Raw genomic sequence first — 115,343 nt, 5'->3', positions numbered from 1 at the left:
CATGAATCCCTTTCGCCAAGGTCAGCACTTCGGTGTGAAGCACCTGGCCGCAGCAATCTGCGATCTCCACCTGTGCCTGAGTCGGCACGTCCCCCGTCACCTCAAGGTAGAGACCATCCTCTCTCGTGCCGTTGACAACAAACCACGTCCGCTCGGAACCGTCTGTCTCCAGCGGCACCAGACGGTCATAATACGTCACTACAATGCCTTGATCGCCGCGCACCGATTGCACGAGCGGATAGAGCAGCTCCGGATTGCGAGGCGCCAGGCGGCCTTCCAAGAGAAGATCCCGATGTTTCTTATAAAAAGAAAGCCAATGCCTCAGCATCGCAAGGTGCTGCGCCGGAACCCGATCCAGCTCCACCGAGATTTGCGGAACCGAGAACAAAATATTGATCAATTGCAGCGCTGCGCTCTCCACCGGTTCGTCCGGGTGCCACATAATCATATCCGCGTGAGCAGCCGTCTCCCCGCAGAGCAGGCGCAGATCGATCGTCCGCACCCGATTCTGAATGCTGTCGTTCGGGCAGTCCGATGCCCGGAACATGTTGCCGTATTTGCGCATCGCCGGGCCGATATACATCTGGCGGAATTCCACCATGATCTCCGGCTTCAGCTCGCGCAGGCGAGCGATGGAATCGGTCAGCAGACGGTCAACCGCTTCCGGAATCGATTCGTAATCTTTGCCTGGCGTCGTGGAAGGCAGCTGCAGCTCAGGCGAATAGAAGGTATCGATGAAGTCCAGCTTGAAGCCGTCAAGCCCCCAATCCCGGACAGCCGCTTCATATTTCCCGATGATGTACTCGCGCACGTCGGGGTAGCGCGGGTCCAGCACAGCGGCGCCGTGATTCTCGTTGTAACGCAATATTTTATCCTTGAAACGCTCCCAAACCTTGCTGTGCTTGCCGATGAAAGGCACCGAATACCATAAAATAAACTTCATGCCCAGATCGTGAATGGCATCCACATGGCGCTTCATATCGGGAAACTTGCCTTCGTACGTCTCCCAGTCGCCGCAATAGGCATAGCCTCTGCCGTGGTCAGCTGTCTGCCAGCCATCATCCACAATGACCGCTTCCATGCCCAGTTCCTTGGCAAGGCGGCACTGCTCCTCAATTTTGCGGTCCGTCACATGCTGATGCATGCTGTACCACGTCGAATACATGGGCTCTTTTGCCGTTTCCGGCACAAACGCCGGCGTATAGGCCGGCATCGCGCCCCACCAGGCCTGGACGCCTTGCAGGCACTCATAGTATGGGAGATCCCGCGTATCCACGAGCAGTTTGGCTTCATACGCTTGCATCGGCACCGCTGCCTCCGTAAAAAGCTGGATACGGCAGTAGAAATTCGCCGTCTCTTCACTGATCGCGGCCCGATATTGAACCGTGTTCAGCGCATCGGAATAGGCGAATGTAAGCCTGTTGCGGCCAGCACTGTTATACAGCGCATAAACCGGTGCCGATGCTGCCGCATTCGAGCGCCAACCGCGCATCCAATCCGCCTTAAAGCTGCGGTTGCGGTCCATCGCGGGATTCCAGCTCGCCTGAATATCCCAAGCGGGCTGCGACCACTCCAAATTAAGGAGTGAAGGCGTAAACGAAGAATTCGCGTTCAGTCGCAGCGTAATGACATGCAGATTCTCCTCAAGCTTTTCGCCTAGCAAGGAAATGTCCACACCAACAAGCTCACCGGTTACAGTAAAGGTATGGTTCTCGGTCGTTAGTTGAACGCTCATTCGGCGTCTCCCTTCAGTTGGTTCTTATGCGGGGATGGGCCTGCATGGCACCAGACGGTCACGATCGGATCCTCGAGGCTGGAGTTCAAATGGTGATCCTCGCCCGGCTCTACAATGACGATATCTCCGGTACCGACGGGGATATATTCCCCGTTCAGCTCCATCGTTCCGCTTCCCTGCAAAATGATAAAAGCTTCGCAATCTCCATGCACGTGATAGTCTCTGCCATCAGGTCCGTCATTCGTGTGGCTGCGCTCACCCCGCTTGGCGAACGACAAGCCGCCAGAGCTTAAATAGGCGCCGGGCAGCACATCCTGAAGCACGTGCCCGCTCTTTCTATCTTGCAAATCTGTCAATCGCAGCTTGATCATCGCTCATTCCTCCACTTGTATTCGATATAATCGGCTTCGGAAGTCACCCTTCCAAACAGGCAGATGGAGGCCGATTCCCATCAGTTCATCGCCGCCCCAACGCTCCGTCGGCTCGTCCGGCGCATCTGGATCGGAAACCCGGTAATTGCGCTCCGCGGCCAGCCCCTTCAGCTTCAGCTTCTTCAGTGGCGGGTTCGGTTTCGCAAGCACCTGAAAGTAGGCGACGAGCGCTTCCTTCCTGTCCTCCGACACGAACATCCATGCCGTCTCATTGCCTTCAAACGGACTTAGCAGTCTGTAAAACGTTCCAAATTGGATCAACGAACGAAGCTCCTTATAAAGGGCAGCCTGCCGTTTCATCGCTTCTTTGTCATCCTCGCTCAGCATTGTTAAATCGAGTTCATAGCCAAAATTGCCCGACATCGCCGCATGCCCGCGCATGGCCAGCGGCGTCGTGCGGTGCACCTGATGATTCGGCACAGCGGAGACATGCGCGCCCATCGTGGATATCGGATAGACGAGGCTCGTGCCGTACTGAATTTTCAAACGTTCCACGGCGTCGGTATTGTCGCTCGTCCACGTCTGGGGCATGTAATAGAGCATCCCCGGATCGAATCTTCCGCCTCCGCCCGAGCAGCTTTCGAAGAGCACATGCGGGAACGCAGCGGTAAGCTGCTCAAGAACGTCATAGAGCCCGAGCATATACCGATGCGCAGTTTCCCGCTGGCGTTCTGGCGGCAACAGTGCCGAACCGATTTCCGTCATGTTGCGGTTCATATCCCACTTCACATAGGTGATGTGGCTGCTTGCCAAGATGCCGCCAAGCGCCTGCACAATGTATTCCCGCACATCCTGGCGGGAGAAATCCAGTACCAACTGCTTCCGCCCTTCGGTTCTGCGCCGCCCCGGGACATGCAGGCACCAGTCAGGGTGCGCACGATACAGCTCACTGTCCGGCGACACCATCTCCGGCTCAAACCAGAGGCCGAAAGCCAGTTCCTGAGCCTTGACGCGCTCGGCCAAATCCGCCATGCCGCCGGGCAGTTTGGCGGCGTCGACGAACCAATCGCCCAGCGAACTGGCGTCGCTGTCGCGCTTGCCGAACCAACCGTCATCGAGCACAAGCAGCTCTAAACCGAGCATCCGGCCTTCCACTGCAAGTGCTTCAATCTTATCTGCGTTAAACTGAAAATACGTCGCTTCCCAATTATTGATCAGAATCGGACGATGGCGATCGCGGAAACTGCCCCGGCATAACCGCGAACGGTACAACCGGTGATACGTCTGCGACATGCCGCCAAGCCCTTCCGCAGAATAGACCATGACCGCCTCCGGCGTCTGGAATTGTTCGCTCGGCTCTAGCAGCCAGCTGAAATCAAAAGGGTTGATCCCCATGGCAACTCGGGTGGTGCCGTAAGGATCCACCTCCGCTTGCGCAAGGAAGCTGCCGCTGTACACGAGGCTGAAGCCGTAGACGTCTCCGTGATCCTCGTCAGCTTCCGGCGACAGCAACGCGATAAACGGATTAAGGGAATGGCTGCTGCTGCCGCGGCGGCTCTCAATGACCGTCCCCCCTGCGCTCAGCGGACGTCTTTCGATATGCCGTTCGCGCGCCCACGTGCCCGATAGATGCAGTTCCTCGAATTCAGCGTGCGGCAAATCCAGACTAAAGCTAAGTGCCCTAAGCAGTTTGATTGGCGTATCGCCGTCATTGACGAAACGCACGGAACGTACAATCGCATCCATGTCGTGATAAACAGTGTAGGTCAGGATGACGTGTAAACCGATAATCCCGTCGGATAGCGTAATTTCCAAGCTCTCCGCTTCACTTTCCGATTCTACATACGTAGCGGGAAGTCCTTTAAGCCCAAGCTTCCCTGGATATATGCGATGCGAAGCGTATAGAAGTTCACTGACTGTCGAGCCGTTCCCGGTCTGCACCTGATATGCCGGCATACGAAAGTCGCTCCCGCCAAACGCCGGATACTCCTGCGGCAGCGTATCCAAGGACAGCGACAGGTCGTTCGGATCCGTTGACGGGGAGAATGAACAGCGACGTCTTCGTGTAAGCAGACTGCCGATGTTCGTTCCCCGTACCTTTGGCCCCCAATGGACGTGTGCCAAATACCCGGGTGGAACGAGCTGCATGATGTAACTGGATGCTTTTCCTTGCAAATGAAACGTTTGTGTTGCCGGATCGAACGTAATCGCCATTAGGCTGCTCCTTCCGCTCTTTTACAACTTGAGTTTTTTCCATGCCATTCGTTTATAACGGAGATAAATGAGATGAGAACGCAAAAATTGATCGCAAGCGACCGCGCTCCATAAACCGATCATGCCCCAGCCGAAAACATACACGAACACATAGCTGAGCACGACCCGAACGCCCCAGACGCCGATCATTGTGGAATAGAGCGGGTAACGGGTGTCGCCCGCTCCGCGCAAAGCGCCGCCGACGATGAACTGGGAAATCTGGGATACCTGAATAAAACCGACGATGCGAAGCGCCCAGGTACCTTCGCGGATCATGGTCGCATCGTTCGTGTACAAGCTTAAAATTTGCGGCGCGAATCCGATAAAGATCGCGCCGACCACCGCAGCCAGCACCATACCGTACTTGCGAACCTGCCGCACGTACTGCTCGGCCAGTTCCGCTTTGCCGACGCCGAGCGATTGTCCGACCAGCGTCGAGGCCGCGATGGCAAAAGCCGCCCCCGGCATGAAGGACAGGCCGATCACGTTCGTAACCAACTGGGAGGCGGCGATTGCTGTTGTGCCGAGTCCGGCGCCGATCTTGACAAACGTCATAATGCCGAGCCGCATGACGAGCTGCTCCAGACTTGCTGGAATGCCGATTCTCAGCATGCGTCCTATCGTCTTTTTGTCGAAACGGCTTATTTCCCGCCAGCTTAAGGCTAGCTCGAACTTACCGCTGAACATGACCAACAGAAAGGTCAGCATCGCCCCGAACTGAACGGTAAGGGTGGCCGCAGCAGCACCAGTCGTTCCCAATGCCGGCAAACCAAGATGGCCGTAGATGAATACAAAGCCAAGAGTTACCGATACATAGGCGGAAGCGACATTGATTTTCATCGGCGTGCGCGTGTCGCCGGCTCCCCGCAATATGGCGGATAAGGACGACGACACGCTGGAAAAGGCGACCGAAATAAACATCAATCTGGCATACGTCAGCCCCTCTTGTACGACAGCGGCGTCCGCCCCCATCATGCCAAGCAGCTTTCCAACGTAGAGAAGACCTACCAGCATAATGACGATGGAAAGCATCGCGCCGAGCAGCAGCGATTGGCCCGCGGCTCGATTGGCGTCTTCCTTCCGGCCGCTGCCGACAGAACGGGCGACAATCACAGTCGTGCCGGTATTGAGCGCCGCAAAAATCACCGTCATCAGCGCGTAGATCTGACTCGTGAATCCAACGGCAGCGACAGACGCAGTACCGAGATGTCCGACAAAAATCATCATGATCATCTGTGTCAGATTAATCAGCAGCATCTCGGCAAGCGAAGGTCCTGCCAGTGTAAAAATCATCCTTCTGACGGCACGTCCGTCCTCTGGATCGATCATGACGGCATCGCTGTAAGACTGGGTTCTGTCTCCTTTGCCAGCTTCTTCTCCCAGCTTAAGTCCCGTACTCATCGCAGGCCGCCATTACAACTTCCAACCTGGCAAGTAGGCCTTCGTATTGTGCAACATGCGGTCAAATAGCTCCTCCGCCTGCGACACGCCGATCGTTACCAGCGGATCGCTGACGAATGCTTGGAACGCAAGCGCTTGGTCCTTCTTCAACGCAGCCTGGAGAATAAGTTCCTGGTTCATCGCATGCTGCAGCACTTGATTATGAACAGCAAGCGGAAGCTTGCCTGCATAAACCGGACGCAAGCTATTTGCCGAGAAGACGGCATTCGTCTCCACGACGACGCCGTGCGGAATACCTTCCATTTGTCCGACGTTCGGCACATTGACATTGGTTACGAACGACTGCAAGCCGATCAAGCCTTTCAGCTGCCGCACCTCTTCTTCGCCGGTTGCCTTCAGCGGGAGCTTCTCCTCGCCCGACAGCAGCTTGCCGTAAAAGTCCGCTGTAGCCGCGTTCTTTTCAATCCGGCTCTGCACGGTAGTAAGACCGAATTTCCAGTCGTATACCGTGTCCGGATTTTTTAAATACCAAGGGGGCATGAACTCCGCCAAATGACGATCTCCTGCAGCTGCAATGACGCCATAGCGCCGGAACAGATCGAATTTCACACGGTTGGCCGAGGTGTACGGATTCGTCTTCCACGCATCTTTATTATGCTCGAAGCCTGTGTCATAGTAGCGATCCACAAATTCGCTGTACATCGGCAGGAGGTCTGTACCGAGATAAGTCGCTTGATCGATCCAGGTAAAATGATTCAGCCCCAGCACATTCACTTTAATCTGATCGCGGTGCAGCCCATCGATGCCCTCCATGTCCTTCAGCATGCGGATCAGCAAGCTTTGCGTACCGAAAATCTCATGGCAGCAGCCGAACGCTTTGATTTTCGGGAACACTTCGTAGAGCGTGCGCGTGCACAACGTCATGGGGTTCGTATAGTTGAACACCCAAGCATCCGGCGAGTATCGTTCAATTGCTTGCGCCAATTCGACGTACATCGGAATCGTGCGCAAGGCTCGGATAAGCCCACCCGGCCCCGTCGTATCTCCAACTGCTTGGTAAATGCCGTATTTTTCAGGCTCATGCACGTCTGAATTCATTTCCTGAAACGTGCCCGGCAAAATAGAAATAAAGACGAAATCGCAACCCGTCAACGCTTCTTGCAGGGTAGGATACGCCTTATACTGCCATTTGGCATTCGCTTCCGGGTAGTCAGAAACCGAATTGCCCAATTTCTCATTGTGACATGCCTTGTTATAGTCGAGGTCATACAAGCGCACTGTCCCCGACAGCTGATCGTCAAGCGCTAAATCCGCAATCAAATTTTTGGCCCAGTACATCGAGCCCCCACCGATATAAGCGATTTGAATCTCACTGACTTTTCCACTCGCAAATTTCATGTTGCCCCTCCTTGATATCGTTCCAGTTATTCGTGTAGCTCCTGAACGAATTGAACATCTTGTCGCTCTCAGTATAGGCAACGAACCTCATTTGGGGGATGGCAAAACTTCAGCAGGGTTGTGATTTTTTACACTTTATTTAGAGACAATAAAAAGACGCTGCTTGACATTCAGTCAAGAGCGCCTTCTTCAGTTTACTGGTTATAGATGCGATACACGAGGACGGCGACTTCAGCGCGCGTAGCGGATTTCAGTGGCTCCAGCTGGCTGCCGCTGCCTTGAATCAGCTTTTGGTTCAGCAGTTGGGCAATACTTTCTTCGGCATAGGCGGCGATCTCCTGATGATCCGTAAAGCCCGCAAGCGCAGTTGGAACAGCCGCAGCCGTCAAAGTGCCCGCCTGTTTCAGTGCCCGTGCGGTCATCGTCATCATATCCTGACGGGTGACGCGCTCATTCGGAGCGAAGCGATTCTCCTCCTTGCCGTTCACGATACCGAGCGCTTTCGCAATCAGTACCTCATTATAGAAGAAATCGGACTCCTGCACATCGGCAAAGCTTGCCGATGTTTTCGCTGACAAGCTCAACGTCCTTATTAACAGCGTAATGAATTCTCCTCGTGTGACTGCAGTTCCCGGATCAAAGCTTTGATCCGATTTGCCTTGAACGATCCCTTTGGCTGCAAGCACTTCAATTTCACGAGAAGCCCAATCGTAGCCCTTTAAGTCCCCAAAGCCTCGCACAACATACCCAACCGCATATTTGCTGAAATGGGTGGTTGTAAACGTCACCTTGCCGCTTGATGCATCATATTCCCCGCTTGGGACGGGGATCGCTTTTCCTGTGTCGTCTACGTACCAGATCATGATATGCTCAGGATTTTTAAGCTCCTCCGCCGTCGGCTTATAGGGAATCGCGATCTGAACCGGGGCCGCCGGATCGTTGAATCCCTTCTGCTTACCGTCCACGAGTAAGGTGACATCAATCAAAGGTCTATCGCCGATCTGCTGTCGGACAGCAGGTGAAAGCAACGTGCGGTCGGCTGCCGTGAGTTTTAACTTCACTTCGTTGGATGTACTTAACTCACCGTTTGCAAACATATTTCCTGGCAGCGTTACAGTGCCCAGCTCCGAGCGAATCTGAATCGAGCTGTCTGCCTTGCCGCTGCTGATGGAGGCTGGAGAAATCGTAGCCAGGTAAGCTTGCTCACCGGGCACAAGTGTCGCTTCAATTATGTTTTGCCCGCTCTCTGAGTCCGGTGTCGTTGAGCCGGAATCGGAGCTTGGGTCAGGATCGGAACCTGAGCCGATATCTGTGCCTGGGTCAGGATCAGAATCTGAACCAGTACCCGGATCTACAGGGACACCAAGCGTCGTCACCTGCAGCGGCAATCCGCCAAGCGTTTCATACACAGCCCCATAGACAGACTCATTGACAGCTCTGACTCTGAAGTTATATGTAGTCGCCGGTAATAAGCCTGTGACCTGAGCCTGGTAAACATTTGACGACACGGTCATGATTTTCTGATCGCCTTGATACACATGGTAGCTTTCAGCAGGAATCGTGGTTGTCGCCCCCGTCCAATTCAGCAGCGTTCCCGTTTCCGTCGTATTGGAAGCACTAAGCGTTGAATTGCCTGTAAATGATATTGGACCATACGCCTTCACTTCGTTGACGTTAATATCGCCATCGACTTCATCGACCGTAAACTTGATGTATCTGGCATGAATTGGCGCTGGCAGCGTCAGGCTCTCGGCAATTTGCGTGATGGCAGGATCGCCGTACTTCCCTTGTGCTGCCCGGTCATCGGTTAAAATTTTCGTCCATTTCGCACTGTTCGGATCCTTGAAAGCATCTCCGTCTGTCGCGTAGTAGAACGAAACCTTCTTCAGCTTGTTCTGATAGCTGTAGTATTCCAGCGTATTGACCGGGGTAATGGCCCCAATGTCCACCATCATCCAGGCCGTGGTTGAGCCTTTTAATGCGACCCATCGCGATCCATCGTTGTTGTCCAGCGCTTTGCTTGCGCTGTAACTGCTGGTATCATCGTTCCACACTCGCGGATACTGGACTTCCTTGTTATAGAGCAAATTGTCCGATCCGTGCTGGATACCGGCCGTTACCACCGAAGCTTGGGCAGCTTGGGCGGATAACGCCCCTCTTCGAATCGCATAGATTTTCACTTGATACGAGGTACCCGGCGACAAATCCTTAAGCTGATACGAGGTGCCTGGATACTCGTCCGCTACAATGCGCTCGACAGCGTCCGTCACCAGTGCCACCCGATAGCTTTGCGCATCGGACACAGGCTCCCAGGCGATGCTAATTGTCTTATCTGTAGAAGCCGTTACTGCTGCAGAAGCCGGCGGGTTCGGAATAATTGGACGGCCGTCTGTTTGCAGCGTATGCACTTCACTTTCCGCCGATATCAGCGGTTTAAAGGAATAAGGATCGTTGTACACGTTGCGCACAGATAAATTGTACACGGCTCCAGGGTCAAGATTCGTAAAGGTGTAGCTGCTTCCTTGTACATTATCCACTAATACTTTGCCGTTGTCGTAAATGACAAAATGATCGGACGGCACATCATCCCACGAAATCGTCGCTTGCGATCCAGTTGTATACGCGACCTGAACATTTTTCGCTTTTTGCGGGGCGTTGTAAATTTCGAGCTCGGTAATGCGTGGCGGTCCCGTCATGGTGAAGGTGGGAACACCATTTGTTGTCCCTGCACTGTTGGAGCCTGAACCATTCTCAAAATACAACTTAATGTAACGGGATGTGTACGTTGTATCTAAGTCAATCGTGTACGTTTTATTCGCCGTATCTTCGCCTCCGCTGTTCGGGCCGCTGTACGTAAAGACTGGGCTTGCGCTGAATGGAATCGTATTCAACGAGCTCTCCGTATGATCGGTTTCATCGTCCGATATCCACATATTCAACGTTTTGAGCCTAGCTGTTTTCATAAAAAGCTTGAGCTGACTGAAGGTCATCTTCTTGCCGAGATCCACGACAACGGATCCCTTCTTGGAGCTCTCCGTACCGATCCAGCTAAGATCGCCCAAGGCAGAATTGTTGTCTTGAGGCACGGCTGTTAAGCTTGAATACACAACCGGATCGGTTTGAACACCGTCAACGAGTCGCTCAGCGTGCGCATTCGCCAGTTGCATTGTATTGCCGGATGTGGTGCCAAAATTGTACGCCTTCTTACCGTATGCCAAATTCACGGATGAAACGTCGGTAGCTGCTTTGTACAACGTGATATCGGAGAGATAGATTTTGGCATCCTTCACATTCGGGTTGGATTTATCCGCTTTCCGGTAAATGCCCCATTTCGGGCGGTTGATCATGTTCGGAATCGCTGGATATGGCCCTTCGAACGTGCCGCCGTTGTATTTAATTTCCGGTCTGCGCCAAACGTCCAGCACCCGGTCAGGATCATCATACGCCATCAGCACCTCGCCCGTCAGCGCATCCTTCATCTGCATCGTGACCCAGCCGTACTCGGAATTTAATATTTTCACCGTAATATCGAGCCATCTGTCCTTGATGTTATCAAGCGGGATACTCGCCAGCGTCTCCTGACCTGCATCCGTTCCAATATCCGCGTAACGGAATTCAAGGTTCTGCTTCGCCGAAGAGGAGATCGTAAAAGTCAGGATCGGATTTCCGTCTTCTGAACTGGAGAAATCAGGAAAGTTAACCTTATCGTGAAGCGGCAAATCTTGAACGCCTGCCCCCAGCGAATTGTAGGCTTTATACTGAAAAATATGGAAAAAGCCATCCGGCTTCGGAATATCTTTGTCAATTTTGAGGTTCCAATGATACGCCGTAATATCATTCTCAAGGCCGATGCGATCCCGGCTTTCCTCCGGCGGCCTGATTTCAATGCGCTGACGGTCGTCATTGCCTCCGGACCATGTCCCTGTCGCACTATCGTAAGTCGCATTATGCAAATAACAGGAGAGACAATCGCTTCCGTTGACTTCCACCTTGAATACGTCCTTGCCCAAGACAGGATCATAATAATTAGCGACATGTCGCGCCGCTTCCTCACCCATGATGGCACGCGCCGTTTTGGTTGCGCCTTCCACCGGGTTATCTGTACCGAACGCTTCTCCAAAAACTTCATAAGGTGATCGGTTCGGATCCGCCTGCACCGTTACCGAGTTGCCGCCATGACTTGAGATAAAAGCCGTGTCCAGAATATCCTGCTGTGTGGCTGCGGCAGCTTTCGAAAGCATTGCGCCTGGCCATGGGGCCAATTCCAGCACAACGGCCAATGCCAGGCCGATAGAGATGATTTTCCTGATTCGCTTTGATGCACTCATGTGTAGTTCTGCTCCTTCCACTCCAAAGTCGTGACGTGAAGATCAACGGGCGTTCACATATGTGAACGCCGTTTGATCACCTTTGGATACCCCTTGTTTTACTTAATAATTTGAATGTTAGCGAATTGAATTTTCGCTTCCGGCATGTTGCTATAAATTTTGCGGTAAATACCCCACTTAGGACGGTTAATGGTAGCGCCCTCCCGCCAGTTATCCTTGGTGCCGCTGTAAGACATGAGCACGGTGCCATCCAATTTTTTCAGTGTCATGTTGATGGAACCGCTATCCGCATGCTTGACGGTGACGGTTGCTTCCACCCACTGGCCGTCAATATTGGAAAAGGCCGTTTGCGCTAATGTCTCCACTTGATCCATCGTAGCGCCGATTGGACTGTGTCGAAATTTGAGATAGCCACCCTCCAAAGAGAAGGTCAAAATCGGTGCACCATCATCTCCATCCTGCGCCTTCAATTGGAAGATATGATGAAAGTTGCCTGATGGCGGCATTGGATAAGGACTCACAGCTCTGAACTGCCATTTGTAAGTTGTGGTCTCCCCCTGGTTTGCCTTCACATTACTTGGAGAGCTTTTGTAGGCTTTCATTTCAACTCGCTGGCGATCCGTATTGCTGCCGTCCAAAGCTGCCGTATCCGAAGCTGTACCGACCTTAATCTGCAAAACATTGCCGACGTGCGTGGAAGTCGATTCATACAAATGACCGGAATCGGTAGGTCCGTCAACAGGATCAGATCCCAGATATTGCTGTAATATCGCCAAAGCACTTAATCCCGTATTCGGCCCATCTGAATTAATCGTCACCGTAGAAGCATAAACCGTCGTTGCAATGACAAAAGAAGAGACAAGCGTGGTGCTCAGCGTGATCCATTTTAAGCGTTTTTTCATTATCTTCCCTCCATATGAATAGTTGGATGGTAACAAAAATACACAATAGGCGGAACGTCTCCCCCCCAAAATCCGCAAGCGCTTACAAATTAATCTTACGATAAACAGCGAAATTGGAATATGTGGTATTTTATGGCCTGCTGTGTTTTATTTAAAAATTCCATGCTTTGCCTCACTAAAAAGACCGCCAAGCAAGCTTGGCGGTCTGGAAGTGAATCAGTTAATAAACTGCAACGATTGCAGCATACGCTTCAGAATCGTGGCTGCTTGAGCCCGCGTCGCAAGCTCATTCGCTGCGAAAGTGTTATCCGATACGCCTTGAATGAGACCCGCTGCCAGCGCCTGCGAGACGGCTGATCTCGACCAGTCACCGATTTCCGAGCGGTCGGCGAAACCATTTAATAACGTATTGTCACCTTTGACTTCCTTGCCGCCAACTTTCATCGCCCGCATCAACATCGCTACCATCTGCTCACGGGTGATATTCGTATTCGGCATAAAACTGCCGTCTTCATAACCATCGACTAATCCGGCTTTCTTCGCAGTGTCTACAGCTTCGGCGAACCAGTCGCTCGATTGTACATCGCTGAATCCACTTGCCTTCGTTTCAACCAGTCCAAGGGAGCGAACAAGCATCGCTGTAAATTCAGCCCTTGTAACCTGGCTGTCCGGTGCAAACCTGGCATCCGTCTTACCGTCTACAATCCATTTGTTCGCCAACAGTTCGACATCCGCTTTCGCCCAATGACCTTGCAAATCAGTAAACGATTGATTGGATTGGATGACGGTGTACGTACTGTTGTGCGGCGAACGAATCGTAATTTCGGAAATCCCGTTGTTCGTTGTGATGAGTGACGGAACAAAGTGTACCTTGTTGTTCGCATCGACCCAAACTGCAGTAATCTTGCTCGGGTCAACGGTCATAGTACCCAAACGTATCGTACGGTCGACATATGCGCCACCAAAGTCTGTCATTTCTGCCCCATTGACCGAGACCGTAAAGGCGATCGGGTTCGAAATGATTTGTTTGGCGTTCAAGCCATCCACCGCTGCGCCAACGTCATCTCCCGTTTTACCAGATACTTTCGAAATCGTGATACTTACAGTTGAATCTTTGGGAATATTCGTAAACAAGCTAACTGGCAATTCGTAGTTCACGCCATTCGCTTGAATCTGAATAACTGTGTGGCTTTGATTGCCAACATTCCGGATAGCATTGCCCGGCAGCCCCACGTTCACAGTGGAATCGTCGCCCTTCACATCGATCTTCACGATCGGATTAGCCAGGGCGCTCTCCAGCTTATCCGCATCGACAACGACATGGGTTACTGTTTCTCCATCAGCCTTTGTTTCTTTCGTTACTTTCGTGTCCTTCTCAAGATCGATATTGCCATTGTGGCTGGTTGACCCCGGAGTAGGCGGTGTTGTGCTGCCTGGGCTTGTTCCTATCGGTGCTGGATTGGAAGGGGACGATGAATCGACAGACTGTGTTTTGAAACCGACCTTCGGTCCGTAAACACTTCGGAATCCATCTGCGTCAACGGCCTGGATAGCAAATGTATACAAGGTGTCTGGTGTCAAACCTGTCAACGGATACGCGAGAACATTTCCCGCCGAAGCATATTCCTTATATACGGCCCCAACTACGCTATAAATCGTATAGCCAGCTATGCCTCTGCTTGCTTCAGCAGCGGTCCATTGCAACGTCGCCGTTCTTTCTCCCACAGCTGAAACAGTCAAGCTGGATTGACTTGGCCATACAGGCGGTTCGGCCGTACCTGATTCTGTGACCGCAACCGTTGCTTTTGCCTTCAAGGAAGTACCCGCCACCGTTCCCGATACGTGAAATGTACCTGCGGATGCATATTGGGATTCGTCGATGGTATCCCATACTACAGCCAGTTGTTGTACTGAGTTATCGCTGTAAACCGCAGTGACGACTGACGGCAATTCAGGCGCCGTTCCTGTCTTGGTTATGATGTTAATCGGTGCAATGCTCACAATAACAGGGACTTCTGAAGCAATAACTGTAACTGCACTCACATTGGTAAATCTGCCGATTGTTGCGGAGATCGCCGCTTGACCTGCCCCTACGCCTGTAACTAAGCCGTTCTCATCAACAGTTGCAACAGCAGGATTGCTTGATGTCCAGGCTACCGCCTTATTCGTTGCATTAACCGGCAATACAGTTGCTACTAATTGCTCGGATGCGCCTTGGTTTATGGTCAAGGTGCCCTTGTTCAGTGTTAATGATTCTACAAAAATCGGTTGCTCCTCACTATCCAACGGCACAAGTTGAATAAAGGAGAACGTAGCGGTTCGACCGCTGCCAGTCGCCCCCATCATCGTAAATTTGAACGCATGGTCTCCAGCTGATTCAAATGCGATCTGACCAAGATCCTGAATCGGGTAGGACTGTGCGGTTGCATACTCGTCTACCGGATTGCCTTGGTTCGCACCGTCGACGGATAACTGCATAGTTGCACGATTATTGTTGGTTTTGTAGCCAAAGAGCACCTTATATGTGCCTGCCGGGATGTCACTCAACGTGAATGTCACATCATCGCCTACCGCTGTAGTCCCGTTCAGCTGCGCATATCCCGTCACACTTGCAGGCCATTCCGCCTGGGAGCCGGCACCGCTGGCGCCCGATAATGAAATGGATGAATTCTTCGTATATGGATTATTCTGTAGCGGGAACGTCAATGGCTCCCCGCCAGGCAAAACAAATAACACGGTATACGTTTTTTGGATATTCACATCACTGTTACTCACAACCGAGATCGTAACCGGATCCAACTTGTAATTAGCAGGATACACGATTTCTTTCACAGTGAAACCTTGCGCCGCTTCCGCTGTAACAGCCGGCAACGTGGACATAGATGAATTCAGATCGTATGTGTAACTGGTCTCATCCGGCGAGAATCCCGGGATATCCATACCATCCACCTTCAAGTTGAGCAGTTTCGGGCTATTGTCCGGTTGAGCTTGCACATCGACCAGTAAGGACGGCGCCGAAATCATAAACTTGCGCGAATACGGATCGGTTCCCTTCGATCTTACGGCGATTTGCGTCAAATCGGTCACATTACTCGGCAACGTATAACTAGTTGTGGCTGCCAGCACATCAGCAAGCACTGCTGTGCCATTATAAACTGTAAAACCCTCGCTTGCAGGATTGGCGTCCCAGCTTACCATTTTTGTTGAACCGCTGGTTTCAACCTTAAGATTCTGCGGAGAAGTCGGCGCATTAAACACTTGAACTTGTGTAAGGCGCGGGGGCCCTGTAAGATCTGCGCCTGTATTGCCGCCGGATGCGTTCTCTACCGTTACTTTGATATATCTGGCATGATACGTCTTGCCAAGATCAATCGGGTAGGAGCTATCCGCTGAATCGGTGCCACCATTCGTATTGCCTGTCGCAAACGTGTAGCCGTCTTCCGTGCGTTTATCCACTTGGGTAAAGGTCATGGCATCAAACTCAGCCGCCGAAGCATGGTCTCCCGCATCCTCGGATATATAGACGGTTGCGCCTTTTAACCGGGTGGATTGTGCAAACAGTCTGATTTGGCTAAAATCCATGGCCTGGCCAAGATCGATGACGAAACTGCCTTTTCTCGCACCATCCGTGCCCAGCCATGAATAATTGCCAATTTGGCTCAAACTGGTAACGTTGGTTACTGGCCACTTGGTCGGGTCTTGCAGTACACCATTCGTCAGTTTATTTGCATTACCGTATACATTCGCCCCCGCAGATTCCAGCTGGATCGCGTTAGCGTCTGTTGTAGGGCCTATGTTATACGCGTTTTTATTCAGTGCAAGGTTTACGGCGGAAACACCTGTCGCCACCTTGCTTATGGTGATGTCGGAAAGCTGAAGCTCAGCGTCATAGGCAGAGTTGTTGCCGCCATTGGAGCTGCGATAGATGCCCCACTTTGGACGCTCATATTGATCGAAAGTAGCCGGATACTCAGACTCAAAAGTAGTGCTTTTTTGCGGTCTTCTCCATAAGTCCTTTACTCCGTCAGTTGCGCCCGAGTTCGTATACACTTGATACACATCCGGGCTGTCGTAGGTGTATACTTTGCCGGTAACTGTATCCGTGATCTTAATCGTCAGCCATCCGGTATCTGAAATGAGTGCATTCAGTTCCACTTTAATCCAATGGCCGTCGATTTCCTTTAATGGAATGGTCAGCAGGTTCTTATCACCATCGAATCGGTTATGATTTACAACAAGATTCCTGGAGGTCGTTCCGGAAATCGACATCGCGAGAATATAAGCGCCATTCTCATCGCTGGTGTTGCCGCCCGGTAACGTATTCGCTTCCTGGGCATTCGTCGCCTTCAACTGGAAGATATGTCTGAAGTTTGACTGATTCCACTGGTTGCCGTCCGGAATGTTCCACATCCATGCGTAGTTCACCAGATCTCCTTCGTAGGCGGTAAAATCCTGGGTCGAATCTTCGCTTGGGCGAATTTCAACCCTCTGTCTGTCATTGATCGCTGCGCCGTCAACCACATAGCCTAAATTCCAGTCAAAAACACCTTTGTGGCCGTACTCCCCATCGCGAACCTTATCCGCGAATTCATTATTCACACCTCTGCCGTATTCAAACACCTTGAACACATTTTTTTGCAGGATGCTGTCCCACACGCTCTGAACATGGTCGTCGGCCGCAGTCGCTCGAGGTTGGTCACCGTAATATTCGTGATAAGCGTCTCTGATCCGCTTGGTCACGCCTTCTACCGATTCGTCGGTACCCATGGCACCGCCCAAAACGTTATAAGGCGATACACCTTCGATAGCGTTCATCTTGATCGTCTTGTCGTTTGCACCATAACCTCGGGCTGTTACATCCAAGGCATAGATGGACGGGTCACCGTTGTTGAAATTAAACGTAATCTCATTTGTGCCCAGGGGCAGCTTGGCAAGGTACGGGAGTGTAAATGTAACCGTGTTGCCACCCGATAACGTGTAATCCACATTCGGACGAAGCGTAGTAGCGCCTTTAGTTATGCTCGTGAGCGTCTGCCCGTTAGCAAGACTTATGCTCGTAGATTTAGACGCGACCTGATCCCATGTGCTGTAGGTATCCTTAGCGGGTACCAGCGCAGTCACGTTCGTTACCGGAATTTTGCCGTAAATGGCCAAGCCGGATAGCCCCATCATCGAACTATTATCATCCATTCGATTATCTCGTGGGCCAACCAGCACCGTGTTTACCATCACATACCGGGCTGTAAATGGATACAGGAACGTCTTGTTATCGTAACCCCAGCGCTGCCCGTCGTAAGTGACATAAGACCACAAGCCTTCCGTCTCCGTACCTCCGGCGAGCGACCAGCCATGTGCCTTCCAGTCGTAATTGCCCGCCGAATCCGAAGGCGTGGGCGCACTTGCCCAAGAATTGGGATCATTGGAGTAATAGACCTCAAATCTTGAGGCATTGTTTTGAATATTCGGAATGGTGTTGGGTATTTCAAGATGCAGCTTGTCAATCGTTTTAGGCTCGCCTAGATCAAGGGTTATGGCCAGTGAAGATGGAGAATAGTTGCTCATATAAGTATTGGAGCTTGAATTACGCCAATAACCGCTGCCCTCTGAACGTAAAGCGTCGACACCCGGATGATCTGAAGTTTCCGAGCTTACCTTGAGATTAACACCCGCTTGCGGTGTAAACCGAGATGGATCCAACAGGTTGACAGAGCCTGTCGCTGTAGGAATATCCGGGTCTTTTGATCCAGAAGGTTCACCGAAAATTCTGAATTCATTGGATTTGATTGAGCCTGCCGTATCCGATAGGGTGACATCCGATAAAAGCAGTAAATATTGAGCGGCTACCGGCTCAGCCAAAGTGATATCAGCCTTTTCGTTATTAGAGAGAGCTGTCGCTTTCCCCGCTCCAGGGATCGGAATCCAGGAAGCTCCATTTGCGGTTTGAAGCGGTTTTCTCGTTGCACTCGAAGTCTCGTTCACAGTCCCTCCCCCAACAAGTTCGGCATAAGCTGCCGCATTATTGGTAGCATACACTTGGTAATTCTTCAAATAACTGCTATTGCTGCTCCATTCGATCTGAATTTTACTAACATCGATCTGCTTCTCCAGTTGAACAGCCGCCCAGTATTGATAACCTGATTGATTAGCAGGTGTTTTGGTTAAAGAGCTGTTTGCCTGCCAAACGGTGGATGAATTATCATCGATAAGTAAGCCTCTGCTGCCCCCGCTCTCAGAGACAACCTTGATTGCAGCCCCTGGGGTTGCCGCCCAGTTCTTATAATCCGAAAGACTAACCGTAATGTAAGGCTTAATCCCCTGGGTATTCGTAAAACCCGCGCCGTTAAATGCGCCTTCAATCGTATAGGTGCCCATGCTGTCTGGATTGTAGCCCGCTGAGTTCCATGTTACGTTCACTTTTTCTGTTTTCCCCGTGCTCATGGTGACATCGAGCTGCGCAGGAAGAGCTAAACCATTAAATGCAGTGCCCTTGGAAGCCGTTATTTCTTGCGGCCTTGCCCATGCAACAACATCCTTGTCCTGTACATTAGGATTCCAGCCATCAGGGAAAATATAGCTGTTATCATCCCTCTTGATTAAGTACACATCAGCAAGATACATGGTTGCAGCCTGGAATTCATCTGCATAATCTGCATCCCCTGCGCCGTTGTACATTCCCCGGTAAAGTCCCCATTTGGAACGGTTTTGCTGACCTGCTTCAGCAGGCAAATCAACTCTTTCCTTTCTGCCAGTAATCGGATTTTCCACTTGGGGGCGTCTATAAGTTTCGGCTGTCATACCGCCATCGAAAAGCACCTCATTTGACGCCAGATCAACAACCTTCCCATAGACGTAACCCTTATCTGCGGTTAGAATTGTTACTTCGATATCGATCCAGCGGTCAACGACCTTATCTAATGGAATCGTAAACAAAGGCTTAATTCTGTCGGCATAGTCGCCATCCGGATTATTTCTGAATTCAAGTTGGCCCTTGCCGTCGCTTGAGACCAGTGTAAGTGTGGTCACCGGCTGCCCATTTGCGTTGCCAGCAGCATCTTTCAACTGGAAGATATGCCAGAACCGATGGGGATTAATAAAATCGCCAGCTTGATAATGAGCCGTATCCTGCTGGAACTTTAGAGTCTCCGACGGGAGCATCAATCTCCAGTGATGGGTCATAATTTCGCCGCCCACGCTATTGGCATCACTATTGGATGCGCTGGTGTTCGTTTTAATCTCCAGCCTCTGACGGTCGCTATTCACTGCCCCGCGATCGCCGTCATCCCGGCTCACACCGTCCGGGGTAGTAAAAGGTAAAAATTCGTGATACCGCAAAATATCGGAATTGAGTTTTTCCGTGCCTGGAACATTAGCAATCCCGTATTCGGCAAGCGCTTGCTCATCATTTTTGCCGATGGTCTGCAAATACATGTTGTCGCCCAGCCAGGATTCTGGAACTGTAGAAGCCGCAGGATAGTCCCCTGAACGATCATAGACGGATTCCGTCCATGACTTGCCGCTGTAAGAGGAAGCGCTGCCCGGACCTTCTATGGAACCTGTGCCGCTCCCATAGCCGATTTTAGATGCGCCAATCACATCCCAGGCGGATTCACCAGCCTGAATATTGAGCGGAGAATACTTGTTGTTAGGCCCTACGGTACTTGTTAAAGGAGGAATCGTACTATCCACAGTAACCGTTATGGTATATTTTCGACTGTTGCTGCTGTTATTCTTATCGGTTACTTTCAAATAAAACAACGTCGTTCCGTTTGATGAGAATTGATCCATTTTGGCATCGCCTTTGTTAATACCGCTGGCAGCAAAAGAGATCGCCGATGTTTCGTCGCTTCTGTAAAGTGTCGCAGAAGCACCTGGATTTGTTGTTACATTCAACATTTGGTACAAAGTGCCGTAGGGCAATGAAATATCAATCGTTGCAAGCTCAAGATCAACGACTGCCTTTACCGGCTTGTTCACTTGGATGTCGAGAATCCCCAGGCTTTCCTCCGGCGCTGCATAAACATTCGATGCCAAAGCGAAGGACTGACTCATAAGCGAAATAACAAGTAAAAATGCCAAGATTAAGCTTACTAATTTATTTAGAGCCTTATGCCTATTCATTGTAAGCCTCCTTATAAGCTATTAAAAGCTGCTAAATTCTTGCTCTTAGCTTGCTATTCACTCCTTCCTCCTTTCCTATGGAAAGCTGTATGCGCTTGCAAACAGAGAGCGTTCTTATCATAAGACGATTATTCTGTCATGCGTATGCAGAAATTTACGATGCTATGTTGTTTTTTAAGATGAAGATTACCTACATACGCCTCAGTCTGGAAACCTTCAGGCTCCCCCATTTTGCAGTGAGATGCTATAATAGTGTCAATTCCCGCAACCGACTCGCTCAGAGAGGAGAGCCCCCGTGCCTATTCAACAAGAAACAGAGCTGTACGCGCCAATCAAACAGTTTTTTGAGCAGCGCGGCTATACCGTACGCGGGGAGGTCAAGCATTGCGATCTGGTCGCCGTTCGCGGAGAAGACGAGCCTATGGTGATTGTCGAGCTGAAAAAAAGCTTCAATATCCCGCTCCTCGTGCAAGCCATTGACCGGCTCAAGCTCAGCTCCGAAGTCTATGTCGCCTTCGAGCTTCCGAATAAAGGCCGAGCGCCGCACCGCCTCGCCTGGGAGGACGTGCGCCGCTTATGCCGTATGCTCGGACTCGGTGTCCTGACCGTGCAATTCTACAAACGCAAACAGCCCACAGTCGATCTCGTCTGTGAGCCTACGCCTTATCAATTGCGCCCCAATAAACGGGCTACAGCTAAACTAATGACCGAATTTCGCGAGCGAAGCGGCGATTACAACGTTGGCGGCAGCACCAAGATGAAGCTGATGACCGCCTACCGGGAAAAATCGCTCCACGCCGCCCACCTGCTGAAGCAGCACGGCCCGCTCAGCCCGAAGCAGCTGCGATCGCTCACCGGCAACGCGCATGTCGCTTCCCTGCTTCAGCAAAATTACTATCGCTGGTTCGCGAGACAGAGCCGCGGCATCTACGCCGTCACTCCGCTCGGCGAGAAAGCGCTAGGTGAATACGCCCATGTGGCGCAGGCGTTTCCGGCAACAGAGCCGCTGCCGGAACCCGCGCCCACCCGTAAGCGAAAACGCGCGACTAAGAACGAATAAGCACGCGGTTCACGCCCGCTTCCTCCCGCATATGCAGCAGCGCTTTATTCATCCAGATCGCCGCCTGCGCGCCTTCTCCCATGGCGATCGTGATCTGCTCAGCATGCACCCCGACATCCCCCGCCGCCCAGACGAACGGTACGCTGGTCATTTTGCTGCGGGGATCGGTGATGATGTGGCGGTTCTCCATCCGCTCCGCCCCAAGCTGGCGGGCCAGGTCGGATTTCACCTCATTGCCGCCAAAGGCAATAAAGCCCCGCTCTGCTGCAAGGCGCTTTCCGCTGCCCAGCACGACGCCGCCAAACGCGCCCGCTCCCGCCGTAATCACTTCCTGTATGTCCTCCTGTACCAGCTCGATGCCCTTCTCCTGCAGCGCCTTCACAAATTTGCTTTGCACAGCGCATTGCTGGTGATTGACGTAAGTCAACCGGTCTGTCCGGGTGCTTAACTTCAGCGCCATAGCGGCTCCGGCATCTCCGGACCCCATGACGATCGTCACTTTATCCCGAATTTCGTAGCCGTCGCAGTCCGGGCATACATACACCGTTAGCCCCAGGCATGGTTTTAAACCCGGAACATCGGGGATACGGTCCATAAGCCCTGTAGCGAGCAGCAGCAGACGTCCGACATAACCGCGGCCAGACTTGCCCCATAGCTCAAAGCCTTCGCCGATTTTGCCTTTTTGCACCGCTTGCACGATTTCATCCTGCACGAATTGGACGCCCAGCCGCTCGGCCTGCAAGCGGCCAAGCCGGCGCAGTTCTTCACCGGAAACGCCGTCCGGCCAACCTAATAGATTATGATAGCTTCGGCACAGCGTAGAACGGCCGCCGCCTGAATCGATGACCATAACGCGATGCTCGTAACGCCCCAATTGAATCGCAGCCTGCAGGCCGGCAATCCCGCCGCCCACGACAAGGCAATCCACATTTTCCATTTGAAAGCCCCTTTGCCCTTTTCTCGAATCAGCTACTCTCCATTCTAGGATGGCCGATCCAAGGCGCTTTCATCCTGATTTACCGATTCTTGATCGACGGAATCAAAGCGAACTGCGTAGCGGCCGCCGCCATGAGAATCCACGGAATCCAGCCGCCATCCAGGTTGCTACCCAGCGAAATGAGCATAAAAATCGAAATGATCCGCCCGACATTGAGGAACGTCTCCCGGACGACAACGCTTTCTACCTTCAGCTGGCCTTTCGGCGGCAGTTCGGCGATCAAGCTGTAATAGTAGCCTGTCATCGTATTGCCCTGCAGCGGCGCAAAGATCGAGTACAAAATCATAAACCCGACCACCGACCAAATGTTGAGACTGCCGATAATAAAAGACACGCCGATCAAATAGCCGACCGTCGAAATGAGCAAGTAAAGCCGCGACATCGACGTCCGCGCAAATTTGGAGATCAGGAAGCCCATGACAATGCTCAGGCTGGAATACAGCATGCCGAGATAGCCGACCAGGTCTTCCCGCGGCAGCACCTTAAACAGCAGAATGTTCGGTAGAAACAACATAATGCCCTGCAAGAGGCCCATACCGAAAAATCCGAGGCAGGCTTTCAGCCAGCGGGGTTCTTTTCGCATAATCAGCCCGACATATTTTAAATAGTAGACACGGTGGTGGCTGCCGGACGCTTTGATTTTCAGCGAGATCAGTCCAGCCAGCAAAAACATGACGAACGCAATGGTAAAGACGATCGTATAGCCGCTCAGCCCTTCCCGCATCCGGATAATGAATCCGGCAACCGCAGGACCTGCCAGCGTAGCCGCCGTGAAGAAAATCATATTATAAGCCAAGTAGCGAATCCGGTTCTGTTCGGTAGAAACATCGTACATGAGCGTCAAATACCCCACCCAGTAGAACGCGAGCGCGAGTCCATTAAAGATGCCGAACCCAACATAGTAATCCACCAAATGTTCCTGCGCGATGCTCACGCATAAATAGAAAAGGCCCACCAGCGCAATACCGAGCCGGTAGGAAACCATACGGTCCTTCTTTTTGATCAAAAAGCCGCCAAGCGCAAAACCGATCGGCGTTAAGGCGTAGACGATGATATTATACGTGCCGTTGACGGCCACGCTTTGCGTTAAACGCCATAAATACAAGTTAAGAAATACACCCGACATGGAGGCGCCGAATTGGAAGATCGAATGGATGATTAGCGAAATAATCGCTTCTTTGGACAAGCGCTTTTCCAGCGGAAGCGTGCTCCCGCGACTGTTCAGCCAAGTCCTGATGTTAAGCTGCATGATAAACCTCCGCCCATATGTCTGGTCCCTAATTCTGATTCTATTTTCTCCATTCTATCAGCGCGCCCGCTATCTGTTAAACAGCAAAAACCCTCAGCATTTGCGCTGAGGGCCTGCATACATCCGGATTTGCTTTACTTCTTCAAGCTATCCCATGTTTTCTGGAATTCATCCAGCATTTGATCCTTCGTATACTTCTTCGCTACATAACCTTGCATGATGTCGCCGAATTTTTTGGAGGAAGCTTCGCCGCCAGGGAATTTGAACCAGTTCCAGCTGAGTGTTTTGCCCGCTTTGCTGTACGTGATGATGTCAGCAGCCAAAGGTCCAAGTACTTTCTCATCAGCAGGGATCGTTTTGAACGCCGGGATGAATTTGAATTCTTCTGTGATATATTTCTTACCGATATCGGAGGTAACCATCCAGTTCAAGAATTTTTTCGCTTCATCTTTAACAGCGGAGTTTTTGTTGATAACCCAGTTATTCGGTACGCCTACGAACAATTTATCGTTCGCCGCCGCATCGTCGCTGATCGGCATTGGCAGGAAGCCGACTTTCAGATCAGGGTTCGTTTTATCCAGCTGTACTTGCGTCCAGTTGCCTTGCTGTGTCATCGCGGCTTTGCCTGTTGCAAAGTCAGTTACTTGTGTATTGTAATCCGTTTGCAGCGGATTTTTGTTGCCGTATTGCAGCTGCAGATCGAACAGCTTCACCCATTGGTTGAACACATCGTTGCCAGGAATTTTCGCTGTGCCTTTGTTCAGACCGTCGATGAACGCGTTCGGATCTTTCTGATAGGCGAACGGCAGGTTCACGAAGTGGTTGCCCAGTACCCACCACTCGCCGTAGCCAGTTTCAAACGGTGTGATCCCTTTCGCTTGCAGCTTCTTCGCCGCATCTTCCAGTTGAGCGAACGTCTTCGGCAGGTCTGTGATGCCGGCTTTCGCGAACAAGTCTTTGTTGTATTGGAAGCCGTAGCCTTCAAGGTTAAGCGGTTGGCCGTACAGCTTGCCGTTTTTCGTCATCGGCTCTTTTGCAACGTCAACCAGATCCTTCACCCAAGGCTGATCGGACAGGTCTTCCAGGTTGTCGATCCATTTGTCCAGATCGCTGAAGCCGCCGTTGTTGAAGATGTCCGGTTTGTCACCGGAGTTGAACTTCGCCAGCAATGCTGCGCCGTAGTCTGCGCCGCCGCCTACAGTGTCGACTTGGATTTTCACATTTGGATTCAGTTTCTGATATTCTTGCACCAGTTTGTTCAATTGATCGGCGATTTCGACTTTAAACTGGAAAATCTTGATCGTAACCGGTTTGCCGGTAGCAGGAGCGGCTGAAGTTGTCGCACCGGCTGTTGCCGCAGGCGCTGGCGTCGTTGTCTCTTCTTTTTTACCGCAGCCTGTAGCAAGAACGGAAAGTGAAAGAACAGCAGCCATACTGACCATCGTTAATTTTTTCATTGAGAAAGCCTCCCTTTATCTTGGTTCCCTTTGTGAGCGCTGCCGGCGCTTTCGCACCGTGCCACTCGCTGACAAGATTCATTGTAAACACTTACATGCCCACTTCACACCGAGAATATTGAACATAAAAGTGGAATATCTTGAACTCTTTTACATAACTGTTACCCTTTCACTGAACCTGCCGTAATGCCTTCTACGATATGCTTCTGCAGCATCAAGAAGAAAATGACGATCGGCAGCACACTTAGCGTCAGCCCTGCAAGCGCCAGATCCCACTGCTTCGTGTATTGGCCGAAGAAAGAGAATGTCGCCAGCGGAATGGTCCGCAGCCCCGGGCTGTTCAGCACGAGCGAAGGAAGCAAGTAGTCGTTCCAGATCCACAAGCTGTTCAAAATAATGACGGTCATCGTCATCGGCTTGAGAAGCGGGAAGACGATTCGCCAGAATACCCCGTACGGCGAGCAGCCGTCAACCGTTGCGGACTCTTCAATTTCTTGCGGAATGGACTTGACGAAGCCATGGTACAAGAACGTGTTCAGCGAGACGCCGAAGCCGAAATAGCAGGCGACCAGCCCCAGCTTGCTGTCCATCAGTCCCACATTGCTCGCCACGCGGACAAGCGGGATCATGATGGATTGAAACGGAATCACCATGGCCGCGACGAACGCGAGGAAAACGAGATTGTTGAATTTGCTTGGTTTTCTCACCATACGGTACGCCGCCATCGAAGAGATGACAACAAGCCCTAAGTTGCTCACCACGGTGATAAATAGCGAATTAAAGAACGCTTTCGGGAAGTTCATGATCGTCCAAACTTTGGTATAGCTGTCCAAGTACAACGATTTTGGCAGTTTGGCCGCATTCGCCGCCAGCTCAGGGAACGTCTTGAGCGAGTTGACGACGACAAAATAGAAAGGGACTAGAAACAGCAGCGCCACGATAATCCCGATCACTTCAAGTGTAAACAACCTTGCGCTGTATTTTTTGACGGCATCCATTAGATTTCAACCTCCTTGCGTTTCGTGTACATTACCTGGATGGTTGAAATGATGGCGACCACGATAAAGAATACGAACGCTTTCGCTGTACCCAAGCCGTAGCGGTTATTACGGAACGCTTCTTGGTAAATGTTGATGGAAACCGATTCGGTGGAATTGAACGGACCGCCTTTGGTGAGCGAGAAGTTCAGGTCGAAAATTTTGAACGACCACGAGATCGTCAAGAACAGGCACACCGTGACAGCCGGCATAATGAGCGGTACAATGATACTCCGCAGCACCTGCCAACGTGTCGCGCCGTCAATATGCGCCGCTTCGATCATATCCTTCGGCACGTTCGCGAGCGCTGCGATATAAATAATCATCAGGTAGCCTGCCCCTTGCCATACGCTGACAATCACAATCGCCCAGAAGGCGGTCGGCGCATCGCCAAGCCAAGGGAGCTCGAAGAAGCCGATGTGCGTCAAATCGCCAAGCGTCGCGAAGCCTTTTACAAAAATAAATTGCCAGATAAAACCGAGCAGCAAGCCGCCGATCACGTTCGGCATAAAGAAGATCGTCCGCAGCACGTTGCGCGTTTTGAGCGCTTGCGTCAGCAGCAGCGCCAACAGGAAGCCGACCAGATTCGTCAAAATCACGTTGGTGATCGTCAGCCGTGACGTAAAGCTGAACGCGTGCCGATAATCCGCATCGTGCAGCAGAATTTGCTTGAAGTTGTCCAGTCCGTTGAAGGTGACGTTCGTTGTGACACCGTTCCATTCGGTAAACGAATAGTAAATACTCATCAGAAACGGGATCAGCACAATGACGCCGAAGAATAGCAGCGCAGGTCCGACAAAAACCCATTGCTGCATCCATCCTGACAGCCTTTTACTTGTTTTCATTGGGAATTCCCCCCTACTTCATATCTCACTGTATACCGTAAGTATAGTTCCCCGCCAAACCCGGAAACACAGACGATGGTGATGCATTAGGTGGAATTTGTTGACCTCCCCTGCTACAATGAGGAAAAATCCACGATAGAATCCGAGGGGATCGCTTTGATACGCCACAGCTTCCGCAATAAGCTGATTCTTTTTCTCGTCATCGCCACCATGGTGCCGTTCCTTACCTCGCTCGTCGTTTCCTATTTTTTTACCAAGCAAAAGGTGACGGAGGATACGCTGACGAATAACTCCGCGCTACTTTCCCAAGGCAAAACGAATTTAATCAACTATTTGGACGGCGTGGTCCAAGCCTCCTCCACCATTTACACCGGCATCCATCTTGCTGAACTCGGACAGCTCTATGATATTTTGCTCACTCAGAAAGAAATTGATTACATGAGCGACAAAGTTATCAAAAGCGGCCTTCAAGTCATGTCCCATTCGGTCAAGGAAATCAAGCAAATCTACTTGTACGCGTCCGTCAGTGACCGGTCGTATCTCGCCAGCAACGATTTTCAAGCAAGCAGCGAGGGCAAGTATGGGAAACTGCCGCCTTTCCCGGCAGACAAAAATGTTTATTTCGAAGCAACGCATCTAAGTCATGCTTATAACATCGCGCTTAACGTGCCGCCCGTGGCCGAGCCTGTTCTGTCCATGCACCGGCGCATTGTGTATTCTCCGCACAACGATACGATCGGCGAGCTGATCATCGATCTGAATCTCGGCTTAATCTCGGACATTGCGCAAAGTATGTTTACGCACGACCAGCAGGAGCTCTACATCCTCGACGGTGAGGGACGCATTGTATTCGGGCCCGATCCCGCCAAGTGGGGGCAGCCTGTTGAAGGCGACTGGTGGCATGAGGCGCTTCAGAGTCAGGAAGAGCGAGGCAGTTACACCTGGAACAAGGACGCCTATGCCGGGATTAATATTTATGAAAAAATGAAAACCGATTATGCGGACTGGACGATTGTCAAACGGCTGCCTTATGCGCAGCTGACCGAGAACGCCCGGCAACTGACACTGATTAACGGACTTATCCTGATCGTCTCTATGTTTATCGTCATCGCCAGCACAGTGTACATTTCAATCCGATTCACCGCGCCGATCAAACAGTTGATTCGTTATATCACGCGCATCCAGACCGGACAAGTGCAGATCGGCGATACCCAGGCCGACATCAGCTTTGCGCGAAAGGACGAGCTCGGCATCCTCGCGCACCGGTTTCACGGGCTGATGCAGGACCTGGATCAAATGGTCATGCGCGAATACCGGCTGGAGATCGCCAATAAATCGACCCAGCTCGGGGCGCTTCAAGCGCAAATCAATCCGCATTTCCTGAACAATGCGCTGCAGTCCATCGGCACGCTGGCTCTCCAGCACGATGCGCCCAAAATCTACATGCTCATCTCTTCGTTAGCGCGGATGATGCATTACAGCATGCATACGAACGAATCCATCGTCCCGCTGCGCAAGGAAATCGAGCATATTAAAGCGTATCTGGAGCTGCAGCAACAACGCTTTGAGCATCAGATCGACATTGTGTACGCGATTGAGGAAGGTACCGGGGCCGTCATGGTGCCGAAAATGATCCTGCAGCCGCTCGTTGAAAATTACTTCAAGCACGGCTTTAGTCCCGCAGCGTCGGAGACGAGCCGCCTCCGTATCGAAGCCACCCGTATAACTCAGTCGGATGGCGATTATTTGCAGCTGATCGTCGAAGACAATGGTATAGGCGTCACCGAGCAGCGAATGCAGGAAGTGCGCAGCCAATTGCGAGCGGCGAACACGGAGGGCAGTACCAGCATCGGCCTCAGCAACGTGTGCACGCGGTTGCAGCTTTATTTTAACGGACAAGCGTCCATGGAACTTATTCCCGCAGTCCCTCACGGGCTCAAAATTATCATTCACATTCCAATCAAGGAAGGAGCAGCTTAGATGAAGGTTTTACTTGTCGACGATGAAAAACACGTCCGCGACGCGATCCGGCTGCTCGTTAAGTGGCAGCAATACGGCATCGATACGATTCTGGAAGCCAAGGACGGCGAGGAAGCGATTCAGCTTGTACAGCAGGAGCAGCCGGAAATCATCATGACCGACATGATGATGCCGGTCATGAACGGCGTGAAGCTGCTCGAATGGCTGCATGCGAACGCTCCGACGGCCAAAACGATTGTCATCTCCGGCCACGATGATTTTTCCCTGCTGCGGCATACGCTCAAGTACGGCGGCATGGATTATATTTTAAAACCGATCGATCCTTCCCAGTTGAACGAGGCGTTGGAGAAAGCGATCACGGCTTGGCTAAAGGAAGAAGAGCAGCGCCATGTCAGCCGTGAGTTGAACATTGAGGTTAATTCCATCAAGCCGATGTACTGGGACAAGCTGCTGTCTTCGATTCTGGCAGAGCCTGCCGCCTACGAATCTGCTGCTGAGCAGCTTGAGAAAGAGCTTCGGCTGCCGCGCGGCGTCCAGACCTGCCGCGTCGCCATTCTTTCGCTCGATACGATGGAACGCAGCGTCAAAAATAAATTCGCCCAGAACATCGACCTCTTGATCTTTTCCCTGATCAACATTTGCAACGAGTTCTTGACCAAAAACAAGCGCGGCTTCTCGTTCCGCCACTGGAACTCCCAGCACGAGATCGTGCTGCTGGTCTGGTCGGAGCTGGCTGAGCTGGAGGACCTGCTCGCCGAGATCAACGAGGGCATGCGCGCTGCGCTGCATACACGAGTCGATTTTGGCCTGGGGCACGTGCATCCGTTCCCGGCCGGCTTCCAGAGCGCGTACCAGGAAGCGCGAAGCGCCCTCCGGCAGCGCAACCTCAAATCGAAGGAAACGTGGATTCACCGTTTCACACCCGCGTCCAAAGCCGCACCGCAGGCGCTCGCCTTCAATCAATTCGAGACCGGCATGCAGCTCGCCGTGCAAAGTGGCAACATCGATCAGATCGGAGAGGCGATTCAGCATTTTATCGACGCCGTCAAGGACAGCGACGTAGTGACCCCCGAGCAGCTTGACATGTGGTGGAGCGAGTACCGCGTCATGCTGCGGAGATGGGCGCCCCAGCTCGTCCCGGCGGCACGCGAAACGGAACTGAAGGAGCTGCTGCAGGACGATCAGGCGAACATGATCATTCCGCTCGATGAGCGGGGCATGCTGTCGCTCTCGATCTGGCAGCAGGAGCTGTCGCGAAGCTTGACTCATCTGTCGAAGCTGTATGTCGAAAGCCAGCAGAAGGACAACAATGTGATTTTTGAAATCGCGGCTTACCTGGACAAGCACTATCACGAGGATATTTCCCTGCAGGATATTGCGAGCCGATTCTATCTCAGCCGGGAATATATTTCCCGGAAATTCAAGCAGGAGTTTAATGTCAATCTATCGGATTATCTCGGCAGCATCCGCATGAGCAAAGCGAAAGTGCTGCTCTGCAATCCGCATCTGCGCATCTCTCAAGTCGCCGAGATGGTCGGCTACCAGGATGAGAAATATTTCTCCAAAGTTTTCAAAAAAATGGCGGGCATGACGCCCGGCGAATATCGAAAAACAACGAATTCTATCTAACTTTCTGGATAAAATATGGAATCTCGCTCTCTAGTAGGCTATACTAGGAGGCAGAGGTGATCGTCATGAGTATGCCTGTCGAGAATACAGCGGTAAATTCTTTACCCCGCACGGCTAAATCTACCAAAGTCAAAAAGAGAACGTACCTGTACCTGTTTGCAGGTTGGGTCCTGCTCATCGGAATCGGCGTGGCCGCAACCATGCTGTATACGCAACATTTACGCCAACAAATTACAGCCGATATTGCGCAGCAGACAAATGCGCAGCTTCAAACGATTCAGCAAGACTATCAGAAGCAAGTCTCTGATCTGCGAGACAGCGTCGCCGCCGATATGAAAACGTTGCAGGGCAAAGTCGATTCCTTGAACGAGCTGCTCGCGTTCACTAAGGACAGCGCCAACAGCAAGACGGATAACAGCAATCAGCTCTACACGCAGCTGGCCGATGTGAAGAAGAAGCTTGAAGAGCTTCAGAAAAATCTGGATGTGTTAAAATGATGCAGCCCAGCCCGGTCCAACATATCAATCGCGTCTTCTTGCTGGCCTGCGCCCCGTTTCTCGGCATGCTGATTTGCTTGCTTTTCGTGTCGCTGGATGTGAAGCTGCTGCCATGGCAGCCGTCGGTTCCAACCGCGATGACGTTCTCGCAGGAAACGACCGCGCTGCAAAATGGTCTCGCGCTGGCCAGCGACAACGCGGTTCAGACCAAATCGATCATTCAGCAATATTACGATCTGTATGAGAAAAGCACTGCCGAAGTGACCGCCATGCTCCAAGCCGCCGCTGCCGGCGCGCTCAAACCCGGCGTCATCTACGATTCGCGCATTACAGCGAAGCTCGGCAGCCCGATCCGTCAGGCATCGTCAGGCAACATCGACATCATGCTGTTCAGCTTGAACGAGAAGAACTATACCGGCTATGCGCTGAAAGTGAACCTCAAGAACGATAAGGCGATCAAGCTCGTCCTTGGCAACGATAAGCTTGGCTCCAGCGAGACGACGCTGTCTGCGGCGAACCGCTACGGCGCCATCGCGGGCGTCAATGCCGGCGGCTTCGCCGACGACAGAAGTGGCCGACGCTATCCGCTGGATACGACGATGATCAATGGGAAGTATTTGAACGGCTTCTTCCCTTCGAATAACGGCACCGTGTTCATTGGACTGAACAAGGACCGCAAGCTCATCGGCGGGAAGTTCTCGTCCCAAGCCGAGCTTGACAAGTTGAACCCGCAGATGGGGTCCACCTTCGTGCCAACGCTGCTCAAAGGCGGCAGCAAGCAGGCGATTCCCGCGCAGTGGCAGACGTCGCCGGCCCGCGCGGCGCGCACCGTGATGGCGAATTACAAGAACGACCAGTTGCTGTTCCTGGTCACCGATGGCTATGACGAGAGCGGCAACTCCGGCGCCACCTTGGCCGAGCTGCAAGACAAGATGCAGCAGCTTGGTGTCGTCGACGCTTATAATCTGGACGGCGGGGGCTCCACGACGCTCGTCTGGGGCGGCTCCGTGATCAATAAGCCGTCCGATGGACGCCTGCGCCCGCTAGCCACGCACTTTTTATTTTTTAAATGACCCAAATATTTCACATTTCTGTCGTTTCTTTTTTGGGACGTGTTGGGTATAATAAGCCTAACTGTATGCAAAAATGGCTTTAACAATAACGGAGGTGCAGCAATGTTCGGTCTTTCCGCGACATTTTGGCTTGTAACTACAGTATTCGCGTTATTCATTTGCGCGATGTTGACAGCTTCTTATAACGAAGACAAATCCAAAGGCCTGTAATTGACCAGGCCAATAAAAAAAGCATCGCTGCTCTCGTCCGGAGAGTAGGGATGCTTTTTTCTTTGTTTTTCGCAATTACAAGGGCTACGCTCTAGCCTTCATGCCATTCATTTCCGTGATGCACACGCCGCAAATGTACCGGTCTTTAAACTCGCTCACTTGTTCCATGCTTCCACAAAATACGCATTTCGGACGATATCTTTCAAGAATGATATGGTCCCCTTGCACAAGAATTTCGACCGGGTCTCCCTCATTCATTTGGTATCGCTTACGCAACGATTTTGGAAGTACGATTCGTCCCAATTGATCGACTTTACGGACAACACCAGCTGGCTTCATCATAGGACTTCACCTCTCTTTTCCCCAAGCATATTCGCGTATTCGCCTCGAGTAGGCGTGCTACATCGATTTAACGAATACTATTCGCCATGCCTTCGGAAAATCCTCTTCTTGAACCAGGAAATCTTTCTTTTCTTGTCAAAAATGTTAAGAGGGGCCCTAAATGAATAGGACCATCCGCCTATTTTCTTAGGTAAGACCTGTAAAACCGGTTTGACGCAGTCCTTCATACAAAATAATCGCCGCGGAGTTGGATAAATTCAATGAGCGGACCGCATCCGACATCGGCATGCGCATTAACGTTTCCGGATGTTGGCGCAGCAAGTCTTCAGGCAGTCCCTTGGTTTCTTTGCCAAATACGAAAAAATCGCCGTCTTTGAATTCAAAATCCGTATACCGCTTGGACGCCTTGGTGGTCGCGAAGAAAAACCGATGTCCCGCGTACGCTTGCAGCACTTCGTCAAAGGAATCGTGATACTCCAGCTTCACGGAATGCCAATAATCGAGTCCTGCCCGCTTCAGCGTTTTGTCATCGGTTTGGAAGCCTAGCGGCCGCACGAGATGCAGATGTGTCCCCGTCGCGGCGCACGTTCTGGAAATGTTCCCGGTATTGGCGGGAATTTCGGGTTCAACTAGTACAATATGAAAAGCCATCGCTCTTTATGTCACCTCAATGTCTATCCTATTATAAGCGAGAGCGGATTGCAATTTTACATTGTGTTAACTTCTTCTTAATATACGGATGATAGTGAGCCTGCATACTAGAAGTATCCTTCATTCAAAGGAGCTAACTGAGCGATGAAAAAGAAAATTTTGATTGTCGACGACGAACCTTCCATCTCCATGTTAATAGAATTCAACCTCAAGCTGGCAGGCTTTGAGGTTCACTGCGTCTTTGACGGCGAGGCCGTCTTCGATGCCATCCAATCGTTTCGCCCCGATCTGATCGTGCTGGATCTGATGCTGCCCAAAATGGACGGCCTGCAAGTATGCCGCAAGCTGCGCAGCCAGGGCAACCTCGTGCCGATTATTATGCTGACGGCGATGCAGGATTTGACGGACAAAATCGCCGGGCTCGACAACGGCGCCGACGATTATATGACGAAGCCGTTCTCTCCGCAGGAGCTGATCTCCCGCATCCATGCGATCCATCGCCGCATCCAGACGCTCCCTTCAACGACGGAAGTCGCCCCGATGACGATCGGGCAAATTTCCGTGAAGGCCGATCAGCGCGAAGTCACCGTGAACGGCGCGCCGATCGAGCTGACACCGAAGGAGTTCGAGCTCCTGCTCTTCCTTTGCAAGCACCGCGGCAAAGTGCTCAGCCGCCAGCAGCTGCTGCACGGCGTGTGGGATTATCATTTCCTCGGCGACACGCGCATCGTCGATGTCCACATCTCCCACCTGCGCGACAAAATCGAACGCAATGCGCGCACTCCCGAATATATCATGACCGTCCGCAACGTCGGGTATAAATTAACGGAGCCTGCGGGCAAGGAATCGCTCGCATATTAAGAAGGGAAACAGCGACAGCCGCTGGATGAGAGAATAACGTCCAGGACTGTCGCTGTTTTTTAACTCGTCAATAGGGCTGAAGCCTCTCCGCTAGGAAGGTGAGTGCGCTTTGCCACTGGGCGGAGCTTACTTGATGGCCGATAAACGGATCGACCAACCGTTGTTTGTCCTCCGACGCAATGCGATTATAAGCCGCAAATATGGTCTCTGGCCAGCAGATCATATCCTTCAAGTTGGCGGAAACCAGGATGGGCACCGTGATGCGCTCCGCAAAATTAACCGCATCGAAATAGCTTAGCGTGTCGAGCATATCATCCAGCTTTTCTGGATAAAACGATGCAAGCTTTCCTACCTCTGAAACGGAACCTACGGAATGCATAATCCCCCAGTCCATTCGGCACATATTCGGAACAAGGGCAACAGCAGCAGCCACGTTATCGTTAAGCGCTGTCGCGAGCAGCACCAGGCCTCCGCCCTGGCTCGACCCCACGGCAGCAATTCGCAGCGGGTCTACCTCGGGCTGCTCGGACACCCAGTCAATCGCCCTTACAGCATCGAGTACAACTGCCCGATAGTAGCTTTCTTCTTTCGCGCATATGCCCTGGCTGACCCAGCCAGTAGCCATGCCGAACGTTTGCGGCAGCAGGTTGCCCGATTCACCGCCTTGACCGCGAACGTCAACGGAGAATACGGCCATCCCCATCATCAGCAAATCCGCGTGCTCTTCAGGAAAACCTTTGTTACCTGTGTATCCGTGGAATTTAACCGCACAGGGAAGCTTGCTATCTGTCCCGCCAGGACGATCAGGCACGAGAAACCAACCATATAATGGCGTATGATCAGCGCCGTAGAACTGGACGCGGTACGCTTTAACCGTGGGCATCAGCGACTTGGTCTCCACTCTGCTTCCACCTAATTCACGCTCGCGAACCGTACGGAGTTCTTCGGCCCAATACGTATTGAAATCAGCATTTGCCGTCAGTGGTGTTACGATTTGCTCTAGCGCCCCAATTCTTTCACGTACAGCATTCAAACCGCTTCCTCCCATCACAGCTCCTGCGATTTTCTGAAACGAAGCACATCCTGGTTCGACTGACGAACCAATTCCACGAACTCCCCATACGGCTCGTCTGCCAGATCCAGCAGCCCATAATTGCCAATCAGGCCCTGCGGATCCCCGTAGTCGTACATGGCGAACCAATGCGTTCCCACGACAAAAGGCAAGCGGGCCGCTTCCTCCACAAAACTGCGATAAACTTCTCCTCTGCGAGACTGATTGCGGACAATCACATTGCGGGCTCCGTTCGTATTGATCAGAAATCCGGCTTCCCTGCCTGCACAGAAGCTGAATTCCGTAATCATAATCGGCAGGCCGGTTCGTTCGTGAATGTGACTCATCCATCGTTCAGGGAGGTCGAAGCTGTAAAAGTTCAGCGTGATTACATCGGCATAGTCCTTCATCACATCGAAGACAACCTCCGGCGTGCTCGTTCCCACCATCCGATCCCCTAGGTTGAGCCGGGTCGGATCATAGCGCTTGAGCGCCTCCGATGTTGTTCGGTAATACACCTCAGCAATCTGACGAAGGAATGCTACTTTATCCGCTTCCAGCGTTTCCGGATGATCTGCCCGGTACACCGCGATATGCGCCAAATCTTCAAAATCCGTATATTCGGCTCCCCAAGTCTCATTCAATCGCTCGATCGAGCCGTGGCGTTCCTTTAGGAGCCCGATCCAGGCCAACTTGCCCGGTCCGCTGGCCGGCTGTTCCAAATAATCATCGACCAGACTCGTGTCGTTGGCGCCGTTGCCCGGGTCATTGTTGCCCCATTTGCCCCCATGTCCCCACCAGTGGATCTCATTATCGGTGTAATAGCCGATCACACCCGGATCGTTCAGCAGCGCCTCGCCGCGGCCGCTCATAAAGCAGTCCAGGCATGCGCGCTCGACCGAAGCGTGGAATTTGTTATCGAATACGTCGGGGAAGCCCGTTCCCCAATCCTTATTTACCTTCGGCGCAAAGCGGGACATTCGGATTTCAACCGTTTTCGGAGTGCCATCTCCCCAATAATAGGGTTCATGCCAAGCGCCCAGCGTATTAAAGCCATACTGCTGAACCTGGCTCAGCTTCTCGCTGGCCCAGTTGGGGAACCAGTCTCGCGTTCCGCAGTATTTTTCCACCAGATCCGTTTTCAGCCAATGCGCCTGATCCACAATCTGATTATGTACGCCATTGACACCGATCGAATAAAAAGGGGTGTTCTGCGGCGAAATAAACGCCCAATTGCCGTTGTGCTGCTCTACCTTATAGAACTGACCCATAGTACTCCTCCCAAGAGCTAAAGAATGAGAACGCTTTAATCTTATTGTAAAAAGATCAACGCCGTCTCACAATGAGGGGATTGGACGATATAGATTGGAATCGTCGGAATTTCGCTATCGCTCCATCCGTTTTTTGAATTCAGCGGGAGATAAGCCGAACTGCTCTTTAAACACTTGGGAAAAATGAACACTGTTGTCATACCCGACATCGTGGGCGATTTCATATACCCTTTTATCCGTACCGAGCAGCAGCTCTCTCGCCTTCCCCATCCGAATTTGAATCAAATAGTTCCAGATCGTCGTGCCCGTTTCCTGTTTGAATAAATGGGCGAAATGATTCCTGCTGATCGCCACCTGATCGGCAATTTCCTGCAGGTTCAGCTTATCTGCGTAATGCTCGTTAATGAAAGCTTTGACTTCCTCAATCGCCTTGCGGGACGGTTGGTCCTTTACCGCCTGCGTGACGGAGAAAATCCGGTGTGCCCCCTCCTCCAAACGGCGCACCGCGCACAGCCGGAAGTAGCTGCGCACTTTATCATGCGGAATCGTCTTTTCCCAGAGGCCCAAATCCTTGCCTTCCTGCAGCGCAATCCGCACCTTTTCTTTCTTGAGTTCTTCCACAATCATTTCCAGCCAGGCCATGGAAAGGGGATTTAGCAAATAGAACCGGTCCCCGGCCAGGCTCTCCAGCATCTCCAATGTATCCACGACGAGGAGCGGAAGCGTTTCGAGTTGAACGGTCTGGATGTGCAGCACCCATCGCTGCAGCATGTCTTGATGATGCGGAAGCGACCGCATGAGCAGCATGGCCGCCTCTGCCCGGCGCTGCGAGGCCACCTCACCAATCGCTCGCGCAAGCGCGCCATTGAGCTGCTCCTGATCCACAGGCTTGATAATATAATCGACAGCACCGAGCTGCATGCTAGTTTTGGCATATTCAAATTCATCGTAGCTGGAAACGACGACAGAAATCATCCACGGATATTTCTCGTTGACTTTCTCGATCAGATCCAGGCCGCCCATCAGCGGCATTTTTACATCTGTCACACAGATATCCGCGTAATGGTCCTCCAGCCATTCCAACGCTTTCACGCCGTTGGCCGCAGTGCCGGAAACGACCGTTTCCTCGCTGAATTGCTCGATTTTGCTGGTCAAGCTCGATCGAATCAGATGCTCGTCATCCGCGATAAGTACACGAAACATTCAAGCTATCGCTCCTTTGCGCTGCTCAATCTATAGGGAATCCTGACGGTAACCTTAACGCCTCCCAGGCGGCTGTCTGTATCGATGTCGACACCGACACCTTTCATCTGGTAGAACGCCAGCAAACGGAAATGAACGTTTAAGAGACCGACATTGGTGAGCGAGGCGTATTCTTCTTGCGATGGCGTCACCTGGTGCAGTCGCGTGCGGAAAGCTGCCAGCCGCTCTTCGTCGTAGCCCTTTCCGTTATCCTCAAAAGTGATAGCAACGAAGTCTCCGTCCCGCATGGCCGATACCTCCAAACGCGTCGGTTCGCCGGTCGTTTCAATGCCATGCTTGATCGCATTTTCCGCAAGGGGTTGAAGAACGACCTTTAAACAGAGCACTTCGCGGCAGTCGTCCGGCAAGTGAATCTGATAGCTGACCTCCTCGCCGAAACGGATCCGGCTGATGTTCATATAGTGATTGACATGCGCCATCTCATCCTCCAGCTTCACTAGCATATCCTGATAATTGGAAGTGTATCTGAGCATGCGGGATAACGAGATGGAGGTGCGCTCAATGTCCGTGTGTCCGGCCAAATGTGCCATGGAATTAATCGACTCCAGGGAATTATATAAAAAATGAGAGCGAATCTGGGACTGCATCGCCGAAAACGCGGCACGCTGCTGCATAAGCTTCGTCTCGGTCAGCTGCTGGATCGAGGTTTCGAGCTCATTCAGCATCCGGTTGAAGGAATGGCTCAAATCCGACACTTCATCCGTCCCTTTAATATGAATGCGATCTCTGAAATTTCCATACTGGGCCCGCTTCATATGGGATCTGAGCTTCGACAAACGGCTGGTGACCGACGCTGCCACCAAAGTGACGAGCGTGATCGCAAGAATAATACCTGTTGATGCGATGCCGATCGTGACGTTGCGAACTCTGTTGATGCTGGAGGTAATATCTTGATTGGAAAGAATAGCGACGGTTTTCCAGCCGGTATAAGGAATCGTATCAAAGACAATCAGCTGATTCGTTTCCTTCCGAAGGTAAGTCCCGCTTGGGGCCGCCAACCGTTCGGTTATATCAGGCTCCAGCACGCTCCCCACCTGCGATTGATCCTGGTGAACCAAGATGGTCCCATCCGGCTCGGCGATGAGTCCTATGCCTTGATCTCCCAGCTGCATCTCATTGAGGATGGTTTGCACCGGTTCCAGGGAGATGTCCATCTTTAAGAACCCCTTGGCATCAGGCTCACCAAACTGTCCAGCCATCGACAGAATCAGCACTTGCTCGGGATTGTTTTGGTAATCCACATAGGCGGTGCTTTGAACGACGCGGTGATGGACTTTCTCCAAGCGACCAACTTCATTCAGCCACGGCTCGTTGGCCATCGAATAATCCTTGGATAGCCCTGACGTAAGCGCATAATTAAATTCGCCGCCTTTATCCGATAACATGGAGACGGACATGATCTCCGGCTGGCGGACCAGAAAAGACCGCAAGTAATTGCGCTCCATAGAGTGAAATCCGGATATTAACTCGAAGCGGTCCTTCGGATCCACTTTAAGCCATTCCGTAAACTCATTGCTTGTGCCAAGAACCAGCAGGCCGCGCTCGTATTCCATGTATTGCCGGTTCAGATTGAGATTGGCCTGGCGCAGGATCTGCTCGCTGAAATGAGAAACGTCCTGACGGATCGTCCGTGATGTATCGTAATAGCTGAAAAACCCGATCATCGACACCATAGACACAATGATGACGATGAGCAGGCTGACCAGCTTCCATTTTAACGAGGCATGTATTCTCTGAATCACTCCTGCACCTACTCCCCTTACAGGTGAAGAAGAACCACCCTCGCCCGCCCGGGAATCCCGCGCGGGCGAGGATGGCTTTCCAAACCCGATCCCCTATTTTTTCCTGTTTTTATTGTACCAGTCTGTACGCTCCTTGACCATCTGATCGCCGCCCTGCTTGCGCCAGGTTTTGACGAATTCGTCAAAGTGATCTACAGGAGCCTTGCCCAGTACAATCTTGCTGCCTTCTTCAAGGAACATCGTATCGATGTTGTACGTATTTTTGGCAGCGGGCATACCTACGGCCTCGTTCTTGAAGCCTTCTTTATCGCCTACGGCCCATGCGGCTTGTAATTTGGCGAAAGCAGCCGGATTGCTCAGCTTGGCTTCCTCTACCGCCGGATTCGTGCCATGAAGCTTGAAGATCGCGTTAAAGGCTTTGTTTTTCTCCATCTTCGCGGTGTCAACGACGATTTTGCCGTTTTCCTTTTTATACGTATCCCCTTCTTGGCCCAGGTCGGTAAACATCTGGCCTTCTTCGCTCATCAGCCAATCAAAATACTTAATGACAGCTTCCGGATTTTTGGTGCTCTTCATCACGATGTACGTTTTGGCGACCGGGCTCCAGCGAGTACCGAGAGGCCCGTCATATCCGGTGCCGCGCGGAGTCGGAATCGCGACGACATTCGGTTTTTCGTTCGGGATCGTCTTATCCAGATCGGATTGCCACTGCCAAGCCAGTTGCTGGGTATGCGACCACATGCCAACCAAGCCGGATTTGATTTTTTGTTCCCACACCGTTCTGGAATTGGTCAGGAACTCGGAGTCCATCACTTTCTCGTCCACCATGGATTTGATAAATCCAAGCGCTTGCTTCATATTCGGGTGAATATTTTGTATGATGACCTCATTGTTGTAGAAGACCTCGGTGTAGGAGTTATTGACACCCCACATGCCGAAAATATTATCGCCCCAAGTAAATTTCTCCCGCATGGAGAACGGAATCTCATCCTTCTTGCCGTTCCCGTTCGGATCTTTATCCCGGAATGCCTTCAGAACGGTCATGAGTTCATCCGACGTTTTGGGTGCCTGAAGGCCAAGCTTATCCAACCAGTCCTGACGTACGTACAGCACGGAATTGGAATTGCTGGAAGGCTGCGGAATGGCCAGGATTTTACCGTTTACGGATACCGCATCCCAGGCAGCTTGAGGAATATTTTTCTTCAGGTTGGGTCCGAATTTATCGATCAGATCGTTCAGTTCGAGAATCTTGCCTGCGGCAATCAGATCCGCTTCAGGGCCTGACCAGGATTGATAGACGTCCGGGAAATCGCCGGAGGCAAACTTCAGTTTAAGCTGATCTTCATACTGCGAATGCGGCAGGGATACCAGGTCAATATCCGTGTTTGTTTTCTTCTCCATGAAGACAATATTGGGATCGCTCGCATCCAGTGGAGGAAGCGACTGGTCGGATGCGAACATCCGGATTTTAACAGGCGCCGCCGGTGTCGCAGGGGCTGCTTGCGTTGCTGCTGCAGCTTGTTGGGTTGCCCCGGGAGAACTGGCCGTATTCTGATCCCCATTACTGCAGCCTGCGGCTACTAGCGAGAAAGCGGACAATAGAAATGCTGTTTGCTTCAACCCTTTTTTCATATAAACCTTCCTCCCAGATCTTGTTTATATATCCAAGCCGATTACTCTTTGATCGAACCGATGAGTGCACCCTTGATAAAGTGCTTCTGGATGAAGGGATAAACCATAAGAATCGGAACTGTCGCAACCAGAATCGTGGCCATCTGCAGCCCTTGCGGCGAGAGGACGACATTCGATTCCACCAGAGAAGCCATTTCTTCGTTCATATTAAACTGGGCAATGAGATTGTAAAGATACAGCTGCAGCGGCCTCATCTTGAAATCGTTGATGTACAGCAGCGCGGAAAAGTAATTGTTCCAATGGCCGACAGCATAGAAGAGAATCAGCGTCACCATAATGGGCTTGGACAGTGGAACCGCAATTCTCCACAAAATGGAGAACTCTTTCATGCCGTCCACACGGGCAGCCTCGAACAGTTCCTCAGGCAGCGACCGGAAGAAAGTCAGGCAGATGAACATATTGAAGGCCGAAATCGCTCCCGGAATGATGAGCGCCCACACCGTGTTCAGCAAGTGAAAGCTTTTGACAATCAAATAGGTCGGAATCATGGGCGCTTGAAAGATCATCGTGAAGACGATCAGCATGAGGATCAGATTTTTCCCCTTTAGCCCCTGCTTGCCGAGTGGATATGCGGTTATGACGGTCATGAACATGTTGACCGCAGTCCCGACGATCACGATGAATAGTGTGACGCCGAAGGAGCGCCAGAACACATGATTTTGCATGACGACTTGATAATTGCTGAGATTTGTACCTTTCGGCCAAAACGTAACTTCCCCCCGGATCAGCGCCTCTGGCGAACTCAGCGAGCTTGCGATGATATAGAGGAAGGGCAGCATGACGGCGGCGCACGCGATTAGGAGCACGGCGTAGTTAAGCGTATCGAAGACCTTCTCTCCGAATGTGAGACGGTAGCGCATCGCAGTTCCTCCTCTCTTAGAATAACCGCTCGCCCGTCGTGCTGCGGCTGATCCGGTTGGCAATGATCAATAGTCCGAACCCTACAACCGACTTGAACAATCCGATCGCCGTGGTCATGCTGTATTCGCCTTTGAGAATCCCTTCCCGATACGCGTACGTATCGATGACGTCCCCTACGTCGAAGGTGATCGGATTGAGGAAAACATAGATCTGCTCGACGCCCAGGTCAAGGATATGCCCGATTTTCAGCAGCAACAGCAGCATGATGGCCGGCATCATACCGGGAAGCGTAATGTGCAGGAGCTGCCGCCATCGCCCTGCTCCATCGATTCGAGCGGCTTCGTACAAGGAAGGCGTGATTCCCGCAATCGCCGCAAGGAACACGATGGCGCTCCATCCCGTCTCCTTCCACATCCCGGAGCTGATCACAATGGAACGGAACCAGTTCGGCTCTTGCAGGAAAAAGATCGGCTCGTTTCCGAAAGCTTTTACCATGTGATTAATAAGTCCGATCTGGGGAGACAGGAGCATGTAACCAAAGCCCGCAATAATGATCCATGACAGAAAATGAGGTAGGTAGACGATCGTTTGTATCGTTCGGCGCACTGCCATGCTGCGAATCTCATTCAGCAGAATGGCAAGGATAATCGGAGCCGGAAACGTAAAAATTAATTGATAGAAGCTGATCGCGAGTGTATTCCACAGCAGCCGCCGAAAATGGACAAACTCGAAAAACTGCTGAAACCATTTGAAGCCGACCCATTCGCTTTGCAAAAAGCCGCCGTATAGGTTGTACTCTTGAAAAGCAATGACGCTGCCTAATAGCGGCACATATTTGAAAATTAAAAAGTATAAAATACCTGGCACTAACATCGCATAGAACGGCCAAAATCGCCTCATATAACGAATTGTGGGGGTCCCGGCCAGTCGCTTCTGTTTATCTTGCAGCGCCGCATCCTTCGTACTTGCCGGTGCAGTACTCATGAAGATCGCCTCCTTCTTTCTAGGATATACCTTGTTGCCTTTATACCTAAATTGTAAATGAAGCGTTTTCACGAAACAATTAGGGGATCAACCGAAAAGCATAGGAATCGTCTTGCTTTCTAAGTTGCTTGCCCAAACAGGACCCGCACGCAATCAAGCCGTCCCGCTTGCGCAGAACGGCTTGATCCTGCATGGAATTCGTCTTTTCTCCGATTCGTTATGGCAGAAGCCCTATGCCTTGGTACGGCGAGGTTGGATCCAGCCTGAAATCGTCCTTCATCGGCGTCTGAAGCTGCCAGGTAGCAGGATTCGTAGTAGGATTCTTGCCGGTATGGGTTCCCGGTTCGATATTTTTGTGCAACTCGCCTGTCGGGAAGTAGTACACATAATCCCCTTGATTGAAATAGATCGGGACTGCGTATAAATCCGAATAATCGTCCCATCTTTCGACCAGACTCCAATCAAAGTTAGCGGAGAATGGGGCCACATCCTTAAATTTAATCGGAGCTAAGCCTGATACAGTTGTATTGCCCGATGCGGTAATATTCCCTACGGTCCCGTTGTTTCCACCGATGGTGTCAATGAACACTTGCCCGCCATCCCGAGTATTGTTCGTGAAGACCATCGGATTGTGCGTGTTGTCGGATACATAGAACATTTTGTTGGAATCCACATGTCCGCCAGGAATTTCATCGTAGTGGAAATTGATTTGCCGAATGACATTGTTTTCAAACCTGAATTTCGTTGCATAGTTGGATGGCGTATCATGGATATAGGCAAGAATATCTCGGCTGTGGGAGAAGTAATTGTCATGCATATACACTTCATCCGCAGGATTCGGCGTCTCTCCTGGAGCCGCTGACATTCTCAGCGTAAAGAGAGAGCTGGCCGTACCGATAAATACGTTGTTGTAGATCTCAGCACTGCCAGTCCTTTGGCCGTACTGGAAGCAGCCGTCCTGCCATTGCTGGAACGGATCTTTCCAATCCAAAGCATTCATGACGACAACGTTGTTGTGAACCTTGACGCCATCTCCCATATTGGTCAGCTGGATGCCTTCCGTCCCCGCCCTCAGGACCCTGTTATTATAAATTTCCAGATTGGTGAAAATATGCTGCTTGCTAATATCGCTGCTCGTATTGCCAATATACATCCCTTCCGATTCCGTATCGTGAATGTACATATCATGAATTTTCACGCCGTCCATGGTGGCTGTCGGAACACCGTCCGTTTTAATCAGCAGGCCGGCGAATCCGGCATAGGCGACTTCCATATGCGAAAGCTCAAAGTTCGTGGCGTTCTTGCTTACACTGATGCCATTGGACGAGTTGCGTCCCACTTCGATGCCATACTTGCCCGTGGATGTCGTGTAATTGCCATTGAGATGTCCTTGAAAATTGACATGTCCCGTTTTGAGCACGCTGTCATATTTGCCTGTAAGAATCCAGTTCTTACCCCCCTCGATGGACAGGGTATAGGAATAGGTGCCGCTGACTTTTACCTGGCCGCCATAGTTGGTAATAATCAGAGGATTGCTGGCCGTTCTTTGCGGAAGATTGCCCAGTTTAATGAATTCATAGTTCCCGGCAGGGATGTAAAGCCGTTCAAGCGTCTGCCAGTTGACATTCGGGAAGGAGGCCTGCAAGTCAACGTAATAGATGGAGGAGGCCCCTTGAACCGGCAATATGAATTGACTGTATTGGGACATGGCAATTTCGAGCGTTCCAACGACACCCGAACCATCCTGGGCGGTTGCCTTGACCGTTACAGTCCCATCCGATACCGCTGTCAGCAAACCGCCTGAAGTAATGCTAGCACTTCCGGTTCCGTTCACAACCGACCAGGCCACATTCTTATTCGTCGCATCGAAAGGCTGCACAGCCGCTGACATCTGCAGCGTACTGCCCGTTAATAGACTCGTTGCGCCACCGGTTCCCGTTACCGTTATGCCGCTTACAGCACGATTCGGTGCGTCCTGAACGCCGTTGCCATTCTCGTCAATCCAGCCGAGGAATGCGTATTCACTGGCCCGATTGGTCATCGCAAGAGGGCTTCGGAGCAACAAGAACCTGCCCTTCGGGGCTACAGGGGTCCCGCTGACATCGGAATCCATCAGCCATGGCGTCTCCAGTCCTGTGGAAAGGTTTTGCGCACTGTTGAAGTTGATCCGAGTTTCCGTGAGACCGCTGTCATTTACAGCGTCCATATCATCATCCCACCAAAGCGACGCATAGGGGGTTTGGTTGCCTGAGCTGGATACTCTGTACTTCGTCCATGTTGAAGTGATTCTCACCTTACTCCAGTCCGGTCCAAAGTCAATATAGCCGACTCTGTCGGCGTAAGCCGGCGCATCAGTGGCCGCTGCGCCTCCCGAAGGTTCCCCGGTTAGCGGATTGAGATTCGGTTGACCATCGAAAGCGTTGCCTAGCGGAAAAAACTGACTGCCACTCGCCTGCCCGGCCAACGACGGCGTAATGACCTTGTTCCCTTCGTCTACGAGATACCCAACAATTGCGTATTCGCTGGCTCTGTTCGTCATGTTGTCAGGAGACCGCAGGATCATATACCGCCCTAGCGGTGCGACCGGGCTGCTGCTCACGTCACGATCCTGTATCCAAGGGGTTGTTGTGCCAGTATTGGCTAGATTCTGCACGCTGTTGAAATTAATCTGGGTTTCGGTTAACCCGCTGTCATTGGTCGTGTCGATATCATTGTCCCACCATATTTCGGAATACGGGGTCATGGTACCGACACTTGATGCTCTGTACTTCGTCCACGTTGAAGTAATTCTTACATTCGCCCAATTCGGGCCGAGGTCGATATAACCGACCCGGCTGGTCGAATAGGCAGGCGCATTGTTCGGTCCCGCACCGCCAACCGGCACTCCGGCAGTATCCAGCGAGATATCCAGACTGTCAAAGGCATTCTCCAATGGAAAAAATGAACTGCCCGTCGCCGCGCCAGCGGCGGAAGGTTTAATCACCTGCAGTTCTCCGCTTGCCATTGCAGCGCCTCCCACAAGCATAAAAGCAAACAACATCATGATGCCGATCAGGGTTCCAGTGAGCATGCTTTTCATCCGCTACTTACCTCCTCATAGAAATTTATACATAACCGCCTAAGCGGACTATGCCTTACTATTCGAGTCAGCTACTATGCAGGTGAAGAATGATGACAAAGATGCTATGAAATCCTTACTCAGTTGCCGATCGTATTCTGAAGAACCGCCAAGTCCGCCAGAATGACGTTTGCGAACACTTCGTCGATATGCTTGCCTTTTTGCGCACTTACGGTATTTTGCATGGATTTGATGCTGTTTTCAAATTTCTTGGCATCGCCTTGATCCCGCTGAATATTGTTCACGTGAGACATTAAGCTGTTGCGGATTCCGTTATTGCTGATCCATCCGTTATCAGCGCCGTATTCCACCAGTTCATCCAAATGATTGGCATCCATTCGAATCACAAGCGTGAACTCCGCAACAGTTTGGTTTCCGGCCCGGTCTACAGCCGTAACGACGATCGGATACGTTCCGACCCCCAGCTCAAATGGGTTGACAGCAATCGTTGTTCCCACCGTCTCCCCATTGAAAGTCGTTTCAAGCGAATGCAAGCCGCTTCCTCCGTTATCGTTAGCCGTAATGTTCACCAGAACCGGTTCGTTCTGCAGGAACGACAGCTGTTCCGGCGATCCGATGGCCGGGGGCATGGTATCGAGGGTCTCTGTTCTTCCGTCTAACAGACCTATGCCCTGATACGGAGATGCCGGGTCGAGCCTGAAATCCTCCTTCATCGGCACTAAGAGCTTCCAGGTAGAAGGATTCGTCGTAGGATTCTTCCCGGTATGGGTTCCGGGTTCGATACACTCGTACAATTCACCTGTCGGGAAATAATAGACATAATCACCATAATTGAAATAGATCGGCTCTTTATACAGATCGGAATAATCGTCCCATCTCTCCACTTTGCTCCAGTCAAAATCGGCAGGGAACGTCACATCTCTGAAAAGGATCGGCGCTGCTGGAGTTAACGTGTTGTTGCCCGATGCAGATATATGGCTTGTTGTCCCGTTGTTTCCTCCGATTGCGTCAATGAAAACTTGCCCGCCATCCCGAGTATTGTTATCGATGATCATCGGATTGTTCGTATTATCTTGAACATAGAGAAATTTGTTCGAATTTACCTGATCTCCAGGCAGTTCATCGTACTGGTAATTGAATTGCTGAATCATATTGTTCTCGAACCGGAATTTCGACGCATAGTTGGAAGGCGTATTATGGACATAGCCTAGAATATCCCGCCCATGGGAGAAGTAATTATTGCGGAACACCACTTCATCTGAGGGATTCGGAGTCTCACCGGGAGCTGCGGATAATCTTAGCGTGAAAAGGTTGCTGGCGCCTCCAATAAACACATTGTCATAGATTTCTGCGCTTCCGATCCTTTGACTATACTGGAAGACGCCGTCCTGCCATTGCTGAAAAGGATCCTTCCAATCCATAGAGCTCATCACGACCACGTTGTTATGAACCTTGATGCCATCCCCCATATTGGATAACTGGATGCCTTCCGTTCCTGAACGCAGAACCCTGTTGTTGTAGATCTCCAGATTGGTGAAAATATGCTGCTTACTGAGATCGCTGCTTGTATTGCCAATATACATCCCTTCCGACTCCGAATCATGGACGTACATATCATGGATTTTGACACCGTCCATGGTGGCTGTCGGCACACCGTCCGTCTTAATAAGAAGGCCAGCAAACCCGGCATGAGCAACCTCGATATACGAAAGCTCGAAGTTCGTCGCGCCATTGCCTACGCCAATGCCATTGGACGTGTTGCGGCCGACTTCTATGCCGTAATGGCCCGCGGAATCGGCATAATTGCCGTCTTGATGCCCCTGGTAATGGACATCGCCGGTTTTCAAATCTTCATTATATTCCCCAGTCAAAATCCAGTGGGAACCGCCCTCCATGGACAAGGTATATGCGTAGGTGCCGCTAGCCGCTACTTTTCCGCCATAATTGGTAATAATCAGAGGATGATCGGCGCTTCGTTTTGGCAGATTACCTAGCTTGATATATTGATAATCTCCTGCAGGAATGTAAAGACGCTCCAGCGTCTGCCAGTTCACATTTTTGAAAGAAGCCTGCAAGTCCTTGTAATAAATGTTGCTGCTTCCTTGCACAGGCAAGATCAGCTGGTTGTACTTGGAAATGACGATCTCTTGCATTCCCGTCACGCCTGACCCATCGAGTGCGGTTGCCTTGACCATCACGGTACCTTCCGATACTGCGGTAAGGAGTCCAGTCGCATCAATGGTTGCACTTCCGGTGCCATTCTGGACGGACCAAACATAGGATTTGTCGGTTGCGATAAAAGGCTGCACGACAGCCGACATTTGCAGCGCAGCGTTCGTCAACAAGCTTGTTGCTCCGCCTGCACCCGATACGGTTATTCCGGATACTGCGCGGAATGGCGCATCCTGAACACCGTTCCCGTTGGCATCGATCCAACCAATCATGGCGTATTCACTGGCCCTATTGGTCATCGTGGCAGCTCCCCGGACTAACAAATACCGGGCTTTCGGCGTAACAGGGCTGCCGCTGACATCACTGTCCATGATCCAGGGGGTCATCGCCCCAGTTGAAAGACCTTTTGCGCTATTGAAGTTGATGCGGCTTTCCGTGTAAACGCTGTCAATTACCGTATTGATATCGTTGTCCCACCAGAGTTCAGCATAAGGGGACTGATCGCCGGAGCTGGACGCTCTATATTTGGTCCATGTCGACACGATTCTGACTTTGCTCCAATCCGCTCCGAAGTCGATATATCCGACTCTGCCGCCGTTGTAAGCGGGCGCATCCGAAGCTCCTGTGCCACCAACAGGATTGCCGGTATTCTCATCCAGATCCGGTTGGCCGTCAAAGGCTCTTTCCAGCGGGAAAAACTGACTGCCTGTCGCAGCACCTGCCACAACCGGCCGAACAATTTGCAGTCCTTCCGTCCCTCCAGTCCCCGTAAGGCTTGGAATCGGTTCCTGCACACTTTGTTGGTATTCGTCCACACTTTGAAGCTGGTCACCTTCCATGGCGTAAATGCCAGTGGGAACCATCGTGAGGATCAACATCATGCATATCCACAAACTGCTGAGTCTCTTCATACGTACCTCCTCAATCGTGATTTCATTTATACATAACCGCGTAAGCGTGTCATGCCATTATTCCAACTCATTCCCCCAAAGCTTGCCAGAGCCTTTGGACTTTCTCCATGCATCGCGCCAACGGTGAACGTCACTAGCCGTGATAACGGGCATATTTTGACGCATTGATCTCTGTGGTATGACTGGAAATGCTTTATGCGGCTCGCTTTGGTACCAATAGGCCACACTGGCGATGTCAAGTGTCAGCGCGTTAGCATGCCCATGCTCGATACTGGACCTGAGCGATTGGCGGAAATGGATAGCGTCTTCCATCAAAAAGCGGTAACAATGAGTTCGCCCCATAAAGCCCAGCTTATCCGGGATCCGGGCGTAACCGAAGTAAGGATGCGCATACAACTCGTTCGGGCACCACGAGGAATTAAAAAAATCCTCCGTGCCGGTGCCGTGCAAAGATCCAGGCCACGATTCACCATCCACCATAAACATGTCGTCGCCTTCTCCATACCACATCGGACCTGGACTATCGACATAGTAATTGACACCGACAAAATGCCCCCGCCCTGCTATATCCGCAAACAGATAATTGCCTTCATCCGATTGATTTTTCGCCGGTTCACCCATAAGTCCCCACTCGTTCTCCTGCTCACTTGAGGGTTCGGTTATTTCCCGATTCCACCAAGCGTGGAACCGTCCTGCATCATCCGGTATAGAAGCATGCTCCTCATAATCGATATAATAATAAAAAGAGGGGACCTCGAACTCCGAGTCGTTCTCAAGGGTGATTTTCGCGCCTTGGGCGAACGGCATGGGGAAATAGCAGTTCAGTCCTCTTCCGCCCGCCGGTGCCGCAGCCAACGGAAGGGAGGCGTATGGATAATGCTCGCCCCAGCCCTGTCCGAAGAAATCGCCGATCGGGCTTTGTACGCTTGGCTCCGATTCGCCGTCCCAGTACATGCGCAAAATCAGGTTGCGATTGTGCATGGGATCCTTCGAATTGATTGTGATCCAAATATGCTTGATAATCCCCACATTTTGCAGCTCGGCAAGCACCGCCGTCTCTCCAGGCATAATCGTGATATAGTCGGCATTTCCTCCCGACCGGTCGTAGCTCGAAACCCGAAGCGTCTTGCATTCCTTGAAGCGATATAAGCCATCCAATAAGCCCATTACAATCTCTCCTCGTTATGATTTTCAGAAACAGGCCTCTCCTACGATCCTCATAGTTCTTATTGTAGGAACCCCCTGCCCATCCAACAATGAGGCAATCATCCGATTTGCATGGAGATCGAACGGCATTTCCATCACTTTCTAGAACGAGCCCCGGAACAAACAGCAGCCCTGGACATTTGTCCAGGGCTGCTGCGGTTGTATTCATCCCTCCCGAAACTCCTTTAACATTCTGCTTGCTTCATTGCGGTCCACGACTTGCAGCTTGTTAAGAATCATGGAAACATAGTTGGCAACCGTCTTGGCACTGATTGTCAAACGTGTGCCGATCTGCACGTTGGTTTTCCCCTCAGCAATCAGCTCCAAAATTTCCATTTCCCGTTTGGACAGTTCAGAAAGTGCAGGATGCTCGGAAGTCCCCTGATCTCTCGGTTCCGTAAAGAAATGCATCATGCGTGCTGCGATATCGGAACTGAACACGGCGCCGCCGCTGCCAACAACGCGTACAGAACGCAGCAACTCGATTTCATCGGCATCTTTCAGCACATATCCTTTCGCTCCAACACGCATGGCAGTAAACACCGATTGATCGTCACGAAACATGGTGAGAATAAGCACATGAATATCTGGATATTTTTCTTTGACCAGCCTCGTCGCTTCAATACCATTGAGCCCAGGCATTCGAATATCCATTAAAATTAAATCAGGTCGGCACTGCTCCACAAGCGGCATAACCTCATCACCAGATGACGCTTCACCCACGACGACCAAATCTTCCGTCGTTTGAAGCAAATTTCGAACACCGCTTCGAAAGATGGGATGGTCGTCCGCAATCATTATTCTCATCGTCTTTCTCTCTCCTCTGCTCCGCATTATATTCGCTCAGGTCAAGGGGATTATGGCCAGAATGCGGGTGCCCCCGCCAGCAGGCCGATCCAACTGACAGTAACCTCCTAATTCCGCCGCCCTTTCCCGCATTGAAACGAGTCCAATTCCACCTTTCCCCTCGGGAACCGGACTTGCCGACAACGAAGCGAATTGCGCGCCGTTGTCTCTTATTTCCACCTGAAGCTGGCGTGTCTCCGTAACTTCCAGATTTACCGTACAGGAGGTCGCCCTGGCATGCTTCACGACATTCACTAAAGCTTCCGTGACGATCCGATACACGGCGACCTCCACGGCTGCCGACAGCGAAGGAAGCGGCTCTGGGGCATACATTTGAATGTCCAGCGCTGCAGCGCCCTCCTGTCCTGCAAGCTTCGCCGCGGGTTTGGACAGCAGGGCAATGCGTTCCTGCAGCGCTCCAACCAGTCCCAGCTCATCCAGTGTTGGCGGGCGTAAATCATGAACCAACGTGCGAATGTCCTCCACTGTCGATCGAATGACTTTGCGCAGGTCTGCCAGCATTTCGATGGCTACCTCGGGTTGCTTTTCGACGTAAATCTGGGCCGTCGCCACATTCAGCGCAAGAGCAGCCAGCTTAGGCGCCAAATCATCGTGCAAATTTTTGCGAATTTGCCGCCGCTCTTCCTCTCGCGCTAACACCAGCTTTTCCCGCGACTCCTGCAAGTCCCGAGCCAGCAGCTTCATCCCCTGCGTCATCTGCCAATTCTCCACGATCGGTCCTGCTTGCTTCAAGAGGACATCCAGAAATTTGTTGTCTTCTGCCGTAAACGCTTCCCCAGCTGAGCGAGAGGCAATCTGCAGCGTTCCCAGCTCCACGCCACGCTGGATAATTGGCATGACATGTTGCTCGTGAAGGGGACTGCCGGCAGAAGCCACCAAGGTATCCTGACCGCCGACACTCGCGTAGATCGCTGCATACGGAAGCCGGAGCGCCTCCTTTACGATACGTACGAAAGCATTCAGCATGGCATCCGGAGCCTGAGGCTGAGTGAACTGATTGCCGAGTTCAAGCAATACAGCATAAGGATCGTCATGACGGCCCTTCATTAGCCGGTTAATCTGCAGCTGCAGCCACTCTTTAAGCGGAGCGAAAGCGACAGCCACAACGCCCGTCGCCAGCAGCGAAACGACATAATGGTCTCGCGTTTGAAATAAACGGCTTAAATAAAGAACAGTTACGGTATAAATGAGTATGATACAAATGGACAGAGAACCATAAACGAGTGTTCGCTTGACCAACGGATCGATATTCCAAAGTCTTTGCCTTAGCACGGCAAGTGTTAAGGTAATCGGTATAGCCGTCAGAGACGCATTCAGCAAAGCGTTCAAATACACATACGTTAGCGCTGTCCCATCATTCAGACCTGGAGTAAACAACGCGCTCATGCCAATGAAACCGACAATCCCGATCGTTGCCCCATATACCACCCATTTCGTTTGCTGCCGTTCGGAGGTTGATGCCTTATTTCGGAAACGATGCACTTGTGAGTAAATCAACACCAAGGTGGAAGAAACATACCAGAGCAACCGGAGTACGCCCGGAATGTGGAGCTTCTCCCACATCTGACCTTCATAAAGAAGCTGCATCACGTTTACGATAACAATGAGCACAAAAATGAAGCGCGTCCATGTGGGCACAAACTTGCCATTCGGAAAAAGTAAAAGAAACAAGGACATGGAAATCCAGCTTAGCATTGAGACGACCATGAACCAGTGATGGGCAAAAACAGCCCCTTCGTATGCCGCCATAACCAGCGATGGAAACGTTGTGCCGAAAGATACCATTGCAATAACGGCCAGCAGCCCCACCGGCTCCCGAAATCCTTTCCAGAGCACAATGGCTGAAGTGATATAAAAAACGGATGTAAATAGGACGTCAATGAGTACGAATAGGAGGGCAAATTGTTCCAAGCTAAATCCCTCTGCCGGCAGCTGCAAAGCAGGATAAAGATTACCGCAGCCCTGTATGATGCATCTCTCGATAAGTACTTTGTAATAGACAGGAATTGCGCTTACATAAAGCACTGCTGTCAGTATGCTGAAGCTGAGTGTTAAAAGCTGTGCAAGCCGCATCGCCCATGGCACTTGCCGCTCGTTCACAACCGCCCGAGCGTCTGCTCGGTTAACCTTTAAATTCATCCTCCCACCGCCGATCCTTCTGCATGAAATCTTCCATTATTTATTATAGCTTGCCGCCCGACAACTGGATATGGATGGATGACAATTTCCCGGGCCTTCCCGTGCATTCCCGATTCGCTCCGGCATTATTCCCGAAATTCAGGAACGCCCTGCTCTGTTCTTCATGATTTTCCTTCAAGTAATCTAAATATAAGAGCACCACACTTATAAATTTGGAGGATGAGCAAAATGACAGAACAAAAAGTAATCAAATGGCTAGGCATGATCTGTATACTAGCAGGAATTGCGCGGATGGGAATGACCCCGGCATCCCTGATTTGGGGAACGGACAGCACGCAAGAATTGACGACTGGCTTGATCGCTTGTATCTTAATGTCCGTCGGCTCCATCGTGCTTTATCAAGTACAGTCCCGCGAGACGGGCGTCACCGGTTTTATCACGATTCTCGCGATTATCGTCGGAAATATTTTGACAACCGCGATGCTGTGGTCTCAATTTGCAGCAGGCGGCGCTGATGCGGTTCAACCGGAAGGGGTGCTGGTCAACATTTCGCGGATGTTCGGCATGGTCGGCTTTCTTGGAGGCACTTTCGTGTTCATGATCCTGACTTATCTTGCCAAAGTTTTTCCACGTTGGGTTCCCGTTCTCATGCTCATTATGATACTCGCGATGTTTCTGCCTATCGCAGACAACAAATATTTCGCTTTCTTCTGGGGATTAGCGTACGTCGGCATGGGGTACTGCGTCTGGACGAATAAACTCATCCATGCTGCAGCATCACAGATTACCTATCATGGGGATGATTTCATTTCCGGATAAAATGATTACCGAGGTAATCGAGGTGGCCCATGCGTAATTGCATGGGCCTCTCACAGATCCGGACGTGCGGATCAACGCATCCGGCTCCTCCAAGACTCCATTACGCGTTCGGCCCCTTTTTGTGTTTCGGCAGCAGATGACAAAGTCGTCTGCGTGCCACCATCCATTATCCCTGCGATTACATAGCGGTATCCTTTCGATTGCGCTGCCAAGCGCACCACAAACCGCTCTCTCCGGCAGGAGATGAGCGGTTTTCTTCTCGCCCAGTCCGAAAAGATCCCGTCGTCGTGCACAGCATCGTCGAGAAGATTGACGACGGCGTTAACCACACAAACGAGATGATTCGCTGGAATGTCGTCTTCTAAATCCAACGGCTCCTTTTTGTTTACAAACAAGAGGCCATCCCTCAGTCATTTTATGACTTTTGGGATAGCCTCTCCTTGCTCATTACAGAGACACTTCAAGCTCACTCAGATAGGTGCTGGATATTCCATTTGAAGGGCCAAATTCAAACTCTGTGGACTCGGCGAATTCGCCCGTATAATTGACTCTGATCAGCATCGGCATCGGCGCATGACCTTCCGGCACCCATCGTGCTGTTGCCTTGTATCGGCCGATTGGAATCGAATCCATCCCCGCTCCTCCAGCAATAGGACCTCCACGTTTAATTATTGTTTGTCCTGCGCTTCCGTCAAGCAGCGGGCCGACCGGCGTTAGCGTCAATTCCAGGTCGCCCATGTCGAACTCCGGCAGCGAATCGTTAAAATTTTTGAAATTCGGATAAACATAGATTTGACCGTTAAAATCTGACCATGTGAAGTCTCGAACAGCTCCCTTACTCCCCGAAAAAGGAAGATCACCGTCGGCACTTAATTGGAACGTATATTTTGTACCGTTGTACTGTTTCGTCACTTGAGCTCCCATATGGTAAGTTGTTGCCATCTCCGGAAGTTCAATTTGATAATGTCCTGTTTCATCGGTGACTCCGAGAAGATTGCTGTCATACATGAAGGTGTTATCTGCAAAGACGCTGGCTCCCGGAATCGGCTGGCCGCTTGCGTTGCGAACATATCCTTTGACAACAAAGGGTTCAGCCGCTTCTTTGACGGGCTCGGGGGCAGGTACCGGAGATTGTGTCGGTGCAGGAGTGGTTTCAGGCTTCTGGTTGGTCACCTCCGCATCGTCAATCTGAATGGTCGCGACACTTCCGTTACTGGAGTAGGAGACCTGGAATCCCGTATTTTCCGCCACAAACCGCAGCGGTACTAGCGTGCTCCCGTTGATTATTTGTGCAGGCACTTCCAAACTAACATCGGTTCCGTTTACTTTTGCCACAGTGCTGTTAATTGTCAATTCGATGGTAAGACCATCCTTTGTGCCGATTGCTTGTTGGGTATAACCCGAGTCAACCCACTTTACCGTAAAGCCAAGCGTTTCAAATAATTTGCGGAAAGGAACTAACGTTGAACCTTCTTTCAGGACGGGGCTCGCATCACTAAACGCCAGCTCCTGGCCTTTAAAAAACACGCGGATTGTCGGATCCTCCGATTGAGCGGGAGAAGGTGTGGAGACCGGTACTGTCGGCGTTGCTGGAGTTGAAGCAGGCGTCGTGGATGGTGTTGGTGTCGGGGGTGATGAGGGCGTTGATGATGAAGGCGACGTTGACGAAGTGCCTCCGGTTGTCATGGGCTTCTTGTATTTGATTGGCTTGGAAACGACCATTCCGCTCGGAGTCTCGATTTCCAGTACATAATACTGCGTTTCTTTAATCGTGCCGTTATCGCTTGCGTACAAATCAAAGGTTAGCCCGCCTTCGAACTCTCCCAACGGCTCTTTCACATCTTTGCTAAAGCCAGGGTTCACAATTACCGTTTCATGCGTTGTGCCCGTTGGCGTTGTAACCGCTCGGTCATGAACAATACCAAGCAGCCAGCCGGTCGTCACACGATTCGTTCTCCATACGCCCTGATAGTTATCCTTGCCGTATTCATCCGTTGAACGCAGAACAACGCTGTTAATGATCGTTTTCTGAGCCAGATTCAGCTGCAGCTTGAAGTGGGCGTCCTTCTTGCCTTCGGGTGTAAAATCCGCTGAACCCACGACATCTGTCCCCGTATCAAGCAGGCTAAACTCCTTGATTTGTACGCCCTCAGGCGCGGTTTCACCGAATGCCCCCACCATACTCCCAAACGAAAGGCTGCCCGCCAATAAGAGGGAAAGTATTGCCTTGGATCTCAATCCGTTCAATTTTACCTTCATGTTATTCAGTCTCCTTTTCATACTTTCTAGAATGGATAAAGCAGAATCAAATGTATGCATTATCTGCCTTCATCCTATAACGGAACCCTTCCCGTTATCATGAGTCATCGCAAGGGAAGCTTTGGGAAAAATTTCAGGAGTACATCAGGAAGCTCTGGGAACAAAACAAAATCGAACGCAATAACCGCGGCAGCCCTGGACGTTTATCCAGGGCTGCCGCGGTTATATGGTCTACATCGGTCAATCAAAAAATCAACGGAAAAGCAACCGTCACGAAAGCCGCCCATATCCCGTAAACGGGCAAATACGCCGTAACGGCATTTTGGATCGCGGAGAGGCCGAGTTTGTTGCGCAAAAACTGCAGATAGGTGAGCATGATCCAAAGCAGATTCGCCCAGATCAATAGATTGATGCCAAGGACCGCTAGTCGGTTCGGCGTAATCCCGTAAGAAGAAAGCCTGAAGACGATGGCCGACAGCGCTACACTGTCGATGACAAGTGCAAGCACAATGAGGGCCAGATTAATGTAGTCCGAGATGGTCTTTTTTTCGGTCGCACCGCTTTCAGTAATGGAGAAAATGGTGACCGCCAGCACAATCAGCAGGATGCCATTGAAGGACAGGAGGAAATCGCGATCCAAGAACGGATTTTTCCCGACCGCTATCACCGTAATCAGATAGGCCAGCAAGGTGACCAGCACAAGGGGGCTAAAAATTTTGGCGATATAGGGCGCAATATTTCTAGCAAGTTTCAGGTTCTTGGTTACAAGGTAGGCAGCAACCACGGCAAGCGCGGCCGCGCCGAACAGCACAACATTGCGGAAGTAAAAATCCTCGATATTCATGCCGACAAACCGGAATAACTGCATCGTTAACGCAGTTAGCAGCATGCCGCTGATCGCCATACTGGCGTAAAGGATGCCGAATTCCCCATTGAATTTTAAATAAGCGAGTCTCGTGCTGCCTGATCTGAATTCCTTTCCTGTAAAAGCAAGCCCTACGACGACCCACAGGAAAATGGGAAGGTGTAGATACACCAGCAACATGCTATCTGTCTCCTCAAGAGGAAGCAGGTTTAGATACACGCCGGAGAGCACAAATAGCGATACCAGGGTAGCGAGCACCTTCTTGCCGGGGGCAGTCTTGTATACGAAATAGGCCGCAATAAAGGGAAATATCCCATAGACCAGGTTAATCGGAGCGATGGCCTTCTGTTCGATATATTGGAAAAGAACTCGGCTGACCAATCCGGCCAGCAAGGCCAGAATGCCCATGACCAAGAAATCTTTTTGAAAGAAGGAAGCTCTTTCGGTCGTTTCAGCTTCTTTAAAATGCAATCGTTCCTGCCATACGGCAAGAACCTGCGATTCGGGGTGCTCCTCCCAAACACTGGGGAAGGCCGATTTGAAAGCTTCGGGATCACGCCTGAACAGCCGCTCCAATTCACGAGGACTCGCCATGTTCTGAATGATTGAGTGGTGAATATCCATGAGATTACCCCTCTTCTTCTTCCATTTTATACTCCAAAATATCGCCAGGCTGGCAATCCAACGCTTTACAGATCGCTTCCAGCGTCGAGAATCGAATCGCTTTGGCCTTGCCGTTCTTCAAAATAGAGAGATTCGCCATCGTAATTCCAACCCTCTCCGAAAGCTCCGTTACACTCATTTTCCGTTTCGCCAGCATCACGTCAACATTAATGATAATCGCCATGTCGTCACCTCAGACCGTCAAATCATTTTCTGATTTAATATCGATTGCCTCTTGCAGCAGCATTTGGAGCACAGCAGCAAACACAGCGATCACCAGCGAAGCGACAATCATCACCATGCCGATGACAATAACGCCCGGCGCATCGTCCTTTTCCCCAAGAAGATAAAAAAGCGGCATACCCACCACATACAATCCGCTAAATGCGATTGCGCAGTATTTAATCTTTTGCAATGCGCGTACCGACAATTCCGAAAAAGCCTGGTTCTTATCAATATAGTTTAGAAGCTTAAAGGCCTGGTACAAAGCCATGTAAAAAGGAATCGCCGTTGCCAACAAATCCAGGTCAACCAGATATTCCAAATACGCATAGTCGGGATACAATTCCGCTGCATAGTTTCCGATCTCCGGCAGCACAAATATGCACAAAGCAAGCACCGGCAAACCAATTAGGAAAAGGGCGGCCTTTAAAAAAAGCGTTGATCCTCGTTTCATCACATGCACCTCTTTTTGTTTTTTCGATTTTAATCTATCACAATATTTATCGTTTTTCAATAAATATATGCTGTTTATAATTAAAATTTTATTTTTAAAAGCCATCCGTGTGGGATGGCTTTCAACTTGGCGCATCTATTCCGCGATGCTTACGGACAACAGCTTGCCGTCTGCCTTGGATTCCGTATACGTGATCGGCAGCATCCCATCCGGGAACGGCACTTCAAACCGGTAAACCCCGATCTTATCATCGCTTTGATCCACGATTTCTTTGCTTTCGTAGCCGCCTTGAACGCCTGCCTTCGTCAGCAGCTCCACGGTCTGTTGAAAGTTTGCCTCTCTATATTTGTTCTGCAAGTTATGCGTCCACGTCAGCTCATCCCACTCGGGAGCTTTCACGTCTACACCGCCCTTCTTCAGCGTCTCCAATAACTTGACAAGCATGCGTCCATCTCCTTCTTGCATGGCAGAAGCAAGCGCAAGGTATGCCCGGTTCGTCGTCGGCATGTAGTTCGTTTTATTTTTAGCAGCCAGCATGTCAAATAGATCTTCGGTGTTCGGTTCTGCAGTGAACCAATAGGCGTGAAAATCCGACGGATTTACTCGACTTGTTGCCGGGATCAAGTATCGCCCATCGTCGGAAACACGGAATACTGGGGTGATATCAAACCGGCTGGGGTATTGTAAGGCAAATACATGTTTACCGTCTCCGCTAACCATGATTTGAACGGACAGCGGCTCGCGCGGTTTCTCCCCGCCTGGCAAAATCGACGCAGTCCCCCTCATACTCGAGTAATAATAGCTGCCATTGCTAGCTGTCTCCCGGACAAGTCGGTACATCAAACGGCTCTTGTGCATGATGGCTTTCACATCAATTCGCGTCGAATTTCCTTGTACCGTGCGGATTTCCTCATTCACCTGCCATGTAATTTCGGCGATTCCTCGCAATTCGCCAGGCTTCTCCTTTTGGGACAAGTCAGGAAGCTTTATATCCAAGCTGTAATCTCCCGTCTTGAAGTCGTAAGCTGTGTAATTCATCTGTGACGCGTAGAAAACATCGGAGAAATTCGTCCTGTAGAGGAAGCCGTTTAGCCGCTCTTTGCTGCCGAATTCAAATGCGCTGATATGCCTTCCGGAGGCTGCGAAAATCCCTGCAAAGACCAATACCGGCACGAGCAGCACACTTACTGTATTTATCGCTCTTCGAGCGCGAATCTCTCTGAATGGCTCATCCGAGACCTTCGCGCCGTCAAGCGTCAATTTCAGTGCCAACCTTCTCATCACCGCGCCAATCAGCAAAGTCCCCACACTTGCGTAAACGAGCAAGGGTACAGCGTATCCCCAAGGGGACGTCAGCAGATGGAAGGGGCCGATAAGCAGTGTGCACAGCATAGCAAGCAGCGCAAGCGGAAACAGCGTGCTGAAATAGCGCCGAAACAGGCGTGGTGCCTTCGCCATTGCGTCTCCGAAGGATATATTTTGGAGTACTATTAGGTAAGGGGTAAGCGAATAGAACAATAGGGCGAGCATGAATAGGAATCCTAAGGGGATAAAAGCTACCCCGATGAAAACGACCAGCAGACCTGTCACGTTTTGAAAGAGTGACCACGCCAGCATCCGGCTGAAATATTGGCGCCCACACCGGATCAGCGGAACTGTCCTACGATTCAGTACCCACGCTTTCAGCCCGCCGAGGTACATCCCCCGAACAAAACTTTGTACCGCCATAACAGCCGCTGAGACTACGATAGCCGCGGTCCCCCAGGACTGAGCTCTGGTCTCCAGATAGGTGTATGGTATTTTCAGATCTGCCAGTGAAGGCATGTAAAGGGGAATCGTTGCATGAAATCCGGCTGCCTGCACGGCTGCCCCCGTGGCAGCTGCCAATGATTGCGAATAAGGAAACAAGGAGAACCCCCAATAAATGCCAAGTCCGGCTACAACGGTAACAAACACCTCAAACGCCATCACCAACACTACGAGTCGTGTATAGGCCATCTTTGCCTCCTCCCCAAAACTCAAACGCCAGTGGTCGGGCCTTCTCATCCATCCATTTCCAAAATTAGTGTACCATATCCTACGCTTGAACGGCCATCGCGGATCGTCGGAGGCTTTCGAGGGAAAATAAGAGGAGTAAACCACATTGTCATCAGGTTATGAAGATAGGGCGCCCGCTTGTCGAGAGTTTTTGAAAAATGGCCGGTGGTCCTACACATTCGCTTCCCCCATGTTGTCAGCTTAAGCCAACTTGCAGCATAAAGACGACCTTAGGAGGCCGAGATTGTAAGGGTAGAACAGAAAAAGACTTCTTTTTCGATTTGTAACGGTCATCGGCGACTATTACAGCGAATTTTTCTAATAAAACGGTTCCGTCTCCTTCAAGGACGGTAACATTTCCAGATGATATGAAGCTGCTTCGAAGAGCTACACGCTGTGGAGCTCTTCCGCTCCTACTCCTCGCAAACCCGCTCGACGATGACCCATTAAGAGGGGCCAGACCCTGCTAGCTACGCGAAATTAGCCGATTTTGGCGACTTAGAGGGGGCCAGACCCTCTTAAAACCCGCCATTCGAGGCGAAACCCGCTCGGCGATGGCCGCTAAGAGGGGACAGCCCCTGCTAGCTATGCGATATTAGCCGATTTTGGCGACTTAGAGGGGGCCAGGCCCTCTTAGCCTCCGCCATTTCATGCGAAACTGGCTTCCCTATGACCTCAGCCCCCTCAAATCCCGATGGATTTTCGCCATGATCTTTTTGTTCAAACAGTTCTTCCCGATCACGTAATTTGGGCAGGTCCCTGATAAATGTCCCTCTCCGGCGGTCCCCTCAGTATTTTCGAAGAAAACGGCTCTGCCGTCCTTCAAGGGCGGTAGCGTTTCCTAATGATGTGGAGCAGCTTCATGAATATACTTTCCAACATGTTAAAAAAGGACGCCCCCCAAGCTTCCGCTTGGATTGCGTCCTTCACATGCTAGAGCAGCCTTGACCTTCAAGGCCTGCTCCCGCTTCTGACCCTTACCTTCCTTCCGCAGCAGCTTGCGCCTGCACGTGCTCGACCGACTCGGTGAGGCGTTCTTTGCTCATCGCCAACGCCATGACCACGGCAATCGCGGTCGGAATGAGCGCCCACAGGAACGTTGTCGTGATCGACGAGGACAGCGCAGCCGTGATTTTATCCAGCACGGGCGCCGGAATTTGAGCGCGCGCCTCCGGTGCAAGCAGCACGCGCGGGTCGGTCATCGTCGGATTCTGCGCGAGTCCGGCAGCTTGCCCGCTTCCCGCGAAGATATCCTTGAGGCTCGCGGTGAAGTCGTTGCGCTGCAGAATCCCGAACAGCGTGATCCCCAGCGTCATCCCGAGCGAGCGGATGAACGACATGGTCGCATTCACCGAGCCGCGCAGCGCGGGCTCGAAGTGGTGAATCGCCGCGTTGCTAAGCACGGAGAAGCTGGCGCCGATGCCGAGGCCGGTGACGATCATGCACATCGTGACGAAGAAACGGCTCGAGTCGACCGTGAGCGTCGTCAGCATCACCATCCCGGCCGTGAACACGAGCGCGAAGACGATCATGATGCTGCGATAAGGGATTTTGCTCATCAGGAAGCCGCCGCCGACCGCCGAGAACACGGAGCCGAGCATCATCGGCAGAAGAACGAGGCCGGAGTTCGTTGCCGTACCGCCAAGAACGCCCTGAATATAGATCGGGATATACACCGACGCCGTGATAAACGCCATGCCTGTTAGGAGCCCGAGCGCATTGCTCGTAGAGAACAGGCGGATTTTAAACATCGGGAACGAAATAATCGGGTCATCTACCTTCCGTTCAATGAAGACAAATGCAATGGCCAGGATGGCGAATACAGCGAACAAGCCGACAATAACCGCTGAATCCCAGGCATATTTGTTGCCGCCCAGTTCCAGGGCGAACATGATGCTGACGACGGCACCGATCAGGGTAATCGCACCCCACCAGTCGATTTTTTGCTTCTGATGGATAGGCGATTCTTTGTAGAACACGCTGATAAAAATTAACGCCAGCAGCCCGATCGGAATATTCACATAGAAAACCCAGTGCCAGCTAATATAGTCAGTAATATACGCACCCAGCAGCGGTCCAAAAATACTCGACAATCCGAACACCGCGCCGAACAAACCACCCAGCTTGCCGCGCTGTTCCACCGGCACCGTATCGAACATAATCGTGAACGCGATCGGAATGAGCGCCCCGCCGCCGATACCTTGAATCGCCCGGTAAATACTAAGCTGCACAATGCTTTGCGCCGTTCCACACAGGATGGAGGCTGCCAGAAACACGATTAAGCCAAAAATGAAAAATCGTTTGCGGCCGAACATATCCGACAGCTTGCCGAAAATCGGCATCCCCGCCATTTCCGCCACCATATACGCGGAGGTCACCCAGACGAACTTGTCGAGCCCTCCAAGATCCCCGACGATCGTCCCCATCGCCGTCGCGACAATCGTGTTGTCCATCGACGACATCAGCATCGCCAGCAGCAAGCCGGCTAACACAAAGCCGACATGATTCGTTTGTTGTTTCGTCATTTCCACACATTCCTTCTCTCATTATTGAAAATTTGAGCTTCCTCTTAGACTTGGCGTTTATTCGCCACTTCAGCGTCTTTGCTTACAGTTAACTCCTCTCTGTATTCCACAACTCCGATCTTGCAGCCGGGCCCGATGCGGACCTTCGTTCCACGAATGACATCCGCATGCGTATGCTCCACATAAATGTCGTCGCCTTCAATGGCCCCCACTGTCAGCTTCGCACTCGCTAAAGGCCGGAAAAACAAGCTGAACGGATGCAGCAACGAAGCTTTGCGAATCTCAATGCGTTCCCCGCCGATTTCATTCGCCTTGCATTTTTGATACAGCTTAATGTCCAACGTACCGGCGTTCAGCAGGCCGCCAACGTCGAACATCCCTCGAAGACGAAGCTGATCCGCTTCGAAGTCTCCTGCCGTTGCAATGTGTCCCTTCACATCGACTTCCTTCGCCGTGAGCTGGCCTTTCACTTCCAGCAGGCCGGATCCCATCAACTTGTGAATGACAGCATCTTCACTGATCGTGACGGTGCCCGAGTTTTTCAGCGATTCCGCTTGCACACTGCCGGTAACGGCACAAGTCCCGACAATACCTAACCGTCTGCCTTGCAGCCGACCCGTCATCTCCATCGTGCCGATACAAGACAGGGAGGTGCAAGTCAAGTCGCCTTCCACCATCGCTTCCCCGACAACCTTCACTTTGTCAAAATGGCCTCCGCCTACCATCGAGCTTCCCGTAACGCGAAGGTTGCCATTCGTAGCGCTGCGCTTCCCCGTGATTGCTCCCATACGTTTCCCCTCCTTTACCGAGTGATTTGCTCCGCCCGATTCACTTTCGCGCGCGGGTCCTGCTCCAGCTTGGCTGTGTACTCCACGAGTCCAATTTCACAGCCCGGCCCGATGCGCACCGTTGCGCCGCGAACGATATCCGCCGTTGTACACTCCAAATTGATGTCGTCGCCTTCAATCACTTTGGCGGTCAGCCGGTTACCGACCGGCAGGGGAAGCTTCTGCAGCCATTTCGCAAAATCAATGCCCGCCTGCTTCCGCACCACAATCTGCTCCCCGCCCAGCTCCGTAATAACCGAAGGGCCATGCAGGGTCAAATGAATGCGATCGGCGCTCAGCAGCTCTGCGGTAACTCGCCCCGCCGCCGTAAAGGTTTCCGCCTCGCAGTTTCCTTGCAGCAGCAGGGATCCGTCTACTTCCATGCTTTCGCCTGAAGCCGAGCCGCCAATTTTGAAACGGCCTGCTAGCTCCACCCGCTTCACCTGCACGCTGCCGTCAACCGTCGCCGTGCCTTTCAAATCCGCACGTTCCGCGGTAAGGCTGCCGTGTACGTCCAATCTGCCATTCAGCACAAAATGTTCGCAGCGAATGTCGCCCTCGACGCGTCCGACACCGTCGATTTTCGCCGTCTGAAAGTCACCTCCGCCCGAGGAGCCGATTCCCGAAATAACCAGATTCCGCAGCTTCCGCTCTGTCTTCATGAACCTTCCTCCTCTCCTACACCGTCGTCAGTTTAAGCTTGAGCTCCTCAATCTTCTTGCCGACATTCACACGCAAAACCTCTTTCGCGCCGCGCTCTGCGAACACTTCGCTGCCTGCCGATGCGAGCAGAAACATACTGACGCCCATTTTGCGGAAAAATAACAGATCGCAATCCTGCCCTTCGAATTTGCCATAGTTATCTTGCAGCATCAGAAGCAGCGCCCTGCCTTCGTCGACATTCATTTCACCCGACTGCAGGCCGTCTTCGAGCATGTAGAGAAACAACGTTTGGGCAAAACTGTACGTCTCGGCCTTGCCCAGCATACTCGCCGCATGCTCCGCTGCTAATTGTGAAACAATGTTTCGTTTCACTAACTCCAACCAATCAATTTGCACAGTGGAAGGAACGACAGAGAACACATCCGCCAATTCATCCAGCGATAAATCGTCTTTCATATTCGTAATTTTATCGATTCTAGCCAGGATCAAAGCTCGTGGGAAGAACGTCTCCTGCCCGGTAAAAGCGGACTTTCGGATAAACCAGGCTTCCGGGATCAAGTTTTTCCGCTTCCAGCGGTACAACTGGCCATAGGAGATGCCGGTCAATTCAAGCAATTCTTTTTTGGAAATCAGATCATCCTCCATAAGGAATCCCTCCTCACGAAACAGTGTAACATAACATTGTTACGTTGTAAATGAGGTAGCACTTCCCTCCGCTTTCCATTACAATGAAAATGACATTGCAAGAAACGATGCGGATGCAGGTGATGATTCTTGTTTAAGCTTTTACTCATTGAAGATGACGCGACCTTGTTCACCGAAATCAAAGAACGGCTTGCCAAATGGTCGTACGAAGTTCACGGCATCTTTGATTTTAACAGAGTGCTCGAAGAATTTATCGGTCTCAAGCCCGATTTAGTCATCATCGACATTCAACTGCCGAAGTTTGATGGCTTTCATTGGTGCCGGCTGATTCGTTCACACTCGAACGTGCCGATTGTGTTTCTCTCTTCGCGCGATCATCCGACCGATATGGTCATGTCCATGCAGCTTGGCGCCGATGATTTCATCCAGAAGCCGTTTCATTTTGACGTGCTTATTGCGAAGATTCATGCCATACTCAGACGGGTTTATAACTACAATACCGAGCAGGCCACGAGTCTCAAAACATGGTGCGGCGCTACGATCGATTTTGAGAAGAACCATGTGTCGACGCCTGGCGGCTCAATCGAATTGACGAAGAATGAAATCTATATTCTAAAGCTGCTGATCGAGCAAAAGAACACGATTGTCTCCCGCGAAGCGATCATCAACAGCTTGTGGAACGACCAGCGGTTCGTCAGCGACAACACACTTACCGTGAACGTAAATCGGCTGCGCAAGAAGTTGGACGAGCTGGATCTAGGGCGCTTCATTGAAACTAAGGTCGGGCAAGGCTACGTCGCGTTGGAGGAGTACCCCGCCTTATGATCCGAGCGTATCTTATCGAACGCCTGAGCTGGCTGCTCATGTTCGCCGTCGCTCAGGTTCTTGTTCTCTTGATTGCCTATCTCGATTACGCCATTCCATTTGAACCGCTGCTCTATATCGTCTTTCTGACGACGCTGCTCTTTGTCATCTTCCTGACTTGGCGCTATAAGAAGGAAACTTCGTTCATCAAACGGCTGCAGGATTGGGAAAATAGTTTGGACGTGTCCGGCATCGGCGAGGCTTCCAGCCCTTTCGAACGGACCATTGAACAGGCGCTCACCGACCAGACGAACCGGCTGAGGCAGCTCGCCTCCCAGCAGCAAATCGCCCTGGAGCAGGAAAAGGACGAGCTTCTTTCCTGGATTCACGAGGTCAAAACACCGCTCACCGCCATGCATCTCATGATCGGACGGCTGGGCGACGAGGCGCTCAAAGCATCGCTCACCTTCGAGTGGCTGCGCATTCACCATCTGCTGGATCAGCAGCTTCATCAACAGCGCCTGCCTTCGATTGAAAATGACATCTTCATCGAGAACGTGGACCTGGAGCCTCTTCTCTACATGGAAATCAAATCGCTGCAATCGTGGTGCATGCAAAAGGGGATCGGCTTCGACGTCCAGCTGGACGCCGCGGAGGCGCTGAGCGATGCGAAATGGCTTGCTTTTATCGTTCGCCAGATTCTGACGAACGCGGTGAAATACAGTGATAAGGAAGCGCCCGACATTATTGTGAGGAGCTTCAGTCAAGACGAGCGCGTCGTCTTCGAAGTCGCCGATTTCGGCCGCGGCATCGACCCGAAGGATTTGCCCCGCATTTTCGACAAAGGCTTCACCTCGACGACTTGGCATCAGGACAGCGCCGCGACCGGCATGGGCTTATATCTCGCGCAGAAAGCCGCGCATTCGCTCCATATCCGGATCTCCGTGCAGTCGGAGGTTGGGAGCGGCACGACCGTTACGCTCTATTTTCCGAAGCCCAACGAACTCGTTCGACTTACAGGCGTGTGACAAAGTTGTCACATGCCTTTCTGCTTTGTTCGGCCAATCGAAGGATAAATGACGGGGAGCTTTTTATAATAAAGCTATCGTTTGAAAGGAGTGTGCCACACCGTGTCCATCTTGAACGCAGTGAAAATTCATAAAAGCTTTGGCAATAAACATAACAAGCAAGAAGTTCTTAAGGGGCTCGACCTCGCCATTGAAAAAGGGGAATTCGTCAGCATCATGGGCCCTTCCGGTTCCGGGAAGACGACGCTGCTGAACGTGCTTTCCTCCATTGACAGCGTGAGCCAGGGCTCCATTCAGATCAATGGCAAAGAAACGACAGGCATGAAAGAAAAGCAGCTTGCCGAGTTTCGGAAGCAGCATTTGGGCTTTATTTTCCAAGACTACAATCTGCTCGACACACTGACGGTGAAAGAAAACATTATGCTGCCGCTGTCCATCACGAACTTGTCTAGGAAAGAAGCCGAGCACAAGTTCCAATCCGTCGCCTCCGAGCTCGGCATTCTGGAGCTTCAGGATAAGTATCCCAACGAAATTTCCGGCGGGCAAAAGCAGCGGACTTCCGCAGCCAGGGCGTTCGTGCACGAACCTGATATTATTTTCGCCGATGAGCCTACGGGGGCGCTCGATTCCAAATCGGCTTCCGACATGCTGAACAAGCTGAGCGTGCTCAATCAAAGCCGGCAGGCCAGCATCGTGATGGTGACGCATGATTCCGTCGCCGCGAGCTACAGCTCACGCGTAGTTTTTATCAAGGACGGCCAGATTTACTCGCAGATTTATAAAGGCCAGGAAACGAGACAAGCGTTCTTTCAAAGCATCATGAAAACGCAAGGTGTGCTAGGTGGTGTGCAGGTTGAGTATTAATCGTCTGATTCTGCAAAATCTGAAAGCCAATCTCAAGCACTATTATTTGTATGTGTTCGCTTTAATGTTCAGCGTCGCGCTGTATTTCGCGTTTGTCACCCTGCAGTACGACCCTGCGCTGGATGCTGCCAAAGGGACGATTAAAGGCGCCGCCGCAATGAAAACCGCTTCGGTCCTGCTGATCGCCATTGTCACGGTGTTCAACTTGTACGCCAATAATATATTCGTCAAAAGACGGAGCAAAGAAATCGGCCTGCTGCAGCTCATCGGCATGACCAAAATGAAAATTTTTCGGATTTTAAGCACTGAAAATTTTATTTTATACTTCGGCTCCTTGATTGTCGGTGCCTTTATCGGGTTCTCGGTATCCAAGCTGATCCTGATGATTTTGTTTCAAATTACAGGTGTAAAAGCGATGGCGACGCTGCATTTTTCTTTGCAAGCGTTCGTTCAGACCATCGTGGTCTTTAGCGCAGTCTATCTCTTCATTCTGTTGGTCAATTATTTGTTTATCAAGCGGCAGAGTATCCTTTCTCTATTCCGGGTCTCTTCGTCCACCGAAGCAAAGGTAAAGCCCATGTCCACTTCGGAAGCGGTCACGGGCGTACTCGGCATCAGCCTTATTCTGCTCGGATATTACGTCTCTTCGCGGCTGTTCTCCGGCAGCATTACGACGGCACCCGCTTTATTATCCAGCATGCTGCTGATCCTGGCTTCCGTTATCATTGGCACCTATCTCTTCTATAAAGGCTCCGTGCGCTTGATTCTGAATGGCATCCGCCGGCGGAAAAAAGGCTTGCTGCGGGTGCACGAAGTGCTTTCCCTGGCTTCAATCATGTTTCGCATGAAAGCCAATGCGCTGCTCCTGACCATCATCACAACCGTCTCGGCGCTTGCCATCGGCCTGCTCTCTCTAAGCTACATCACGTACTACTCCGTTGATAAAACGGCCAAAAACAGTCTGCCCGCACACTTTGTTTTTACCAAACAGCAGGACGCGGATCTTTTGACGAAAGCCTTGGATGATGGCGGGATTCCGCATAAAGACACTCGGATCGAGGTTATTCAGGTGAAAGCGAATCTGGATCAAGTCTTAGATGCCAAAGGCGGCTTGATTTCGGAGCCGGGTCCAAGGCAAATGGCTGTGATCAGCGATGCCTCGACGGGAGTGCCGGATGTGGGCATGGATCAACTCCTGTTCACTGGCGCCAGCGACGAAATGTTAGCCCTCGTTAACTTTCATAAAGGCGGCATCACGCAAATTCTGACACCAACCACATCTGTCCCATTAACCTATATCGGCATCGAAAAACAAGCTTTCGTTTCCTGGCATTTTTCCAGCAGCTCCCTGCCCGTTGCCATTGTGGACGATGCGACGTTCCAACTTCTCAAGCAAAATCTCGATCCCAGCATTCAGCGGAACGCCTCCGTCTATCTCGGGATTGATGTCGCAGACGCGAAAAACTTAGAGAAAGCGAACCAATTGTTCCACAGCTTCTATGATAAAGATCGAAGCGGCTATGGTTCCCGCCTGGATATGGCCGCGGAATCCAGAAACCGCATGGGCTTGCTCATGTTCATCGTCGGCTTCCTGGGGCTGACCTTCCTCATTACGTCCGGCTGCATTCTGTACTTTAAACAGATGGACGAAAGCGAAGACGAGAAATCGACGTATACCGTGCTCCGAAAGCTTGGTTTTACGCAGACCGACCTCTTAAACGGGATCAAAATTAAACAATTATTCAATTTTGGCATTCCTTTGATCATTGGGCTGTTTCACAGCTATTTCGCGGTTCAATCCGGATGGTTCCTGTTCGGAACCGAGCTTTGGACACCGATGCTGGTGGTCATGATTCTCTACACGGCGCTGTACTCCGTGTTCGGTATTTTGTCGGTACGCCATTACCGGAAGGTGATTGCTGACGCTTTGTAGGTTTCATAAAATTGAAGGAGGGGATCCCAATCGGGGATCCCCTCCTTCAATTTATTCGACGGAAATATCGTCAATGGCCACCCAGCCCCCCGCGCTGGCAGGCGCGCTGATCCACACCTTGATGGCATCTCCGGCAGCTGCGTTGATCGTAAAGGTTGCCTTTTTGTACCCGCTCGGCGTTACCGTCACTTGCCCCTTGTTTACGCCGGCGACGTCTGCCCCCAGCTTCACATCGCTTGCGATGTTCGTATTGATGTAGGCGGTTACGGTGTAGGTTTTCGTGGCGGCAGCAGTCACGGTCTGTGCAAGCTTGGTTGCTGCTGTTGTGCTGAACGCCGCCTTGTACGTGCCCGAGTAAGCCCCCGTATTTTGAACCGTAATGCCCGCACTGTTGAGCTCCTTGGCCCAACTGCCCAGGTTCGTCCATTCGAAGCTTGGGTTGCCGATCAGATTCTGACTTTCGTATGCTCCGCGATCAGGACCTGCTCCACGGGGCCGTGTGTTATATACGTAGTCCGTGCTGGGGGCCAAGCTGGATGTTCCGGTATCGATCGCGTTAGAGCCAATCTTCACCCGGAAATCGCCACCGGCCGCGTTCATGAACAACGGGTCACCCCAAATGTCATACGATCCACTGACAACGGGATTGCCATTGCTGTAGATATTATAATTCGTAGTCACATTCGTATTACTGTAATTCGTGTTGATATTTCTCCCCGTTCTGGCCACCATAATATTATTGAGAATATTCACATTGTTGGATGATTGTGCAAATATTTCCCCGTAATTCAACTGGGACGAATTGTTGTAGGCCGTATTGTTGATGATGTCTACATCTGCGCTTTTAAATGAATGAATACCGGAGCCCCCGTTCAAATAAACGAGATTATTGGTCACCAGTGTCTTGCCTGTGTAAGCAGGCGCATTTTGGGTGCTGTCGATAATGATGCCATTGCCATCGGAATAGTCTTGTATTTTCCACCATTTAACCAGTGTTTTATTGTTATACACCCGGTTGTTGCGGATGATATTTCGATAGGTTGACGTATTCGAATCTGCATTCTTTGGTGTAAGGATGGAGATGCCGCTATTCCCATAGAACGTATACCAGGCGTTGTTGTAAACCGTATTACTCTCAAAGGTCAAATAATCAGCACTCGTCGCACCGATTCCACCTCCAGGCACATCATGAACAATATTATTCTTAATGATTACGTGATGAGGATATGAGGTGCTGCCTCCCACGGGTGCGATATAGATGCCATTTGTCTGCGTTTTTCGAACATAGTTCCAGTCGATGGTGCCTGTTGGATTATTTTGAACAAAATGATTATATCGCGCCTCTCCATCGCTTAAAGTCAGATTAGCGTTATCGCCCTCGATCTCTAGCCCCTCAATTTTAATGTAGGAAGCGTTTACAATAATATGATTCCAGGCATCGATCGCCTTGAGCTTGGGGTGATGCCCCGGATATGCCACATAATTGATATATCCCCCCGTCGCACTCCCGGATCGTGTAATTTGAAAAACCGCTTGATCACTCGTCTTGTAATAGGTGCCGTTCATCACATAAACGGTATCGCCTGGATTCGTTAAATTGGCGGCGTATTGAATGTTTTTGAACGGTGTGCTGGGACTGGTTCCGTAACCGCTGGCATCCACTCCGGTATCGATGTCGACATAATAGGTTTGCCCCGCAGCATACACCGGATTGCTAACAACAAACCCGGAACAGAGCGCCAGCAGAAATACGAGTATACCTATGATCTTTGTTGACTTGGTAAAGCCAAATTCTGAACTCATCGATCATTCCTCCTTAGTAAAATTCACATTTTAGCAACGCCTGCAACAACGTTACGACGACAATGTTTTTGAAGACCCCCACCTCCTTAACCAAGTATGTAAGAAAAATGGGGAATAATCCCTCGATTATTCCCCGAATCTCGCAGCTGCATTTTATGAAAAACTATCGATTGTACAAGCGATACATGAGTACCGCCACTTCGGCTCGCGAAGCGGCCGCTTGAGGAGCCAGCATGGCGCCGCTGCCTTGTACAAGCCCTCCCTGCACGAGTGCCGCAACGCTGCTTGCCGCGTAGTCCGACACACTGCCTCTGTCGCTGAATGCCGCGAAGTTGTGGGCTGTGGCTGCTGGAAGTGCCTTGCCTGCCAGCTTCATTGCTCTTGCCGTCAGAACCATCATATCCTGGCGCGTAATCGGTTGCTTCGGCTGGAACTGATTGCCGCCGATTCCGTCGGTGATGCCGAGTGCTTTGGCGATGCCAATCTCGGTGAAGAAGTAGTCCGTGCTTTTCACATCTTCGAAATTGGATTGAACGTCTTTCTCTAGGCCCAGCGTGCGAACCAAGAGAGCGAGGAAATCCGCTCTTGTAATGCGTTCGCCCGGAGCATAGGTGGACTCCGTCGTCCCATTCACGATTCCTTTGGACACAAGTACCTCGATGGCATCTTTGGCCCAAGCGAAATTGCCCAAATCGCTAAAGCTTTTCACTTCGAAGCCAACAGCATACTGGCTGAAATGCGTCGCGGTGAAGGTAATGGTTCCCGTTTCCGCATTGTATTTGCCCGAAGGTATCTTGATGATCTTGCCTGCCCCATCGACATACCAGATCGCGATATGCTCCGGTTTTTTCAATTCTTCCGCTGTTGGCTGATAAGGGATAGCAACCGTCACGGGCGCTTGATTGTTCTTCCATTCGATGCGCTTGCCGTCCGTCATCATGGCCAGGTCAAGCACGGGCTTGCTGCCGATCTTGTCCTTCAACTCCTGCTTCCAGCCGGAGGTATCCGCTTGGGCAATGCGAAGTTCAATCTTGGAAGCACCTGCCAGATCTTTCCCCTTCAGCATATTGTCCGGTACAGTGACAGTTGCCAAAGCCGTTTGAATCACAAGCTTATTCGTTCCTGTGCCCGCTGCGAACAGCTGCGCAGGAAGTCCTTGCACATAAGCTTTGGCGCCTTCTGCCGGTTTCACGTTAACCGTGGATTGCTTGACGCCTGCGTCGTTAGCTTGCGTTTGCGCAAACAGCTTCTGAAGCGTCTCCATCGTAACCTCAGATGTAGCCTCAGTACCTGCCATCGTTGGGGTTACTTTAAGAACAGCTCCTTCGATGACAGGTGTCGTTCCGCTGGATGTCGTTCCCCCGGATGTCGTTCCTCCCGATGTCGTTCCTCCCGGCGTCGTTCCTCCCGGCGTCGTTCCGCCCGGTGTCTCAGTTGCAACGACAACATGAGCAACAGCTTGAATGTCGGTGCCTGTCACCGTACCATGGACTGTAAATTCTCCTGCACTTGCATACCGGCTGGAATCAATAGCTTCCCACACGACAGCCGCGCTCGCAATAGCTCCGCTCGTATATGTTGCCTGTACGACGGATGGCAGCGTCGGTGCATGACCGACGGTCGTATTCACAGTGACCGGTGTCAAACTCGCAATGGTTGGTGCCGCTACGAAAGTGACATTGCCATACCACTGAGTTGAAGCATTGGAATTAATCCTGCGATTGCTCCACATCGTAGCGTTATCCCGAATGCCGTCATAGTTGCTGTCGTCGCTGGCACCGGCATCGAAACCAATGATGGAACCAACTGCACCGGTGATGCTTGTCAAAGGAAGCGCAGCTTCAATAATATAACCGCCATCAACGACGCTGGTCGCTGAAGTAAAGATGTCAGGGGTAACGTTGGTGCCGCCGCTTTTCAAATTCAAATAATTGACGCGATAATGCCGATCATCGGACTGGAAGGAAGTTGTCTTGGCGTCGTTCTCATCTACGAAAAACTCCATGGAATCATGCTCCCATAAGTTGCCGCCGGTGGCGTTCAAATTGTCGTCCTTGACTTCCGCAAGCACATACAGATTATGTTCGCCCCATAACAGACGCACAGTTGCTAAAGGTGCCGGCCTCGTATAATCGCTGAGATACAGAGCCTGGAAGCCCTCGGTTGTGGACCAAACATCTTCGATTTGCCCATCAATGACCGGTGTGCCCTTAGCCGCTGTCGCTGACTTCGAGACATCCGGTGTCGGCTCTATGAATTGTACGCTGTCGTCGGCCAGGAAAGCCGGATTATTGCTTGCCGTTTCGTAAGCGCCGATATCTACTCTTGTATTGGATCCCGCTCCTGCATAAGGACGCGCTTGACCATCGTAATCTATATCTTGCAATAAAGTACGTGTGCCATTATCTATCGCCGGCGAGTCTGCCTGCAGATGGAAATCGTAGACAGCTCCTGTGACAGAGACAAACTTCGGATCGGCAACCCGATCATTTTTTCCGAGGAACCGGGTTAAGCCGCTATATAAATTGTTCGCAAAAAGGTTATTGAAGCCGCTGCTTTGGTTCGCGTATTCCCCGTCTTCATCTCTTGCGACGGAGATATTGTTCAGGAAGATCGCATTATCGCCGGATTGCACATCCATGTTCGGATATTTTAAATAAGGACTTCTGCTGTTATGAAAAACCGTATTGTTGATCACATGAACATTATGACTTCTGTAGATATGAATGCCGCCGCCTCCATTGTTGAAGACGATGTTGTTCATCACCAGTTTCTTGCCTTTATACGTTTCGTCTACATCGAAAATAATGCCGTTGCCATCGGTATACCCTTTGTTTTTTTCCCACTTAACCTTCGTCTCATTGTCGTAAACAAGGTTGTTGCGCACAATCATCTTGTAATCGGTCGTGTTGTTATCGACGTCCACATCGTTTAAAAAGCTGATGCCGCTCGTGCCATAGAAGGTAAACCAAGCGTTGGAGTGAATGTCATTGTTCTCAACAGTAATATAGTCTGCTCCACCAACGTTCACCCCGCCGCCGGACAAATGATGGACATGGCTATTCCGGACAACGATATGGTGACCCTGGACGTTGATTCCGTTCGTATTCGTTTTGGCATAATTGGACCAATCCGATCCGCCAGCCACCTTGCTGTTATAATTCGCTTCTCCGTCAGCCACAGTTAAATTCATGTTGTTGCCTTCGACTTCAAGACCATCGATGATAATGTAGTTGGCGCTGACATCAACCATATCCCAGACGCCTTTAATATTGTTAGGGAGAAGGAGTTTCGGTTTATTATCAGGGTCATAAGCCTTATACGTAATGTAATGCAATTCCCCCGTATGCACATCTTTTGCCCCGGAGCGGTTAATAAGAACGAAATCGCCCACGTCATTCGTCGGTGAATACGTGCCCGGCATGAGATTCACGGTATCTCCCGGATTCGTTACGCTTACCGCTTTCGTAATCGTTTTGAATGGCGTTGCTGTGGACTTACCGTCATTCGTATCGAGACCAGATGGGCTTACATAATAAACGACGGGATTGCCGATGTACGGCTGTTCGTCGAAGATCGATCCCGGGTTCGGATTAACGACTGGCGCTGTCCCCGCTGCACTCGATCCCGACATCTGAATGTCGTCAACGAGTATTTTGGACTCCTGTCGCGCTCCATCCTTCGCTTCCAAATAAAAGCCTTTCAATCCGCCCAAGTAGGCGTTGTTTTCCAAAGGCTCACTGTCTACAAGCTTCACATCATTCACGTACATATCATAGCTTTTGGTATCCACATGGAAAACAAGCTTCACTTTATACACCGTATTCAGGCTCCATGGCGCCCTGGCTGCCAACGCTCCCACAGGTGTATTGGCGGAACGGGCATAGATCTGGTTATCCATCCCGAAAACAAATACGGAGCTTTCCAGTCCAGCTGCACTGATCAATTTAAAAATATAGTTCGCCTTATCATCCTTCAGCATAAAGCTGGATTCCAGCGTATAGGTCTTCATCGGCACTGGCGCAAGCCAGCTGGCGTGGAAAGGGAAGCCGACAATGCCTTGTTTGGCTGCCGGAGATGTGACTTCCGCCCAGCGGGAGCCCGCCTCCTGCACGAGTTTCACCGTGCTGGCCGCCGTGCTTTTGAGGGCGCTGCCCAGAATCAGCGGCGAATTCGTTGCCGCTCCCGTTGCCGTGCCGGCAATGACAGGATCCACATCGGATGTCTCAAAGGTAGTCGTCCGAAACGTTTGATCGCCCAATTCCATAGGGGCCTCGGAGACAATTTCAAATCTGTCGATCACCGGTGTCGCATTTGCACCGATTCGTTCAATCTTCAGCGTATTCACCCCTGCGTTGAAGGTGATCCCCGTTAGTTCCTCATAGGACCAGTTCGCCCATGAACCAGAGGATACCCCTTTGGCGTCCTGCACTCTCGTGCCATTGACCGTTACCGCATAAGGACGGGAGCCGCTTAGCAAGCTGTACCTGACTTTAATCGTATACTGGCCTGTTTGAGGAACAACCACGTTGGTATACAGCAAATAACTCGTTGGACTTGGCTGCAAGCTCACATAACCAGACCCGGAGAAGCCCGGCGCAGTTCCCACATTAGCTGCCACGCTTGCACCCACATGTGCGGCTCCGCCGCCATTCTCCGCTTCAATAATCGTCGCGAAAGACGTCACTTCAAGATCATCGACCAAAGGGCCGTCTGCACTTTCGGAAGTAACTTTAACCGTATTGTTGCCTTGATTCAAAATCACGACGGCCGTAAGCGAGCCCCAGATCGGCAGCGGCCCTTGTCCTGTCGGGCTGCCGGCAAACTTGGCAACCTCCTGGCCGTTGACAATCAGGTTAATCGGTTTCGCATCCGCATCCGTATTGCTGTATTTCACAGTAAGAATATAATTCCCGTAAGTGGCTGCTTGAACGGTCGTCCACGTCACACTGGCGCCATTTGCCTTGCTGCCCAAATCTCGGTAGCCCGTTCCCGAATACACAGCACCGGTGACCGTCTGCACGCTCGCATCGACAGCTGCGGCCGTCTCAGCTTCATATTTGGTTTCTCCTGCGGCATAAGCTTTGACCGCTGGAATGACAGGTGCCATTACAGCCGTGCCCACAAGAGCAAGCATGAGCAACCATAGGTGCACTTTTTTTACAACATTCATCCATTATTCAATCCTTTCTTTGGCTAGTCGTTGAGCAGTGCCTCTTGAATTAGAAGCGCTTACAATCGCATATGGAAAAATCGGACAGTGAGCGGAAACGCCCACCATCCAGCTATGCCGTTGTCCTGATTACTTGCCGCCAAATAATGCCTTATAGCTGGCATCTCTTTCAGCAAGAATCTTCTTCATATTCGGATCCTCTTTCATTTGCGCTACATATTTATCCCATGCCTCGATCGGTTCTTTGCCCATGATGACTTTAATTCTCAGGTCTTGTATCTTCTTCCCGATCTCGCTCTGGAACTTGGTTTCCGTATCCGAGCTTACACCGCTGTTGTTAATGAATACGCCATTCTTCAAACGCTCGTCGATCACTTTCTTATCGCGCTCGAAATATTCTTTCGGATAGTCAGGCGCCGCTTGGGTAAGACGGCTGTAAGGATCGACATTCGTCCAGATATTGCTCAAAGACGCGCCTGCAATTTTCTTGAACTCGTCATTGGTTGCTTTCCGCCCATCCGCTCCTACCGTGAAATGGACGTCCTTGATGCCGAAATTGGCAAGCTCCATCCCTTCCGGCGTTGCGCCGTAATCAAAGAATTGCAGAATCTTCTTCAGCTTCTCCTCAGGCACCTTTTTGGAAATCAAATAGTTGCCGAAGGACCCGATTTCTTTGGTCGCATAGGGTTTACCGGTAGACGGCGAAACCAGCGTAGGCACATGCACAATGTTGGCGTTAGGACTTGTTTTTCGAAGCGTCGCAACCATGTCCCCGATCTTCGAAGCATCCATCGCGGTAGGAATCATCCCGACTTTCCCTTGTTTCATCATATCGATGACCTGGGTACCCTTCATTATTCCGAAGTCAGGAGCCAATACGCCCTCTTTGTAAGCCCGCTGAAGCCATAGAATTGCATCCCGCTCGGCAGGCTCCAGATCTCGATTGATCGTCGGTTTGCCGTCCTGGCTCAAGTAGTAATTGTCAAAGCCTTGGAAGACGTTCTCCACAAAGCTAAGCGAATCCATATAGCCGTCGGCTACAGCTCCGGTAAAACCATACGTATCTTTCTTGCCGTTGCCATCTGGATCTTGTTCGGTGAAAGCTTTAAGCACGGTATATAATTCATCCATCGTTTGCGGCATTTTGAGGCCCAACTTATCCAGCCAATCCTGACGGAGCGCAGGGAAGGCTGCGCCGCCAACCAAAGGACGAGGACGAGGCAAGCCGTAGACTTTACCATTCACTTTTGTATTCTCAAAGCTTTCTTTCGGATACGTTTTTTGGAGATTCGGGTAATCCTTCAAGTATGGCGTCAAGTCCCAGAACGCACCCTCTTTGATAGCCCGGGTTACTTCCGACGCATAAATATACGTGATTAAGAGCACATCCGGGATTTCGCCCGATGCCAGCATGACATTGAATCTGTCCCCGTAGTTATTAGAAGGCAAATACGTAATGTTAAGCTTGGTATTCGTGCGCTTCTCCATCTCTAGCTCAATCGGATTGTCGTTAACAGGCGCTTCTGCGTTGTAGTTAATCGTTGTGATGTTGATTTCTGTAGCCGCTTCTTTCTTCGGTGCGGCTGATGCTGTCTCCGATGCTCCGGATGCTCCGGATGCCCCCTCATTGCCATTGGAACAAGCGGCAAGCGCGCCCGTTAACGCTACGGATGCGGTGAGCAACAGGATAAGAGATTTTTTCTTCATTTTTTTTACTGCCTCCCTTTCGTTTCTCCATTTCAACATTGTCATCTATGTGATCATCCCTTAACAGAACCAAGCATGACACCCTTGGCAAAATGCTTCTGCAGGAATGGATACACCACGAGAATAGGTATCGTTGCAATGACGACAGCCGTCATTTTAATCGTCTCAGGGGGAACAACCTGCTCACCTGCGCCGGCGGCCTCCCCGATCCCTGTGTTGGACTGCACCAGCATGCCTTGAAGCAGTACTTGGAGCGGCCGCTTGTCGGGATCCGAAAGATACAGAATCGCGTTGAAGAACGTATTCCAGTATCCCACGGCAAAGAACAGACCAAATGCAGCCAGTGCCGGCAGTGACAGTGGAAGAATGATACGGAAAAATATTTTCAAATCATTGGCGCCATCGATATAAGCAGATTCCTCAAGGCTATCGGGAATACCGTCGAAGAACGTCTTCAGCAGCAACGCATTCCAACCGCTAAGCAAGCCCGGCAATATGATCGACCACAGCGTGTTCATTAAGTGAAGCTGTTTAACCACCAAATAATTCGGAATAATTCCCGGGTTGAACAAAATGGTAATCATCAGCGCCATCATCAGCACCTTGCGTCCAAATAACCGTTTACGGGAGAGCATGTAACCGAAGGCGGCTGAAACGATCAGACTTAATAGGGTTCCAACAACCGCCAAATAGGTGCTGACTCCTGCTGCTTTAACGAAGGTATTCGTGGACAGGATATACCTGTACGCATCAAGCGACCAAGTTTTAGGATATAGAATGAAGCTGTTCTTCAGAAACTCATCCGGACTTGCGAACGAGATGATGACAACATAATAAAAGGGGAACAATGAAAAAATCCCTATCAAAGCCAATAGAACTATATTCACTCTCGAAAATATTTTCTCGCCCAGCGACTCTCGCATTGCTGACACTCCTTGTATGTCTGATTAGAAAGTTTAATAGAAACCTTCTCCCCCGAACTTCTTCACCATTTTGTTAGCCGAAATGACCATGATGAGACCGATGACAGATTTAAATAACCCAACTGCCGTCGTATAGCTGAACTGCGCCCCCTGCACCCCAACCCGATAAATATACGTGTCGAATACGTCAGATACATTGGATACAGCTGCGTTCTGCATGAGGAACACATGCTCAAAACCGACATCCATGATACTGCCGAGTCTTAGAATCAGCAGGATAATAATGACATTCTGAATGGCAGGAATCGTAATATGCCACATCTGCCGCATTCGGCTTGCCCCATCCATGCGCGCAGCTTCATATAATTGCGGATCGACATTGGCCATCGCTGCCAAGAAGATGACTGTGCCCCAGCCCGCTTCCTTCCAAATACTCTGGCCTGTCAGCAGCCCCCAGAAAAATTCCGGCGTTGTCAGCCACTCCACCCTTGAGAAGCCCATTGCGATTAAAATATGATTGATAAGACCTTCTCCGGTAGCCAGCATTGTAAACGTGAGGCTAGCAATGATGACCCAGGACAGAAAGTGCGGCAGATAGACGATGGATTGAATGATCCGCTTGAATCCTTCGCTGCGCAGTTCATTCATCATCAAGGACAGCAGAATCGGTGCCGGAAAATAAAAAATCAAGCCCAACAAATTAATCGCGATCGTATTCCTCATTAATAGGAAAAAATCCGGATTACTGAAAAATCGTTGGAAATTTTCGAATCCGATCCATTCGCTTTTCATGAAACCAAGAAATGGCGAATACTCCTTGAAGGCAATCAGCGTCCCCCACATGGGGAAGTATTTGAAAATAATTAAGCAAAGCAGGCCGGGCAGGCCGAGTAAATAAAGGTACTTATCCCTTTTGAGGCGACTCCAGACCTTCTTGCTCCGAGGACGCGGTTTCACCAGAAGCTTCGTTGACAACACGTGATCACTTGCCGTATTCAATTCCAAGCATCTCCTTCATCCGATACTGTGTTGCATCTGTCTATGCCTTGACAATACATTTCACTTTCCTTTCCTGCAATAAGTGTTAATTGCTGCGCTTGTTTCCTTGTGGATCGCGTCTTTTTCACCTTGCTTTCTTCCAGGTCAAAAAAATCCTAGCTCAGGAAAGCCTTCGTTCCGACTTGTCCAATTGCAGGAAATGCTCAAGGCGTATATAGTCTTATTGAGATCAGGATATTTTCAACGATATAAGGAAGGTGTGAATATGCTCCAACGTATCGCCGCCAGGTTAAGCAGCAAAGCCAGGAACTATCACATACGCTCCTCCTACTTTCGAAAGAGCCTGGTGATTGTGCTGCTCATCACTTGCTTGCCTACCACCTTCATAGGCATCAGTCTTTACTTCATCGGTGTGAACCGTGTTGAAACAGAAGTGAACAAGACCCATCAGCTTTTGCTGAATCAAGTGACTCAGCAGCTGGATGAAGAACTTTCCCGCATGGAAGTCAGTCTGTCCCAATGGTCCTTCAACCCAATGTTCGGTGACAAGCTTAAAACAATGGATTTCCCAGACAATTATGTATTTACCAGGGAACTTCTGCAAACTTTGTTCGTTATGCAGCAAACCAATCCGCTCATCGATGAGGTTTATCTCTATATCGACAGCAACGCTACCATGATTAGCAGCACCCGCGGCGTGAATGTCATTCCTGAATCGGAACAAGCATTTCATCGTGAATTTGGAAAGCTGGTCGATGGGAATAAAACGATGTTCTGGACGCGATCTCTTCCCTTGCCAGGCAGCCAACCCGATAACCCCTCCGTCCAAACGGACTTCAAGTACAGCTTAGTGCACAAGCTTCCCCGCGACAGCGACGACCGCTATGGCGCAATTATCGTACGGCTGAATACGTCCAAGCTCAGTTCCTACTTCCGTGATTTTGCAGATGAAAGCATTTCCATGCTGCTGGACAATCAAGGTGACCGGTTGCTTACTGGCGATCAAGCGCTTGATAAACATGCACTTGTGACGAACCAACTGCGCACAGATGTGATGGAACACTGGTCAAAACAAGCGCAAGGCACTTTTTTGGCTGCATATCCGAACACCAAATATTCCGTCTCGTACCATACCTTCTCCAGATTGGGCACGGAATGGATCTTCTCGACGGCCTCCGATATTTCCAAAGTTTCGGAACCTGTCGTCGTGATGTCCCGGCTCATCCTCTGGATCAGCGGCATTGGTTATGCAACCGCAATTGTCTTATCCTGGCTGGCTTCTCACAGATTGTATCAGCCGATAAGCCGTCTGACCGGCGCTATTTTTAAAGGGGGAACGAGTCGTGGCTTGAAGGATGGCGATGAACTCAAGCTCATTGAGAAGGAATGGAATAATCTCTCCAGGGAGAGCCGCATACTGCAAACACGGGTAGAGGAACAACTGCCAACCCTGCGGGAAAGCTTCATTTTACAGCTCGTTCAAGGCCGGTTATCTTATATGGTCGAAGAGGAATTAAGAACCAAGATCGCCTACTACGGCTGGGAGACGCAGGATAAACAGTATACGGTACTCGTTGCACAGCTGACCGGGCTCTCCAACACAGATGGTAAATTTAAGGAGGAAGACGAACAGCTCGTCACCTTCGCAGCCGCGAATATTATCGACGAGTTAACACGCTTGCGGTTGTCGCAATCCTATGTCATTAACCTTCAAGACTTATCCGTAGGCATCATGATCGGTCTGCCATCGGACCTATCCAGCTCGGCAGTGAAGAAAGAATTGACGCAGTTGTCTGAGGACATTATTTCTACCTTGAACCATATTCTCAAGCTCCAGGTTACGGTCTGCATGGGGCAAATCTCCACAGAACTTGGCCGTATCCCCCATCTGTTTGAGGAAGCCAGCCATACGCTCCGTTTTAGAAAGCTGATGGAAACGAACCAAGTCATTGATATGGATACCGTGCTTGTTACTGGAGATTATACCTTCCGCTACCCATTTGAGATGGAGAAAGAATTAATTCATGCAATCCGGCTTGGGCAAGAGGAAGAAGCGCTGCTCCGTTCAGCGGATTTCGTGAAAGAGTTGGAGAAAAGCGTTACCGTGGAATTATCTGTGCAACAAGCCATGTCTCAGTTGATCGGCAATCTGAATAACGCCCTGCTCCAAGCGGGCTTCCAAGTCTATTCCTTCCATGAAGGCAGGGATTTGTATGAGGAACTCAGGCAGCTCAGACAGACGGATGAAATCCTAAAATGGCTCACGACGATGATCGTAACACCTTACGTCAGAGAGATGAATCAAACCTATCACTCCCAGATGACGAGAACGGTAGAGAGAGTCATTCACGTCATCGAAGAAAAATATATGACCGATTTGTCCCTGGAGGAGTGCGCCGACCTGCTCGGCGTCAATGCCTCCTCGCTCAGCAAAGCATTTAAGCAAATCAAGGGAATGAATTACGTGGATTATGTCACCCAAGTACGTATTGAGGTTTCCAAGAAACTGCTTTTGGAGACGACCCTGAAAATCAACGAAATTGCGGAGAAAGTTGGCTACCAGCATTCCTGGTATAACCGGGTATTTAAGAAGTTTGAAGGCGTTACGCCTTCGCAGTTCAGGGAAAATCAATTATAACGGGCGGGAGTAGTCCCCTTTGAAATAACGTTAGCCGTGCATCTCCGGATGCAGGCTCTTTTTGTTTTCGCAAGAGACGGCAAGACCATAATGACCACTGCATACAACAACTTTAATTGGGTATATTTTGAATATCGCGTTTAAAGGAGGAAGCCATGTTCGAGGTTATTGGCGTTAGCGGCTGGTTGCTGGCCGGTTGGTTATGGGGCGATTGGCGTCACTGGAGAAAATATGAAAGCACGATCCTCTACATGATCTTATTAGATATCTTATATTATTACATCACATGCGATCACAGGCTCTGGTCGCTAATGCCCCAAGCTCCCTTTAAGACAGAGCTGCTGGCCATACTGGGGGAGTTCACAGTATTCGCGAGCGCGATGCTGATGTTCCTTGGACGCTTCCCCAAGAGCTTGAAAAAAGGCTCCCTCTGGACGCTCTTCTGGATCGTCCTCTTTATTGTCAATGAGTGGGTCCTATACCTGACCGGAACTTTCCGCTACTCCAACGGCTGGACGATCTTCGATTCAACCATCTTCTGCCTGGTGATGTTCCCCATGCTAAAGCTGCATGCCGCGAAACCGCTGCTTGCTTATGGGTTAACCATTCCTTTTACATTTGCTTACATTTACTTTTATCATGTGCCAGTTCAATGAAAAAAGCCGCCGCCCCATCAAGGGACAGCAGCTTATCAACAGCTGAATACATTAAAACACAAAATCATCATCCGTCAGCGCCTCAACGTGAATCGTGCGCACATACCCATTTCCTTTTTTGGAGAAAAAGTCATGCTGCTTCGTCTTCGTGCTGAGCCCGTTCAATACGATCGGATTGATCTCCTCTTCCTCGAACATCGGTTCCACGCCCAGGTTCATGAACGCCTTGTTCGCGTTATAGCGAAGGAACGCCTTCACGTCGTCCGCGAGACCGAGCGGCCCGTACAGGCTGTCCGTATACTGCTCTTCGTTCGCGTGCAGCTCCTTGAGCATTGCGCACAGTGTCGCGTACGCTTCATCCTGCTCCACAGAGCTCAGCTCGGCGTATACTTCTTGCGCCAATACACCAACATACAGCCCGTGAATGCTCTCATCCCGCAAAATCAAATCGATGATTTCGCCGCTGCTCGTCATTTTGCCTTGGCCCGCGAGGTAGAGCGGATAGTAGAAGCCGCTGTAGAACAGGTAGCTCTCCAGCAGCACCGACGCCGCCATCGCGAGGTACAAATCTTTATATGTCGAAATATTTTCGTAGTAATGCGAAATTTTCGTCGCTTTGAATTGCAGGTGCGGGTTGCGCTCCACCCACTGGAACAGCTCGTTGATCTCTTCCGTCGTCGACAGCGTCGTGAAAATCGAGCTGTACGACTTCGCATGAATTTGCTCCATCATGCCCATGAAGCTGAGCACCGCTTTGCGCTGCAAGCCGTCGACGTGCTCCAGAATTTTCGGCATGCCGACGCCGCCTTGCATCGTATCGAGCAGCGTCAAACCGCCCAGCACCTTCATGTACAGTTCGCGTTCCTCTGCGCTCAACGTAATCCAGGACATTTTATCGTCGGAAAGCGGAATTTCTTCGTCCGTCCAGAACTGCATAATGTTTTGATTCCAGAACGTTATCGTAAAATCGTCATCCGGCCGGTTCCAGTTCACCGCTTTTCTGACGATTGGTTTGCTAATGGTAGGTGTAAAAGACATGTTTCGGGTTCCCCTTCCGAATTAGATCGCGCAGCTGACGCATTCCTCGACCGAGAGCTGATTGGTTCGTGTATAGTAGAGCGATTTAAGCCCTTTATGCGCCGCGTACAAGTACATTCTGGCGAGCTGTCTCGTCGTCACATCGCTGTTCACGTGCAGAATCGTGGAAATCCCTTGATCGATATGCGGCTGAATTTCCGCGATTAGATCGAGAATTTTAAACTGATCCATCTGGTAAGCCGATTTATAGTAAAAATAGTTATCACGCGACATGAACGGCATCGGATAGTACGTCGTCGAATTCGCATAGGTACGCGTTTCGATTTGCTCTACGATCGGCATGACGCTGGAAGTCGCATTCTGAATGTACGAAATGCTTTGCGTCGGAGCGATCGCCAGACGGTACGCATGGTACAGACCATTCGCTTTCACTTGCTCGCGCAGCGCCGCCCAGTCTTCTGGTGACGGAACCGGCATGCCATCAAACAAAGCTTTCACTTTGTCCGTCTGAGGACGGTAGTCCGTTTCCACGTAACGCGTGAAGTAGGCACCATTCGCATATTCGGATTGCTCGAAGCCCTCGAACGTTTGGCCGGTCGCCTTTGCAATCTCCATACTTTTCTCAATGGAATAAAAGTTCATCGCAGCGAAGAACGCACGAGCAAAATCTTTCGCCTCTTCGCTTTCGTAGGCGATTTTACTTTTGGACAGATAGCCGTGCAGGTTCATCACGCCCAGACCGACCGAATGCAGCTCCTTGTTCGCTTTCGCGACGCCCGGCGCATTCGAGATCGTCGTCATATCCGTCACGGACGTAAGAGCGATCATGCCTTCGTGGACCGTTTCGCGCAGCTTTTTGCGATCCATCACATTCGCGATGTTCATCGAAGCCAGGTTGCACGAAATATCCTTGCGGATGATGTCCTCCATGCCGTAATCATTAATCTCCGACGTCTCCTGCAGTTGGAAAATTTCCGTGCACAGGTTGGACATCTTAATGGATCCGAGCTCCTTCAGCGCGTGATCCTTGTTCGCATTCGAGCGGTTCATGATGTACGGGTAGCCGGACTCGAGCTGCGTCGTCGCAATTTTCACGAGCATGTCGCGCGCGCTCATCACGACTTTCTTCTTCACCTTCGGATTCGCCAAAAGCTCATCGTACATCTCGTCGAGATCGAGATCGTCCAAATGCTTGCCATACGCTTGCAGCACCGTGTAAGGCGCAAAAATATGAAGCGGCTTGTTCTCCTCCGCCAGCTTATAGAACTTGTTCGGCACGATCAGGCCGATCGACAACGTCTTCAAGCGGGATTTCTCGTCCGCGTTGATTTTTTTGCTGTCCAGGAACTCCATCACGTCCCAGCCGAAAATGTTGTAGTACGCCGCGCCGGAGCCTTTGCGCTGCCCCATTTGATCCGCGTAGGAAAACGCGTCCTCCATCAGCTTGAGCACCGGCATAATGCCTTTCGCCGCGCGCTCCACGCCTTTGATCGACTCGCCGCGTCCGCGAAGCTTGGACAGATTGACGGCAACGCCGCCGCCAATTTTGGAAAGCTGCATGCACGTCGCTAGCACGTAGTTAATGGAGTTGAGCGAATCGTCCATCTCCAGAAGGAAACAGGACACCATCTCGCCGCGACGGCTCTTGCCCGCGTTCAGGAACGTCGGTGTCGCCGGCTGGAGGCGCTGCTCCATCATCGAAAGCGCCAGCGTTCGCGCCGTTTCGGCATTGCCGCGTCCGAGGCTCAGCGCAACGATCGCCACGCGATCCGGAAAATGCTCAAGATAAAGCGATTTATCGTCGCTGCGAAGCGCGTAATCCGTATAAAATTTCGAAACCGCCATGTAGGAAGCGAATTCGAATTGATTGTCGTGGGCCACTTGGAAGACGGAGTTGACTTCCTCTTCCGTGTATTGCTCGTAGACGTTCTCGTAATAGTTGTTCTCGATCATGTAGCGCACTTTCGAGGTTGTATCGGGGAATGTCAAGCTTTTGCTCAGCACTTCCTGCATGTAGACCTGTACAGCTTCCTTGTCCTTCTCCAATTGAAAAAATCCGTCGCTACCGCGCTGCATTAATAGGTTGTTGAGTTCAATGTGCCGCAATTGCTTGTACCCCCTGAACAAATCGTTCTACATCTTTTTTGGTGCCGGATAATTCGAATTTCGTTAGGACAGGCACATCGTACAGCTGTGCGATCGTATCTGCGCTCTTCGCGAAGCCGTCGCCCCAGTTCCGGTTGCCGCTTGCCGCGACGCCAATCAGCCTTTCACCGTTGTTCGCAAGAAATGTAGCCACCTTCTCAGGCACTTGACCAAATCCGGTTGTATAGGTAACGAGTACGAATGGCTCTTCCATTGTCATCGCTTCCTCAATTTGCACGGCAGGCAAAGCGGTCTTCGCAATAAAACGACGAACATTGCCAGTCTTGGAATCATAGGCTATCAGCATAGTAGGATCGAGCTCCTGTCTCTCTTAATTCGCGTTGCATCCGGTTCTAATGTAGAAACCCAATATGTAGTGTTCAACCGTTCAAGATGTTGTCAGATCCCTCGTCCGGAGACTAGCGTTTCGACAAAATCGGATACCGATCGGTATCCCGAATTCGGGCAAAAAAAAGAGGAAAACAGCGATATTATCGGCTTTTCAGCACTTTCTTCGGCTTTAGCTCCGATGTTCGGAATCCGCTCATTTGCACGACATCTAGTTGATAGATTCAAATTTATATCAAGATATAGTGTTTGTCAACGATCTAAAAGTCCCAAATCCCCCCTCAAATCATCGAATCTCAGGCAGGGCGTGGCCTCTCGGCTTTTAAAAATTTATTTTCGAAAAACACTTGATTTTTTCGAAATGTCGAATACATAATCCGGACGTCCTACCACAATATCTAGGGGGGCGGCGTCTATCATTTGGACCTCTTCTAACCCCTCTACAAGCCTCTCAGAGGCTTTCTAGGACGGCGCCTGATAGATTGTTCCTTGAACGCAAAAAAAGCTACCCATGCGCACACGAGGTGCCATGGATAGCTTCTCCCTAACAGAATCTGGATTAGCTGTTGCGCGTTTGGAAATCTGCCATGAAATCAGCCAGCGCTTTGCACGATGCATATGGTACGGCATTGTAGGTGGAAGCACGTAAACCGCCAACGCTGCGATGGCCTTTGAGACCGACGAAGCCGTTCTTCTCGGACTCTTTTACGAATTGCTTCTCCAGCTCTTCGTTCTGCAGACGGAACGTAATGTTCATCGGTGAACGGCTGCCTGCGTCTACCGGTCCGCGGTAGAAGCCGCCGCTTTGGTCGATCGCCGAGTAGATCAAGCCCGCTTTTTCGATATTGTTTTTCTCGATCGCGCTGAGACCGCCTTGCTCTTCGATCCATTTCAGCACAAGGTTCACCATGTAGATGGAGTAAGCCGGAGGTGTGTTGTACAGCGAGTTGTTCTTGCTGTGCGTTTCGTAGCGCATCATCGTCGGAATCGATTTCGGCAGGTCTTGGAGCATCTCATCCTTGATAATTGCTACTGTAACGCCCGACGGCCCAAGGTTCTTCTGCGCGCCGGCATAGATCATGCTGAACTTGGAAACATCCACTGGGCGGCTTAGAATGTCGCTCGACATATCACCAATAAGCGGAATATTACCGGTTTCCGGGAACGCTTTGAACTGCGCGCCTTCGATCGTTTCATTGGACGTCACGTGCAGGTACGCGGAATTCGGGTCGAGGTTGATTTCGCTCAAATCCGGAATTTTCATAAACTTCTGCTCGGCAGAGCTTGCTGCAATCGCAACTTCGCCGAACAATTTCGCTTCTTGAATCGCTTTCTCCGCCCAAGCGCCGGTCAGCACATAGCTGCCCACCTTGCCCGCTTTCAGGAAGTTCATCGGAATCATGGCGAATTGCGTACTTGCGCCGCCTTGCAGGAACAAGATCTGATACCCGTCCGGGATGCCGAAAATACGTTTCAGCAGCTCCTGCGTTTCATTGTGAACTTGCTCGTATTCCGCGCTGCGGTGAGAAATTTCCATAATGGACATGCCGATACCCTTAAAATCGACAAATTCCTCTTGTGCTCTCTGAAGCACTTCCAGCGGCAGCGCCGCAGGCCCTGCATTAAAGTTAAACGCTCGATTTCCCATGATGCACACACCTTTGCAAATTTGTATTATGGCTATGATAGCAATATTCTGTCCAAGCATCAAGTAAAAACTGGGACGAAAATGCCTGTGCAAGAAGGTGCTTCACGATAAATACATATGGATTCCCTTGTAAATTTCAACCATCTCCTCCAGTTTCATGCGAACAAGTCCGCTGGAGGACGGACAGACGTACTCTACGATGCCGGGCGTAACGGGCGGAGCCTGCCTGCCCCAGGCCATCCCTTTGAGGCCGCTGTAGTGCTCGTAGACGCCTTTGCCGACGAAACAGGCCACCTGAGGCCGGTAAAAGGCGAGCTTTTCCCGCAAAATGCGACGGCCCTCGCGATACTCCTCAGGGGTAATCTCTGCCGCCGCTACGGTCGGCCGCGCCACGATATTCGTAAACCCGAACCCCATCGCCAGCAGTTCGCCGTCCTCCTCCGGCTTCACCAGCCGCGAGGTAAATCCCGCCTCATGCAAAATACGATAAAACTTGTTCGTCGGATTGGCATAATGATGACCGGTTTCGGAGGATCGGATGCTCGGGTTATAGCCGACAAACAGAATACGCAGCCCTTCGCGCACATGATCCATAATATATTCGTACTCTGCCACTTGCGCTATCGTCCCTCCCTCGCCAAGCAACGCGCTAAATAAATTTCAAATTCTCATACGCTTTTCCGAGCACCGCCGTCGTGTCGCCCTGCAGCCACTGCTCGATCAGCGTCGCATACACGCTGCGGAAATCTACTTCATACTTCAGATCCCCGTTGTCGAGGGAACTGAGGCTCGGATAGGCGCCGTACAAGCCGCCCTTTACCTTGCCACCGATGACGAACACCGGCGCTGCCGTGCCGTGGTCCGTACCGCCGCTGCCGTTCTCCTTCACCCTGCGGCCAAACTCCGAGAACATCATCACGGCAACCCGATTCTGCAAGCCCTGAGCCTCCAAATCTTTATAAAAAGCTGTCAAGCCCTCATCCACCGTCGTCAGCACGCGCGCATGTTGAAGCTTCTCGTCTGCATGATCGTCAAAGCCGCCCACCTGCACTTGAAACAGCCGCGTGCCGGAATTGCCGGCGAGCAGCTTCGTCACCAACTGCAAGTCCTGGGCAAATGCCGTTCGCGGGTATTCCACCTTGGTCACATACCCCGTCTGGAGCGATTGAATCGCCTCCACGCTGCGGTACGCCTCGCTGCCGCGATTCGACACGACGCGAAGCTGATCCAGCGCAGCGCTGCCGCCGTACATCTCAAGGAACGCCTGCTTCAGGCGATTCTTCTCCATCATCCCCGTCTTTGGGTCGATCAGATGGTACGCATCCAGCGACTGCACGACGGGAAAGCTCATCGTCTCCGAGGCAAAAGCTTTACTCCCCGCGCTGCCAACCTGAATCGCCTTCAGCGGATTTTTGTCGCTGCCCAGCGACGATTCCGCATAGCGGGCCAGCCAGCCGCTGCGGATCACCTTCTCCGGCTCGGCGGTCTGCCAAATCTCCATCGAGCGAAAATGCGAATGATCCGGCTTCCCATAGCCGACTCCTTGTATAATCGCCATTTTTCCCAGTTTATATAAGGCGGCGAGTCCTGGCAAGCTCGGATGCAAGCCAACGCGGTTGTCGAGCGGAAGCACATCTTTCTGTTGATAAGCCAGCGTCGGCCGAGCATCGTAGTAGGCGCCTTGCCCATACGGTATCAACGTATTGATGCCGTCATTGCCGCCGCTGAGCTGTACGACGATCAGGATCGGATCTTCTGCCTGCGTATCCTGTCCCCCCGTAAAAATTGACCGCCCCGTCTCCGTGAATAGAGCGCCGCCAAGTCCCAGGGCAGCAAACAGCGTCGTCCCTTTAATGAGAAAATCTCTCCGCGTCAGCTTCATCTCTTCGCCTCCTCTTATTTCATTTGTGCTTCCGGGCTGATCAGCACAAGCTGAAGCAGCCCTCGCAAGCCGGTCGTGTTCATCTTCTTGCTATGGACAAGCGAATCATTCGCATAGCTGCTGAGGCTCGCCTGCGTCTTCTCAGACAGCGTCGCGATCCCGAGCCGCTCCGCCCACAACTGCACCCAGGCGGCCGCCTGCTCCGGCGCCTGAGGCTTCCAATCGGCGGATGTCAGCTTCGCTGCGCCGATGCCTTTGGCCAGCCCCTCAGCGAACTGGAAGCGCGCCAGCAGATTGTTCGACGTCAGCCAAGCCTGGCCGCCGCGCCAACCCGCCACATCGGGCGGAACGAACAGCTCCTGGCCCATCCGGCGCATCGCCTGCGCATGGCCTTTGGCCGGAGCGACGCCCGTCATGCGCAGAATGCCGGCGACATAGTCCGCCGGCGTCTTGATGAGCGCGAGGCGCAGCTTCTCGTCGTAGAACTCGTCTGCGAGGAACAGCTCGCGCAGCACATCACCGACGGTCGACTTCGCCGTGAAGTCCGCCGCCACCTTTTGCACCCAGCTCTCGGACGGCGTATCCGTCGCAAAATAATTCAAGAGCTTCGTCGCCATGAATATCGGCAGTGCTTGTTGATGAAAAAGAATGTCGACCGCATCGTCCGCATCCAGCTTGCCCGACTCCCCGAGCAGCGTCTTGCTGTCGCCATCGTGCTGCTTTGCATTGAAAGCGACGTCGTGCGTCTCCTTGTTGTACGTCCAACCTGTAAAAGCCCGCGCCGCCTCCTTCACATCCGTCTCCGTATAATGACCGATCCCGAGCGTGAATAGCTCCATCGCCTCTCGGGCATAATTTTCATTCGGCTTGCCCTTCTTGTTCTTGTTCGCGTCAAGCCAGATCATCATCGCTGGGTCTTTGCCGATGGCGTTCACAAGCTCCTTGAAATTGCCCAGCGCATATTTCCGGAACAGTTCATTCTGCTGCGCCATCAGCGCCGCATCTTTCACCTTATAGTTGGCCGTCGCAAAATGGCCATGCCAAAACAGCGTCATCTTCTCGACAAGCGGCGCCGGCGTGGCAACCATCCGATACAGCCAGTATAGCTGCTGATCGGCAATTTGCTGCGGATCGAGCGCCTTGCCGCCGTCCGCTTTGAACTGCTCGAACGCGAGCGCAGCCTGCGCGCCCTCAAGCAAAGGGACGCCGGCGACCAGGCGCCTGACTGTCTCTTCCCGTCCAAGCGAGACGCTTGCCGCGATGTCCGCTTGGCTCGCACCAAATCCGGCTCGCGATAACAGATGAACCGCTTCCTTCTTCGTCCACTGGATGCTCATACGCTAAAGGGCCTCCCGACCTTTTTTGCCTAACTGTAGCATGGAAATGTGTCAAAAGTATGTATTCCGTCCCCAACACAAAGAAACAAGCCCATAACGAGCTTGTTTCCTGATATGTCGACCGATTATTTGCCGGCGGATAATTGCTTGGCCAGCGAGAGGAAAGAGCCGACGACGTGACGGATCCGTTTGTCGATTCCCGCTTCGACCTCCTCAAGATTGCCCTCCGGTTGGAAGCTCTTGCGCTGGTCGCCGCCGATGGAAATCCATTCCGGGCAGTTAATGCCATGCAAATTGCGCACGATCGTTTGCAGCTGGGTCAGCGAGCTTACCGCGATAGCCCCGCCGGAGGAGCTGACGGAAAGCACCGCTTTTTGACTAAAATAATCCTTGTTGACGTGATCCAACGCGTTCTTGAGCACACCGGAAATGGAGCTGTGATACTCCGCTGTAGCCAGCACGATCGCGTCGGCTTGGAACAAGGCTTGTTTGAAGGCTTTCAGCGCTTCGTGACCTTCATAGCCCCCTTCCGGCGAGTAGAAAGGCAGCGGCGCTTCGTAAAGATCCAGAAGAGTCGCCTCATGTCCTTCCTGAGCGATTAATTTCTGAATATAGGTGGACAATTTGGTACTTGTAGCGAGCTTATGATTGCTTCCTGCAACAATTGCAATTTTCATGACTTACATTCCTTCCATAAATGAGATGGTTCGCTTGAATAAAAAACCGCTCCTCCCATAAGGAGAAACGGCTTTCTTCTATAATAAGTGCTATCGATTAGCAATCGAAGTACAGGTTGTACTCGTGCGGATGAATGCGGATTGCAACTTGTTTCGCTTCGCCGCGTTTCAACTCGATGTAGTTATCGATAAAGTCTTGTGTAAATACGCCGCCTTCAGTCAAGAACTCGGAGTCAGCTGCAAGAGCGTCAAGCGCTTCTTCCAGTGTACCTGGAACGCTGCGGATTTCCGATTTCTCAGCGTCGGACATTTCATAGATGTTTGTATCGAAAGGACCGTAGCCAAGAGCGCGTGGGTCGATTTTCTTTTTGATACCGTCAAGACCAGCCATCAGCATAGCTGCGAACGCCAGGTAAGGGTTAGCTGTGCTGTCCGGTGTACGGAACTCGATACGGCAGCCTTTTGGAGTTACAGCCGCGATTGGAATACGAACTGCAGCGGAACGGTTACCTTTGGAGAATACAAGGTTAACTGGAGCTTCGTAACCAGGCACCAAACGTTTGAACGAGTTTGTGCTTGGGTTTGTGAGCGCGATCAACGCTGGAGCGTGGTACAAGATACCGCCGATGTAGTGAATAGCCAGCTCGCTCAGGTTCGCGTAAGCGCCTTTTTCATAGAACAAAGGCTCGCCTTCGTTGAAGATGGACATGTGAACGTGCATACCGCTACCATTGTCACCAAACAGTGGCTTAGGCATGAATGTTGCTACTTTGCCGTATTCTCTCGCTGTGTTAGCAACGATGTATTTGTATTTGAGCAGGTTATCTGCAGTTTTAGTCAAAGAGTCGAAACGGAAGTTGATTTCAGCTTGACCAGCTGTTGCAACTTCGTGGTGGTGACGCTCGATGCGAAGACCAGCATCAGCCAATTTGTTACACATTTCGGAACGGATGTCTTGTTGGGAATCGATTGGCGCTACAGGCACATAACCGCCTTTAACTGGAACTTTGTATGCCAGGTTGCCGCCCTCTTCTTTACGACCAGTGTTCCAACCTGCTTCTTCGGAGTCAACTTCGAAGTAGGATTTGTTCATGCCGTTCTCGTAACGTACATCGTCAAAAATGAAGAACTCGGACTCAGGCGCGAAGAACGCTTGCGTACCGATACCTGTTGTTTGCAGGTATTCTTCGGCTTTTTGCGCGATGGAACGTGGGTCACGGTCATAACGGTCACCGTCTGGTGTATGGATGTTGCTCATGATAATCAATGTTGGATGTGCAGTGAAAGGATCAATGTAAGCAGTTTCTGTATCTGGCATCATTACCATGTCAGATTGTTCAATTCCACGGAAGCCCGGGATGGAAGAACCGTCGAAAGCTACGCCATTTACGAATGTTTCTTCATCAACTTCTGTTGCAGGCAAGGAAATATGTTGTGCTTTTCCGGAAAGACCAACGAAACGAAAATCTACCCACTCAATATTTTTTTCCTTGATAAGGTTCAACACATTTTGAACTGACATTTAAAAAACCCTCCCATTTCCGTACATTCAACGTACTTCGCTTGATTAATGTTCAACTTTTGGCTTAATTCTTGCACTTATTATATAGCGATTCCGCAAACATCGTCAATACTTATGTCAGGTATTTTTTATTAAGGTGTAAGATATGCTTACACTTAGTCACGACCTGTTCACGAATCCGAAAACAAAAAAACCGGCTTCTTCCATATTAATGAAGAAACCAGTTTTCTGATGGTTATGATTAAGCGAGAATCGCTTCTTTTTTCGTGTCAAATTTCTTGCCGAGCAGCGGAGCCAGCTTTTCAAGATCCTGCAGCAAGTGAGCAAATTGATCTGGGAACAGCGATTGCACACCGTCGCCGGTCATGGAGTTATCAGGATCCGTGTGCATTTCTATGATGAGACCGTCGGCGCCTGCAGCGACAGAAGCTTTCGTCATCGGTACAACCAGTTCTCTGCGGCCTGTTCCATGACTCGGATCGGAGATGACCGGCAGATGGCTAAGCTGCTTGAGTACCGGAATGGCCGATAAATCTAACGTATTTCTTGTGTACGTCTCGAATGTACGGATTCCGCGCTCGCAAAGCATAACGTTCGGATTGCCGCCGGCGAGGATGTATTCCGCAGCATTCAGGAACTCATCGTACGTTGCGCTGAACCCGCGCTTGAGCAGAACCGGCGTTTGAATTGTGCCGAGCTTGCGCAGCAGATCGAAATTTTGCATGTTGCGCGTGCCGACTTGGAGAATGTCCGCGTATTCGGCGCACACATCGACGTACTCCGGCGTCATGACTTCAGTAATCGTCAGCAGGCCGTGTTTCTTGCCTGCTTCCGCCATCATAATGAGGCCTTCCACGCCAACGCCTTGGAAGCTGTAAGGGCCTGTTCTTGGCTTGAATGCACCGCCGCGCAGCACTTGGCCGCCAGCCGCTTTCACCAGGCGAGCGATTTCATCGATTTGCTCCGGTGATTCGACGGCGCAAGGGCCGCCCATCACGACGAGCTGCTCGCCGCCGATTTCAACGCCTTTAATATTAATCACGGTGTCTGCCGGATGGAAGTCGCGGCTTGCCAGTTTGTAGGATTTTGAAATTTTCACAACTTGCTCGACGCCCGACATGGATCTCAGATGCTCAGCAAGCTTCGGATCCGCTTGGCCGATAATCCCGATGACTGTACGATCTTCGCCTTTGGATACATGTGCCTGCACGCCTTGGCTCTCGATGTATTGCACGATCTCCTGAATACGTTCGTCCCCGATTTTGTTGGATGTAATTGCGATCATAATAATCCACGCTCCCTAAATTAAAATAGTTATGTTATGAGTCCATTGACTTCAACGCTAACACGCTTCGACGCTTGTTCGCTTTTAAGCTTTTATGCTTTTAACCGCTAAAGCAAATATACAACGCTTGACGAGTTTTCGTCAAGCGCTAATTTATTTATTATTCATTTGTTTGCGACGGAGCTAGTTGATCTTTGCGAAGTCTGCGTTTCTCTTTGCGGCGATTCGTGTGATATCTGAGAAGAAAGACAATGGGGAAATAGGCGATAATCCCGAGCATGAGCCCGACGGCCATGCCTCCGACGATGAGATCCAGTCCGCTTCTAATGATGTTGGACAGGATATGCGGCAAATGGTGGATTAAGTAACTCTTGAAGTGTTTGGGAACGAGCAATTCGCCAACCTGTTTGTTCAGAATCGACATTGGAATATAAATGACCTTGCCGAATACAAAACCGATCAAAGCTGCCGGCAGATTCGCACGCAATAAATAAACCAATGGAAAAATAAGCACAAAGGCAAATCCCGCGGTCGGAAGTGTGAACATCTCCACGAACAGACCGATCGAAAAGCCGCGGGCGACCTTGGAGGGGCCGCCCTTCGCTCGTAATAGCTGAATATATTTATACCGGAACCATCGCTTTATACTGTTCCATTCGAAGCGAGCCTTCATCATTTTCACCTTCTGAGTACTGTACATGCTGGCATCAATCCCGTCGAGTGGAATAAGCAGGTTTAGGAGTGACTTGCTGCTTTGCTTTTTACAGTCGGAATAAGTTTCTTCATATTTACAGTACGTATGATATCCCAAGTGGTTTCATCTTTTGGATTAAAATTCTCCAAATAAGAAATAACTTCTTTCGTAATCGGCGTCGGCGTCGAAGCCCCCGAAGTTACCCCTACTTTGCGAACATGCATCAACCATTCCCGCTGGAGCTCTGAAAGATCGGAAATACGGTACGCCTTCACACCGGCGATTTCTTCCGACACTTGCGCGAGACGATTGGAATTGTTGCTTTTCGGATCTCCGACAACGATGACCAAGTCAACTTCCTTCGCTTGCTCAGCCACAGCTTCTTGCCGAACTTGCGTTGCGAGACAGATCTCATTGTGAATTTCCGCACCTGGAAACAGTTCCAATAAGCGGTTCATGATATGCCGGATGTCCCACTGGCTCATCGTCGTCTGGTTCGTAATAATGATGCGGCCGGCCTCCAGCTGAAGCGCCTCCGCTTCCTCCAGCTTCTCGATCAGATGCACGCGGTCCGGAGCTACCCCTACCGCGCCTTCCGGCTCAGGATGGCCTTTCTTGCCGATATAGATCACGTGGTAATCGTCCGCCACTTTCTCCCGGATCAAATCGTGCGTCTTCGTCACATCCGGACAAGTTGCGTCAACAACCGTCAGCCCTTTCTCACGTGCGCGGCGTCTAACTTCCGGCGACACGCCATGTGCGGTGAAAATAACCGTGCCCGACTCGATGCCTTCCAGAATTTGCAGACGGTTCTCTCCATCCAGCGTAATGACGCCTTCTTCCTTGAAAAAATCGGTTACGTGCGCGTTATGAACGATCATCCCTAGTATATAAATAGGTCTTGGCAGATTTAAATTTTTAGCCGTTTGCATCGCTAATGCCATCGCGTCAACTACGCCATAACAATAGCCCCGCGGCGATATACGTACCACTTCCATGCGCTCCACCTGCCTGCTATGTCTTTTTTCCTATATTATATCCCATTATACAGACAGAGGAAAGTTTGCCGGCAGCCAGATGAGGAAAGTACTCCCTTCGTCCTTACGCGTCGTCACTTCAACGGATCCGTCGTGCTCGTCAATGATCCATTTGGCGATGGAAAGGCCAAGCCCCGTCCCGGTTGTCACGCCTCTGGATAAATCCGCCCGATAAAACCTGTCGAAAATATGCGGAATATCCTCGCGGTCCATGCCGATGCCCGTATCCGAAATGCGCAGTCCGATGAAGCTGTCTCTGCGCCTTGCATCAATGGTCACCGTACCCTCCGGGGTATACTTAAAGGCATTCTCGATAAAAATGAACAAAAGTTGCTGCAAATAATCGCGATTGCCGTGAACGTAGACGTCTTCAAGCGCCGTTAAATCGCCGACGCGCCATTCGGCGCGGTGCTCAAGCAGCTGCGCGCGGCGCACGACTTCCTGCACCAGCGGCAGCATCTCGACCGGCTGCTTCTCCATCGTAACGCCCGCGTCGGCGCGCGCAAGCGCAAGCAGGTCGTTCACGAGCCTGCTCATTCGCTGGGCTTCGCCCGCGATGTCCTGCATCGCCTCGAGCGACATTTGCACTTGATCCGGCGTGGCCAGCATCGTGCTGCCGGATGTTTGCTTCCACATTTTTTCCAGAAGGTCGACGTTCCCCCGGATCGTCGTCAGCGGCGTCCGCAGTTCGTGCGAAGCATCCGACACGAACCTGCGCTGTGCGCGATACGCCTCGTCGAGCTCGTCGTACCCTTTTTGAATACGCGACAGCATGCCATTGATCGTATTCGTGAGCCGCCCGATCTCATCCTGCGGGCCTTCGTAAGCGATCCGCTTCTCGAGATCGTCACCGCTGTCGATCTGATTCGCCGCGTCGATGACACGCTCGATCGGCTTGAGTGCCTTGCGGGCGAGGAACCAGCCCAGCGAAGCGGCGACGATGATGGTCAGGATCGCCCAAATGATCAGCGTGTAGCGCAGCGTAACCGCTGTCCGCTCGTAGCTGCCGACAGGGACCGCGGCTTGAAGCACGCCGATGAGGCGTGCGCCGTCGCTTGCGCGAATGCCCAGATAATAGATGAGAAAATCTTCGCCGAGCACTTTCGTTTTCTCAAAAAAACCGATTTGACTTTGCAATTTATTGAGATGCTCAACCGCCAAAGGCAATGTTAAATCATAATGCTTCAGGTTAGCGGATCGGTTGAAACTTTTAAGATCAACATTGTATAACTGCAAGAAAGTGCTTGTGGTGTAGAAGTCTCTGCTCTCCAGTTCAAGATCTAGCACAAGCCCTTTTTGCGTCAGCGTGAGACTCTTCTGAACGCGAAGGGAACTGTTGTTTGCTTCATTTTTGATATCCTGACGAATCTGATCGTAAAGAAAGTAGTTCAAGAAGAAATAAAGAACGACGCCAAACAGCAGCATCGTCAATGCTAAAATGCCCGAATACCACAGCGTCAACCGGAGGCGAAGCGACATCTAGCTATCCCCTCTCAACACGTACCCCGCTCCCCGAACCGTTTGAATGATGCGTTTATGGCCGTATTCTTCCGTTTTCTGGCGCAGCAAGGCAATGTAAACTTCCAGGACGTTCGACTCGCCGCTGTAATCGTAGCCCCATATTTTTTCCATAATGATGTCGCGTGACAGGACGCGTTTCGGATTGAGCATGAACAAGTGAAGCAAGTCGAACTCCTTGGTCGTTAGCTCAATCAGCTTATCCTCGCGGAACACTTCCCGCGTATCCAGATCCAGCACCGCATCTTCAAAGGTCAGACGATTCGTCACCGTCTCCGGACGTTCCACCCGACGGCGCAGCAATACCCGCACGCGTGCTAGCAACTCTTCAAGCGCGAAAGGCTTGACCAAATAATCGTCAGCGCCAAGGTCCAGCCCTTTGACCCGATCGCTGATATCGTCTTTGGCGGTCAACATTAGAATCGGTACTTCGCTACCGCTCTCACGGACGCGTCGCACAACTTCCCAGCCGTCAATCTGCGGCATCATCACATCGAGGATGATCAGGTTCGGCTCGGCTTGCAGCATTTGCTTCAGGCCGTCGGCTCCGTTACTGGCCGTTACTACGGAGTAGCCTTCGAAAGCCAGACCTCTTCGCAGCATGGAAGTAATTTTCTCATCGTCATCGATCACCATAATATTTTCTCTCATCGCAGTAACCACCCTTCATCTTTCTTCTATTGTAGCATGTATCAATACTACGGCGAGTCTGAAAACCCGCTCAGGGGCATCTTTCACCACCTTTTCGCCCCCTACTGCGTCACTTTCGCTTGACGTACCCCCGGTACGCCTTCACAAAAGTTCCTTGCATGGAACGAAAATTCGGCAAAATCTGCGGCCCTCGGAGCATTCAGACTCGCCCTAGCAAAAAAGAAGCGGAGCCTGCAGTCTTGCGGCCGCGGGACTCCACTTCTTCTGTTCTTGCCGGTTGTTATTCCTGTGTATCAGCCAGCGTATTTTTGTCTCCGACCGTAACGGTTACGTCCATGCGTTTACCGTCGCGAATGACGCCCAGCGTCACTTTATCGCCGACTTTCGTCGCTTGCACCTTGGTGATCAGCTCTTGCGAGTTTTTCACCTTCGTGCCGTTAATGTCCACGATGACGTCGTATTGGCGCAGCCCCGCTTGGAACGCCGGGCTCTTTCTTGTCACGCTGCCCACCAGCGCACCGTCGGTATTCGACAGCTTCAGCTCGCTCACCCAGTCTTTGCCGATGTCTTGCAAACCAACACCGATAAACGGAACAGGCTCTTTCGGAATTTGAATGTTGTTTTTCAAGTTATCAAGAACGGAAGAGATGGTGCTTGTTGGAATTGCAAAACCGATGCCTTGCGCCTGAGAGCTAACCGCCGTATTAATCCCGATGACTTCACCGTTTAGGTTCAGCAGCGGACCTCCGGAGTTGCCAGGGTTAATCGATGCATCCGTTTGCAGCAAGTGCTTGTAGTCACGTGTGCCTTTCTCATCCGGAATCGAAATCGGACGCTCTTTGGCGCTCAATACGCCAACCGTTACCGTGTGGTCGAAGCCGTACGGGTTACCGATCGCAACGACCCAGTCGCCGACATTCACATCGTCGGATTTGCCAAGCGGCAGAATCGGGAAGTCTTTGTCGCCTTCGATTTTCAGCACAGCAAGGTCCAGATCGTAAGAGTTGCCAAGCAGCTTCGCCGTGAACGGCTTGTCGTAGCCTTCAACCGTCACTTGAATTTCATCCGCACCGTCCACGACGTGCTCATTCGTCAAGATATACCCGCTCTTCTCAAAAATAAATCCGGTTCCCATCCCCGCCGGTTGAAGCTCGCCGGAGCTGCTGCCGCCATTGCCTTGGCTTTTTGGCGCTTGCGAGCCGCCACCGTTGTCGCCAAAGAACTGGCGGAAGAACGGATCGTCAAAGATCGAGCTGCCACCGCGGGAGGACTGCTTCGGCTTCACCAGCGACTCCACTTTCACGATCGCTGGACCGGCGTTTTGCGCGATGGAGGAAATGTTGCCTGGACGTACGACGTCGAGGGAAACATTTTTCACATCGCCGCTGCCGCTGCTTGTCGTTGATGCCGCTTGCGAGGCAGTACCGGATGCAAGCGGTTGATTGCCGCTGAACATATTCGTCTTATCCGCAGCGAACATGAGACCGCCGACCACGACGGCGCCTGCTAGGAAAGCGGCGAAAATGCTTTTAACCGAGGAACGCTTCTTACCGCCGTCCCAAGACGAGCTTTGCGGCGCCGCTTCCGGACCGAAGCTGAACGGACGCAAGTTGCGCGGCGGCGTCACTTCCACAGACGACGTTCCTTCCGAGGAGGAAGAAGAAGTCGTCATCGGTTGCTGCTGCGGGTCGTTCTCTTCCTGGAACGAGGATTTATAAGGACCATATGAGTAGTAGTACGACGGTCTTTCTTGGTTAGCCTCTTCCTGCCGGTTCGAGGAGGAATCTTGCTCATTTTCATTATGATTGTTCTGCGGCTTGAAAAAGTCGCTGTAATCTTTTTTGTTATCGTCCATAGGTCTTACCTCCATATATTGAAAGTTATCAGTGCGTTTTTGTGTAATGTCTCGTTTGCTATGTCTCTATCATGCACTCACAACCTTAAACGTAGATTAAAAATCAATAAAATGGAGGTAAAAAAAGGGCTTTTATTTATTGAAACCAGTCATTTTCGACATTTTTCAGCACGTCTTGCGCAGCTTGAACCCACTTCTCTTCGACATGGCCATCGGGATCGAGCGGAGCCTGAAACTGATCCACAAGCGCGCCGTAAGTTTCGGCCTCTGCCGAAGTGTCAAGCCCTTCGTTATATACGTGTTTCAACACAAACGGCGTTCCGACTTCAACCACGGCATCCGTTGCTTCCGTATCGCCGTCGATGCGTCCGGTTACTGCCTGAACGGGAATCCGCAGCCAAACCTTGTTCGCCTCGTCAAGCGATTTATCGAAGTACCCGTGATCATAGTCCCAGTTGCCGCCAAGCGAAAAATCAAATTTCGACAATTGGGCGCGCACGCTGTCAAACGTTTCTTTTACATGTTCAATCGAAGAGGTTACAGTTCTCATTGGGACACTCCTATGCAGCGTATTGAATTTACTATGGAGCTTTCAGAAATAAAATACTGCTAAATTTCGGAAAGCTTCCTTATTGCATAGAATGTGTCAAAAAACGGTTTTTATGTGCGAATTCTACGTTATTTGCCCGAGACGTTACACCCAGCCTTTGCGGTGCGCATAAATCGCCAATTGCGTCCGGTCCTCCAGCTCGCATTTCATCAGCAAATTGCTGACATGCGTTTTCACCGTTTTAATACTAATAAATAATTCCTCCGAAATATCCTTGTTCGTCTTCCCTTCGGCGATCAAAAGGAGAACTTCCTTCTCTCGCGCCGTCAAGCCTTCCTCCTCCGGCTTGTCGTTGCGCTGGCGAATACCGCGCGTAAGCGCCTGCGATACCTCCGCGTTCATCACCGGCATACCGCGGTAAGCGCTGTGAATCGCATGAATGAGCTGATCCGACGAAACCGTCTTCAGCATGTAGCTGATCGCCCCCGACTCCACCGCTTCGAGCACCTTCGCTTCCTCCAGGAAGCTCGTCAGCATAATCACTTTGATATCCGGAAAAGTTTCGCAAATCAGTTTCGTCGCGCCAATCCCATCCAGCACCGGCATCGTCAAGTCCATCAAAATCACGTCAGGCAGCGGCTGAATACGCTTCTGCTGCAGTTGGTCGAACGCATCCTTGCCATTGGACGCTTCCCCCACAACCGCCAAATCCGGCTCCAGCGAAATGTATGTTCGAAGTCCTACCCTTACCATATCGTGATCGTCCACAATCATGACATTGATCGTCGTCATTCGTTATTTCCTCCTTGACTGATTTGTGCCTGTGCCGAATTAAATCTCGGAATGCGTACGCGCACCCGGGTGCCCGAACCGATTTTGCTATCGATTGTCACTTCGCCGCCGAGCTTCTGCGCCCGTTCCCTCATGGTCGACAGCCCGTGGGAAGCGGATGGGATGTCCCTGCGTTCAAAGCCTTGCCCGTCATCCTGAATTTGCAGCACATACTGATGTTCCCCTTCAAAAATCGTAAGCCGCACCTCCTTCGCCGATGCATGCTTGACGACATTCGCCAGTCCCTCCTGAATGATGAGGAAAAATTGATGCTCAATCGCCTCCGAAATCGTTTCCGGCAGTGAAACCTCAAGTTGACCCTGAAGTTCATGGGTCCGGCAATATTCCGGAAACCACTTCTCCAGGGCTTCTTGCAGCGAGCTGTCCTTCAGTTCGATTGGCCGTAATTGCGAAATGAGGCCGCGCATCTGCTTCTGGGCGTGATGCGACATTTGGATCAACTGATCCATCATGCCCGGCGCCGCTCCAGGATTGCGCTCCAGCACCTTCGGCAGCGCAGAAGCTGACATGTGAATGGCGAACAGCTCCTGACTGACAGTGTCATGCAAGTCACGCGCCAGTCGGCGTCGTTCTTCCATCACGGCATTCTCCGTAAGTTCTTGATCGCGGATCGCCTCGGCCTCGCCGAGCTTTTGGAGCAGATGGACACGTTCTTCGACTTGCGCCGCCATGTTATTGAAAGCATCGTACAGATACAAGAACGGTTCGATCGGTTCCATTTCGATGCGCGCCGAGAAATTCCCTTTCGACAGCTCCAGCATCGCAACGTGCAGCTCATCCACTTTCCGCTGCCACCTTCTCGTCGCAAAGAAGCCAACCGTGAGGCATACCGCGAACAAGGCGATCACCAGCCACATGCGAAACTCCCAGTAATCGAGCTTTTCCCTATAATGCTCCAGCACGATGTACATGCTCGAAACCGTCAGCAGCCCTGAAATAATAAAGTAATTGAGCAGCTGCCACTTCATATTGAATATTCGAAATTTGTACATGCTCCATCCTTACCCTATCTTTTTAATAGTAATGTCGCCAATGAACATCGAGGTGGTCACGATAATTTTGTACTCCGCTTCCTCATAGTGCGAAGTCTGCGTCCGCAAATTGCGCAGGAACCCGCTCTCCCGACGGTCGAGCACTTTCATGTCCCCGATAAATGAGCTTGCCATGACGCGCACTTCCACATCCATATCGTTCGGGATAAAAATCTTCACATCGCCGATAAACGCGGACACATGAATCGGCGTCTCGCCGCGCGGGATCGAGGCGCGTGTCAAATCAATCACGGAATCCCCGATAAAATGGGAGATTTGAATCGGCTTCAGCTCCCAGGCCTCCTGGCCGAGGTGAACATCGCCGATAAAGCCGTGGCGATGCAGCACATCGCCATCATGAAAGCTGCGCACAAAATCATCGTATTTGTGATGATGATGCTTCGGCGGCGCATAGGATGCGGGCGGCACCTGGTGTGATGGCGGCACAGGCGGCACCTGCCGAGTCGGTGGCGCTGGTGGTGCTTTCGGCTCTGGCGGATCAATTGAACTCCATGCGCCGGACAAGTCGTGATTGTCGCCGTGAATGTCTTTCAGCACAGCTTTCTCTTCTTCGCTCAGCGGCCCTTTGCAAATGGGCTGGTTCAAATCCTCCGGAGCCGGATCTGTTTGATCCCCAGATCCGCCCGACCAAGCGTCCTTGTCCCACGGATTGCGATGTTTCCCATAATGAGAGTGGCGTTCAGCCCGGCGAGCCATACGTTCTTGTATTCTCATATGACGCGCTTCGATCTTCGCTTTCCGCATCTCCAGCCAATCAGGCGATTCCTTGCGGCTCGGTCTGAAAATAACGCTGAGTCCGAACAAAATCAAAGCAATCGGACCTGCATACTTGAATAGTTCAGCAAAGGATAGATCGGTGACTTGCAAATTTTTGAGGAGAAAGACCGTGCCGACACCGCAAACGACTAGACTGCCGATCGAGCTCCCCCAATGAAATTTGCGCTGCCATACAAATCCGACCAAGCCATAGAAGATCAGAATAACCGGCCAGTACGTGGAAAAAATATAAGCGAGATCAATATCGAAAATACCCAACTGATCTAATAAGAAGAGCGAGCCGGCGGCAACAAGAACCAGGCCCCACATCATTCTTTGAAAGATATGCGGATTCATATGTGCTTCCTCCAATTTTGTGATCGTCTCGTTATGATACTTCTAGTTTATAAGAACGGTGTTGGAATGAAAAGAGACGATGGATTGACCGCTGCCTCGGTCTCGAGACCGATATTCAAATTGTAATATGCATGAAACATGACATGATATTTTGAAATTACGAACAATCATCAATTTATGTTATCTAATCTTACGTAATTCGTTGACATGCCTATCACTAGAACCGTATAATTGGTGCGAATACTGATCGGCACGATTAAGGAGCGATAGGAAAATGGATACCCTTCAACAGCTTAGCAGCGGCCTGGATACCGTTTGGGTCGTCTTGACGGCAGCGATGATTCTGCTTATGGAAGGCGGCTTTGCCCTTCTGGAAGCAGGGTTTGTCAGACAGAAGAACGCAGTCAGCATCATTATGAAAGTGTTCGTGGACATCTCGTTTGGCGCTCTTATTTTCTATTTCGTCGGTTTTGGACTTATGTATGGCAAGGATGCCGGAGGCTTCATCGGTACGTCAGGTTTCTTCATGGGAGGAGATTTGACACACATCAACTTAAATATCTCACATGAAACCTATTGGCTGTTCCAATGCGCCTTCGTCATTGCGGTGATTTCCATCGTTTCCGGGGCCGTTGCCGAGCGCATCAACTTCCGCGCTTATATTTTGTATACCATCGCCATGACCGGGCTAATTTATCCGATTGCCGGACACTGGGTATGGTCGGTTGGCGGTTGGCTCGGCAAGCTGGGCATGGTCGACTTCGCAGGCTCTGCCGTCATCCACGCGTTAGGCGGCTTTGCGGCGCTCGCTGCTGCCATGATCATCGGTCCACGGATCGGCAAATTTTCGGCAGACGGCTCCGCCAACATCGTCCCACCCTCCAACCTGCCGCTTGCTTCTGTAGGCGCCTTCATTCTGTGGTTCGGCTGGTTTGGCTTTAACTCCGGCAGTACGCTCAGCGCGACCAACTCGTCCATCGGCCATATCGCCGTGACGACGATGCTGTCGGCAGCAGCTGGGAGCGCGACGTGCATCCTGTTCACAATGCTGCGCTACCGCAAATCCGACCCGCCGATGGTCATTAACGGTGCCTTGGCCGGACTCGTCGGCATCACGGCGGGCTGCGCCTTTGTGAGCGACGTGGCAGCGATTCTGATCGGCGCGGTGTGCGGCATCGCGATGGTCTACGCGACCGAGATCCTCGAATCGAAGCAGATCGACGATCCTGTCGGCGCGTTCCCGGTGCACGGCGTCAGCGGAAGCATTGGCACCATCGCCGTTGGTTTGTTCGCGCAGCCAGACGCTGTCCGCGAAGGAACGGCCGGCTTATTCTACGGCGGCGGCTTCTCGCTGCTGGGCATTCAGGCATTGGGCCTTTTGACCGTCTGCCTATGGGGATATATCATGACATGGGCGAGCCTGAAGCTGATCCAAAAGGTCGCTGCGCTCCGCGTTTCGCGGGACGAGGAACTGGTCGGCCTGGACGTCGGTACCCACGGCGTACCGGCTTACAGCCAGGAAGACGGGTTCATCGACCTGCAGCATTTGAAGAAGAATTGAGAGGTCACCGCAGCAAGTATCGAGAAGAAAGCCTGGCGAGGAATCGCCAGGCTTTTTTGCACGTTGGGCGGCACACACCGCAAAAAAAGGGATCGCTCCCGCAGGTCCTCACATGACCTCCACAAGCAATCCCTTCATCCCTATGTTACTTATGAGAAAATCTCGTTCAAATCGTCCGGAATCGCGATGTCATCGCCCGGTTTTGTCTCCAGCATGATCTGCCGAGCCCGTTCAATCTCCGCCCGCAGCTTGCGCACCTGCTCCATCGGCTTTTTCACATAATGGATGTACTCGACAGCCAGATGGTGATCCGGCTTTTTCCCTGACAGTAGACGCCGAAAAGATGACATCGACTGATACGCCCGTTCTTCTTTCATCCGTTTTCTCTCATATCGTTCAACAACTTGCTCAATTTCCAGAGCTTGCTGCTCTTTACGCTGAATATAAGCTTCCAAGAAAGGAAACACCTCAGCCGCTTTGCGCGGTGCCGGGTGCGGCCTTCCGTCCGAACGTAATGCGCTTATCATGAACGATCACCTACCTCTTCGTGTCAAGAATTATCACAGTAATCTTATTTTACACCAAAGAGGCCGGTTTGAGAACTATTAATTTACAACCAAATCGATACCAACGACGCCTACCGCTTTGCCCATGTCATCTTTGATCGCTCTGGAGATCGTTATGCACGGCTTTTTCGTAATAGCTGACACGTACTCAGGAGAAACGAACAACTCGCCTTCCATGGCGCGCTTCCACCAGTCGCGGCCTTTCGCATTCACAAGCCCCGCTTCCGGTTGAGAGAAAATAAACGTGCCGTCTGCACGGTTGGACCAGATCGCCTCAATGCCCGTCGTCTTGCGAAGCACACCGCTTAACTGTGCCGCATGCTTGTCCTCCAGCAGTGACAGAATGTCAGCTTGCAGCACAAGTCCATTCAGCAGCTGCTTCATCTCTTGCACGTTCGCATTCACCGTTCCCTGCTTCTGCCGCAAGCCGACTGCTCCAATCGCCTGAATCAGCTCGGTCGACGACTTGGCGAGGTTATGATTCACAAGTTGAAGGCCGGACACTTCGTGGCGCTGCTGCTTCATTTGCGTCAGCGCATGCTCCACGCTCGACATCGTCTCATTCATGAGATCGACGACGCCCCCAAGCGACGTCCGCGTCCCGATCACGAGCGAGGATTGATGCTCGGTCGAGCTTGTCGTGCTGGCCACCAGACTATTCACATTCAAAATGAGCGAGAAGATCGTGTCGATCTTGCCCTTCATGATTTTCATTTCTTCGATGCCGGAAATAACGGACGCTTTCTCGAGCTCCACCGCAGACACGACCTGCGCGACGCCCTGCTCGATAGCGGATAGCAGCTCGGAGGAGCTTTGCACCGCCTCGTGGCTCTGCGCCGCGAGCTTCTTAATTTCCTGCGCCACGACGGAGAAGCCGCGTCCTTGCTCGCCGGCCCGTGCCGCTTCGATGGAGGCGTTCAGCGCCAGCAGCGAGGTCTGAGCGACAACTTCGGTAATAAACGTGTTGATCTCCTCGATTTTCGACGTATGCGCCGTCAAATCTTTAATCTTCTCCTGCATCGAATCGTTGTTCGTATGTAAATTGTTCATCACTTCGTCTGTTGCATTGAGCGAACGGCATACGTCTACGACGGTATCCTTCGTCTGCTCGCTCTCGCGGTGCATATGCAAGGAGGAATCAAGAATCTGGTCGGCTGCAGCAGCTACCTGCTGAATGGCCGCGAACGCCTCTTGCAGCTGCCCCGCTGCGTGCTTGCTTCTCGCTTGCAGTTCTTCCTCGCTTTGAATCGAAGCGTCGGCGATTTGCGACAGGTGGCTAATGGAGCGATTTACTTCTTCCACGGCGGCAGCCAAACGATCGGCAACGACCTGCGATTCTTGAATAAACGTCCGAATCTGATCTTCCGTGTTGTTCTCGTTCAGTTCCATGCGTACAGCGCTTCTCCAGCTCATCCAGGCCCCTACGCCAGCCGCTAACAGCACAACAAAGCCAATGACATCCACAAGCTTGGAATCCAAAAATAAAGCGATTACAATTGCGGCAATTCCCACGACGAACAAACCTGCAAGCCAAGCTTTCTGTTTCGATTCTGAGCGCATGATTTCGAACTCCCTCCAACAGGAAACGATTTGTTATATTTTGTTATATTATATCGGAATCCGTAACCCTTGAAAAGAAATAAAAACGGAGATCCGCTTGGATCTCCGCTGTTTCTTCGTTATTTATTTTGGTTTTGCGCGTTGTTGTTGTTTTGCTGTTGTCTGCTAGGTACCGCTGTTTCAGCAGCGAATTCAACGTCCTGAGCTGCTTGCTTGTTGTTGTTGTTGTTGTTTTTGTTCTTTGCCATGGTCAATCACCTCCTGTAAACATATAGTTCCCCAGGAGAGAAAAGATTATGAGTTTGGCGAAAACAAATTTAAACGTTACAGCGTCTTCCGCGGAGCGAGAATCTCATCCTTAAGCTGATTCCAAATCGTTTCCGTGACCTTGCCGTCGCCTTTCTTGACGATGAACACTTTCACGGTCTTTTTGCCCCACTCCTTGTAAACCTGTGCCTTTGTGTCGAAATAAAGGTCGATTTTCTTGCCCTTGATGGCACTGCCGGTGTCGGCCACAACGCCGTAGCCGTAACCCGGAATGAAGAGCACCGTGCCAAGCGGAAACACCTTGGTATCCGCCGCGATCGTGGAGAGGGCCTGGTCGTCCCGAACCACTTTAACCCCGGAGTAGGTAATGCCGTACTCGGGATGCCCCGGCGTTTTGCCTGTCGATTCCTTCCCTGCAAAATAACCGGTCGCCGTCACTTCAACGGACGTGTATTTCGATAAATCGGTGTCGAGCCGCGGTACGTAGCGATAGCTTGCTTGCTGCCGGTGTTCCTGGGCGACTGGAATCGCCGCAGGCGCAGCTGCTGCCAGACCTGGCTGAGCTTCTCTATGAGTAATGGTTGGATTAACAGCGTAACCTGTGTGACCTGCCTCTTCCCCGAACAGCACAACCAGCAAGGTAACCAGCACCCAAGCAAGCAGCCATTTCGATTGATGCGGAGATCTCGTAATCATCATTGTTCAAAGCCTCCCCCTACTTTCGTAGGATGTCCATTTCTTGCCATCATTAAACCTCCATATATAGACTCACGATATAGCGTGTCCTCAAATGTCAGGAATATGCATGGACGGGAAGAGGATTCAGTAGGCTTTTATGCTGCAAAAAAAGACCGAAACCGCGTATCGACGCGTGCTCCGGCCTTTCGTTTCTATATTTTTTTCGCGATTTCTTCGGTAATCATCGCAATAACTTCGCTAACCGGGTGGGTGCCCAAATCGCCTTGTCCGCGTTTGCGGATCGACAGGCTTTCATTCGTCACTTCGTTCTCGCCGACGACGAGCATAAACGGAATTTTCTCCAGCTGCGCCTCACGAATCTTGTAGCCGAGCTTCTCGTTCCGGTTGTCCGCTTCAACGCGGATGCCCGCCTCACGCAGCTTCTCGGTCACTTGTGTCGAGTATTCCTCGAAGGCCGGGGAAACCGGAATGACCTTCGCCTGCACCGGCATTAACCAAGTTGGCAGCGCGCCCGCGAAATTCTCAAGCAGGAACGCCGTCATGCGCTCCATAGTCGAGATGATGCCGCGGTGGATAACGACCGGACGATGCTTCTGACCGTCTTCACCTGTGTACTCGAGCTGGAAGCGCTCAGGCAGCAGGAAGTCGATCTGCGCAGTCGACAGGGTTTCTTCTTTTTTCAATGCAGTCTTGATCTGAACGTCCAGTTTAGGGCCGTAAAATGCCGCTTCGCCTTCCGCCTCGAAAAATGGCAAGCCCAGCTCCTCAACAACTTCGCGAAGCATGCGCTGCGCAGTTTCCCACATTTGATCGTCCTGGAAGTACTTCTCTTTATCGTTAGGGTCCCGGTACGAAAGACGGAAACGGTAATCGGTGATCCCGAAGTCTGCATACACTTGACGTATCAGATTCACGACACGAGCGAACTCTTCTTTGATCTGATCCAGACGGCAGAAAATGTGCGCGTCATTCAGCGTCATCGCACGCACGCGGTGAAGGCCGGTCAAAGCACCCGACATTTCGTAGCGGTGCATCGTGCCAAGCTCGGCGATACGCACCGGCAGATCGCGGTAACTGCGCATTTCACTCTTATATACCATCATGTGATGCGGACAGTTCATCGGACGGAGCACGAGTTCCTCGTTGTCCATGACCATTTTCGGGAACATATCCTCGTGATAGTGCTCCCAGTGGCCGGAAGTTTTGTACAGCTCTACGTTCGCAAGCACCGGTGTGTAGACATGATCGTAGCCCAGACGCTCTTCCAGGTCGACGATATAACGTTCCATCGTGCGTCTGATTTTGGCGCCGTTCGGCAGCCACAGCGGCAAGCCTTGGCCGACTTCGCGGGAGAAGCCGAACACTTTCAGCTCGCGGCCGAGCTTGCGGTGATCGCGCTTCTTGGCCTCTTCCAGCAAGTGCAGGTGCTCGTCCAACTGCGCTTTTTTCGGGAACGCGGTGCCGTAGATGCGCTGCAGCATCTTGTTCTTCGCGTCGCCGCGCCAGTAAGCTCCCGCTACGCTAAGCAGCTTGAACGCTTTAATGCGGCCGGTGGACGGCAAGTGCGGCCCGCGGCACAGGTCGAAAAATTCGCCTTGATCGTAAATAGTCAAGACAGCATCTTCCGGCAAATCGCGAATGAGTTCCAGCTTGAAAGGATCGCCAAGCTCCGTGAAAATGCGGATTGCTTCCTCGCGGGAGACGACGCGACGGGTAATCGCCAGATTTTCGCCGACAATGCGTTCCATCTCTTTCTCAATGCGCACCAAATCTTCAGGATTCAGCGGTGTATCCAGATCGATGTCATAATAGAAGCCGTCCTCGATGACAGGACCGATGCCGAGCTTCACGGTTTTTTCGCCGTAAATGCGTTTGATCGCTTGCGCCATCAAGTGCGCTGTGCTGTGACGGTACATTTCGAGTCCCGCTTCGCTGTCCAGCGTCAGAATCTCCACATCTGCATCCTGCTCCAAGGCATAAGACAAATCAACGGATTTACCGTTCACTTTGCCGCCCACAGCATTTTTCTTGAGGCCGCTTGAGATCGATTCCGCCACTTGTTCAATTGTTGTTCCAACGGCATATTCTCTTATTGCTCCATCCGGTAACTTCACTTGTACAACCATCTTCGGTTCCTCCTATGAAATAAATTGAACGCAAAAAAGCACACTCATCCCGGTAAGGGACGAGTGCGCTCGGCTCGTGGTTCCACCCTAGTTCGATTATCGCTATTATAGACAATAGGACTAATCCTCATCAGCATTCGATAACGGGAATGACTCCGGTGTTGTATAGTAACGTTCTAGCTGGAGAAACGAATTCCACAACACGGCTCCAAAGGGGTAAACGGTTCTGATTCGCTGAAGAAGCTTGCAGCCTTGGCTTCTCTCTCTGAGCAGATCTTGCAGAACGTTCATGTCTTTGTTGTAACGCCTTCGTCCCTTATTATAATCAGACGGGGCAGCAAGGTCAAGGGGACAGCTGATCGTGCTTCTTGGCTTCACCGAGATATAGATCACAGGTCCGGCAATAGGCGCATACCGAAGTCCGGTCTTCAAAAATTTGCCGAATCGTCTTGATAATCGTCAGATCGGCATCGCGCGTGTGAATGTAAATATTCGCCGGCGAAACGGAAATTAGCGTGGACACGATCATATCCTCAAAGTTGATGTCTTTCTCGAGCACCTCCATGCGCAGCGTCGTATCCAGATCGCTGGCATCGATTGGCTCCATTTTATCATTCAAAATGACAAACTCATGCCCGCCCTTGTGGATCAGATGGACCGCAGGAATCTTGGCTTCCTGGATATAGACAAAATATTGAAGGAGTGAAATAAACTCCTGATACTGGCGATCCATCATGAATTCATCGATGGCATACTCCACGATTTCCCGCAGTTCCTCCCTATATTCCTGAATGCGAAATGCGAGAAAACCGTCCAGATTCAGCACTGGATGTTCGCCGAGCATATGCGATAACAGTTCTTTCAGCATGCCTTTACGACGCTGCTTGCTCGGTGAGCTGTTCATGGTCAAGAGTCCGTCGTCAACGCCGCATTCCGATTGCAGCGACTGCTGGCAGTAGCCCTCGATCGCCTCCACATCGGCGGTTTTATCGTAATTAAACTCTTTTATAATCAAATGACGTAAAATAGCCGGCTCCTTGTCCGCCACAATATACCCCGCAAGCGCTTCGGAGAGCGCCTCTTTCACCCGCACCAACAGCCAGGGCATATCCACATCCTGCTCCAGCATCTCGGCTTCCACGCGAATGATGCCATGCTCAGGATATCGTGCGAAATCTGCTTTTACCTGCGCTTCACTCATATGTAAAAGCTGCAATCCTTGCTGCACCTGCAAGAATAGCGACTGATCCTCCGCATCGTCTCCATGAGAAAATGCCACTCCAAACAGCTCCACCATATCCTCGCTCCTTCCGTCTGTCGCATCCTCCTCTTACAAGTATATGGCCCTTGCCGAGGAGATATACAACGAACAATTTGCCAGCCGCGGGGGTGTGGAGCGCAAAAAAAAGAAGCAGCATCAAGCTGCTTCCTGGCTCAAATGAATGAGATCATCAATATAATTGCTCCAGACATGCCTTCACGAGGAGAAACGGCAGAGCCCCAATCGAGACGAAGGCAAACAGGAATCCTTGAAAAAAGCTTTTCAATGTTTTCACAACAAACCACTCCTATCTTGACTCCGAATTTGAAGGTCTGACCCCATTCTACTCCTCTTGTGCATGAGAAACCTGAAAATAACATTAAATTTTCAACAGTTGGTCAAAAAAATTTCACTGGCTGGCCTTACTTTTCGGAAAAGGAATAAATGGACTTCGCTGAAAACGTTTGCGTAAAAGTGCCGCCGGAAAGCGTCACATCCGTCATATTCGCGAGGTTGTCGGTCACGCTCGTTTTCAGCTTGGATGCTGCGGTCGAAGTCGTGGAGAAGCCGTTAACGGTCGCCGTAATATCGGACGAAGACGTATTGATGACAACGAGCTGCGCCTTGCCGGTGGAGTTGATTTTGGTACCCAGCACAAGCAGCGAAGGGTTGCTGGAGGACGCCGCGATGCGCACATAGCCCGGTCTAATCACTCGGCTGAAGTTGCCCATCGCATACAACACTTTGCTAACTGTATAGATGTTGTTCGTTGTATCCATATTAATTAATTGTTGGGCTAACGATTCGTTGCTGCCGACGCTCCACCAGTAGAAGAAGCCTCTGGCCGCGTTGGCGTCGCCGGTCGTCAGCGCCCGCTGAATTTTGACCGCGAGATCGACTGCTTGCTGGTTATCATAGGTCGTATTCCCGGGGTTCCAGAGGTTGTTGGTTTCATCTTTAAAATTGTATTCCGTCATTAATTTGGGCTTCGTCTCCGCGTACAGGCTGCTGTTATTGTTGCCGTAATTGTGATAGGCGATATAGTCGACAAGGCTCTTGTTCGTCGGCATGTTGTTCAAGAAATTCATCGCCACATTCTCCGATGTCGCTTCCGGGGCCGTCAGCTTCACCTGCGAGCGAATCCCTTTGGCGGTAAGTGCGGCATCGACCTCGCCGATCACACTGTCCATTTCAGCGTTAAAATAACGCGCGGATGCCCAGGATGTATTTTCATAATCCGCTTCGTTCTGAATGCTCAGCCATTTGATGTTATAGCCGAAATCGTTCCTGTACTTCTCCACCCATCTCGCCACATAGCTCGCGAAATTCGGATACTTCCCGGCGAGCAGGTGGCCGCCTTTCACCGAAGCCGAGTCCTTCATCCAGGACGGCGGGCTCCAGGGAACCGCATAGAACTGCATGGGGCTATAGCGAGCTAACGCTTGGTCGGCAAACCAACGTTGGTGCGCATCCGTGGTCCAGTCTTCCGTACAGTTATTCCACCCACAGTAGGAAATTTCAACGCCTGAAGGATCCTCGCTCAGCTTGAACGGATTGATTTCCCACCGAATTATCGTGAGCCCCGCATTCGAGCCGCTGTTCAGAAAAAGCTTATCCAGAATCGCCGATTGATTCGCCGCGCTCATTTTATGCTGAAGGTCGTAGACAGGCTTGTTGGCCGCGGCGCCGAAGCCGTCGATCGTTTGGTAGGTGGTTGCTTTGGTTAGGGTGATTGTGTCGGCTGCTGCGGCCACGGTGGAACCTGAAACCGCTATCCATATTGCACATAACAAAGCCCCCATCCCTTGTTTCGTCATCCATTGCCGTCTCTTCTTCATACCTGTCAACTCCCCTTCTGTTTGGTTAGAATTTAAAACAAAAACAGGCTGCAATCGCGACCTATTCGGTTGGATTACAGCCTGTATACTAACGTCTTATGGAAGATCTATCTTGTTGGATA

Annotated in this window: 83 protein-coding genes (2 of these 83 cut by a window edge); 14 read left to right on the top strand and 69 right to left on the bottom strand. The window is 51.3% G+C overall.

Annotated elements, in window-relative coordinates; translation table 11 throughout:
• The 8 genes from ABE504_RS03705 to ABE504_RS03670 all read right to left on the bottom strand — a co-directional run.
• A protein-coding gene (locus ABE504_RS03705; protein ID WP_430084626.1) for a glycoside hydrolase family 36 protein crosses the window boundary here: on the bottom strand, window positions 1–1,735 show its 5' portion. The gene continues 59 nt to the left of window position 1, outside the view; 1,735 of the gene's 1,794 nt are visible here — the first part of the coding sequence; its start codon is at window positions 1,733–1,735; its stop codon lies beyond the left edge, outside the window.
• On the bottom strand, window positions 1,732–2,106 hold the full coding sequence (locus ABE504_RS03700; RefSeq protein WP_430084623.1) for a cupin domain-containing protein: 375 nt from the start codon (window positions 2,104–2,106) through the stop codon (window positions 1,732–1,734). The genes ABE504_RS03705 and ABE504_RS03700 overlap by 4 nt, the downstream gene beginning before the upstream one ends.
• Window positions 2,107–2,109: 3 nt before the next feature.
• Window positions 2,110–4,320, bottom strand: a complete 2,211-nt coding sequence (locus ABE504_RS03695; protein ID WP_430084620.1) for an alpha-galactosidase — start codon at window positions 4,318–4,320, stop codon at window positions 2,110–2,112.
• A 21-nt stretch (window positions 4,321–4,341) separates the two neighbouring features.
• Window positions 4,342–5,760 (bottom strand): MATE family efflux transporter, encoded by a 1,419-nt coding sequence (locus ABE504_RS03690; protein WP_430084617.1) that lies wholly within the window; start codon window positions 5,758–5,760, stop codon window positions 4,342–4,344.
• A 12-nt stretch (window positions 5,761–5,772) separates the two neighbouring features.
• On the bottom strand, window positions 5,773–7,158 hold the full coding sequence (locus ABE504_RS03685; RefSeq protein WP_430084614.1) for an alpha-glucosidase/alpha-galactosidase: 1,386 nt from the start codon (window positions 7,156–7,158) through the stop codon (window positions 5,773–5,775).
• Between the two features lie 194 nt (window positions 7,159–7,352).
• Window positions 7,353–11,486 carry an S-layer homology domain-containing protein gene (locus ABE504_RS03680; RefSeq protein WP_430084611.1) on the bottom strand — a complete coding sequence of 1,378 codons (4,134 nt, stop codon included), beginning with the start codon at window positions 11,484–11,486 and terminating at the stop codon, window positions 7,353–7,355.
• A 98-nt stretch (window positions 11,487–11,584) separates the two neighbouring features.
• Window positions 11,585–12,388: a heparin lyase I family protein gene (locus ABE504_RS03675; protein ID WP_430084608.1), complete on the bottom strand. Its 804-nt coding sequence runs from the start codon at window positions 12,386–12,388 to the stop codon at window positions 11,585–11,587.
• A gap of 216 nt (window positions 12,389–12,604) precedes the next feature.
• Window positions 12,605–20,506 carry an S-layer homology domain-containing protein gene (locus ABE504_RS03670; protein WP_430084605.1) on the bottom strand — a complete coding sequence of 2,634 codons (7,902 nt, stop codon included), beginning with the start codon at window positions 20,504–20,506 and terminating at the stop codon, window positions 12,605–12,607.
• Window positions 20,507–20,801: 295 nt separating this feature from the next.
• On the opposite strand from ABE504_RS03670, the gene ABE504_RS03665 reads away from it, so the two are divergent.
• On the top strand, window positions 20,802–21,566 hold the full coding sequence (locus ABE504_RS03665) for a DUF2161 domain-containing phosphodiesterase (RefSeq protein ID WP_430084602.1): 765 nt from the start codon (window positions 20,802–20,804) through the stop codon (window positions 21,564–21,566).
• Here ABE504_RS03665 and ABE504_RS03660 read toward each other — a convergent pair.
• The 5 genes from ABE504_RS03660 to ABE504_RS03640 form a co-directional block, all read right to left on the bottom strand.
• Window positions 21,553–22,503 carry an NAD(P)/FAD-dependent oxidoreductase gene (locus ABE504_RS03660; protein WP_430084599.1) on the bottom strand — a complete coding sequence of 317 codons (951 nt, stop codon included), beginning with the start codon at window positions 22,501–22,503 and terminating at the stop codon, window positions 21,553–21,555. The genes ABE504_RS03665 and ABE504_RS03660 overlap by 14 nt on opposite strands.
• A 79-nt stretch (window positions 22,504–22,582) precedes the next feature.
• On the bottom strand, window positions 22,583–23,812 hold the full coding sequence (locus ABE504_RS03655; RefSeq protein ID WP_430084597.1) for an MFS transporter: 1,230 nt from the start codon (window positions 23,810–23,812) through the stop codon (window positions 22,583–22,585).
• A 134-nt stretch (window positions 23,813–23,946) separates the two neighbouring features.
• The gene (locus tag ABE504_RS03650; protein ID WP_430084595.1) at window positions 23,947–25,269 is read right to left on the bottom strand and encodes an ABC transporter substrate-binding protein; all 1,323 of its coding nucleotides are present in this window, start codon (window positions 25,267–25,269) and stop codon (window positions 23,947–23,949) included.
• Between the two features lie 161 nt (window positions 25,270–25,430).
• Window positions 25,431–26,267, bottom strand: coding sequence for a carbohydrate ABC transporter permease (locus ABE504_RS03645; RefSeq protein WP_430084593.1), 837 nt, complete (start codon window positions 26,265–26,267; stop codon window positions 25,431–25,433).
• Window positions 26,267–27,151, bottom strand: coding sequence for a carbohydrate ABC transporter permease (locus ABE504_RS03640; protein ID WP_126143653.1), 885 nt, complete (start codon window positions 27,149–27,151; stop codon window positions 26,267–26,269). The genes ABE504_RS03645 and ABE504_RS03640 overlap by 1 nt, the downstream gene beginning before the upstream one ends.
• Window positions 27,152–27,241: 90 nt before the next feature.
• On the opposite strand from ABE504_RS03640, the gene ABE504_RS03635 reads away from it, so the two are divergent.
• The 4 genes from ABE504_RS03635 to ABE504_RS03620 all read left to right on the top strand — a co-directional run bounded on the left by ABE504_RS03635 (window position 27,242) and on the right by ABE504_RS03620 (window position 32,330).
• Window positions 27,242–29,131, top strand: a complete 1,890-nt coding sequence (locus ABE504_RS03635) for a cache domain-containing sensor histidine kinase (protein WP_430084590.1) — start codon at window positions 27,242–27,244, stop codon at window positions 29,129–29,131.
• Window positions 29,132–30,760 carry a response regulator gene (locus tag ABE504_RS03630; RefSeq protein WP_430084587.1) on the top strand — a complete coding sequence of 543 codons (1,629 nt, stop codon included), beginning with the start codon at window positions 29,132–29,134 and terminating at the stop codon, window positions 30,758–30,760. It begins immediately after the preceding gene.
• A gap of 65 nt (window positions 30,761–30,825) precedes the next feature.
• A complete protein-coding gene (locus ABE504_RS03625; RefSeq protein ID WP_430084765.1) occupies window positions 30,826–31,257 on the top strand; it encodes a hypothetical protein in 432 nt (143 codons plus the stop codon).
• On the top strand, window positions 31,254–32,330 hold the full coding sequence (locus tag ABE504_RS03620) for a phosphodiester glycosidase family protein (protein ID WP_430084584.1): 1,077 nt from the start codon (window positions 31,254–31,256) through the stop codon (window positions 32,328–32,330). Before ABE504_RS03625 ends, ABE504_RS03620 begins: the two co-directional genes overlap by 4 nt.
• Window positions 32,331–32,624: 294 nt before the next feature.
• Here ABE504_RS03620 and ABE504_RS03615 read toward each other — a convergent pair whose 3' ends face one another.
• Together ABE504_RS03615 and trmL are read right to left on the bottom strand one after the other, a co-directional pair.
• Window positions 32,625–32,879, bottom strand: a complete 255-nt coding sequence (locus tag ABE504_RS03615) for an AbrB/MazE/SpoVT family DNA-binding domain-containing protein (protein WP_126143693.1) — start codon at window positions 32,877–32,879, stop codon at window positions 32,625–32,627.
• 189 nt (window positions 32,880–33,068) lie between these two features.
• On the bottom strand, window positions 33,069–33,533 hold the full coding sequence (gene trmL / locus ABE504_RS03610; protein WP_430084582.1) for a tRNA (uridine(34)/cytosine(34)/5-carboxymethylaminomethyluridine(34)-2'-O)-methyltransferase TrmL: 465 nt from the start codon (window positions 33,531–33,533) through the stop codon (window positions 33,069–33,071).
• A gap of 144 nt (window positions 33,534–33,677) precedes the next feature.
• Here trmL and ABE504_RS03605 point away from each other — a divergent pair, with 144 nt between their 5' ends.
• Window positions 33,678–34,394 (top strand): response regulator transcription factor, encoded by a 717-nt coding sequence (locus ABE504_RS03605; protein ID WP_430084579.1) that lies wholly within the window; start codon window positions 33,678–33,680, stop codon window positions 34,392–34,394.
• Window positions 34,395–34,461: 67 nt separating this feature from the next.
• Here ABE504_RS03605 and ABE504_RS03600 read toward each other — a convergent pair whose 3' ends face one another.
• The 12 genes from ABE504_RS03600 to ABE504_RS03545 form a co-directional block, all read right to left on the bottom strand.
• Window positions 34,462–35,427 (bottom strand): acetylxylan esterase, encoded by a 966-nt coding sequence (locus ABE504_RS03600; protein ID WP_430084576.1) that lies wholly within the window; start codon window positions 35,425–35,427, stop codon window positions 34,462–34,464.
• A 14-nt stretch (window positions 35,428–35,441) separates the two neighbouring features.
• Window positions 35,442–36,716 (bottom strand): hypothetical protein, encoded by a 1,275-nt coding sequence (locus ABE504_RS03595; protein WP_430084573.1) that lies wholly within the window; start codon window positions 36,714–36,716, stop codon window positions 35,442–35,444.
• Window positions 36,717–36,830: 114 nt separating this feature from the next.
• The gene (locus tag ABE504_RS03590; protein ID WP_430084570.1) at window positions 36,831–37,919 is read right to left on the bottom strand and encodes a response regulator transcription factor; all 1,089 of its coding nucleotides are present in this window, start codon (window positions 37,917–37,919) and stop codon (window positions 36,831–36,833) included.
• Window positions 37,920–37,924: 5 nt separating this feature from the next.
• On the bottom strand, window positions 37,925–39,721 hold the full coding sequence (locus ABE504_RS03585; RefSeq protein WP_430084567.1) for a cache domain-containing sensor histidine kinase: 1,797 nt from the start codon (window positions 39,719–39,721) through the stop codon (window positions 37,925–37,927).
• A gap of 93 nt (window positions 39,722–39,814) precedes the next feature.
• Window positions 39,815–41,353, bottom strand: a complete 1,539-nt coding sequence (locus ABE504_RS03580; RefSeq protein WP_430084564.1) for an extracellular solute-binding protein — start codon at window positions 41,351–41,353, stop codon at window positions 39,815–39,817.
• A 41-nt stretch (window positions 41,354–41,394) separates the two neighbouring features.
• Complete coding sequence (locus ABE504_RS03575) at window positions 41,395–42,273, bottom strand: carbohydrate ABC transporter permease (RefSeq protein ID WP_430084561.1); 879 nt, start codon at window positions 42,271–42,273, stop codon at window positions 41,395–41,397.
• Window positions 42,274–42,289: 16 nt separating this feature from the next.
• Complete coding sequence (locus ABE504_RS03570; RefSeq protein ID WP_430084558.1) at window positions 42,290–43,258, bottom strand: ABC transporter permease; 969 nt, start codon at window positions 43,256–43,258, stop codon at window positions 42,290–42,292.
• A 217-nt stretch (window positions 43,259–43,475) separates the two neighbouring features.
• Complete coding sequence (locus ABE504_RS03565) at window positions 43,476–46,337, bottom strand: Ig-like domain-containing protein (protein ID WP_430084555.1); 2,862 nt, start codon at window positions 46,335–46,337, stop codon at window positions 43,476–43,478.
• Between the two features lie 119 nt (window positions 46,338–46,456).
• Complete coding sequence (locus ABE504_RS03560; RefSeq protein ID WP_430084553.1) at window positions 46,457–49,420, bottom strand: Ig-like domain-containing protein; 2,964 nt, start codon at window positions 49,418–49,420, stop codon at window positions 46,457–46,459.
• A gap of 57 nt (window positions 49,421–49,477) precedes the next feature.
• Window positions 49,478–50,587 (bottom strand): glycoside hydrolase family 172 protein, encoded by a 1,110-nt coding sequence (locus ABE504_RS03555; protein ID WP_430084550.1) that lies wholly within the window; start codon window positions 50,585–50,587, stop codon window positions 49,478–49,480.
• A gap of 204 nt (window positions 50,588–50,791) precedes the next feature.
• On the bottom strand, window positions 50,792–51,433 hold the full coding sequence (locus ABE504_RS03550; protein ID WP_430084547.1) for a response regulator transcription factor: 642 nt from the start codon (window positions 51,431–51,433) through the stop codon (window positions 50,792–50,794).
• A 36-nt stretch (window positions 51,434–51,469) separates the two neighbouring features.
• A complete protein-coding gene (locus ABE504_RS03545; RefSeq protein ID WP_430084544.1) occupies window positions 51,470–53,632 on the bottom strand; it encodes a sensor histidine kinase in 2,163 nt (720 codons plus the stop codon).
• Window positions 53,633–53,860: 228 nt separating this feature from the next.
• On the opposite strand from ABE504_RS03545, the gene ABE504_RS03540 reads away from it, so the two are divergent.
• Window positions 53,861–54,451 (top strand): hypothetical protein, encoded by a 591-nt coding sequence (locus ABE504_RS03540; protein ID WP_430084542.1) that lies wholly within the window; start codon window positions 53,861–53,863, stop codon window positions 54,449–54,451.
• A gap of 71 nt (window positions 54,452–54,522) precedes the next feature.
• Here ABE504_RS03540 and ABE504_RS03535 read toward each other — a convergent pair whose 3' ends face one another.
• The 10 genes from ABE504_RS03535 to ABE504_RS03490 all read right to left on the bottom strand — a co-directional run bounded on the left by ABE504_RS03535 (window position 54,523) and on the right by ABE504_RS03490 (window position 65,611).
• The gene (locus ABE504_RS03535) at window positions 54,523–54,846 is read right to left on the bottom strand and encodes a hypothetical protein (protein ID WP_430084539.1); all 324 of its coding nucleotides are present in this window, start codon (window positions 54,844–54,846) and stop codon (window positions 54,523–54,525) included.
• Window positions 54,847–54,898: 52 nt separating this feature from the next.
• Window positions 54,899–56,710, bottom strand: a complete 1,812-nt coding sequence (locus ABE504_RS03530) for a stalk domain-containing protein (RefSeq protein WP_430084536.1) — start codon at window positions 56,708–56,710, stop codon at window positions 54,899–54,901.
• A gap of 244 nt (window positions 56,711–56,954) precedes the next feature.
• Window positions 56,955–58,199 carry a DUF4153 domain-containing protein gene (locus ABE504_RS03525; protein WP_430084533.1) on the bottom strand — a complete coding sequence of 415 codons (1,245 nt, stop codon included), beginning with the start codon at window positions 58,197–58,199 and terminating at the stop codon, window positions 56,955–56,957.
• A gap of 4 nt (window positions 58,200–58,203) precedes the next feature.
• Window positions 58,204–58,422, bottom strand: a complete 219-nt coding sequence (locus ABE504_RS03520) for a helix-turn-helix domain-containing protein (RefSeq protein ID WP_430084530.1) — start codon at window positions 58,420–58,422, stop codon at window positions 58,204–58,206.
• Between the two features lie 9 nt (window positions 58,423–58,431).
• Window positions 58,432–58,914, bottom strand: a complete 483-nt coding sequence (locus ABE504_RS03515) for a DUF2975 domain-containing protein (RefSeq protein WP_430084528.1) — start codon at window positions 58,912–58,914, stop codon at window positions 58,432–58,434.
• Between the two features lie 135 nt (window positions 58,915–59,049).
• A complete protein-coding gene (locus ABE504_RS03510) occupies window positions 59,050–60,912 on the bottom strand; it encodes a hypothetical protein (protein WP_430084525.1) in 1,863 nt (620 codons plus the stop codon).
• 1,016 nt (window positions 60,913–61,928) lie between these two features.
• Window positions 61,929–63,476, bottom strand: coding sequence for an MDR family MFS transporter (locus ABE504_RS03505; RefSeq protein ID WP_430084522.1), 1,548 nt, complete (start codon window positions 63,474–63,476; stop codon window positions 61,929–61,931).
• Between the two features lie 44 nt (window positions 63,477–63,520).
• Window positions 63,521–64,264 carry a cytoplasmic protein gene (locus ABE504_RS03500; protein WP_430084519.1) on the bottom strand — a complete coding sequence of 248 codons (744 nt, stop codon included), beginning with the start codon at window positions 64,262–64,264 and terminating at the stop codon, window positions 63,521–63,523.
• A 14-nt stretch (window positions 64,265–64,278) separates the two neighbouring features.
• Window positions 64,279–64,965 (bottom strand): polymer-forming cytoskeletal protein, encoded by a 687-nt coding sequence (locus ABE504_RS03495; protein WP_430084516.1) that lies wholly within the window; start codon window positions 64,963–64,965, stop codon window positions 64,279–64,281.
• A gap of 16 nt (window positions 64,966–64,981) precedes the next feature.
• Window positions 64,982–65,611, bottom strand: a complete 630-nt coding sequence (locus ABE504_RS03490) for a YhbD family protein (RefSeq protein ID WP_430084514.1) — start codon at window positions 65,609–65,611, stop codon at window positions 64,982–64,984.
• 129 nt (window positions 65,612–65,740) lie between these two features.
• On the opposite strand from ABE504_RS03490, the gene ABE504_RS03485 reads away from it, so the two are divergent.
• The 4 genes from ABE504_RS03485 (at window position 65,741) to ABE504_RS03470 (ending at window position 70,240) form a co-directional block, all read left to right on the top strand.
• Window positions 65,741–66,436 (top strand): response regulator, encoded by a 696-nt coding sequence (locus ABE504_RS03485; RefSeq protein ID WP_430084511.1) that lies wholly within the window; start codon window positions 65,741–65,743, stop codon window positions 66,434–66,436.
• Window positions 66,433–67,443 carry a sensor histidine kinase gene (locus ABE504_RS03480; protein ID WP_430084508.1) on the top strand — a complete coding sequence of 337 codons (1,011 nt, stop codon included), beginning with the start codon at window positions 66,433–66,435 and terminating at the stop codon, window positions 67,441–67,443. Before ABE504_RS03485 ends, ABE504_RS03480 begins: the two co-directional genes overlap by 4 nt.
• A 102-nt stretch (window positions 67,444–67,545) precedes the next feature.
• Complete coding sequence (locus tag ABE504_RS03475) at window positions 67,546–68,307, top strand: ABC transporter ATP-binding protein (RefSeq protein WP_430084505.1); 762 nt, start codon at window positions 67,546–67,548, stop codon at window positions 68,305–68,307.
• A complete protein-coding gene (locus ABE504_RS03470; protein WP_430084502.1) occupies window positions 68,297–70,240 on the top strand; it encodes an FtsX-like permease family protein in 1,944 nt (647 codons plus the stop codon). Before ABE504_RS03475 ends, ABE504_RS03470 begins: the two co-directional genes overlap by 11 nt.
• A 51-nt stretch (window positions 70,241–70,291) precedes the next feature.
• Here ABE504_RS03470 and ABE504_RS03465 read toward each other — a convergent pair whose 3' ends face one another.
• The 5 genes from ABE504_RS03465 to ABE504_RS03445 all read right to left on the bottom strand — a co-directional run bounded on the left by ABE504_RS03465 (window position 70,292) and on the right by ABE504_RS03445 (window position 80,845).
• Window positions 70,292–72,043 (bottom strand): choice-of-anchor Q domain-containing protein, encoded by a 1,752-nt coding sequence (locus ABE504_RS03465; protein WP_430084499.1) that lies wholly within the window; start codon window positions 72,041–72,043, stop codon window positions 70,292–70,294.
• A 163-nt stretch (window positions 72,044–72,206) separates the two neighbouring features.
• Entirely contained in the window at window positions 72,207–77,216 is a 5,010-nt protein-coding gene (locus tag ABE504_RS03460) for a sugar-binding protein (protein ID WP_430084496.1), read from the bottom strand.
• A 129-nt stretch (window positions 77,217–77,345) separates the two neighbouring features.
• Window positions 77,346–78,923 carry an extracellular solute-binding protein gene (locus ABE504_RS03455; protein WP_430084493.1) on the bottom strand — a complete coding sequence of 526 codons (1,578 nt, stop codon included), beginning with the start codon at window positions 78,921–78,923 and terminating at the stop codon, window positions 77,346–77,348.
• A gap of 53 nt (window positions 78,924–78,976) precedes the next feature.
• Window positions 78,977–79,846, bottom strand: coding sequence for a carbohydrate ABC transporter permease (locus tag ABE504_RS03450; RefSeq protein ID WP_430084490.1), 870 nt, complete (start codon window positions 79,844–79,846; stop codon window positions 78,977–78,979).
• A 33-nt stretch (window positions 79,847–79,879) separates the two neighbouring features.
• Window positions 79,880–80,845, bottom strand: a complete 966-nt coding sequence (locus tag ABE504_RS03445; RefSeq protein ID WP_430084487.1) for an ABC transporter permease — start codon at window positions 80,843–80,845, stop codon at window positions 79,880–79,882.
• 265 nt (window positions 80,846–81,110) lie between these two features.
• Here ABE504_RS03445 and ABE504_RS03440 point away from each other — a divergent pair, with 265 nt between their 5' ends.
• Window positions 81,111–83,483 carry a helix-turn-helix transcriptional regulator gene (locus tag ABE504_RS03440; protein WP_430084484.1) on the top strand — a complete coding sequence of 791 codons (2,373 nt, stop codon included), beginning with the start codon at window positions 81,111–81,113 and terminating at the stop codon, window positions 83,481–83,483.
• Between the two features lie 155 nt (window positions 83,484–83,638).
• A complete protein-coding gene (locus ABE504_RS03435) occupies window positions 83,639–84,139 on the top strand; it encodes a CBO0543 family protein (RefSeq protein WP_430084481.1) in 501 nt (166 codons plus the stop codon).
• Window positions 84,140–84,190: 51 nt separating this feature from the next.
• Here the strand turns inward: ABE504_RS03435 and nrdF are convergent, their stop codons facing one another.
• The 19 genes from nrdF to liaF all read right to left on the bottom strand — a co-directional run bounded on the left by nrdF (window position 84,191) and on the right by liaF (window position 105,343).
• Window positions 84,191–85,177 (bottom strand): class 1b ribonucleoside-diphosphate reductase subunit beta, encoded by a 987-nt coding sequence (nrdF, locus tag ABE504_RS03430; RefSeq protein WP_430084479.1) that lies wholly within the window; start codon window positions 85,175–85,177, stop codon window positions 84,191–84,193.
• A gap of 21 nt (window positions 85,178–85,198) precedes the next feature.
• Window positions 85,199–87,283 (bottom strand): class 1b ribonucleoside-diphosphate reductase subunit alpha, encoded by a 2,085-nt coding sequence (gene nrdE, locus ABE504_RS03425; protein ID WP_430084476.1) that lies wholly within the window; start codon window positions 87,281–87,283, stop codon window positions 85,199–85,201.
• Window positions 87,270–87,629: a class Ib ribonucleoside-diphosphate reductase assembly flavoprotein NrdI gene (gene nrdI, locus ABE504_RS03420; protein WP_126143671.1), complete on the bottom strand. Its 360-nt coding sequence runs from the start codon at window positions 87,627–87,629 to the stop codon at window positions 87,270–87,272. The genes nrdE and nrdI overlap by 14 nt, the downstream gene beginning before the upstream one ends.
• A gap of 600 nt (window positions 87,630–88,229) precedes the next feature.
• Window positions 88,230–89,318, bottom strand: coding sequence for a 3-phosphoserine/phosphohydroxythreonine transaminase (gene serC / locus ABE504_RS03415; RefSeq protein ID WP_430084473.1), 1,089 nt, complete (start codon window positions 89,316–89,318; stop codon window positions 88,230–88,232).
• A gap of 102 nt (window positions 89,319–89,420) precedes the next feature.
• Window positions 89,421–89,912, bottom strand: coding sequence for a mismatch-specific DNA-glycosylase (locus ABE504_RS03410; RefSeq protein WP_430084762.1), 492 nt, complete (start codon window positions 89,910–89,912; stop codon window positions 89,421–89,423).
• A 55-nt stretch (window positions 89,913–89,967) separates the two neighbouring features.
• Window positions 89,968–91,200 carry a DUF1501 domain-containing protein gene (locus tag ABE504_RS03405; protein ID WP_430084470.1) on the bottom strand — a complete coding sequence of 411 codons (1,233 nt, stop codon included), beginning with the start codon at window positions 91,198–91,200 and terminating at the stop codon, window positions 89,968–89,970.
• Window positions 91,201–91,214: 14 nt separating this feature from the next.
• A complete protein-coding gene (locus ABE504_RS03400) occupies window positions 91,215–92,537 on the bottom strand; it encodes a DUF1800 domain-containing protein (protein ID WP_430084467.1) in 1,323 nt (440 codons plus the stop codon).
• A 125-nt stretch (window positions 92,538–92,662) separates the two neighbouring features.
• Entirely contained in the window at window positions 92,663–93,214 is a 552-nt protein-coding gene (locus tag ABE504_RS03395) for an NADPH-dependent FMN reductase (RefSeq protein ID WP_430084464.1), read from the bottom strand.
• Window positions 93,215–93,311: 97 nt separating this feature from the next.
• A complete protein-coding gene (glnA, locus tag ABE504_RS03390; RefSeq protein WP_430084461.1) occupies window positions 93,312–94,736 on the bottom strand; it encodes a type I glutamate--ammonia ligase in 1,425 nt (474 codons plus the stop codon).
• A gap of 241 nt (window positions 94,737–94,977) precedes the next feature.
• Window positions 94,978–96,021, bottom strand: a complete 1,044-nt coding sequence (aroF, locus tag ABE504_RS03385) for a 3-deoxy-7-phosphoheptulonate synthase (RefSeq protein ID WP_430084459.1) — start codon at window positions 96,019–96,021, stop codon at window positions 94,978–94,980.
• 160 nt (window positions 96,022–96,181) lie between these two features.
• Window positions 96,182–96,721 carry a DUF2062 domain-containing protein gene (locus ABE504_RS03380; RefSeq protein WP_430084457.1) on the bottom strand — a complete coding sequence of 180 codons (540 nt, stop codon included), beginning with the start codon at window positions 96,719–96,721 and terminating at the stop codon, window positions 96,182–96,184.
• Between the two features lie 35 nt (window positions 96,722–96,756).
• Window positions 96,757–97,713, bottom strand: a complete 957-nt coding sequence (locus ABE504_RS03375) for a 4-hydroxy-3-methylbut-2-enyl diphosphate reductase (protein ID WP_430084454.1) — start codon at window positions 97,711–97,713, stop codon at window positions 96,757–96,759.
• Window positions 97,714–97,758: 45 nt separating this feature from the next.
• A complete protein-coding gene (locus ABE504_RS03370) occupies window positions 97,759–99,231 on the bottom strand; it encodes a sensor histidine kinase (RefSeq protein ID WP_430084451.1) in 1,473 nt (490 codons plus the stop codon).
• Window positions 99,232–99,921 (bottom strand): response regulator transcription factor, encoded by a 690-nt coding sequence (locus tag ABE504_RS03365; RefSeq protein ID WP_430084448.1) that lies wholly within the window; start codon window positions 99,919–99,921, stop codon window positions 99,232–99,234.
• A 280-nt stretch (window positions 99,922–100,201) separates the two neighbouring features.
• A complete protein-coding gene (locus ABE504_RS03360; RefSeq protein ID WP_430084446.1) occupies window positions 100,202–101,776 on the bottom strand; it encodes a S1C family serine protease in 1,575 nt (524 codons plus the stop codon).
• Window positions 101,777–101,912: 136 nt separating this feature from the next.
• A complete protein-coding gene (locus ABE504_RS03355) occupies window positions 101,913–102,326 on the bottom strand; it encodes a YugN family protein (RefSeq protein ID WP_430084443.1) in 414 nt (137 codons plus the stop codon).
• 144 nt (window positions 102,327–102,470) lie between these two features.
• Window positions 102,471–103,118, bottom strand: a complete 648-nt coding sequence (locus ABE504_RS03350; protein WP_430084440.1) for a response regulator — start codon at window positions 103,116–103,118, stop codon at window positions 102,471–102,473.
• Complete coding sequence (locus ABE504_RS03345; protein WP_430084437.1) at window positions 103,115–104,170, bottom strand: HAMP domain-containing sensor histidine kinase; 1,056 nt, start codon at window positions 104,168–104,170, stop codon at window positions 103,115–103,117. The genes ABE504_RS03350 and ABE504_RS03345 overlap by 4 nt, the downstream gene beginning before the upstream one ends.
• A gap of 9 nt (window positions 104,171–104,179) precedes the next feature.
• Window positions 104,180–105,343, bottom strand: a complete 1,164-nt coding sequence (gene liaF / locus ABE504_RS03340) for a cell wall-active antibiotics response protein LiaF (protein WP_430084434.1) — start codon at window positions 105,341–105,343, stop codon at window positions 104,180–104,182.
• A 274-nt stretch (window positions 105,344–105,617) separates the two neighbouring features.
• Between liaF and ABE504_RS03335 the strand changes: the two genes are divergently transcribed.
• Window positions 105,618–106,904 (top strand): ammonium transporter, encoded by a 1,287-nt coding sequence (locus ABE504_RS03335; RefSeq protein WP_430084432.1) that lies wholly within the window; start codon window positions 105,618–105,620, stop codon window positions 106,902–106,904.
• A 149-nt stretch (window positions 106,905–107,053) separates the two neighbouring features.
• On the opposite strand, the gene ABE504_RS03330 is transcribed toward ABE504_RS03335, so the two are convergent.
• From ABE504_RS03330 to ABE504_RS03295, 8 genes are all read right to left on the bottom strand, one after another.
• A complete protein-coding gene (locus ABE504_RS03330) occupies window positions 107,054–107,431 on the bottom strand; it encodes a hypothetical protein (protein ID WP_430084429.1) in 378 nt (125 codons plus the stop codon).
• 78 nt (window positions 107,432–107,509) lie between these two features.
• Window positions 107,510–109,030: a methyl-accepting chemotaxis protein gene (locus tag ABE504_RS03325; protein ID WP_430084426.1), complete on the bottom strand. Its 1,521-nt coding sequence runs from the start codon at window positions 109,028–109,030 to the stop codon at window positions 107,510–107,512.
• Between the two features lie 119 nt (window positions 109,031–109,149).
• Entirely contained in the window at window positions 109,150–109,278 is a 129-nt protein-coding gene (locus ABE504_RS03320; RefSeq protein WP_430084423.1) for a hypothetical protein, read from the bottom strand.
• A gap of 76 nt (window positions 109,279–109,354) precedes the next feature.
• A complete protein-coding gene (locus ABE504_RS03315) occupies window positions 109,355–109,996 on the bottom strand; it encodes a 3D domain-containing protein (protein ID WP_430084420.1) in 642 nt (213 codons plus the stop codon).
• Between the two features lie 191 nt (window positions 109,997–110,187).
• Entirely contained in the window at window positions 110,188–112,122 is a 1,935-nt protein-coding gene (gene thrS, locus ABE504_RS03310) for a threonine--tRNA ligase (protein WP_430084417.1), read from the bottom strand.
• A gap of 343 nt (window positions 112,123–112,465) precedes the next feature.
• Window positions 112,466–113,401 (bottom strand): putative sporulation protein YtxC, encoded by a 936-nt coding sequence (locus ABE504_RS03305; RefSeq protein WP_430084414.1) that lies wholly within the window; start codon window positions 113,399–113,401, stop codon window positions 112,466–112,468.
• 404 nt (window positions 113,402–113,805) lie between these two features.
• Entirely contained in the window at window positions 113,806–115,221 is a 1,416-nt protein-coding gene (locus ABE504_RS03300; RefSeq protein ID WP_430084411.1) for a glycoside hydrolase family 30, read from the bottom strand.
• Between the two features lie 96 nt (window positions 115,222–115,317).
• Window positions 115,318–115,343 carry the 3' end of a family 16 glycoside hydrolase gene (locus ABE504_RS03295; protein ID WP_430084408.1) on the bottom strand. Its footprint extends 4,387 nt past the window's final position, so 26 of the gene's 4,413 nt are visible here — the last part of the coding sequence; the start codon falls outside the window, past its right edge; its stop codon occupies window positions 115,318–115,320.

It is taken from the genome of Paenibacillus oryzisoli (assembly GCF_050467285.1).
Classification (GTDB): Bacteria; Bacillota; Bacilli; order Paenibacillales; family NBRC-103111; genus Paenibacillus_E; species Paenibacillus_E oryzisoli_A.
This window is presented reverse-complemented; position numbering and strand designations above follow the sequence as displayed.

What these genes read in the sequence shown, in the direction of transcription:
- ABE504_RS03700 (WP_430084623.1), bottom strand. Translation starts at nt 2,106, where the DNA reads ATGATCAAGCTGCGATTGACAGATTTGCAAGATAGAAAGAGCGGGCAC.
- ABE504_RS03695 (WP_430084620.1), bottom strand. Translation starts at nt 4,320, where the DNA reads ATGGCGATTACGTTCGATCCGGCAACACAAACGTTTCATTTGCAAGGA.
- ABE504_RS03690 (WP_430084617.1), bottom strand. Translation starts at nt 5,760, where the DNA reads ATGAGTACGGGACTTAAGCTGGGAGAAGAAGCTGGCAAAGGAGACAGA.
- ABE504_RS03685 (WP_430084614.1), bottom strand. Translation starts at nt 7,158, where the DNA reads ATGAAATTTGCGAGTGGAAAAGTCAGTGAGATTCAAATCGCTTATATC.
- ABE504_RS03680 (WP_430084611.1), bottom strand. Translation starts at nt 11,486, where the DNA reads ATGAGTGCATCAAAGCGAATCAGGAAAATCATCTCTATCGGCCTGGCA.
- ABE504_RS03675 (WP_430084608.1), bottom strand. Translation starts at nt 12,388, where the DNA reads ATGAAAAAACGCTTAAAATGGATCACGCTGAGCACCACGCTTGTCTCT.
- ABE504_RS03670 (WP_430084605.1), bottom strand. Translation starts at nt 20,506, where the DNA reads ATGAATAGGCATAAGGCTCTAAATAAATTAGTAAGCTTAATCTTGGCA.
- ABE504_RS03660 (WP_430084599.1), bottom strand. Translation starts at nt 22,503, where the DNA reads ATGGAAAATGTGGATTGCCTTGTCGTGGGCGGCGGGATTGCCGGCCTG.
- ABE504_RS03655 (WP_430084597.1), bottom strand. Translation starts at nt 23,812, where the DNA reads ATGCAGCTTAACATCAGGACTTGGCTGAACAGTCGCGGGAGCACGCTT.
- ABE504_RS03650 (WP_430084595.1), bottom strand. Translation starts at nt 25,269, where the DNA reads ATGAAAAAATTAACGATGGTCAGTATGGCTGCTGTTCTTTCACTTTCC.
- ABE504_RS03645 (WP_430084593.1), bottom strand. Translation starts at nt 26,267, where the DNA reads ATGGATGCCGTCAAAAAATACAGCGCAAGGTTGTTTACACTTGAAGTG.
- ABE504_RS03640 (WP_126143653.1), bottom strand. Translation starts at nt 27,151, where the DNA reads ATGAAAACAAGTAAAAGGCTGTCAGGATGGATGCAGCAATGGGTTTTT.
- ABE504_RS03630 (WP_430084587.1), top strand. Translation starts at nt 29,132, where the DNA reads ATGAAGGTTTTACTTGTCGACGATGAAAAACACGTCCGCGACGCGATC.
- ABE504_RS03625 (WP_430084765.1), top strand. Translation starts at nt 30,826, where the DNA reads ATGAGTATGCCTGTCGAGAATACAGCGGTAAATTCTTTACCCCGCACG.
- ABE504_RS03620 (WP_430084584.1), top strand. Translation starts at nt 31,254, where the DNA reads ATGATGCAGCCCAGCCCGGTCCAACATATCAATCGCGTCTTCTTGCTG.
- ABE504_RS03615 (WP_126143693.1), bottom strand. Translation starts at nt 32,879, where the DNA reads ATGAAGCCAGCTGGTGTTGTCCGTAAAGTCGATCAATTGGGACGAATC.
- trmL (WP_430084582.1), bottom strand. Translation starts at nt 33,533, where the DNA reads ATGGCTTTTCATATTGTACTAGTTGAACCCGAAATTCCCGCCAATACC.
- ABE504_RS03605 (WP_430084579.1), top strand. Translation starts at nt 33,678, where the DNA reads ATGAAAAAGAAAATTTTGATTGTCGACGACGAACCTTCCATCTCCATG.
- ABE504_RS03595 (WP_430084573.1), bottom strand. Translation starts at nt 36,716, where the DNA reads ATGGGTCAGTTCTATAAGGTAGAGCAGCACAACGGCAATTGGGCGTTT.
- ABE504_RS03590 (WP_430084570.1), bottom strand. Translation starts at nt 37,919, where the DNA reads ATGTTTCGTGTACTTATCGCGGATGACGAGCATCTGATTCGATCGAGC.
- ABE504_RS03580 (WP_430084564.1), bottom strand. Translation starts at nt 41,353, where the DNA reads ATGAAAAAAGGGTTGAAGCAAACAGCATTTCTATTGTCCGCTTTCTCG.
- ABE504_RS03575 (WP_430084561.1), bottom strand. Translation starts at nt 42,273, where the DNA reads ATGCGCTACCGTCTCACATTCGGAGAGAAGGTCTTCGATACGCTTAAC.
- ABE504_RS03570 (WP_430084558.1), bottom strand. Translation starts at nt 43,258, where the DNA reads ATGAGTACTGCACCGGCAAGTACGAAGGATGCGGCGCTGCAAGATAAA.
- ABE504_RS03565 (WP_430084555.1), bottom strand. Translation starts at nt 46,337, where the DNA reads ATGAAAAGCATGCTCACTGGAACCCTGATCGGCATCATGATGTTGTTT.
- ABE504_RS03560 (WP_430084553.1), bottom strand. Translation starts at nt 49,420, where the DNA reads ATGAAGAGACTCAGCAGTTTGTGGATATGCATGATGTTGATCCTCACG.
- ABE504_RS03555 (WP_430084550.1), bottom strand. Translation starts at nt 50,587, where the DNA reads ATGGGCTTATTGGATGGCTTATATCGCTTCAAGGAATGCAAGACGCTT.
- ABE504_RS03550 (WP_430084547.1), bottom strand. Translation starts at nt 51,433, where the DNA reads ATGAGAATAATGATTGCGGACGACCATCCCATCTTTCGAAGCGGTGTT.
- ABE504_RS03545 (WP_430084544.1), bottom strand. Translation starts at nt 53,632, where the DNA reads ATGAATTTAAAGGTTAACCGAGCAGACGCTCGGGCGGTTGTGAACGAG.
- ABE504_RS03540 (WP_430084542.1), top strand. Translation starts at nt 53,861, where the DNA reads ATGACAGAACAAAAAGTAATCAAATGGCTAGGCATGATCTGTATACTA.
- ABE504_RS03530 (WP_430084536.1), bottom strand. Translation starts at nt 56,710, where the DNA reads ATGAAGGTAAAATTGAACGGATTGAGATCCAAGGCAATACTTTCCCTC.
- ABE504_RS03525 (WP_430084533.1), bottom strand. Translation starts at nt 58,199, where the DNA reads ATGGATATTCACCACTCAATCATTCAGAACATGGCGAGTCCTCGTGAA.
- ABE504_RS03520 (WP_430084530.1), bottom strand. Translation starts at nt 58,422, where the DNA reads ATGGCGATTATCATTAATGTTGACGTGATGCTGGCGAAACGGAAAATG.
- ABE504_RS03515 (WP_430084528.1), bottom strand. Translation starts at nt 58,914, where the DNA reads ATGAAACGAGGATCAACGCTTTTTTTAAAGGCCGCCCTTTTCCTAATT.
- ABE504_RS03510 (WP_430084525.1), bottom strand. Translation starts at nt 60,912, where the DNA reads ATGGCCTATACACGACTCGTAGTGTTGGTGATGGCGTTTGAGGTGTTT.
- ABE504_RS03505 (WP_430084522.1), bottom strand. Translation starts at nt 63,476, where the DNA reads ATGACGAAACAACAAACGAATCATGTCGGCTTTGTGTTAGCCGGCTTG.
- ABE504_RS03500 (WP_430084519.1), bottom strand. Translation starts at nt 64,264, where the DNA reads ATGGGAGCAATCACGGGGAAGCGCAGCGCTACGAATGGCAACCTTCGC.
- ABE504_RS03495 (WP_430084516.1), bottom strand. Translation starts at nt 64,965, where the DNA reads ATGAAGACAGAGCGGAAGCTGCGGAATCTGGTTATTTCGGGAATCGGC.
- ABE504_RS03490 (WP_430084514.1), bottom strand. Translation starts at nt 65,611, where the DNA reads ATGGAGGATGATCTGATTTCCAAAAAAGAATTGCTTGAATTGACCGGC.
- ABE504_RS03480 (WP_430084508.1), top strand. Translation starts at nt 66,433, where the DNA reads ATGATCCGAGCGTATCTTATCGAACGCCTGAGCTGGCTGCTCATGTTC.
- ABE504_RS03465 (WP_430084499.1), bottom strand. Translation starts at nt 72,043, where the DNA reads ATGAGTTCAGAATTTGGCTTTACCAAGTCAACAAAGATCATAGGTATA.
- ABE504_RS03460 (WP_430084496.1), bottom strand. Translation starts at nt 77,216, where the DNA reads ATGAATGTTGTAAAAAAAGTGCACCTATGGTTGCTCATGCTTGCTCTT.
- ABE504_RS03455 (WP_430084493.1), bottom strand. Translation starts at nt 78,923, where the DNA reads ATGAAGAAAAAATCTCTTATCCTGTTGCTCACCGCATCCGTAGCGTTA.
- ABE504_RS03450 (WP_430084490.1), bottom strand. Translation starts at nt 79,846, where the DNA reads ATGCGAGAGTCGCTGGGCGAGAAAATATTTTCGAGAGTGAATATAGTT.
- ABE504_RS03440 (WP_430084484.1), top strand. Translation starts at nt 81,111, where the DNA reads ATGCTCCAACGTATCGCCGCCAGGTTAAGCAGCAAAGCCAGGAACTAT.
- ABE504_RS03435 (WP_430084481.1), top strand. Translation starts at nt 83,639, where the DNA reads ATGTTCGAGGTTATTGGCGTTAGCGGCTGGTTGCTGGCCGGTTGGTTA.
- nrdF (WP_430084479.1), bottom strand. Translation starts at nt 85,177, where the DNA reads ATGTCTTTTACACCTACCATTAGCAAACCAATCGTCAGAAAAGCGGTG.
- nrdI (WP_126143671.1), bottom strand. Translation starts at nt 87,629, where the DNA reads ATGCTGATAGCCTATGATTCCAAGACTGGCAATGTTCGTCGTTTTATT.
- serC (WP_430084473.1), bottom strand. Translation starts at nt 89,318, where the DNA reads ATGGGAAATCGAGCGTTTAACTTTAATGCAGGGCCTGCGGCGCTGCCG.
- ABE504_RS03410 (WP_430084762.1), bottom strand. Translation starts at nt 89,912, where the DNA reads ATGGATCATGTGCGCGAAGGGCTGCGTATTCTGTTTGTCGGCTATAAC.
- ABE504_RS03405 (WP_430084470.1), bottom strand. Translation starts at nt 91,200, where the DNA reads ATGAAGCTGACGCGGAGAGATTTTCTCATTAAAGGGACGACGCTGTTT.
- ABE504_RS03400 (WP_430084467.1), bottom strand. Translation starts at nt 92,537, where the DNA reads ATGAGCATCCAGTGGACGAAGAAGGAAGCGGTTCATCTGTTATCGCGA.
- ABE504_RS03395 (WP_430084464.1), bottom strand. Translation starts at nt 93,214, where the DNA reads ATGAAAATTGCAATTGTTGCAGGAAGCAATCATAAGCTCGCTACAAGT.
- glnA (WP_430084461.1), bottom strand. Translation starts at nt 94,736, where the DNA reads ATGTCAGTTCAAAATGTGTTGAACCTTATCAAGGAAAAAAATATTGAG.
- aroF (WP_430084459.1), bottom strand. Translation starts at nt 96,021, where the DNA reads ATGATCGCAATTACATCCAACAAAATCGGGGACGAACGTATTCAGGAG.
- ABE504_RS03380 (WP_430084457.1), bottom strand. Translation starts at nt 96,721, where the DNA reads ATGTACAGTACTCAGAAGGTGAAAATGATGAAGGCTCGCTTCGAATGG.
- ABE504_RS03375 (WP_430084454.1), bottom strand. Translation starts at nt 97,713, where the DNA reads ATGGAAGTGGTACGTATATCGCCGCGGGGCTATTGTTATGGCGTAGTT.
- ABE504_RS03370 (WP_430084451.1), bottom strand. Translation starts at nt 99,231, where the DNA reads ATGTCGCTTCGCCTCCGGTTGACGCTGTGGTATTCGGGCATTTTAGCA.
- ABE504_RS03365 (WP_430084448.1), bottom strand. Translation starts at nt 99,921, where the DNA reads ATGAGAGAAAATATTATGGTGATCGATGACGATGAGAAAATTACTTCC.
- ABE504_RS03360 (WP_430084446.1), bottom strand. Translation starts at nt 101,776, where the DNA reads ATGGACGATAACAAAAAAGATTACAGCGACTTTTTCAAGCCGCAGAAC.
- ABE504_RS03355 (WP_430084443.1), bottom strand. Translation starts at nt 102,326, where the DNA reads ATGAGAACTGTAACCTCTTCGATTGAACATGTAAAAGAAACGTTTGAC.
- ABE504_RS03350 (WP_430084440.1), bottom strand. Translation starts at nt 103,118, where the DNA reads ATGACGACGATCAATGTCATGATTGTGGACGATCACGATATGGTAAGG.
- ABE504_RS03345 (WP_430084437.1), bottom strand. Translation starts at nt 104,170, where the DNA reads ATGTACAAATTTCGAATATTCAATATGAAGTGGCAGCTGCTCAATTAC.
- liaF (WP_430084434.1), bottom strand. Translation starts at nt 105,343, where the DNA reads ATGAATCCGCATATCTTTCAAAGAATGATGTGGGGCCTGGTTCTTGTT.
- ABE504_RS03335 (WP_430084432.1), top strand. Translation starts at nt 105,618, where the DNA reads ATGGATACCCTTCAACAGCTTAGCAGCGGCCTGGATACCGTTTGGGTC.
- ABE504_RS03330 (WP_430084429.1), bottom strand. Translation starts at nt 107,431, where the DNA reads ATGATAAGCGCATTACGTTCGGACGGAAGGCCGCACCCGGCACCGCGC.
- ABE504_RS03325 (WP_430084426.1), bottom strand. Translation starts at nt 109,030, where the DNA reads ATGCGCTCAGAATCGAAACAGAAAGCTTGGCTTGCAGGTTTGTTCGTC.
- ABE504_RS03320 (WP_430084423.1), bottom strand. Translation starts at nt 109,278, where the DNA reads ATGGCAAAGAACAAAAACAACAACAACAACAACAAGCAAGCAGCTCAG.
- ABE504_RS03315 (WP_430084420.1), bottom strand. Translation starts at nt 109,996, where the DNA reads ATGATGATTACGAGATCTCCGCATCAATCGAAATGGCTGCTTGCTTGG.
- thrS (WP_430084417.1), bottom strand. Translation starts at nt 112,122, where the DNA reads ATGGTTGTACAAGTGAAGTTACCGGATGGAGCAATAAGAGAATATGCC.
- ABE504_RS03300 (WP_430084411.1), bottom strand. Translation starts at nt 115,221, where the DNA reads ATGAAGAAGAGACGGCAATGGATGACGAAACAAGGGATGGGGGCTTTG.